The sequence below is a fragment of the Limibacillus halophilus genome (assembly GCF_014191775.1).
Classification (GTDB): domain Bacteria; phylum Pseudomonadota; class Alphaproteobacteria; order Kiloniellales; family CECT-8803; genus Limibacillus; species Limibacillus halophilus.
This window is the reverse complement of sequence record NZ_JACHXA010000001.1, coordinates 569,484-684,826: the sequence shown is the minus strand read 5'-3', so window position 1 is coordinate 684,826 and position 115,343 is coordinate 569,484. Positions and strand designations below refer to the sequence as shown.

The following is a 115,343-nucleotide window of genomic DNA, read 5'->3' as shown; positions in this document are numbered from 1 at the left end:
TCTGAGATCCATAAACGACGGATCGAAAGCACGCGGTCAAGCCTCTGGCGATGGCACAAAGGGCAGCGACGCTGTGCTGGATGAGGCACGTTCGCATTAGTCTGACACCTCCCATCAGAGCTATAGAGGCAGGTGCTGCCTGGGTGATTGACGTACCTCATTCGCTTATTTAACCTCCCTGGCGAGGAGCATTACGATGAACAAGCCTACCGTCCATGACATAGCCAAAGAGTCGGGGGTGAGTTTGGCAACGGTCGATCGTGTGCTGAATGAGCGCCCCGGTGTCCGCGAGGTGACGATCGCCAAAGTCTTGGCGGCGGTGGAACGTCTTGGGTATGTACGAGACACCTATGCCGCGAACCTCGCGCGCAAGCGACAGTATCATCTCGCGTTTGTTTTACCCGAGGGGCCTAGTCAGTTCGTCGACACCTTGACGGCAGCTTTGCGCGAGGCCTATGGGTCGCAAGTTGCGGACAGAATTCTTCTGGAGATCGTCTACGTAGCCACCCACGATCCCCACCAAATTGTGCGCTCCCTCCAGGCCTTGAATACTTCGGAGCTGGATGGTGTCGCCATTATGGCGCCGGAAACACCGCAAGTGCGTGATGCGATCGCACGACTCAAGGGTGACGGGCTCGCCGTAGTCGCGCTGGTTTCTGACCTGCCCAACTCGACCCGGGACTACTTCGTCGGGGTTAACAGTGTGGCCGCTGGGCGTACGGCTGGATTACTGATGGGCCGATTCATAGCGGAAAGCGGGGAAATCCTGGTGGTTACCAATTCCATACGTTCCCGGGACAGCTTGGAGCGAAGGCTGGGTTTCGGCGATGTCATGGCCAGCGAGTTTCCCCACCTCACCGTGTTGCCCTCTGTAGAATCCTTCGACGACCGCCGTCGCATGGAAGACGTGGTGGGACAGGTCGTGCTCTCACGGCCCAACATCGTTGGCGTCTATTCCATGGGTTCCGGAAACCGACCGCTCCTCAGTGCATTGCGCAAAAGCGGTCGCCTCGGTGGTCTGGTCGTCATCGCCCATGAACTGACGGAAACCACACGTCAGGCTCTACAAGATGATGAGATTGCTGCCGTCATCAACCAGAACGTCGGGCATCTCGCACGCAGTGCAATACGGGTACTCCGCGCCCTATGCGATAGCGTGGCGATCTTCGAAGCCCAAGAGCGCGTCCGGATAGAGGTCGTCCTCCGCGAAAACCTCCCCTGACTGCCCTAACGGTGGATCCCTGCCTAAGAAAGACTGTGTTTGAATGCCTCTCGAGGGCACATTTCTTCTATTTAGCGTCATGAAAATGTCAAAATGATGAGCGTACCTCAAAATTCCCTAGACAAGGTACCCGCTCCCCATCAGGATAGTGATAACAAGCCATAGTGTCGTGGTGATGTTAACCACGAACCAACGCATGGCTTGACATGGGAGGAGATAACCAATGAAGAAGACTCACATTATTGCGGTTACCATGTTTGCCGCAGCGACGGCTTTTGCAGCCCCGCGGAGTGTTCAGGCCGACGAGCTTACTCTTTGCTGGGCAGCCTGGGATCCGGCAAACGCCCTGATTGAGCTCTCCAAGGATTTCGAAGAGAAGTCCGGCCACAGCATGAGTTTCGAGTTTGTGCCTTGGCCCAATTTCGCCGACAGGATGCTCAACGAGCTCAATTCCGGCGGCAAACTCTGCGATCTGATGATTGGCGACAGCCAATGGATCGGCCTAGGGGCCGAGGCGGGACATTACGTCAAACTAAACGATTTCTTCGATGCCGAAGGCATTTCGATGGATGACTTCATCCCGGCGACTGTCACCGGTTATTCGGAATGGCCGAAGGGCACCCCGAACTACTGGGCGCTTCCAGCTTTCGGCGACGTTGTCGGCTGGACCTACCGCAAGGATTGGTTCGAGCGGCCTGCGCTCCAGGCCGAGTTCAAAGCGAAATATGGCCGCGACCTAGCCGCTCCGGCCACGCTCGCCGAACTGAAAGACATCGGCGAGTTCTTTCAAGGGCGCGAGATCGACGGCACTACTGTCTACGGCGCTTCAATCTACACCGAACGCGGTTCCGAAGGCATCACCATGGGTGTGACTAACGCGCTCTACAACTACGGCTTCCTCTACGAAAACCCGGACAAGCCCTACGATCTTGAAGGCTTCGTCAACTCGCCTGAGGCTGCCGCGGGCCTGGAGTATTACAAGGCGCTCTACAATTGTTGCACGCCCCCGGGCTCCTCGGACTGGTACATGTCAGAGAATATCGACGCTTACAAATCGGGCCAGGTGGCGATGCAGATGAACTTCGCCTTCATTTGGCCCGGCGTGAACGCTGACCCGAAGGTCGGCGGCGACAAGTCCGGCTACTTCCCGAACCCGGCGGGCCCCGGTGGTCACTTCGCCCAGCTTGGTGGGCAGGGTATTTCTGTGGTGTCGTATTCCGACAGCCAGGAGGCGGCTCTTGAGTACATCAAGTGGTTCGCGCAGCCGGAAATCCAGGCGAAGTGGTGGAAACTCGGTGGTTACTCGGCGCTGCGCGCAGTCGTCGAAGATCCGGGTTTTGCGACCAGCCAGCCGTACGCGCAGACCTTTCTCGATTCGATGGCGATCGTGAAGGATTTCTGGGCCGAGCCGGCTTACGCTTCCCTCCTTTTGTCCATGCAAGATCGCGTCCACAAGTACGTGGTTGCCGATCAGGGCACGGCGCAGGAAGCCCTCGATGGCCTAGTCAAGGACTGGATCGAAGTATTCGAGGACGAAGGCAAGCTCTAAGCGCTAAGCTGTGCGGATGGTCCCGCCGCCTTCTTAGGCGGGATCATCAGCGCGGCCGCGCTGCGAGCGGTCAGATTCACCTTGAAGGTCGCGCTGGTTGAGCCAAGAACCGGGAAGGGTTTCTTATGTCAGAGACAGCGATGGAGCGTGCCGCCAAAGCCACGCCGCCAAAGGTCGCGCGGCGGATCAAAGGGCTCTCCGACAAAGCTATCGCTTGGATCTTCGTGGCACCGACGATCATCCTGCTGTTAGCGGTGAATATCTTTCCGCTGATTTGGACGATTCGGCTGAGCTTCACTAACTTCCGCGCCAACCGCCCGAATGCCGATGTGCAATGGCTTGGCTTGCGCAATTACGAGCGCATCCTGACCGACAGCGACATCTGGATCACCATGCAAGCGACGGCGCACTTCCTGGTCTGGACCATCGTATTCCAGGTCCTTATCGGCTTTACTCTTGCGTGGCTGATCAATCGCAAGTTCAAAGGCAATGATCTTTGGACCACGATCATCGTCCTGCCCATGATGTTGTCTCCGGCGGTGGTCGGAAACTTCTGGACCTTTCTCTATCAGCCGCAGATAGGCCTATTCAATTACGCGGTCGCCTTCTTGACCGGCGCAGATCCAAGCGGTTTTTCCATGATCGGCGATGTCTCTCTGGCGCCCTGGTCGATCGTGATCGTGGACACTTGGATGTGGACGCCTTTTGTGATGCTGATCTGTCTCGCCGGTCTGCGCTCGATCCCAGATTCCATTTACGAGGCGGCGGAGTGCGACCGGGCGTCAAAGTGGCGGCAGTTCTGGACCATTACCGTTCCCATGGTGCTGCCCTTCCTGATGCTGGCGGTGCTGTTTCGGGGCATTGAGAACTTCAAGATGTTCGATCTCGTAGTTCAACTCACCGGCGGCGGACCAGGCTCAACGACCGAGCTAACCTCCATCAATTTGAAGCGGGAGGCCTTCGAGAAGTGGCGAACTGGCTATGCTTCGGCCTACGCCATCATCCTTTTCGTGACCGTCTTCGGGCTCGCCTCAATCTATGTAAAGGCCCTAAACAAGGTGAAGGAGCGATGAGCAGTTATTCCATCACCGAGCCATCGAAGCGCCAGAAGTGGTTTGCCGGCGTCTTGGTCGTCGGCTACGCCGTGATCACTCTCTTGCCGCTGCTCTGGATTCTTGCAACGGGCTTCAAGTCCTCGCCGGACTCCATCGCCTATCCGCCAAAGGTGCTGTTCGAGCCCTCGCTGGAAGGATATGTGAACCTCTTCACGACGCAGACGCGCCAGACCCAGGAATACATGGCCGCCAACCCGCCAACGACCTGGTACGAGCAGATTGTGCGCGAAAAGGGTATGGTCATCGCAGGCCCGTCGCGGTTCGGCGAGCGCTTCTTGAACTCGGTCATCATCGGGTTTGGCTCGACCTTCCTCTCGGTTTTCCTAGGGACGCTCGCGGCTTATGCCTTCTCGCGCTATCGGATACCGCTCAAGGACGACCTGCTGTTTTTCATCCTTTCGACCAGGATGATGCCGCCAATTGCGGTTGCTATTCCGATTTTCCTGATGTTCCGCTCGCTTGGCCTCTCGGATACCCATGCCGGCATGATATTGCTCTATACGGCTGTCAACCTCTCGCTTTCGGTTTGGCTGCTGAAGGGCTTCATCGACGAGATTCCACGGGAGTACGAGGAAGCAGCCTTGATCGACGGCTATACGCGCTTCCAGGCTTTCTACAAGGTGGTGCTACCCCAGGCTGCGACCGGCATCGCTTCCACAGCGATCTTCTGTCTGATCTTTGCCTGGAACGAGTATGCCTTTGCGGTCCTGTTGACGTCCGGCACGGCTCAGACCGCGCCGCCCTTCATCCCGACGATCATCGGCGTAGGCGGTCAGGACTGGCCTGCCGTAGCCGCAGGCGCCACCATTTTCCTCGTGCCAGTAATGGTCTTCACCATCCTTCTGCGCAAGCACCTGCTGCGCGGCATTACCTTCGGAGCGGTTCGGAAATGAGCGGTTTCATCAACGGTCTGTTGCGGTTGCGCCGCGGATCCTGGGAGGCGTTGGCCTCCCTACTGATTGCGGTTGGGGTGATCATGATGATGCAGCCCTACATCCTCGCAGCCTTCACTTACTCTTTCATGGTGACGCTGGTGGGCACGGTCATGTTCATCATCGTCAGCCATTTTCCGGAGTGAAGCATGGCTGAGATCGTTGTTCAGAACATTTGCAAGGAATTCGGTGACTTTACTGCCGTGCAGTCATCATCGTTCAGAATTGAGGATGGCGAGTTCTTCATGCTCCTCGGCCCCTCGGGCTGCGGCAAGACAACGACGCTCAGGATGATCGCCGGGCTCGAACTGCCGACCTCCGGCGCAATTTATATCGACGGCGAGGAAGTTGGCCAAAAGCCTGCAAGCCAGCGTGACATAGCTTTTGTGTTCCAGATGTTCGCGCTCTACCCGCATATGAACGTGCGCAATAACATCAGCTATCCACTGATCAGCCAGAGGATGCCGCGAGCCCAAGTGCGCGAGAAGGTCGCTGAAGTTGCCCGCATCCTGGGGATCGAGAGTATTCTTGATCGCCCCGTCGGTGGTCTTTCAGGAGGCGATAGGCAGCGCGTTGCGCTCGGCCGTGCAATCGTCCGCAACCCGAAATGCTTTCTCATGGATGAGCCGTTGGGCGCTCTTGATGCCGAGTTCCGTGAGCATATGTCGGAGGAGCTCAAGAAACTCCACGACCGGATGGGCGCGACCACCGTGTATGTGACCCACGATCAACTAGAAGCGATGCAAATGGGCGATAAGATCGTCGTAATGAACCACGGCATCATCGAACAGTTTGGCCGACCACAGGATATCTATGACAAACCGGCGACCCGCTTCGTTGCGGAGTTCATCGGTTCACCGCCAATGAACTTCCTCAAGTTCCATGGAAGCCTAGAAATTGACGCCACCAACGTAACGTTGCACCACCAAACTATGACGGTTCCTGCCCTGCGTGAGCCATTCGACGGTGATATGATCTATGGGGTCCGGCCCGAGCACATTCGCCTTTCGGACACCTCCGGCTACCGTGGAGAAATCATCGCGACGGAGTACCTGGGCACAACCCAAATCGTGACGCTCAAGACCCCTAATGGCGACGTTAAAGCGCGAATCGCCGCAGAGCAGTCTGCCAGGGTCGGCGAGACTGTCGGGTTGGAGTTCAATGGAGCGACCGTCACGCTCTTCGACAGCCAGTCCGGGCGAGCCATCTTGTCCGCCTTGAACGAGGGGGTTTTGTCTCATGGCTGAAGTCACAATGCGCAATGTGACGAAGACCTTCGGCTCGACCATTGCGCTCGACGACGTCACGATGACTGTCCCCGACGGTGCTTTTGTGGTTCTGCTGGGGCCCACCGGCGCCGGCAAGACCACGATGTTGCGCGTGGTTTCGGGTCTGGAACGGCCGGACCAGGGTGACATTTTCATAGGCGGTCGTTCCGTTGTTAGGGAGACGCCGGCCGAACGCGACGTCGCCATGGTGTTCCAGCAGTACTCGCTCTATCCACACATGACCGTGCGGGAAAACCTCTCCTTTCCTTTACGCTCGCCGATCCTGAAGACACCGGAAGACGAAATCAGGCGCAAGGTCCAGGAAGTCGCCGAGGTACTGCGCATACCGCACAAGCTCGACAACAAGGCGACCGCGCTCTCGGGCGGGGAGATGCAGCGCGTCTCGATCGGCAGGGCCCTCGTCCGCGATCCGGCGATCTATCTTATGGACGAACCGCTTAGCTCCCTCGACGCCAAGCTGCGCGCCGATCTGCGCGTGGAACTCAAGCGTATTCAGGCCCGCCTTGGCGCGACAATGCTCTATGTAACGCACGACCAGATCGAGGCAATGACGATGGCCACCCACGTGGGTGTACTGGACGAGGGAAAGCTAGTGCAGTTCGGTAGCCCGCGAGAGATCTACGAGGAGCCGATCAGCCTTTACGTTGCCGGGCGCCTTGGTATCCCGCGGATCAACGCCCTTCCAGCCAATCTATTCCCGCACGCACCTTCCGGTGCGAAGACAATCGGGCTCCGTCCAGAGCACATACAACACGGTGAAGGTAAGCCTTCAAAGGTGGTCAGAATCGAACATCTTGGCGACCAGACCCGGCTCTACCTGACCCTAGAGGGGCACGAGCTTGTCACACTGACGGATGCTCACAGCGACCTTATGCCCGGGGATATCGTCGCCATCCAACCCAGAAACGCACTCTATTTCGACGAAAGCGGCGCGCGGATCGTCTGAGGAGAACATCATGAAAAACTTCATTAATTCCAAGGAAACTCTGGTCACTGAGGCGATTGACGGGCTACTCCGGACGGCAAAAGGACGACTCGCGCGGTTGGACGGCTTTCCCCACATCAAAGTCGTCGTGCGCAGCGATTGGGACCGGTCAAAGGTGGCGCTGGTTTCTGGTGGTGGATCCGGCCATGAACCCAGCCACGCCGGGTTCGTCGGAAAAGGCATGCTGACAGCAGCGGTCTGCGGTGAGGTCTTCGCCTCACCGTCCGTTGATGCAGTGCTCGCCGGGATTCTGGCGGTTACCGGTAAAGCGGGGTGCCTCTTGATCGTGAAGAACTACACCGGGGACCGGCTGAATTTCGGCCTCGCCGCCGAACGCGCCCGCGCGCAGGGCCTGAAGGTGAACATGGTCATCGTCGACGATGACGTGGCGCTTCCTGATCTTCCTCAGGCGCGAGGCGTGGCCGGCACGCTCTTTGTCCACAAGATTGCTGGAGCGCTGGCCGAGGAGGGCGCGGATCTGGATCGGGTGACCGAGACGGCACAGCGCGTTGTCAAAAATGTCGTCTCTATTGGAATGTCTCTGGACACCTGCAAGATCCCCGGCTCGCCAAAAGAGGACCGGATCGGCCCAGGCAAGGCCGAGCTTGGTCTTGGAATTCACGGTGAAGCCGGAGCCGAACAGGTCGACTTCTCCAATGCTCGGGAAGCAATGGAAATGGTAGTGGGCCGACTATCTCCGAACATTGGAGCTGGCTCGCACTTTGCGCTGCTCAACAACCTGGGCGGCGCGACGCCGCTGGAAATGGCAGTGTTGGCCGAGGAACTCACGCAGTCACGCATTGGGGAACAAATTCGCTGGCTTATTGGGCCGGCGCCGATGATGACATCCCTGGACATGCAGGGCTTTTCGGTCTCGTTGTTTCCGGCGACCAGCGAAGACGAGGCAGCCCTAACCGCCCCGGTGGCCCCCTGGGCCTGGCCGGGGTGCCTCCCCGTTGGGGAGATCGAAGTTCTGGCCCTGCCCGACGGGTTGACCCCTATCAGACCTATCCCGTCAAAAAACAATGAAATGGGCACATTTATTTGGCGCTGCTGTAGAATCTTGATCGACGCAGAGGCACACCTGAACGCCTTGGATGCCAAGTCCGGTGACGGAGACACTGGTAGCACGCTTTCGACTGCATCGCGCGCATTGATCGATGCTTTGGACCGCTTGCCACTCGCCGATCAAACCCAGCTTTGCCGCGCGGTCGGCTTCGAGCTGAACCAGACGATGGGCGGGTCGTCCGGCGTCCTCCTGGCAATCTTCTTCGTTGCTGCTGGGGATGCCTTGGCGAGTGGCCAAAATACCATCGACGCGTTGAAGTCCGGCCTCGATCGGATACAGCAGGTCGGCGGAGCCCGCCCAGGCGATCGCACAATGATTGATGCACTCTTTCCCGCCTTGGAAACACTACACCATGGACTCGAGGCGGCCGCCCGCGCCGCTCGAGAGGGTGCAGATTCGACTGCCAGGATGACGCGGGCGCGGGCTGGACGCGCAAGTTATCTCCCTGAAGAAAGCCTCGCCGGGCACAATGATCCCGGTGCTGAGGCGGTGGCTCGGCTTTTCGAGAAACTTGCCGAAGCTGGTAACTTGGCAACGCAACAAACCTGAAGGGGGTACTGTCAAAAAAACGGCTCTGTCAGAGCAAATCGCCTTGAGCAAGGGAGGGGGCATTGTCAGAAGAACTTGGGTTGAGGGAATTTGTGCCGCCCCCTACCCTGCGCACATGACCAAACGAAGCCCATTCCGCTATTTCAAGACGTCGCCCGAGATCATCCGCCTGGCGGTCATGATGTATGTTCGCTTCCCGCTTTCACTGCGGAATGTAGAGGACCTTCTCCACGAGCGCGGGATCGATATCAGCCACGAGACAGTGCGTTTCTGGTGGAGCCGTTTTGGACCGATGTTCGCTGCCGAGATCCGCAAGCGACGGATCCAGAGCATCCGATCAAGCCTCTGGAGATGGCACCTGGATGAGGTGTTCGTGAAGATCAACGGGGAAACGCACTATCTGTGGCGCGCCGTGGATCACGAGGGCGAGGTTCTGGAAAGTTTCGTGACAAAGAGACGAGATAAGAAAGCTGCGTTGAAATTCCTAAGGAAAGCAATGCGTAAGCATGGCCAGCCTAAGATCATTGTGACCGACCGGCTGAGATCGTACGGTGCGGCATTCAGGGATATTGGGACCGCAGCTCGCCAGGTATATGGCCGCTGGCTGAACAATCGAGCAGAGAATTCACACCTGCCCTTCCGACGACGGGAGCGCGCGATGCTTCGCTTCAGGCAAATGCGAAGTTTGCAGCAATTCGCCGCCGTCCATGTCTCCGTCTATAACCTCTTCAATACAGAACGTAGCCTCTCAAGTCGAAAATTTTTCAAGCTGAACCGCGCCGCTGCTCTCGCCGAGTGGCTCGGTCTTCTCGCTGTTTGACGCTCGCCACTGCCGAGGCTTACTGAGACGAGTTCGAATTCGTCTGACGCCTCCCTCCTGCCTGTCGTGCGGGGATACGCCGACAACCGTCGCGCTGTTCATCCGCTCGCTCAGCAGGCCCTCAAATAGTCTCTGCGAAAGCCTACGACCGCTCCAGCAAGGCATCCCCTACAATTGCTGCGATGTGGGTTGCATATGGCAATATACGACCAGTTCAACGCTGGCGGAAGCAAGCTCTCGATACCACGTGGCGTATGTGTCAAGTGTGGGCGTAGTCAGTACTGGTCCCATTCGGGAGACGCACCGAAGCACTTTACTGCGAAATCAACGAATGCGCGCACCTTGCCCGCAAGATGCCGGTTATGCGCGTATACTGCGTAAACTCCCAGGTTGGACCCTTCGTACGCATCGAGAAGAATCTTGAGCCGACCCTGCCGTATGTCTGGCCCGACAGCGAAGGTTGGAATCAGGCCGACGCCCATATCGGCTAGCAGCATTCTTCGGACGGATGCGGCATTGTTGACCGTAAACCGCCCATCAACCTGGATTGATTTCTGCTTGCCATCCTCCTTGAACTGCCAAAGAGACCCGCTGCGAAAATTTCTGTCGACAATACAATCATGCTTCTCCAGGTCGTTCAGGTAGCGTAGCGCACCTCTGCGCTTAAGATAGACAGGTGACGCACATACAACTATCCGAGCCGGGGCAAGACGACGCGCAATGAGCGGCGAATCCTCAAGTTCGGCGATGCGAATGGCAACATCCACACCTTCGTCCACAAGGTTAACGAAGCGGTCTGTCAGATTCAGGTCGATTCTGACGTCTGGATGAGCCGCCAAGAACCGAGCGACTACATCAGTCAGGTACAACTCGCCGAACGTTACCGGCGCAGAGATAATCAGCGTCCCTCGCGGTGAGGCGTGGCGATCCTGGACACTTGATTCCAGCTCATCAAGATCGTCGAGTATCTGTTGGCAGCGTTCGAAATAGGCAGCCCCGATCTCAGTTAGTGTGAGCGAGCGAGTCGTGCGGTTAAGCAGTCGCACGCCGAGATGGTCTTCAAGCTGACCAACGTACTTGCTGACCAAAGCGGTGGACATTCTCCGTCGACCCGCAGCTGCGGTGAAGGAGCCCTCCTTGACCACCGTTACGAACGTTCTCATGCCGTCAATCGTGTCCATGATCACTACCTGTAGGTCTCTTTGTTCTCCGGGCAATCTTGCAAGGAATGATTGCCTCCTACCAGCCCGCTCTCGACGCAAAGGCTTCAGACAACTCAAACTCGACCTTATTCGCACGCACCAGATTTCGCCCACTCCGCGCAGTCAAGCCAGTGAGTTCGCTCGTATGCAGGGCATCACCGGTCGAGCCATCGATGGATAGATGCTTAGACTATTATCAATATTTTGTTGATAATCAATATATAATATCTGCGTTTATAAACGATTCGGAAATCCGTATCTAGAAAATAGAGGCGGTTCTCGAACGGGTCGCCACAAGCAAACACGAACGGAAGAAAGGTGTTAGAGCTATGAATATCTCGATTGTCGGAACAGGAAATGTCGGTACGGGACTGGCGAAAGTCCTGTCGAAGACACGGCATGGCGTGGTCATGGGCGCGCGCACGGAAGCAAAGGGCCGCGCGGCAGCCGATGCCATTGTCAAAGAACATGGCGGCAACGTTCGCGGTAGCGATGTTGCCAGTGCTGTCCGCGATGCGGACGTTGTCATTCTTGCCGTTCCTTACGCAGAGACTGCCGACGTGATCGCTATTGCCGGAAGCCTCTCCGGAAAGATCGTCATCGATGCGACCAATCCATTGACGGAAGACTTTTCCGGACTGACCCTCGGCTTCGAAAGCTCCGCCGCTGAAGAGATTCAAAAGCGCGTGGCGGGCGCGCCCGTGGTGAAGGCGTTCAATACGGTATTCGCGCAAATCTATGCGGAAGGCCCCCGCTTCGGCGAACGCCCGGTCCAGGTGTTTTATGCTGGCGACGACGACGCGGCCAAGAAAGCGGTTTCCGAAATAATCAACGCCGCCGGTTTCGATGCCGTCGACGCAGGCCCGCTTAAAAATGCGCGCTATCTGGAGCCGCTGGCGGCGCTGAACATCCAGCTTGGCTACAGCCTCGGACGTGGTACGCAAATCGCACCCGCATGGATTGAGCGCGAAGCGGCGTAGTGAACCGCCCCTGCTTCAATTCGCACACTATTAACAAAGGATAACGACCATGATTCAAGAAAAAACCGCTCCGCACGCTGCGCTTTTATTGCGCGTTTCCTTGGGAGTATTATTTCTCGCCCACGGATTACTCAAAGTATTTGTGTTCACCCCTTCGGGAACGGTAGGCTTCTTCGAGTCCCTCGGGCTGCCGGGGTTCCTTGCTTACCTTACGATAATCGCAGAAGTAGGAGGCGGCGCAGCGCTGATCCTCGGCGTGTTTACGCGTCTGGTCTCGCTGGCCCTCGTCCCTGTCTTGATTGGTTCGATCATCTTCGCACACGCCGATACAGGCTGGCTGTTTTCGAATGAAGGCGGCGGCTGGGAATTTCCCGCTTTCTGGGCGGTGGCGATGGTTGTCCAGGCCCTTCTGGGTGACGGCCCTTATGCCCTGAATCCGAAGACACTTTTCTCTCGGCACTCGTGAACCGCGTTGGTGAAGCCCCGTGATGAGTCCGACTATGGCGGGCTCGCGGGGGCTCCGACGCGAAGACGCAACTGATCGGAGATAGGGAATGAATCATGAGTAAATTTGAAATTGCCGTAGTCGTTGGCAGCCTGCGCCGCGACTCCTTCAACAAGAAGTTGGCGAAGGCGCTGGCAATGCTTGCGCCGGATGAGATGGAGTTCCGCCCGGTCGAAATCGGCGATCTGCCACTCTACAACCAGGATGACGATGAGGATCAGGCGCCTGCCGTGAAGCGGCTGAAATCCGAAATTGAGACGGCGCATGGCGTGCTGTTCATCACGCCGGAATACAACCGCTCGGTTCCGGGCGTCCTCAAAAACGCCATCGACCATGCCTCGCGGCCTTATGGGCAGAGTGTGTGGGCGGGCAAACCGGCGGGCGTGATCGGGGTCTCCGTCGGCGCGATTGGCACCGCGCTGGCCCAGCAGCATCTTCGCAACACCCTTGCCTGTCTGGACATGCCGACGCTCGGACAGCCCGAGGCGTTCATCCAGATCAGCGAGGAATTGTTCGATGCTGACGGCGGGATTGGCGAGGGAAGCCGCGAATTCCTGCAAGACTGGGTCGACCGCTATGTCGCGTGGGTCAAACAGCACGCGGCTCAATCGTAAAGAGTGGAGCAAGGCAATGCTTGTCGATGGTAAATGGACCGCCGACTGGGACCCGGTTCAAGCAAAAGATGAGAAGGGACGTTTCGTTCGGCAGGTATCCAGCTTTCGCCATTGGGTGACGCCCAATGGCAAGGCGAGCCCCACGGGGGGCGAAGGCTTCAAGGCTGCGCCGGGGCGCTACCACCTATATGTTGCCCTGATCTGCCCGTGGGCATCGCGCACTCTGCTGGCGCGCAAGTTGAAAAAGCTCGACGATGTGATCAGCGTGACAGTCGTCGAGCCAGCCCTGACCGATCAGGGATGGTGGTTCGGCGACTTTCCGGGCTCAGGGCCGGATACGCTGAACGGCGCGACATATCTGCATGAACTCTATACCCGTGCCGATCCGGGCTATACCGGCCGCGCCACGGTCCCGGTCCTCTGGGACAAGAAGAGGAAGACCATCGTCAACAACGAGTCGAGCGACATCCTGCGCATGCTGAATTCAGCGTTCGACGCTTTCGGCGACGCGTCTGTCGATCTCTATCCGCAAGCATGCCGCGCGGAAATCGACGCGCTGAACAAGGAGATGTACGAGAAGCTTAACAACGGTGTCTATAAGGCTGGTTTCGCGTCCAGCCAGGCGGCCTATGAGGAAGCGGTAACGGACGTCTTCGCGATGCTGGAAACCCTTGAAGGCCGCCTGTCTAATGGCCGCTCCTTCCTCTTCGGCGATGGCCTGACGGAGTCCGATATCCGGCTGTTCGTCACGCTGGTCCGTTTCGATGCGGCCTATCACGGGCTGTTCAAGTGCAACATCCGGCAGCTTGCCGACTATCCGGCGATATCGGCCTATATCGAGCGGATTTATGCGCTTCCCGGAGTCTCCGAGACTGTCAATCTCGACCATATCAAGGCCGGATATTACTCGATCAAGGCACTTAACCCGTCAGGCATTATACCTGTCGGTCCGCGACTTCGCTTTGCCGCGTAACGAGTCGATGGAAATTTGATTTAGCCAATAAAGGGGTCTCGATGGTATTGTCAGAAGAGCTTAGGTTGAGAGAGCTTGTGCCGCCCCCTACCTTGCGACCATGCCCTAACGCAGCCCATTCCGACACTTCAAGACGTCGCTCGAGAACATCCGCCTCGCGATCATGATGCAGATATCTTAGAGCTGCAGAATCGTTCCGACGCCTTTGGCGCGCGCATCCTGGTCTATCAGATCCGCAACAGCCGTATCTTCAATCGCCAGCCCCAAATTGACCGACAGAATACGATCAGCTTCTCCTTTGCGAGCGTGCCCAGGCGCTTGAAAGACCGTGCCAAGCTCCATCAGACTTTCCGGAAGCGCGGCAAAGAAACCATACTCTTTCAAATGTTCAACCTGCTCAACATCATCGGTGAAAACCGCATCAAATTGATTGATCGCCAACGGATCGAGATAACAATCATAGTCCAGCGTTACCAGAAGAGCGCCTGGCTTAAGCCACCGGCCTTGAATAATCCGATCCCCGTTTGAGACAATTGGACCGCAAGTGACGACAATGTCCGCGTCGGCGACCGCTTCCCTCACACTAGGAAAACTACAAGCAGCAATTCCATGGGTACTGGCAGCTTCGGCGACATATGCCTTCGCCCTATCCGGGTCGATATCGAAAGCCCGTAATTCACACAATGAAGAATGGATGATTCGCAAGGCCTGGAGGTTGGTGCGCCCCTGAACGCCGCAGCCAATGATCGCCAGCGTGCGGGGTGTCGAGCAGGCGAGATACTTGGCTGCCACCGCAGTAGCGGCGGCTGTACGCTGCGCGGTGATCCAGGTGGAATCCATTACCGCCCTGGCCCGTCCGGTCGCCAAATCGTTCAGCAGCAAAAGCCCGGTTATGTATGGGAGTCCCAGCTTTGCATTCTCAGGTGATCCACTCTGCCACTTGCAGGTCACCGCGCCGCTCTCCAGCAAAGCCCCACTCATTGCGGAGAAAAACCGCTCTCCCGCTGGCGATATCCAATGTTTGGCCGGCATGATCGCCTTGCCACGTGATTTCTCGCGCAATGCAGATTCGGTCATCTCGATCACTGCGTGCATGGGTATTGCCAGACTATCGATGTCGGACCTACTGAGGTAGAGCACTTCGTTGGACATTTGATGCTGCTTTCTCAATCGACTTTCAGAGGACAGGCCGGAAAGTCGGTAACGGATACTTTTTGCCTTCCTCCGCAGGAAGGAGTTCAAGCAGTAGCCCGCTGCGAATCTGAGTGGGATCGTCACAAATGACGCGCGCAAGCATGGTTGGCCCGTCACGCAACGCGATCTCTGCAAGAATAATCGGTGTTTCCTCGAAGAAAGCCGGGTGGTTCGGGCGCATCACCAGCGAATAGGATACCAAGGTCGCCTTGCCGTCATGTTCGGTCCACCCAAGGTCGGACGACCAGCAATGGGGACAAAGCGGGCGCGGATAGAAGGTCTCTTGTCCGCATGCACCACAAACCTGCAATCGGAGTACTCCCTCCGCCCAGGCCTCGACAAAAGCGCTATTGATCTGATCAACACGGGGGGTGGGGTACTGCTGGTCATTGTGGGTCATCAGGAACGCTCCAATACAATGCTGCTGGTAGAAAGGCCGTGTCCATAGCCGACCATGCCGTATCCAGACACCAGACCTCGCTGCGCATTCGAAACCTGCCTCTCGCCCGCTTCGTGACGTAGCTGCCGAACCGCTTCGACTAGGCCTATCATGCCGCCACCAGCTCCGGATTGGCCGACGGAAAGCTGTCCGCCTCCGGTGTTGAGGGGAAGTGTGCCGTCCCATGTGAAGCTGTTTTTCTCCAGGAACCGGCCGACGCCTCCTTTTTCGCAAAACCCAAGGTCTTCGAGTTGGATAGCCACCATGATGGGATAGTCGTCGTAAGCCTGAACAAGATCAAAATCCTCAGGGCCGTATCCCGCGTCGCGATAGAGCGCGTCGCGGAACAGCTCCCAGCCGCCACGAAGCGGACTGATCTCACCGGGTGGGTGGTTGTGATGCTCGTAGCCGGACAGCACACGCACCCCCTTGCCGCGCGGAACGCGATCCAGGCTGCTGACCACGACAGCCTCCGCGCCCGCACAGGGCAAAACGCAGTCATAAAGCCGGATCGGGTCGGCAATCACCCGCGCGTTCATGTAGTCGTCCAGGGTCATTGGCCCGCGCAGCAGCGCTGCCTCGTTCTTCTGGGCATTCTTCCGCTGGTCCACCGAGATTCGCCCGAGCTGCTCACGGGTCGTCCCATAGGTTTCCATGTGCTTGCGCTGAATAATCCCGAACAGGCCATTGGCGCCGCCAAATCCATGCGGCGAGCCGTAGCTGGTCAAGGCGCGCCCAAAATTATCCAGCAGGCGAAACAAGCCCGAAACGTCATAGGCATCACCAGCAATACACAAGACGGATGTGGCTTGACCGGCCTCAATGGCGCGGATCGCATTCAGAACAGAAGCGATAGGCCCCGCTCCGCCAGCGGTGCCCAGGTAAGCCCAAGAAAGGGAAAGCCCAAACTGCTCTGCAACCGTCACCGCATTGTCGGGCGGCAATTCAAAGGAACACAGAGCCAAGCCGTCAATGTCGGACTTCTCCAGCCCCGCCGAAGCAATCGCGTCTCGCCCGGCCTGCGCAAGGAAGGTCAGCAAGGGGCGGTCGGCTTTCTTGACGTAGTCCGTGCAGCCATAGCCGATCACGCCAATATCCCTGCTTTGCGTCATCCTCTGTTCTCCTCCTTGTTCCAGTTCAAATAACGCTCTGCGTCCGAAGCGCAGCCCGCCGGGTCGCGTCGATACCTAAAAGCTCCCCAAAGATTCTGTCGTTGTCGGCCCCAGGCGCGCGGCCAGCCCAGCGAACTTGGCCAGGCGTTGCGGAGAGATGCGGTACGGGCGACGGCAACTTGAGATCACCCAACTCTGGGTCTGATAAGGTCGTGATCGCTTCGCGCGCCGCCACGTGCAGGTCGGCCAGCACGTCATCGATTTGGTTGACCTGTCCCGCGACCACCTGAGCGGCTTCCAGCCGCGCCATCGCCTCTTCGGTCGTTAGACTCGCCATCCAGGAGGCGACAGCTCCATCAATAATCTGACGGTTCTTGACGCGAGCGGTCATCGTCGCAAAACGCGGATCAGATCCAAGCTCGGGCTGTTCCATCGCCTTTAGCAGGTTATCGAAGATGCGCTGCGAACCGCAGCTAATGGCGATATGGCCGTCATCGCCTGTGCGGTAGACGTTGCGTGGCACGTCCTCTTCCATTTGATTGCCGAGCCTGGGCTTCTTCTGACCGGTTTGGTCATAACGGACGACGACTGATTCAATAATTCTCAGCAAGGGTTCGAAAAGGCTGACGTCTACTATCTGCCCCTTCCCAGTTCGGCTGCGCGCATGCAAGGCGACTAGCGCACCATAAGCACCAAACGCTCCCGCGAGGTAATCGCCGAGTGGAAAAGGAGAGACCATCGGTCCGCGGTCTGCATAACCAGCAAATGACGCCAGGCCGCTATAGGCTTCAGCGATGGTGGCGTAGCCACCCCGTTTCCGATAGGGGCCAGTTTGCCCATAGCCGCTGACCCGCACCCAAACGATACCGGGGAAATCCTTGGCCAACTCAGCTGGATCGAAGCCCCACCGTTCCAGCGTGCCGGGCCGGAAGTTCTCCACCACGATGTCGCTGCGCCCAATAAGCTCAAGCGCAATTTCACGCGCCTCTGGTGCTGACAGGTTAAGGGTTACGGTATGCTTGTTGCGCGCCATGGTCTTCCACCACAGTGGCACCTCGCCCTTATGCGGCGGCCATTCACGCAAGGCATCAGGTGCCCCGGGCTTTTCGACCTTAATCACCTCCGCGCCGAAATCAGCCAGTAGGGAGCCGACAAACGGACCGGCCAGCATCGAACCAAGTTCGAGCACCTTGAGGTCGGAGAGACCTCCGAAATCGCTATTGTCTGACATTCTGCTCGCCTTCAGCCGATCGCAAAGCCTGATTTCAGGGGATCGTCCGGATCGATCACAAACTGATGAAATCCGGTGACGTAGGCCTGGCCAGACACCTGGGGCACGAAGGCGTCGAAATCACCAACCTTGGTGCGACTGATCATGCGCCCCCCAAAGAGGGAGCCTGTAATACCCTCGGAGATGATCTCCTCCTCCGGGTCCATCTCTCCCCGACCAATCAACAGCGCCATCATATGCGAGGTGCCTGTCCCGCCGGGAGAGCGGTCGAACGAACCGTCGGAGAACACATGAATGTTTTTGTACTTGGTCCCCGGCGCCAATCCCGGGCCGTAGATCGTAACCAAGTCGACCGCGTTGATATGCGCTACCTCCGGGTGCTGGGGTTTGACGACCTTGTTGAGGGCCTTACGGATAGCCAGCCCGGCCCTGACGAGCGCCGGTGTGTTTTCCTCGCGAACGTCGATGCCGAGCTGCTCTCCGCGCACTGCGCCAAAGAAGCTACCTCCAAAGGAAATGTCGGCTGTAATCCGCCCATGCTCGGGAATCTCGATCTCGATGTCTTTTTGGAACAGGAACGAGGGAACATTGGTAAGGGTCGCTTTGCGGGCACGACCGTTCTCAACCTCGACGTCGATCTGAACGAGACCCGCAGGCATATCGACATTCACATGCGTCACCGGCTCTTGGACCGGCACGAGGCCGCACTCAACCACAGTCATTCCGATGCCAATGGTTCCATGACCACACATGTTGAGGTAGGACCCATCGTGATCGACCCAGACGATGCCGAAGTCCACTTCCGGCCGGGTCGGTGGGCAAACAATGGCGCCGAACATTCCGCGATGCCCCCTTGGCTCCCGCATCAGGGCAGCCCGCAGGTGATCATAGTTTTTGCGGATGAAGTCGCGCTGTTCCAGGAGCGTAGCCCCACGGATCGGAATGCCGCCGGTGATCAAGCGGGTAGGCTCGCCGCCAGTGTGAGAATCGATGGTGCTGATGAGATTATGGCTCCGCATGTCGCTTTACCTCGGCTTATTGGTTTGATGGGAAAGGTGGGTCATCGGCTGGCGGTCACTTTGTCCAGGCCGACCATGAAATCGAGAGCCGCGACGACGACGATCGCCACGTAGATTGTTGTCGCGGACACTGCGGCAATCATTGGATCAACGCTGTACTGAATGTAGTTGAAGAGCTTGACCGGAATCGGCACCAGGTTCGCTGTCGTGTTGAAGATGCTGAGTTCCACATTGATCCAGGAGATAATCAGGGCGAAGACAGCCCCCGCGATCACGCCCGGCTTGATCTGAGGCAAGGTCACCAAGAAGAAGGTCTCAAGCGGCGATGCGCCAAGGTCCTGGGACGCTTCCTCCAATGACCGGTCGAGGCCAGAAAGCGAAGCCAAGCAGGTACGCACGATATAGGGGATGACGATCACCACATGCCCTGCAAGAAGCGCCCCGAATGTACGCGCAAAACCCAACGCCGATGCATACTGGAGAATGGCAACGCCGATCACGATTACCGGCAGAATCAGAGGGGAAAGGAAAAGGGCTGCGATAGCCGTATTGCCGGGAAAGGAGACCCGCGAGAGCACTAGCGCCGCCGGTACGCCCAGCAAAAGGGCGATCGCTGTCGCCATGATGGCCAATTTGGCACTCAACCAGATTGCGCTAACATAAGAAGGGTCAGACAGGAACTGCGTGTACCAGCGCAACGTAAAGCCTTGTGGCGGAAACTTGAGGTAGGCGGTCTCGGTAAAGGAAATCGATACGATGACCACCAGCGGCAAAGCCATATAAGCGATTGCCAGCCACGCAAAGCCACTGAGCAACAGGCCCCCAAAACGATCGGAACTATACCTGGGCTTCAAGCGGATCATGTTGACTTCACCTTCTTCTCGACGGCCAGCAGATAAAGCGAGATCAAGAGGAGCGTTGTCAGCAAAAGGCCGACAGCCAGCGCCGCGCCAAAGGGGAAATTGAAGACCGAGGCGTACTGCTGAAAGATCAGCATGGAGGTTACAATCTCTTTACCGCCACTCAATATGGCCGGCGTCACGTAAGCGCTGACAGAAAGCGTGAAGACGATCAACGAACCGGCAACCACGCCAGGCAGGCTCAGCGGAAAAGTCACCTTCAGGAAAGTCTCGAAGGCACCGGCTCCCAGATCGCGTGATGCCTCCTGCAAGGATCGATCGATATTCTGCAAGACACTGGCAATGGTGAGCACCATGAAGGGCGTCATGATGTAGCTCAGCCCGATGACGATGCTGACCTTGCTGAACAGCAGCTGCATGGGTCGGTCAATTAAACCAAGGCTCAAGAGAATGTCGTTCACCATGCCCTTGCGGCCGAGCAACACCATCCAGCCAAAAGCACGCACGATGTTACTGGTGAAGAGCGGCACAACGACGATCACGTAGAAAAGACGACGGAGCAGTCTGTTGCGCACCACGAAGGTCATGAAATAGGCAAGCGGATAGCCGACCAGGAACGTGGACACCACAACCCAAAGCGAAACCTCGAAAGTCAGTAAGAGTGTTTCGAGATAGTAGGAATCACCGACAAGCCTCGCATAATTCGCGAGCGTCCAAGAGCCATCCTCCGCCTGGAGGCTGGTTATCGCAACCACGGTAAAGGGGACGATGAAGTAGGCGATAAGCAAGGCTACGGGAACACCAAGCAGAAAAATCGCCCACATCCGCGTGATGCGCATGACCCGTTTATCCTCTCGCTACAGGAAGGTCCAACAGCGGGACGTGCTGCTGGCACCCGTAAACGTCCGTTTCTCCCATTGCCCCTTGGACCACGGGCCGGTGGAGCGTCACTTTGAAGGCGTTTCCCGTTGGGATTTCATAGATCGAGGAAATTTGGTCCTCTCTGATCTTGTAAGCGCGGGCCACGGCTTCCCGGGTAATCGCCCTTGCGTCACGGACGACCTCGAAGGCTTTTCTGTCGGCAAAAAGAATATCGAAGGTCAGGCGAAAGGGCCCAGCGTTCTTGCTGCGCACGATCTTTGCCAATTCCCGAAGTTTTTGCGGTTGACCGGACATGTCACAGGTCCTCCAGATGCAAAGGAAAGAGCTCGGTCGGGCTTGTCACCTTCATCAAATGATAGATGGAGAACTCGAAAGCCGGGCCCGCATCGATCTCTGACGGAGAGTAGAGGAACGCGAGGTTGCCCGAGGTGTTGTACAGCCCATCATAGTGAAGATGGAGAAGCCCCCCGCTGACATGATGGCAGGCGCCCCGCGCGAGGGTCTGATCCACGGCGATCGCTTCGATCACCAATCCAATCTCCTGAGAGGAAATGGCGGCTTGAGGTTCCAACGCTCCCATCACGCCGTCGCGACCATAGACAGTGTAGCCAATGTGCAGGCTCGGATCGTCAAAGTACTCCAGGGTCTCCACGCGGACTTGCTCCAACAGCTCATCCAGCCGCGCGATCAAGGTCGGGCAGCGAATACCGGCAACACAGATCGTCCTGTATCCGGTCTGCCGAACGCCCTCCAGTTTCACCCAATAGTCCTCGTCCTCCAGAAACTGCGCACCCGTGACACGGACCCGGCGCTCGCCGGACTGTTCAAAGGTGCACGCGCTCAGGTCGAGCTGATGCCCTGGACCAGCTTGCAAAAATGGGTTCTCGCGCTCATAGAGCGAATGGGCCGCGACAGAGGTGACCGAAGCGCGTCTGTTCGGGCTACCGGGCTCCAACTCGAAGTGCCCCGGCTGCAAAATGCCGAGCATCACATCCATCGCAAAGGGTTCGGCGGAAAAGGCGCCGCACTCCAAGATCTTGCCCATGTGAATTGCGAGTGCCGGATCGGCACCGCTATAAATTGGGTGCGCGGCTATTGCGCAGTCGTCGCAAGCGCGCCCGGCGATGATGACTTCAGCCCCGGCTTTCAGCGCTTCAACAATCGGTTCATGGCCCATCTGCGCGACAATGGCGCCAGCTTGCTCGACCATTTCCGGGGTCAATTGAAAGCCTGCCTCGAAGTCCTTCACCTCATTTCGGCTAAGTGCTTCGGCAAGCCTTTCGCGGGACACATCCGAATAGATCGTAGCCAGCTTAAAATGGAGGTTGGATTCTCTCGCAATCTCCCGGACGATCTCCACGGTCCAATCGACATGCGCCTTGCAACCGGCACCGCCCGCACTACCAACAATTACGGGAATTCCAGCCGCCCGGCCCGCTTTGATCATTTGGGTCAGCTCCCGCTTCGCGCTGATCCGCGATACAAGGGGCTCGCCGGAGCCGAGGTAGTGAGGGCCGGGATCGGTCGAGCCTGCATCGACGGCGATAACGTCAGGACTCATAGCCATACCGCGGGCAAAGGCCTCAGCCCCAAAGCCATAGCCCAATGTGCCGGTTGGGGTAAGAACGGTGTGTGTCTGCTTTGTCATCAGTGCATTTCCAAATGTGTCATTTGTTGAGAACACGCGCGTGCTCCGCGCGCCAGTGGAGAGTGATTTCCGCGCCCTGTTCCAATTGCTCCGACAAAGCATTGGAGGACGATTCGGCCACGATCTCGTGGCCGGAATCGAGGGCCACCACGAATTTCGTGCCGCTACCGACAAAGATGAGATCACGGAGCCTGCCCTTCAGCAGCACAGCCTCGGATTCAGCCTTGGGCTCGCCGAGCTTTACATGCTCTGGCCGCACCATGAGTGTGACGCGCCGTTGGTCGCCTGCCTCGGCAGGCCGGAATAGGCGCTCCCCAGTTGCGTCGCCAAGCCGCAGCCAGCCTTCGTGATCAATTTCGCAATCCAGAAGATTGGCATCGCCAATAAAGTCCGCGACGTAACGTGAGTTCGGCTCCCGGTAAATCTCCTGGCCCGTACCCAGTTGGACTATCCTGCCCTCACCCATAACGGCGATGCGATCGGCCATCACGAGAGCTTCTTCCTGGTCGTGCGTTACATAGATGAAGGTCATACGCAGCTGTTCGTGCAGGCGCTTCAGCTCAATCTGCATCCGCTTGCGCAGCTTCAGATCCAAAGCGCCCAGCGGCTCATCAAGCAAAAGCACCTTAGGTTTGTTAATGATGGCCCTGGACAGCGCGATACGTTGTTGCTGGCCCCCCGAAAGCTCACTGGGATAGCGCTTGGAAAAGGCTTCCATACCAACCATCTCGAGCGCCTCGGCCACCAGTTTATCAATCTCCTCGCGCGCTACACGCTTTCGTCTTGGTCCAAAGGCGAGGTTGTCGCGAACGGTGAGGTGCGGAAAAAGTGCGTAATTCTGAAAAACAGTGTTAACGGGGCGCTGGTCGGGCGGCACGCGATTCATGCTAACGCCCTCAATCACGATCTCGCCTTCGGACGGATCTATGAAGCCGGCGATAAGGCGCAAAAGCGTCGTTTTCCCGCAACCGCTCGGTCCAAGAAGAGCGAGAAACTCTCCCGGCTGAACCTGCGCACTGACCTCTGCCAAGGCAGTCACGCTGCCATAGCGCTTGGTCAGACGGTCAACCTTGATAATTGGTTCGCCCATCAAAAGCCTCGGAATGATTGAAAACTAAAGACGCCAGGAGAGAAAATGATGCGGACGGCAGACACGTCATCGGCACCGCCGCCCGCAGAGCTTTTCTATTTTCCGGCGACTTTCTGGTTGAATATTTCTGTGATCCGGTCCCGATTGGCGTTGATTTCATCCCAATCGAAAAGGGCTAGATTTTTCACAGAACCATCAGCGCCCCAGGGCAAGCGCTCCTGCGCCTCGGGCGTCGGCGTAATACCTGCGGTTGCCGGACCGACATAAAGCCGATTGGTCATGCAGGTTGCCTGCTCTTTGGCGACAACGAAATCGACGAACTTCTCCGCTGCCTCCATGGACTTTGTTCCCTTAACTATATGCACGCGGATGTCGCCTGAAGGCGCGCCTTCCTTGGGAACGGCATAGCGAAGCGGGAGACCCTTGTCCGCCATCGCCCAGGCGGCGTTTGCGTAGTGGGCTCCGGCAATTACTTCGCCGCTTTGGAAGCTGTTGGTCGCATTACCGGAAGCATCAAAATAGGACGAGACTTCCAACTCGTTCATCTTCGCAACACCTGGATCAAAGTTGTCCATCGTGCCGCCAGCAAGCTGGTTGATCAGAACGAACAACGGCACGCCCATGGCGTTTGCCGGGCTGGGTAGCGTCACAAGGCCTGCATAATCCGGCCCCCATAGGTCCCACCAGCTTTCCGGCGGATTCTTAACATCATCGGTGTTGTAGACCAGACCCAAGGAATAATATCCGGTGCTGAGCGCGTAGACCTGTCCATCGGCGGTACGATATACGCCTTCGTCGATCACCCCTGAAACGCCCGGGACTTTGGCTGGATCTAATGCTGCAACCAGATCGTCGGCAGCGGCTAGCTCGGATACACCGCCGTCCAGCCAGGCGACGTCAATCACCGGGTCGCCTTTCTGCTGTTTAAGTTTGGCAAGTGTTACGCTCGACACGCCCGGCTCCGGCGTCACTTGGATGCCCGTGCTCGCTACAAAAGGGTCAACCATGCAAGATTGGATGGCTTCACCCCAGCTACCACCATAGAAAGCCACCGTTAGGCTCTCGGCAGCTTGCGCCTGCATCGTGAAAGCAGCGAGCGCTATCGCACTCGTCGCCGCCCCTATCGATAGTTCTTTCTTCATCGACTTCATACCTTCCTCCCTCCTAGCAATTGATCGAGGCACCAGCGGACTGGCCCTGGGAAGTTTTGATCCTTGCAGCCACATTCCATAAAGTCTAATTAGTTTTTAGCCAAACATCATAAGGTGCTCTAATGAAGGTAAACGCACGCCAACTGGAAGCTTTCGTTAGTGTCATGCGGTGCGGCAGCGTGACTGGTGCCGCTGAAATGCTTAACGTTTCCCAACCGGCGATCAGCCAACAGCTTAAGAGCCTTGAGGGTATTTGCGGCTTTAAGCTTTTTGAGCGAAAGCACGGCCGCGTCTATCCGACCTCTGAAGCGGAGACGCTCTTTGCCGAGGCCGATCGAATGTTTACCGGGTTGGAGAAGATTGCGCGGGTAGCAGAGGGTATAAGGGACCGAAACTGGGGCAAACTGACAATAGCGGCCTTTCCGGCAATGGCGTCGCGGTTCCTGCCAAGGGTGGTGTCGGAATATTGCCAGGTTCGGCCCGACGTTCGTGTCACTGTGGAAAGCAGACGATCTCGCTCACTTATTGATTGGGTGGCAGCAAACAACGTCGACATTGGAATCGGCTTGCTTTCCGGGGAACACCCCGGAGTAACCAGCGAAGAACTCTTCAGGATGTCCGGCGTCTGCGCGGTGCCCCGCAATCATCATTTATCGAGGTTAAAGTCCGTTCATGCCAGGGACCTGGTGCGCGAACCCTTCATCTCCTTGGGTCGCGATGACCGTTCACGTTTCGGCGTGGACAAGGTATTCGACAATCTCGGCGTAACTAGAAGAATACAGATTGAAACCGAGCAATCAGAGGCCGCTTGCGCGTTCGTGGCATACGGTGCTGGCGTGTCCGTCGTCGATCCCTTCAGCACCTATGAGTTTGATGATCGAGAGATTGCCGTGCTGCCGTTTAAGCCCAGAGTAGAATTCCGGCTTTGGGCGCTTTTTCCTTCCAGCCGCACTCCCAGCCATCTGGCGCGCGACTTCTTGTCTATTTTCAAATCGGCTCTGGAGCGCCTTGACCAGAACACAATCACGCCCCGTACCTCACCCAAAGGTGCGGCGGACTAAATCAAATCGCCCAGATAACCAAATGATAGGATAGCCGGGGCCGCGAACCGCCAAGAGCGCGGCCACTGGCTGAACAACCGAGTGGAGGAATGACAACAGCCCTTCATCCCTCCGACTTTTGCGGTCCTATCGCTTCAGAAACGAGGCATAAATCTCGGCCGAGACGGCCGCGCCGTCTTCGGTTTCCAGATCCCCCACGACCTTTCGTACCGATCCCGATACGCAAGCATGAACTTCATCCAGATGAACCATAAGCGGATCGCGTTCGTTCGAACTGACAAGCGTACGCACCGACACGCGCGCCAGGGCGTCGCGTTTGTCGAAGTTCGCCGCTGCAGAGTAAGACATATGGTAGGTCCCGAGCGCTTTGAGCACCTCAACGACGAGTTCGTGCAACACTTGAGGCTCCGGCAAGTCGACATTCCGGCGGTTGGCAACCGTCGGCTCGTACCAGGGCGAAAAAAGATACTGGTCACGGCAATAATGCCAGGCCCAGTTTAATTGACTGCCCATCATGTCGGGCGACACTTTTGGCGAGTTGCGCTCGAAATGCGTCTTCTTCTTCTTGTCCGACCATAGCCCCATATTGTCGATGATCAGTTCTGACACCCGTTCAGGCCGCTGGTTGGCAGCCTCGGTAGCGATGCTAGCGCCGGTGTGGGTTCCCAGCAGGCGAATACGATCAAACCCAAGGGCATCAATTGCCTCCCAAGTTGCTGTTGCGAAATCCGCTATAGTCGGCGTCCCGGGCAAGGGGTCCGAATCACCGTTACCGCGCGTATCGAGCGCATAGACCGGAACGGCTTTCGCCATCGCCCGAACAAACTTCGCCATCATCCGACCCGAACCTGGGGACGGATGCAGCACGATAAGTGGAATGTCATCCAGGCCGGCGCCTTCGGGTAGGGCATAGCGGTAATGCGCCTGACCGCCAGGCACATCGACAAAGCCGCGCCGGATAGGAGTTGCCAAGGTGCTCATTCCGGTTTCCTCGCGCGAATGATGACCCATGGCAGACGCCAACCGTCACTGCCTGCCGTGCCATTTTCGTCAAAGGGTGTGACCGTGAAATCTGTAAACCCGGCTGCTTCAAAATCACCGCGCAGGTCCATCGCGGCCAGATCGCGCATGTGGGGCTCTGCATTGCGGCGAGAATGCCCAAAGTAAAGCGCACGAAGAAAGTTGTCCTCAGGCGGGAGGAAATCCAGGTGAGCGACCTCTCCGCCCGGAGCCAGTAGCCGAAAGGCCTCCGCCGTCATAGCCCGGGTCGCGTCGGCCGGCAATTCGTGCAGCAGCATCGTCGAGGTTACCAGATCAAAACTTTCATCAGGCTGCGGCACGTCTGCACCATCCGCCTGAATATAGGATGAGCGACCGCCCTCGGGCAGATCCATGGCGAGAAGCGCCGCGAGACGCAGGCAAGGGCCAGAGAGATCGATCCCCACAACCTCTGTCTCGGCACCCGTCCTTATAAAGGCCAGCGTGCTGCGACCGAAACCGCAGCCAATGTCCAGGACGCGCGCAAAAGTCCGATCTGCTGTGACTTCGCTGGCAAAGAGCCGGTGCAACCCCGCACGTCCGACGACGCCGCCTGATGCACCCGCACTTGCGCGGTAGACGATTCCAGCCAATGGATTCTCTCTTAGTCCGCCAGGGTGGTGGTGGAAATCCGTCTCTTTATAGTAGTCCGGCAGCCGGATGTCGGTGGCGAGCCGCAGCATCCCGTCGGAAACGGGCTGCATCAACGCTTTCTCCAGCGCCGCGCGCTGCCCTTCCACCATCGGAATAATTCCGTAGGCTCCGAGGTACTTCATCTGCTGGAGATTGTATTCAAGCCACCCGAAAAGCTGGTGCAACGGTAAGCGCGCAAGGTGTGCTTCAAAACTGGCGTAGTTGTCCGAAGACTGATCGGGCAACGCTTCGGCCTGGTTGCGCAGTTCACGGTAGATCGGCCCAGACCAGAGTTTGCGGAACGCACCGATAAAGTTCTGATACGACGCGGTCGCCGTATCCAGTTTCGGTTCCAGGGGGCGGGCAATGGCCATGATTCGTCTCCTCCTTACTTAGCGGCCATCGTTGCAGCGCCGCCAAAGACCGAGGTGACAAAGCTATCGGCGCTTTCAAAACCGTCCGGCAACTCGGTACCGTCCGCCTGCGCTTCGAGCCGCGCGACACGGTCACGCAGCACATTTACCTCAGCGGCGAGAGCGACAAGGCTTTCTAATAGCTTTTCCGATATCGGGTCCGTCAGAAACCGGGGCGATCTCTCCATACCTTCTTACTCCTTTTCAGGCCATTTAAGGCGACCGGGTACACGGTGATGCGCGAACACGTCGGCCAATGTTTCCCGGACGCGAACAAGTTCAATCTCGCCCTTGGCCCCAACTAGTACGGCTGCCGGGCGTGGCATGCTGTTGAATTGAGTCGCAAAGACTTCTGCGTACATGCCGGCATCTAGAATGGCGACAAGGTCGCCGCGCACCAGTTTCGGCAGCAACCGGCCGGCACCAACGACCGAACGGAAGCAGGTTCTTCCGACGATTTCCTGAGCGGTTGTGAAAAGGTCGTGCATCCTGCTTGCGGGCAATGTCTGATATTCAAAAGCCCCCGTCTCGATCCGCATCAGGTTGTTGGTGCTGATATCCACATTGACCCAGCGGAATCCACAGTCCTCCTTAACCGATCCCACGGTAGCGAGCAGAACCTGAGCGTTTCCGCAGATGTAGCGTCCAGGTTCGACCCAGAGCTCGGGTACCGGCCCTTCGACGGGGTCTGCCAAGGGACCGAGGGCACTGGCCAGCGCATCACAGGCTGCCTTAACTTGCGTTTCGACCGTCACCCGTTCGATGGGCACGCCGCGCTGTTCGGGCTCGCGCTCTCTTGCCCATCCTCCGCCGAGGTCAAGAATACTCGGGCGCAGGTCTAGTTTTTCGCAGATCTTGCGGACCGTGGCCCCGAATGCAGTTGCGATCGAGGCGAATGCCTCCGGTCGGTTGGAAAGGTGGCCGATATGAACAGAAAAACCAGTCAGCTCCAGACCTTGGGTCTGCTGTAGCCGGGCGGCTATCTGCTGCGCAGCGTCTGGGCCAAGCCCCCACTTTGCGCGCCGCACGGAGGCAATACCCTGGCCGTGCCTTTGTGTCGATCCGCCCATGTAGGGCCCTAGTTCGTCGGGGAGAACTTTTAGGCGGATGTTCACTCGCGCGGAAGATCCCGTTCGCGCAATCGCTGCGACGATCAGATCGACTTCATCTGCGGCATCGATGTTGATTGTGACCCCATGCACAAGCGCCAGATCAATAAGCTCCGCCGTCTTGTCACTGCCGTTGAGCGCGACCCTCGACGGATCTGCCCCGCTATCGAGCGTGGACCGTAGCTCACCCTCGCCAAAGCAGTCACCCCCCGCGCCCGCTCGGGACAGCAGGTGACGAAAGGCGAGCGTGTCATTGCTCTTGGTCGAGTAGAGTATTGCGCTCGGACCGGGCCAAGCGGTGCCAAAGGCGTCACGAATACGCTCAAAGTTTGCCAGAAGCGTTTCCTCGACACCGACCACCAGCGGCGAACCGAAGCGCTGCAGAAGGTCGCCGACAGAGGCGCCGCCAATACATAACATGCCCTTGGCATCAACTGTCAGGCGATCGCTGAAGATGCGCTCTCTCGCAAGCGTCTCTGCGCCGTTCATGGCAAGCTCTTGCGTGCGACGGCGCTCTGTTCGGCGAAACGTTGGGGAATCTTGTGATTACGATAGATGTCTTCGTAGGTTTCACGCCGCCGGACAAGATCGATATTGCCATCCGGGGCAATCATGATGCCAGCCGGTCTGGGCATGCCGTTGAACTGCGATGCCAGTACCTCGGCATACATTCCGGCATCCGGGATCGCTACGATATCGCCGCGTTGAAGGTCGGGCATGGGCCGATCCACCCCCAGAACAGAGGGAATGCAGGTCGGCCCGACGACGGTCGCCACATTCCTGGGGGGTGCAGTCATTCGCGAAGCCGGGAGCAAATTGTACCAGCTTCGGCTTGTCTCGATCCGCATCAGAAGATTCGTACTGGCGTCCACATGGATCCACTTCCGGCCAACATCGGATCGGGTTGTGGTTACAGTGGATAAAAGGACGACGGCATTTCCGACCAGGTAGCGGCCGGGTTCGAGAAAGAGTCGCGGCAAGGGCCCATGGAGCCCTGCCCGCAACGCAGACGTCATGGCCTCGGCATAGTCCTCGATGTCATGCGGATTGACCTCCGATGCGCGCGACTCAGGTTCTCTGAGGCGAGGCCATCCGCCGCCAAGGTCGATCACCCGTGGCCAGAACCCAACACGCGCTTTCATAGCTGTCGTAAAACGCGCCAACTCCTGCCCCACTACATGGAAGGCGGCAGGATCGTTGGTAAATCGACCAACATGGGCAGAATACCCGAGGAGGTCGAACTTTGGATCATCCCGGAGAGCGAGGATGACGTCGCTTGCCGCATCCTCGGAAAATCCCCATTTGGCCGACAGCAAGCTTTCACTTGCCGAACTACCGGTCTTAAAAAAGCTTGCACCGAAAGTATCAAGCTCCTTTGGAGCCAGCCGTAACCTGATGTTCACCCTTACCGGGCGTTTGGCGGTCGCAAGCCGGGACAGCACGGCTATCTCGTCCAGGCTGTCGATGTTGATGATCGAGTTGCCTTGTACCGCTGCGGCAAGAGCGCTTTCGGTCTTGTCGCTGCCGTTAAGAATGATGTTTTCGCGGCAGACACCAGCTTCGCAGGTTGCGCGATATTCGATATCGCCAAAACATTCTCCACCCACGCCTTCCTGCGACAACAAGGAGCGGATCGCGAGGCAGTTGTTCGTCTTAATCGCATAGAAGATTTCGGCGCCGGTTGGCCAACGACTACTAAAAGCGTCGCGCAACCGTTGAACGTTCTCGCGGATGACCTGTTCTGTGGTGACGAAAAGCGGAGAGCCATAAAGCGACGTTAGCCTGTCAACCGGCACCCCCGTCAGGGTAAGCATACCGGAAGCATCCACACTCATGCCGTCCGGCCTGCCGCCGATTTGCTTCAGCCAGTCGAGCGAGCCCTCAATCATGATCGCCTCCCAAAGTCGACCGTCGCGAGCAAGATGATGTCGCCAATACCCGGTTGGGCGAGGAGATCACAATCATCTTGACCTCAAGGTTCTACGATCTTGCGCCCAATGGAGACGCGCCCTTCGATAACAGGCGGACTGCCTAGAAATGTCAACACTTTTTCAAGCTGAAGGACTATTCTTTCTGTAATGTGGGAATTTTCCGCAATTCTCTGACAGAATTATCGTAATAGCGTTAAAATCATGACCCTTGCTACTGTAGTCATACCAAAGTGTTGACAGATCGATAAACTAGCCTCTAGCTTTGTGAAGCAGCGTGGAATCCCAGGCACATCGGGGAATCCCAACTGAATGAGTGAAAAGAATATGTTCGATGATCAAGGACAGGTGCCGGAGGGGTGTTGGCAGCACTCGGCAACCGAATTGCGGTCGGCACCCGACATGCTGAGGATCGAACAACTGAGTCTCCGCTACGGCGATGTAGTGGCGCTCGACAACATCAAGCTCGAGGTCGGCGCGAACGAGTTCATTGCACTCTTGGGACCATCAGGGTGTGGAAAGACCTCCCTGCTCCGTGTGATTGCCGGGCTCAACGTTCCCCAGGACGGCCGGATCGTTTTGAATGGCAAGGATGTGGCCAATCTGCCGCCTCGGCATCGGAACATCGGTATAGTTTTTCAGAACTATGCGCTGTTTCCCCATATGACGGTGCGTCAGAACGTGGCCTTTGGGCTTGAGTGTCGACGACTAACGAAACCCGAAATCAGTACGCGGGCGATGGCCGCTCTCGAAAAGGTTCGGCTGGCCGAGCTTGCGGATCGTCGCCCAAAGGCCCTATCGGGCGGACAGCAGCAGCGAGTCGCACTAGCTCGCGCAATAGCATTCGAGCCTTCTCTGTTACTGCTCGACGAACCTCTTGGTGCCCTCGACAAACAGTTGCGTACGCGGATGCAGTTCGAGTTGAAGGAGCTGCAACGCAGTCTTGGCATTACCGCGATGTTCGTCACGCACGATCAGGATGAGGCCGTTGCGATGGCAGATCGAATTGTCGTCATGCGCGATGGGAAAATTCAGCAAATCGCCACACCCTCGGAGCTCTTTTCCATGCCTGCGACGGCGTGGGTGGCGGAGTTCATCGATGCAGGAAATCTCCTGTCCGGCAGCACGCGCGTGGAGGGAGGAAAATGGATCGTTCAACTTCCCGGAGGCGTTGAAATCGAGGGCGCCGCACCAGACGGTGTTGATCGCGAAACAGCGAAGCTCCTGCTTCCCGCGCATAGCCTCGAGGTTTTCCCGTCCAAAGAAGATTCTGCCTACCGCCTAGTGTCGATGCGGCCGAATGGAATGGCGCTCGATCTAGTCATCGCATGCGGCGAACTGCAATTCCGAGCCCAGTTGCCGGTCGGCCGTGCAGCCGAGTTCGTTACCGGAGCCCCTGTCCGGCTGACAGCCGCACCTGATGCCGGCACATGGCTACCCGGCGATTGACTCGTTCACACACGCGCTCCACTCGATTTAGGAAGGAAGCATGACCACAAGCGCAATACCGGACACAAAGAGCTACCGGCCCAGCGCGGAAGGTCTGCGCAAACCGACACGTAGCCAGATGTCGGCATTGCTGGCGCCAATCGCCACGTTCTATGGACTCTGCTTGCTGGCGCCTTATGTGTACATCTTCTGGCTTAGCCTTACGCGATACAGTTCCTCACAATTGTATGTGCCTGACCTTGGCCTCCAGAATTATGTTTCCATTCTGACGGACAATTACTATCTCGGCCTGCTCGCGCAGACCGTCGGGCTTGGAATTTTCGTCACTGTTTTCTCGCTGCTGCTTGGGTATCCGCTGGCGATGCGCATTGTGCAGGGGGGGAAAACCACCAAGTCTATTCTACTGATCCTGACGATGACGCCTTTGCTCGTAAATATCGTTGTGCGGACCTACGCGTGGCTGGTCCTTTTGGGCGACAATGGCGTTATCAACAAAGCGCTCGATGCCGTTGGGCTGATCTCCGAACCGTTGCCGATAAACAATAACTTTTTCTCAGTCGCTATTGGGCTTATTCACCTGAGTTTGCCGCTCATGGTCATCAGCCTCGTCAGTGTGATGGAAAAACTTGACGCCTCCTTGATTGAGGCCGGGGAAAGTCTGGGCGCGGGTTCTCTGCGGACACTCGTAAAGATCCACATTCCACTTTGCCTTCAGGGGGTCGGCGCTGGCAGCCTACTTGTCTTCTGTACTGTGATCAGCGCCTTCGTGACTCCACAATTGCTGGGCGGAAACCGCTTTTCGACTATCAGTACGATCATCTACCAAAAATTTACCTTCTCCATGAATTGGCCGGTGGGCTCGGCTCTGGTCTTCGTCCTGCTGACCTTGAACTTCGCCGTCATACTCCTGCACGGCTTCATGTTCCGGGAGAAGTGAGATGTTTCAACGCTTCATTTCCGCAATTGCCTGGGTTGCCATCATCTTCCTGATTGCACCACTGATCATCATCGTGGGCAGTTCCTTCACTCAAACCGACTTCGTGACCTTCCCGCCCCGTGGATTTACGCTTCGCTGGTACGTCGAAGCAATGTCGGTAGGCGGTTTTGTCCAAGCATTTTTCGATAGTCTGCTTATTGCGGCGGCAACTATGGCGGGCGCAGCCCTCATCGGCATACCGACGGCGCTTGGCCTGCGCATGGGGTCGCCGCGGACGCAAACCCTACTTCGCAGCGTGGTCGTGGCACCGCTGATCCTGCCGGCCATCGTGTCTGGAATTGCTTTGCTTCAGATATACTACGCCGCCGGCCTCGACGCGCCGCTGTTTGGCATCATCGTGGGCCATATCCTGATTACCGTTCCCTTCTTTATTCGTACAGTCACAGCCGGACTGGAAAGTGTGCCGGTTTCTGTGCTTGAGGCGGCAGAAACCCTCGGTGCCAGCAAAGCCCGCATCCTATTTCGCGTGCTGCTGCCTTTGATCGTGCCCTCGATCTGCGCGGGCCTCGCCTTTGTATTCATCGTGAGTTTCGACGAAGTAACGATGTCCCTTTTCTTTAGTAATCCCGAAATAATGCCTCTCCCAATAAGAATCTATAACTATATTGAATTCTCGGTTGAACCTGTAATTGCAGCAATATCCACAATTCTAATCTTATCCGCCTTTGTGCTGGTTACGCTTCTTCAGCGGATATTCGGGCTCGATCGTGTCCTTGCGAAGTGACCTCTCTACCCACCATCCCAACAAAAGGAGTATTCTAGAATGACATCCAAATTTGATCTCAATCGCCGCCAGTTCATAGGAGGCACGCTTGGCGTCAGCGCACTGCCGTTGATATCCAAGCCCGTATTTGCGCAGGCTAAAACGAAGCTGCAGTTTCAGTGTTTTGGTGGCGCCTACGAGGAAATTCTGCGCCAGGATATTATCCCTGAATTCGAGGCCGCAAATAACATTGAAGTCGTCTTCACTGTCGAGGATGACGTGCAAATGCTGCCCAAGCTCATCGCGGCACGCGATCGCCCAGTCTACGATGTTGTCACGCTCGACAACCCTATTGCATTCCAGGGTAAGGACCTCTGGCTGGACAATATGACGTCAAAGATGCCAAACGCCAAAGACGTCTATTCCAGCTCGCTTCCGCCTGAAACTGCCAACTACGGTGCGATTGTTTACCAGTACGCACTCGTTCACGACAAATCCAAGCTACCTAACGTCGAATCTTGGATGGACCTCTGGACGAACGACATCGTCGTCGGCGTGCCGCACATCTCTCAGGCCTATGGCATGACGTTCCTTTATATTGCCGCAATGCTGCACGGTGGCAGCGCGACCGACCTCAAGCCCGGGATCGAGGCCATCAAGAGCTTGAAGAAATTCAAGGTCTACAAGAACGTGTCGGAAGGTCGAAGCCTGTTCCAGCAGCAGGAGGTCGACGCCGCATTGTTCTACAGTCACCGTGGCCAACAGCTGATCGACTCAGGCCTCAATCTTGGCCGGGCAACGCCGAAGGAAGGTCTATGGGGCCAGCGGACCGGCTTCCAGATTCCAAAGACCTGCCAAAACGTCGACGGCGCTATCGCCTGGGTAAACAACGCGCTTAGTGCGTCCTACCAGTCGAAGTTCCTCAAGGGCCTCTACAGCCCGACGAACAGCAAGGTCGAAGCGCCCGCAGACCTCGAAGAGAAGCTGCTTATGGGAGCGGACACGGTTAACAGCATCCGCGAATTGGATTGGGGAACCGTCCTGCCGCAGAAGGACGAACTGGTCGATCTCTGGGTGCGTGAGATCGGCTAACATTTAGCCTACTCGAACGAAGCCTCTCCAGCGCCGACCCCGGCTCTGGAGAGGTTTTTTCGAGGGCATTCCATCAGAAGAAACCGTCTTGAGGCAGGCTGGGCAGTTGTAGCCTTTGGCGGGCCACGACCAAACGCAGTCCTGTTCAAATTGGCAATAGTGAAATCCACTATCTGAGGGGCGCGGTCGATCACGAGGACGAAGTTCTAGTATCCGATATCACCAAAACGATAAGCTCGAAATGCGGCAATGAGATTCCCAGGATAAGCAAGGCGCTCAGGGAAGTTGGCGCTGCTGTCCCACTGGTGATAAGGAGCCAAAATGAGCGATAAATTGAAGATTACCGCCGGGGAGTTCGTGTTTGGCGGAGTATTTGAAACGGAAAAAGCACCCAATACAGTAGCCGCTTTCCGTGCGCGCCTTCCCTACGAGAGTCAAATCGTGCATGTCCGCTGGAGCGGTGAAGGCGTTTGGATGCCCTTGGGCAACGAGGATTTTGGCGTGGGCTACGAAAACCACACCAGCCATCCGGCGCCAGGCCATATTGTGTTGTATCCGGGCGGCATCAGCGAAACCGAAATCTTGCTGGCCTATGGCGGGGTCGATTTTTCGTCGAAGATGGGTCAGTTGGCCGGAAACCACTTCATTACCTTGACTTCTGGCTTGGAAAATTTGCCCCGGCTGGGCAACGCCGTCCTGTGGAAAGGAGCCCATCCAATTCGGTTCGAAGAGGCCTGATGGTCCTGTCTTGGCCGGGTGCTAGATGACCCCTTTCTATTTTCCCTGGCAACGCACCCATATAGCCCCGATCAGTTGAATACCCGCCCGTGATGGCCATATATGAGGCATGTTGAAACTTGGCCAAAATAAGAGGTTTCTGATCTACGCAGGATCCCTCCTGAACTGCCCGTAATCCCGGGCCGCGCCGATCTATCTGGTCGCCGCCGTTCCGGGAAATCTCCCCATCATTCATAAGCCACGCATCCTCCACATTAACGCTGGGTCAGTAGCGTGGCGCCACAGTTCTTGGCATAGGAGATCGGCATGTTCTATCTCAAAAAATCACAATTCCAAAGTGTGAATTCGACTTCGGGCGGAACGCCAGCAAGAACGGGGATTCTAAGAAAAATAATCGCAGCCTTGGTCAAGAGTTGGCAGCGACGCAGAACGATAATGGTGCTTGATAGTCTCAATGATCAATTGCTTGCCGACATTGGAATTAGGCGTGCCGAGATTCCACAAGTCGTTGACGCGATGTTGCAGAACAGAGCGAAGATAGCGCCATCCCAACCATTAGTTGCTCCGTTGGAAACACCCCGCGATCACCTACGGCAGGCAGCGTAACAGGAGATAGCCCTATCGCGCTCTCCATACTAGCCGATGGTTTGCGCGCGCAGGGGGCCAGAGATTGCAACGCGAGATATCGGACTGATCTTGTGAAAAAGGAAGTACGTCATGAAACGTTTCTCAACAAACTTCGATCAATTGGAATCCTTTGTGCAGAAATTGGAATCCGGCAACAAGCAGAGGCTGATACCTGCGCCGAGCGAAATCTGTATCGCCCTTTGGGAAGATGATGGAGGGCGGATCCCGACGCGGTCGGGGCGCAGCTCGCTCCCATTGGGCTGAGGGTCGCCAAGGGTAGGGCATGCGATCAAGCCACTGGCGGCGGCATCTGGGCGAGGCGCTCGTGAAAATTAACGTTGAGCGGCACTATTTGCGGTGGGACGACGACCGCGACAGATCGGCCGCATTCATTCGGTGCTGAATCAATCGAGCCCCAGTTCCCTTGCAGCACGCCTGAAGATAGCCTCGGCGTCAGCGGAAAATTTGAACGCATGTAGGAATTCATCGACTTTGTATCCCGGTCGCGTACGCCGGATAGCCGCACCGACAACCCGCCCCTCCTCGATACGGCCGGCAAGTACAAGGCAGAACGCAGCAATCTGCTGAATCAGGATGTGCGCGTTGGGACGCGCGACCGCTTTCAGCGCCCAGTCCGCAGCCTCCTCGTATCTACCGAGCCGCACAAAGGCCATCGCCTTGGCACCCAGAATGGCGAAAAGCAGCGGGTCGAACGGGCTGAGCTGGCGCGAGAGATCGGCATACCCGATTGCCGCCACAGGATCGCCGGATTGCGATTGCACGAAAGCAAGCGCGTAGTGCCCCATGGCGAAATTCGGACTGATGTCCACCGCTTGCTGCAGTTCGTCTATCGCCTGACTTTCGTCGCGGCGCAGCCAGAGCGCGCGGCCCATCGCCCAATGAGCCGAGGGATCGTGGTCATCGGCCATCAGGGCACGACTCGCCGCATCGTATGCGAGGTCGGCTTCAATGCGGCTGTCTTCCCAGCTTTGGAACGCGTTCTGCCAATGCGTGAAGGAAAGCCCCGAATAGGCGCGGGAGAAAGTCGGATCGGCCTTGATCGATTTGTGGAAGAAGTGCTGCGCCTGTCGGTTATCTTCCCGGGTGAAACGGTGCATGTGCCACAATCCGCGATGATGGGCTTCCCAGGCGTTTAACGTATCAGGCGGCTTGAGGACGGCCCTGTTCTTCTCGGCCGTCTCGACTTCGCTGACGATGGCAGCGACGATCATATCGCCAATCTTGTCCAAGATGTCGAAGGCTTCAGCTTCGACTGTCTCATAGACGTCGGACCAGACAATGCGAGCGGTCCGTGCTTCCACGAGTTCCACGTCCACGACAATGCGTCCGCGACGCCGTTGCACGGCGCCGCTGGCAACGTAGCCGACGTCAAGGCGCTGCCCCGCCTCCTCAGGACCAATGCCGCGCTCGGCCAGAGCGAAAACCGAGCCCTGTGCGATTACGAAGAGCGATCTCAACTTTGCAAGCCGGGTTATGATATCGCGGGTCAGGCTGCCCCCAAGCCCCGAATGGTTGGGGGCGATACCCGGCTCGTGGAATGGCATAACGGCAAGCGATATCCGGAACGGTCGCTGATCGGGCACGGCTGAGAGTGGGGGCGACGCGCGGGATTCCGGCGCGGCCGCCACCGCCGGTGCGGAACGTAGCGCGCGCGCCGCCTGCCGCAATGGTGCAAGATCCAGGCCCTCCGCTTCGAACAACCGCTCGGCCGACGCAAGATGACACTCGGCTTCGAAAGGCCCAGACGCGGCCATCAGCACGTGGTGGGCGCGCGGGTCAAACGGCGCCAGGGCAACCCACGCCTCCGCCAACCGCCGCGCCTCGGGATCGTTCATGGGCAGGCGCCCGATCAACTGGTCGAGAATCGCGGCATGGCAAGAACGAAAACGGGCACGCTGCGTTGTCAGCCAATGGTCGAGCTGCGGGCTCCGGTTGAGGTCCAACCCCTCGGCGAAATCGCCGACAAACCGGGCGGCGCTCCGACGCAAGACGTCAAGGTCTGCCGCGTCCAGACCGGCCCGCACCACGCTCTCTATCTGGACTGCATCAACCTCGGTATCGCTCAGGTCGAGGCTGACCATGTCGTCTTCACCCACGACCCGCCGACGTCCTGGGCGGTCCAGAACAGTTCTCAGTTTGCTCAGATACCAACGCAGCTCGCCGCGCGGATCGTTTGCGACGTCGCCGAGAAGTTCACAAAGGCGGCTGCGTCCCACGGGGTGGGCGGCAACCGCCAAGTAGACAAGCAGCGCCCGCAATTTGCGTGATTGAGGCAACTCCACAGAGCAGCCGTGATGGAAAACCTGCAGGCGGCCGAGCGTCCGGATTGCAAGCCGGGTGCTGGTTTCGGCAACTGGGCCTGACGATTCCATGCGGATTTCCACGTCGGTTTCCACGGCCGTGCCTGCAAATGGTTTCTAGTATTCCGATGAACCGGAACAAACCGGTTTCCGCGCCACTTGCGAAAAACAAAATACGCCAAGTGGTACGGCCGTTCACAATGAAGGAAGATACAGATGAAACAAACTCTCTACAATCTGGTCGTGCCCCTGTCGGCGGCTGTCGGCGTAGTCGTCGCCCTCGCGGTGGCTGGAACGATCAGCGCGCATGATGGGGATATCCATCACAAGGTAGTCTCGTCGGCGGAGGTCGTGTTCCAACCCGGTCCTCCGACCCTGCCTGCAGGTGCCCAGTTTGCAGTACTGCACGGCAGTCCGGCTGAAAAAGCACCGTTCGTCATTCGTCTGAAGCTGCCCGCCGGATATATCATCCCACCGCACTTCCATCCCGAAGAAGAGCATGTCACGGTGATTTCGGGCGGCTTCGGTGTGGGGTCCGGCAAGGTTCACGACAAGTCCGCCGCCCCGATCCTGCCCGTCGGGAGCTTCGTGCAGCTTCCAACCGGCATGGCGCACTTCGCTTGGACCGAGGAAGAAACGGTGGTGCAGATCAACGCCATCGGACCGTTTGGCATCACCTACATCGACCCCGCCGACGATCCTCGGCCCAAGATCAACTAACCCTGTACGGCTGGCTCCCCTAGGAGCCAGCCAATCACATAATAGGAAACCGATCATGCAACCTACTGACAGTATCCGCACCACAAACGGCCGGGGGCGCCTGTTCGACAGCGTCCTCGACACGATCGGCGATACGCCCACCATCCGGATAAACAATCTCGGTGCCGGTCAATCCACGATTTACGTCAAGGCCGAATTCTTCAACCCCGCCGGCTCGGTCAAGGACCGGCTGGCACTGAACATCATCGAAGACGCCGAACGCCGCGGCCAGCTAAAGCCCGGTCAGACCGTGGTCGAGGCAACAAGCGGTAATACCGGCATCGGGCTGGCAATCGTCTGCGCGCAGAAGGGCTACCCATTGGTGGTGACGATGGCGGACAGTTTTTCGGTCGAGCGCCGCAAGCTGATGCGGATGCTGGGCGCGCAGGTCGTGCTGACTCCGCGGGCCGAGAAAGGTTACGGAATGTACCGAAAGGCGGCCGAATTGGCCGAAGCCAACGGCTGGTTTCTCGCGCGTCAGTTCGAGACGGAGGCTAACGCCGACATCCATGCCGCCACCACGGCGCGGGAGATCCTCGGCGACTTCGCCGGGCAGCGGCTTGATTACTTCGTGACCGGCTATGGCACGGGCGGCACCGTTACCGGCGTCGGCCGCGTGTTGCGGATGGAACGCCCGGAGACGCGGATTGTGCTGGCAGAACCCGCGAACGCGGCGCTGCTGTCGAGCGGCATTGCGCAAACCCGCGGCGACGATGGCGCGCCGACGGCCGGGCACTCCGCCTTCGAGCCACACCCCATCCAGGGCTGGACGCCGGACTTCATTCCTCTGGTGTTGCAGGAGGCCACGGACCGGGGTCTCTATGACGAGGTAGTCAAAGTCGCTGGGCCCGATGGCATCAAGTGGGCTCGGGAGTTGGCGCGCCGGGAAGGGATCTTCTGCGGTATCTCCGCTGGAGCGACCTTTGCCGTCGCCCGGAGCATCGCCGAGAATGCACCGGCAGGGTCCACGATCCTGTGCATGCTGCCAGATACCGGCGAGCGCTATCTCTCAACACCTCTCTTCGAGGGAATTACCGAGGAGATGGACGATGCTGAATGGGCATTGTCACGCTCGACTCCCGGCGCACGTTTCGCAGCCTGAACCATGGACCATCGTCTTCCCCCTTCGGAAGAAACGCTCGACCCCGTCGACTGGACGGGGGTCGAGCGTGTCGCGATGCACGTCGTCGCAGACTCCGTGCGTTACCTTGCAGAACGGCGCGAACGGCCGGTCTGGCAGGCGATGCCGGACAACGTGCGGCGACGCTTCGAGATTCCCGCGCCGACGGATCCGACGCCCCTGGAAGAAGTCATCCGCGAGGTGCAGGAGACAATCATGCCCTACCCGATGGGCAACGTTCATCCGCACTTCTGGTCCTGGTTCATGGGCTCGGGCAGCTTCACCGGTGCACTGGCCGAGTTTCTTGCGGCGATCCAGGGATCGAACGTCGGCGGCGGTGATCATGCAGCCGTCTATGTGGATCGACAGGTGGTCGACTGGCTTCGCGGCATGGTTGGCATGCCTGCCTCCGCGGAGGGTACGCTGGTCAGCGGTGGGTCGGCCGCGAACCTCGTTGGCCTGACGGTGGCACGCAACGTCAAGGCCGGAATCGACGTGCGCGAGGCAGGCGTCGCGGCAATGCCGCGACCGCTGCGCTTCTACGGATCCGACCAGATACACAGTTGCCACCGGAAGGCGGTAGAGGCGCTGGGATTGGGCAACCGGGCGCTGCGCCGGATACCGAGTGATGCCGCGTTCCGCATCGACCTGTCCGCCCTGCGCGCCGCCATTGCTGAGGATCGCGCTAGTGGACTGCGCCCGGCCTGCCTCATTGCCAATGCCGGCAGTGTTAACACCGGTGCGATCGACGACCTGATGGCGCTCGCCGATCTCGCCGCCGCCGAGGACATGTGGTTGCACGTCGACGGCTGTATCGGCGCACTGCTCGCCATCGCGCCGGAGAATGCGCCTCTGGTCGTCGGCCTAGCCCGTGCCGATTCCCTCGCCCTCGACCCGCACAAGTGGCTGCACGCCCCCTTTGGCATAGGCTGCGCGCTGATCCGCAAGCCTGGCCTGCTTGGGCAGAGTTTCGCCACCATGCCGGAGTATCTAGAGACCGCGCCACGCGGCCTGGCGTCGGGTCCCTGGTTGCACGAGCTCGGGCCCGAGACTTCGCGCGGCTTTCGCGCGTTGAAGGTCTGGATGATGCTGAAGGAACACGGACTGGCCCGTTTCGGCCACCTGATTGATCGCAACATTACCCAGGCCCGCCACCTCGCCGACATTGTCGAGACACATCCGCGCCTCGCGCTTGCTGCGCCACAGGCCATCAACATCGTCTGCTTCCGCTATGATCCCGGCGGTCTGGACGCGGCGGAACTGAAGACGCTGAACGTGGAGATCATGCTGCGCCTGCAAGAAAGCGGAACCGCCGCGATCTCGGACACGACGCTAAAGGGGGCGCACAGCCTGCGCGTGGCGATCTGCAACCACCGCACGCGCTTCGAGGACCTGGACCACTTGGCGGCCGAAGTCGTGCGGATCGGAGATTTGGTTTCAGCGACCGGCTAGGACCCTCCCGAAAGAGCGGGTCCCGATTGCAGACCAATACGGGCCATATTGAATGACTGTTGGCAACCCCACTCGTCGGCATGCCGGCCCTTTGTTAGAGCACAAAAAGTTAGTGCGGACTCGCCTGACAGCACCCCACCACCATGGCTGACCTCCTGGACTTGACATTTCATCGGCCGAGGCGCATTTGAGTTACATGCAAAGCTTACTCGCACTTCTGACACGCCTTTATCCGCTAGCCGGATAGTCTCCCCCGAAATCCCGGACCGGCGCCCTGGATTCCGGGGGCGCGTTTGACGATTCTCGTCAGCGGATTTTGCCTAGCGCCTCACCTCACCTGAAATGAACCCAATGGGACTCCGCGACCGCCCGTAGACCGGCCGCCGCCTGTCCCAGTACACGAGAGCATTAGCTATGTCCGCAACGCTGTCAGACCTTAAACCCAAGATCGTTGTCCGCGAACGTGACTACGAGCAAATACTATCCCTTGCCATCGCAGTTGAAGACCGTGTGCCTGCTGTATCGAGGGATTTGCAAGAGGAGATGGACCGCGCCCAAATCGTGCCGGATAGCACTCTCCTGTCTGGAGTTGTGCGCATGGGATCGCGAGTCACCTTCAGGATGGATGGGAAAGGGCAGCGTCAGGTGAGCCTGGTGTTCCCCGGCGAAGAGGATCTCTCTACTGGCCGTGTTTCGATTTTGACACCCGTTGGCGCCGCCTTGATTGGCCTGTCCGAAGGGCAGGTGATTGCCTATTCCGCCCCAGATGGCCGCTTGCACCAACTGGAGATTTTGACGGTCGAAGCGCCGGAGAAACACGGCGAACCGGGATCTGCTTGAATACTGACGCTGGACTGTGAAATGTGAGTAATCGTATGGCAAACAGCATCTTCTGGCCTGCGCTGCTTGGTGGTTGCGCCTCCCTTAGGTTCAGGCGCGATCCATCCTGCTTTTTACCCCCGGCGGGGCGCTAAGGAAACGCGCGCCTGCGTCCGGGGGTTTTCGGAGCCCAAGCGTCTTCCATAGATTTTAGAATGGGAGCCACGCCAACCGGCGTGGCTGGAAATCAATCATGTCTCAAATCTCTCGCTCCTTACTTACGCCAAGGGATCTTAATCTCCTCGAATCCATACTGGGCAGCAGCGACGTGCGCCACAGCGAGACCTACGAACGCCTGCTGGCAAACAAGGTTTCAACGGCGATCGTTATTCCTCTCGCGGACTTAGACCCCCGTGTCGTTACTCTCAACAGCCGTGTTTCCTTTGCTGTAGGTACGTCCCGACCGGACTGGCGGATATTGGTTAGTGATGACAGCCTTTCGGTCCCGGGCCTGACTCTTTCGATTATGACCTTACGCGGCCTTGCGATGCTGGGACGTTTCGCGGGAGAGCAGATTTCCGTCGAACAGCCAGACGGCAGGCTGGAGGTAATATCGATTAACGATGTTCTATTCCAGCCGGATATCAGTTGGACCTATCCTGTCGACAACCCAATTGCATGACGGTGAACCGGGAACAATCATTAACTTCTTGAAATTAATAAAATAAATTACATATTCCAGATATGAGAATTGAGCTTGTCCCTATGCTAATGAGGCCCGCCCGGAAAGCACATGGCTTTGCCCGGAACGGGCAGAGCCTCGCCTAAACAAGGCAGGGCTCGAATCCCGTTCCGGGTTCCCTTTTCCAGAAGCCAGATAACAAGCAAAGACAGGCCTTCGCCTGTCCCTCACGACGGGATGAGATCAATGAACAGCCGCATCACGATGCCGATCTGCGATCATTGTGGTCGCGCCGTACCAAGGGCCGCTGTGCACTGCCTTTGGTGTAATGACTCAAACTCTCAGGTAAAGCCTGGAAGCGTCGATAGCCGCGCTGGAAAGGAATGCCAATCCAACAACTCCCGACAAGCCCACAATGACCGGGAGCTTGCCTATGGGTCCGCCGGATCATGAAGGCAAGAGAACTGCTTGACCGACTTCTTGCGCCGGCCGCCGCCAGCGTTGGCTGCGTTGTGGTCTACCTGACTCACCCTCGCGCATTGGAGGCTATAGGCTTCGAATCGCACAGTCAGGTTATCCTCACACTGTCCGGGGCCGCCAGCCTCTTCTCCTCAGCTTGGCTTTGTGGGAGATTGGTTGGGTTGGCCCTTGAACGATCAGGTCCGAACCGCCGGCGAGTGCCCAAGCTCCTACAGGAATTGGTTAGCGTTGCCCTGTTCATCGCCGCATCCATTGCAACGGTCATACTTGTCCTCGGGCAGTCTTTCAGTGGAGCCCTGGCGAGCTCCGGGCTGGTAATCGCCGTCTTTGGTTTTGCGATTCGAAACGTTCTTGCCGACGTCTTTTCTGGGATAGCCCTTGGCCTTGAGGCGCCTTACCGAATTGGTGATTGGGTCGAAATCGGAAGCAACGTTAAGGGCCGCGTAGTCGAGATCGGGTGGAGAACTACAAGGTTGCTGACCAGAGACAGCACCTACACCATCTTGCCCAACAGTCAGATTGCGCAACAGAAGCTGACCAACTACAGCGCACCACAGCGACACTACCGCAGACAGGTTGAAATACTAGTGAATCACGAGATCTCGGCCTCTCAGGCTAAGGCAATTCTCTCAAACGCAGCGGCGCAGGTGCCTCTCGTTCTTCGGGCGCCGGCGCCGGACGCCCGAATCCTGGCGCACGAGCCCAAGGGTATTCGCTATGCCGTTCGATTCTGGGTTCCCAACTACGCTGAGGACATCGATTGTGTCGACGCAATCTTACAAGCCATCGACCAGGCCCTACGCGACAACGATCTACCGCCACCCTACGACAGGGTCCGTCTTATCCGAGGCACTGTAGCTACCTCTGCAAGGGAGTCTGACCGAATAGAATGCGTTGGTTGAAGCAGGCAGGACAGTCATCTGACATTTGCCCGAGATCGTCCGCCCAACCACTATGATATTGCTTTGGCTCCCGGAATCGCTTTTGGGTGTCGCGGGATCCATCCGCGATCGGCAGCCCAGGTCTGGGCTGATTCCTGTTAGCTACTGAGTTTCGGGAAAAGCGCGCGAACAGGCGTAATCTCGGCTAAGACCCGCTCGAACTGCTCTGAAAGTGCCTTCCTAGCGACACCAAGCGTCAATTATTTGGCTATACAAAGTCACTGCCTCTGGAATCTTTTCCACAAAGCAGAACTCATCCGTTTGATGAGCCAGCGCTGTTTCGCCAGGCCCCATGATCACAACCGGCGCGTCCAACGCTTCGGCCAGGATAGATGCGTCGGTGAAGAAAGGCAGCGTCCTAGGTTCGGGTCGCGCGCCCGTGTGTCTGGCAGTAATGTCATAGACACATTGAATGAAAGCGTCCCTTTCTTCCGACTTTACAGGATCGAGGTCAACGAAGGGCTCTAACCTCACCCCCTGTTCTTGCAGATAAGAGCTGATCTGGTTGAGGATCGCCGGATGCGATTTTGTCTTGATGGAACGGATGTCGATCGAGAATTCGGCAAAATCCGGGACTGAGTTCACATTCATTCCACCCCGTACCGTCCCCACATTGATGCTCGGCGCTCCCAGAAGGGGATCCCGTTTTACATTGAAGTCGAAATCCGCCAGTTTGGTAATCGCTCTAGAGGCTTTGTAGATGGCATTTACGCCGCGCTCGGGCATTGAGCCATGGGCAGTCACACCTTCGGTGGATCCCCGCAACCACAAGGCCCCGCGATGCCCAATGGTTGGATAGTTCGATGTGGGTTCCGCCACCAAGAGAGCGCTGGCTTTCTCCACCCCCCCTTCGAGCATTGCGACATGCCGTGACCCCTCACAACCGGTTTCCTCGCCCGCCGTTAGGATCAATTGTAATCCGCGCTTAAGGCTACCTGGCCGTCCAGCAGCACTGATAGCGCTTGCCACGATTACCGCCACGCCGCTCTTCATGTCACTGGCGCCACGGCCGAAAAGCTTGCCATCTTCAATCTCACCGGCGAGCGGTTGCTTACTCCAAGGCTGATGGCCGAACGGAACGGTATCGAGATGACCCGTTAGCGCTAGTGGCCGCAGGGATGAATCCGTGCCCTGATACCGGGATATCAATGTTGTCCGTCCGGGGGAGAAATCATGGTAGCTGTTTACGAAACCCGCTTCGCCCAGCAGGGAACCGAGAAGCTCCGCACATTCGTGCTCAAACCCCGGTGGGTTGACGGTATCCAAACGGATAAGTTTTTGGGTTAGATAAACGGCATCAATATCCTTCATGACTTTCCTTCTTTGGGGAAATCGACACATCACCGGTCATGCGGTTTGCTTTTTGGAGCCGTACAACAGTTGCGACACCGGACGCTGTCCCGCACTGGCCTGTACAAACTCAAAACCACATCAGCAACTACTCCGAAAGAATTCGACGTTTCGCGGCGGCATTGGCTGCCGCCCCGCTATGAGATCCGACACCTTCTCGGCGATCATGAGGGTCGCCGCATTCAGGTTCGCTGAAGGTATGGACGGCATGATCGATGCATCGACGACACGTAACCCCTCGACGCCTCGGACCTTGGCTTCTGGATCGACGACCGATCGATTATCAGTGCCCATACGGCAGGTGGAGGACGGGTGGTGCGAGGTTTGTGCTGTCGCGCGTACATAGGCATCCCAATCGGAGTCAGTCTGCACCTCGACCCCAGGCGCCAACTCCTCACCCCGGAAGCGATCAAGTGCGGGTTGGCTTAAAATACCACGGGTGATTCGGAGCCCCTGACGGAGGTTCTCTACGTCGGCAGCTTCGCTTAAATGGTTGAAGCGGATGCGCGGCCTGACCGTCGGATCATCGCTCTGCAATCGCACCCAACCGCGGCTGAGCGGCCGCAGTTGGCTCAGGTGTGCTTGGAAACCATCGGCATTTGCTGCCAAAGCGCCATCCGCGCCCGTTAGAAGCGGTGCGAAATGATGCTGCATATCAGGATATTCCACACCGGGTCCCGTGCGGAAAAAACAGCCAGTTTCCCAAATGTTGGAAGCGCCGGGGCCGGTTCTTAAAAGCAGCCATTCAAGGGCGATGGCGACCTTGCCCCATGGCGTCAATCTGCGCCCCAGAGAAACTGGCTCGTTGCATGCATGCTGGATGATGACATCGAGGTGGTCCTGCAGATTGGCGCCGACCTCGTCGATATCTGCCACCACAGGAATTCTGTGCGCCTTGAGATGATCTGCCGGTCCGATGCCGGATAACATGAGCAGGTGGGGGGAATTGAAGGCGCCACCACATAGGATTACCTCCCGTGTCGCTCTTATGCGGCTTTTGATGCCACCACGGCGGAAATCGACTGCAACCGCACGCCCACTCTCGGTGACCACACGCTCTACCAGGGTATTACTTTTGATCGCCAAGTTACGCCGTTTGGCCGCTGGCCACAGATAGGCGCGCGACGCACTACACCTTTTCCCGGCGCGCGTGGTGCGCTCCATGCAGAATGGCCCTTCCTGACGAAAGCCATTGACGTCGCCGGTGAAAGGATACCCTGCCTGTTCAGCCGCCTCCAGATAAGCGAGATGCAGCGGATTGTCCGGCTTGGAAAGCGTGACCCCCATCGGGCCCTGACCGCCACGAAAGGGGGTTTCGCCCTGCGGCGCGCTTTCCATTCGCCGAAAGTATGGCAAGCAATGCGCAAAGGACCAGCTGTCCAGGCCCAACTTGGCCCAACCGTCATAGTCCTGCGGATTTCCCCGTAGATAAACCATCCCGTTGATCGAAGAAGAACCACCAACGACGCGCCCGCGTGGATAGGGCAACCGCCGATTGTCGAGCCAGGGCTCCGGCTCTGTGAGGTATGCCCAGTTGTATCTGGTTCCCGATGCGGCCAGCCCCATACCGGCCGGCATCCGCAGCGCAAACAAACTACGGCGGTCACTTGGCCCCGCCTCCAGCAGGCAAACCCGCACATCAGCGTCCTCGCTGAGGCGGGACGCGAGCACACTGCCTGCCGAGCCTGCCCCGACGATTACATAATCATACTCACGAGTAGTACTGTCGCCCTTAAGTCGGCCAACCATCTACCTGACGCTCCCGGCATTGCGGTGATATCGTTGCGAAGAGAGGCTCTAGGAAAAACAAGAGGTGGCTCTTTGGGGAGCCACCTCCATGTTCTTTCATCCGTTGGTCTGGAGTTCCAGATAGTCGTAACCGGATAGGTCAGGAACCTACTTCAATCTCGAATATCGGATCGAATCCATCGGGGGCCAGCAAAACGTCGCGGTCGTAGGTATTGACGTTATTCTGATCGACGACGAAAAACTGCCGATTGGCGAGCGGAACTTCAAGCTTGCCTTCCAGAACGCGGATCGCCTGGTCAACGCTGATGCGAGAGCCGATCACATTGAAGTCACCCACCGTCGCCATCACTTTGCCGTCTCGAACCGCTTGCTCGATCGCCGGCGTGGTGTAGAAGGCAATAAGGCTTTTGTCCTGGTCGCCACGCATACGCAGAATTTCCATGGCACCTTCGATCGCAGGTGCGTTGCCGCCGATGATGTTGACACCTTCATAGGCCTGCAGCGCATCTTCGATAAGCCGCATCTGGACTTCCTTGCCGGTATCACCATAGATGACCTGCAGCAGCTCTACGTCGGAATCCGCAATTGCCTCTTTCATGCCAACAACAGAGTCCTCGACCCACTGCGAACCTGCGGGACCGGCAAGCCAAACCATTTTGACTTTCCCCGAGCCTTTTGGGTGCTTGGCTGCAAGATAACCGCCGGCGGCAGAGCCCGCTTGGTAGTACAAAGCCTTGGCGGCCGCTGCTACGTGAGGCGATTCCAGTCCGTTGCCCATGTCGAGCACTGGAATGCCCTTCCCATGAAGCTCCTCAATCAAACCATTGAGGCCCGCCTTGGAAACTGCGTTAACCAGCACGGCATTACCGCCGCGTGCAACGCAGTCCTCAATCTGCTGGATCTGCTGCGTCAGGTTGTTGTAGCCGCCCGCGGACATAACTGAAGCAGAGACGCCTTGTCGTTTGGCTTCCAGATAAATCCCATAGTCCTTCGCGACATAGTAGGCGTCCTTCATATGGGGAAAACCTACACAAAGATGCCAAGGCTTGCTCGCAGAACCCGCTGGCAAGGGTTTGTAAACGGCATGGCTGTTCGTGCTATCTACGAGCAGCGGCGCTTCCCAGTCACCGCTCCCGGCAGATGCCAGATTTGGAACGAAAAGTAAGGATGCCAATAGGCTTGTCGCAATGAACTTCATGGTACGCCTCCTCTATGGTCAGATCGTAGGTTCCGATCTGGCTGAAAAATTGGATTATCCCCGGATTTCTTATGCCTGGCCGTGAACGATCATTGAGGTGATCTCCTGGCGGGAGGTGTCGGCCGTGTTCACAACGCCCACCATGTTGCCGTTCTTCAAAACGGCAATTCGGTCTGAAATGCTCATCACGTGTTCCATGTTGTGGCTAATAATCAGGAACGAAATTCCACGCCCGGCTAGCCGTTGAATTAGGTCCAGGACCTTTTGTCCCTCGTTCACACCAAGCGCGGCCATGGGTTCATCCATGATGATGAGCTTCACGTTACCTAACAGAAGCCGGCTGATGGCAACGGCCTGACGCTGCCCACCCGACATAGTGCTTACAGGCCGCGACAGGTCGGGCAGCCGTATATCGAGTTCGGATAGTAAATCCGTTGTCCGTCGCGCCATCTCGCCATGCAGCAGTAAGGGGAAAATGCCCAGCACCCGTCTGGAAAGTTCGCGACCAAGAAAAACATTCTGTGGCACGTTGAAACAATCAACCAACCCAAGGTGTTGGTATAGCGTCGCGATGCCCTGCTCGTGGGCATCGTGAGGTGAATGAATTGCTGCTTGTTTACCCGCTACGTGTATGACGCCTTCATCGGCTGTTTCGGCACCGGATAGAATCTTTACCAACGTTGATTTTCCGGCACCGTTGTCGCCGACCAGCGCCATGACTTCGTTTTGCCTGACTTCGATTGAAACGCCATTCAAGGCACGGTTGCCGCCAAATGACTTGACGATTCCAGTGGCACTTAGGTAGGCCGTGTCGGTGTTGCCTTGCATCTGCGCCTCGAATTTCCCCGGTTGCTTATGAGTCTGAATGCTTGCGGTTTCCATGATCATTCGACCCTTTCCTGGCGCATGAGCTTTATACGGAGCTGATCGACGATCACAGCAAGGATCAACAGGCAACCCAAGACGATCTGCTGTACGTAACTATCGACACGAAGCAAGTTCATGCCGTTGGTCATGAAGGATACGAACAAGGCCCCCAGCAGAACATTGCCGATCCGACCGATCCCACCGAAGAAGGAGACGCCGCCGATGACGACCGCCGTAATCGATTCGATCAGCAGGGTCGCACCCAGCGTGGCCTCTCCTGTATTCACCCTCGCCGTCAGAAGCACTGCGCCAAAGGCCACGATGGTCGAACACAGTACGTAGGTCAGGATGGTGTAGGCTGTTGTATTGATCCCAGCCAGGCGGCTCGCCAAGCTGTTTCCGCCCAGCGCATAAATGCGCCTGCCGAGCGGCGTACCATACAGCAGGTACATCATTGCAAAGAACAAAGCGCCCATGAATAAGACCGGTGCCGGAACACCGTAAGGAGCGCCATAAGCAAATATGCGGCCAAATTCAGCGGGCATCCCGTAAACGGGCATGCCACCACTGATTTTCAATGCTGCACCGGTCAAAACCGACAGCATGCCAACGGTCATGATAAAGGGATTCACTTTAAAGACGGCGATACCGACGCCGTTGACCACACCAACTGCGGCGCCGACGAGCAACCCGACAGCAATTCCAGAAGTGATTGCTAAGCCAATGGCTTCGGGCTGGTTCGCCAGAATCCCTGCCATGGTCATGGCTGACGTCACGCTGACGATAGCGACCGTCGAACCCACGGACATGTCGATGCCTCGCACCAGCAGCGTCAACATCTGGCCCATGCTGATGATGATCAGATATGTGGAATGGCGTGCTACGTTGAAAAGATTGTCGTAGCTCAGGAAGCGAGGTTCTGCTGCGCCGAAACCCACTATGGCAAGAATGAGGACCACAGGCAGAATGCCGCTGGCGATAAAAACCGTTTGGGTAAGTGAAACAAAGCGTTGTCTGATACTGCTTTTGTTACCACCCTGCGTAGCAATGGAACCATCGTCCATAAGATACATACCTAACCTCTGTTTGCTTACTGTACAGACTAAGTGTCCAGCAACATGATACCCATCGGTAGTCGCATAGCGCTTTAGAGCCCAGAAACCTGTCCGCTCTAGAATCCCTAATGATGGTATTGAGTATCATCCCCCTGTTCGAAAGCAATTAGGCGGCGTACCCCAATATGAATCAAATCGATAATTTTTATGGCAATATTTGTTTTTACAATTTATTGGGCTGACGGATCATCCGCAGTTGGGCCGTTCGCAGTCGAGAAACTGCCCGTCAGCGTGACCCCTAGCATCACACTTGTCGTAGCCATTGTTTTGATTTTGTTAAATATTTTTGGCGGGGTGCTTCAGATGATCTGCACACCGAGAGGCGATGCTCACAGGGTTCCGGCAATGAGTCGCCTGGGGGTTCCTCCTTGCCAATTGAGATGTCGAACAATTTCTTCGCACCTCTTTAGCAACTCTATCAGGCGGACAGTCACCTAACCGTATAGTATATTAATTCACACAACCTACTCTTATAGGTTGTTAACAAAACTTATGGACATTGCGCCTGGGTTTTTGCGGGAGCCTATTGCCTTCAACTGGGTCTTGTATCGGCTATCGATACAAGCGCTAATCGAACAGCTGAAGGTCCAGACAAAAAAGCTGTCTACTCGGGGATGCTCACCGAGACAGAGCCGTCTTCCAACTTCACCTCGTAGGTTTCCAGATTCTTGTCGGTGGGACCTTCAAGTACCTTGCCGGTTCGAATGTCGAACAATGCTTGGTGCAGCGGGCACTCAACACATCCACCATCGATATATCCGTCCGACAAGAGAGCGAACTGATGAGTGCAAATATTGTCTATCGCAAAGTACGCGCCCTCCACGCAGTAAACCGCGACCCGGCGCTCTCCGACCTCAATCTCAATCACCTCTGAGTTCGCAAATTCTTCCAGAGTTGCAACGTGATGCCAGCTCATCTTTGGTTCTCACTCCTAGCATATAATTATCAATTATATTGATAATTATATTATTGATATTGATTTGCGTTATATTGGCATAAACTGCCCTATTTGTTGTCCCTCGGCAAGAGTGCTTTGACGCGAACCGCCGCCGTAAGGGATGCAAAGAAGTGAGAAACGACCTGCGACATAAGGAACGAAAATGCAGCCACTAGCGATCCAATACCCGATTTCACCGCTTGGAAAGCAATTGAGAGTCATGCAGTGGGGCATGGAGGGTCCGGCGGTACTCCTCCTGCACGGTCTAGGATCACGCGCGGACATATGGCGGCTCTTCGCGCCTTTGGTTGCCGCGCAGGGCTATCGCTGTTTCGCGATCGATATGCCAGGCCATGGATTATCCTGGAAGGGCTCGGATTTCGATTATTCCATAACCGGGCATGTGCCGCTTATTGAGGCAATCTGCCAGGAGATAGGTGAAACCAGCGTGGACTTGATCGGCTCTTCGCTCGGCGGCATACACGCCGCCGCATTTGCCGCTCAGAGGCCCAGCATGGTCCGCAGCCTGACGCTGGTTGGTGCAATCGGGCTGAAGGTCATGACGCCGGAGCGATGTGAATGGACGGCGAGTTACCTGAGCGATATGAGCAGAGACTCCATCGCCGCCCGTTTGGCCCGCGCGGTATTCGACCCTTCTATTTTTGATCAGGCTTATATCGAGGAAAGCTATAGGATCAACAACTCGCCAGGCGCTGCCAGCGCCTGGTCGGCGATCGCAACCTATTACCGTCAGGGGATTAACGACGACACGCAGACTCAAGCTTTAGCCGCGCTCAAGGGCGCAGTGCCGATTCTGCTATTGTGGGGCAAGGATGACCCAACGGTTGCTTATGAGGGCGCTTTGGAGGCAGTCGAGGTCATTGCCGGCTCGACCCTTGTCGGAATTGCAGAAACCAAGCATATGCCCCAGCTTGAGCGTCCCCAGATCTCTGCGGAATACGTCCTGAGGCTTATCCGGAAAGATCCCGCATACCAACTCCCCGGCAAGGCCGATGCGTCACCCAGCCTGGAGATAATCAGGCACCAAGACCGCACACCGTAAGCCTGTGTCCTGAAATGTCTCCTGCTTACTCAGCCGTGGGGTAGACTCGCTGTTCATAGGGCGTCGCATTCACGATTTCCTTGAGGGTTTCGATAAACGCCTGCTCGGACCGGCTGGGCCGCACACGAGGGTTGGTGATCAGATAGATATCGAGCGGCATAACAAGCTCGTAGGGCGGAAGTCGCCACATAAGGCCGTCGCGAACGTCACGTGCCGCCACATGAATTGGAATTGGTCCAATCCCAAGACCCGTGATAATCATGCGCCGCACCTCTTCCATGTGATTGGAAACACCAACGAATGGGTCGGCAAATTTCGCCTGATGGCGCATGTCCGTGATCGATTGCAGAACATCGGAGAATACCGCTGCGCGGTAGGTTATGGCCCTTTCATTCTCCAGGTCGGACAGCTGCAAATTCTCCACTCCGAAGAACCTGTGCCCCGGGCCGCAATAGAAACCGCAGTGCTCTTTGAAAATGTGGAAGTACTCAAACTCGGATCGCATGGTCGAAACTGGCCCGATGCCGAAGTAGATGGTGCTATCCGCCATCGAAGCCATAATTTCGGGGCTGGTCATGATCGTGGTTGCAAAGGTCGCCCTGGGGTGCCGACGGTGAAACTCCGAAAAGGCTCTATCGATCAGCGGGCTGGTCATATGACTGGCGATCGTCAAATTCACAGTGCCCGTCAGTTCTCCGGTCAAATCGGCCACCAGCGTGGAAACCCGATCGATGCTGCCGCAAATCTCCCGGGCTTCCCTGTAAATGATCTTGCCTGCGTCGGTGAGCGAGAAAGCGGTCGGCCCGCGAATAGCCAGCTTATGCCCAACCTGTTCCTCAAGCTTCTTGAGGGCAGAACTCACCGCTGGTTGCCCTCGCCCCAAAACTTCTGCGGCTCGGGATACGCTCTGTTCCTCTGCAACCACGACGAAGGTATGCAAGAGGTTCCAGTTTATTCGCCTTGAGAGGGCCAAATTCCAATATCCATTCTATTGATATTGATATGAACATTATTGATTTGACCAACGTTATGCCAGCTCCCAAAACTTGTCAATAAACCCGGTAACAACATCAAAGGCCGTGAGGCTACGGCGGCGTGGCGCCTGGGTTCTGCCGCCAGAATGAAAGATAGGGAACGGATATGCGGGAAAAGCACGACGAATCACTCATGCAGGGTTTTGCGAAAGCCTTCAAACCGGTCGTCGAGGCGAACCATCCCCCGGGAATCATGTACCATGACCCACAGGTACTTGAGATGGAGCGCGAAAAGATTTTCCGCAGCGATTGGCTCTGCTTAGGACGCAGCGAAGAGATCGCCGAGCCAGGCGATTACATGACGATGCGTGTCGTGGACGAACCTATCCTGATTTGTCGCAAATCAAACGGAGAAATAGCCGCCTATTCAAACACATGCCTTCATCGCGGTGTTGAGATAGCCAGCGGCAGCGGAAACGCGAAGGAGTTCACCTGCCCCTACCATGGCTGGCTTTACGATCTGGAGGGGCAGCTGCAGGGGGCTTCCTACATGCGTGACAGCGTGGGTTTCGAGCGCAAGAACTGCCGCTTGCCGACGCTGCCTTGCGCCACTTGGCATGGCTGGATTTTTGTCTCGCTCAACAAGGATGCTGAGAATTTCGACAGCTACATCGCCGATTTTGAGGAAAAGTTTGGCTACATCGGCATGGCGGACATGCGGCTCGGTTTTTCCCGGGAAATTCCGCTCAATTGTAACTGGAAGCTGCTGGTGGAGAACTTCATAGACTTCTATCACGTCGGCGTTCTCCATCGCGATACCATCGGGCGTTTCATGAAAACCACCGATGTGGAATACGAACTGCGTCGGGACGGTCGCGTATTCATCAATGAGTATGATGCTGGGTCGCACACGGACTCCGGTCAGGTTTTCTATGATCCGATCGAGAGCTTGAAGAACAAGCCACCCAGGTTCTCACAGACCGGAATTCTGAATCCAAACCTGAATTTCTTTGTTCGGCCAGACTACGTCATGCTCTACACCTCATGGCCCGTTGACGTGAAGACAATGATCATGAAGCAGTACATTGTTTTCCCCGCAAAGGCCGTCGTGCAGGACGACTTTCCCGATACCGTCGCGCGGTTCAAGAAGATGAGTGACAAGATATTGGGGGAAGATTTCGAGATGGTGGAATCCCTCCAGAATGCGTCGAAGGCAACGCACTTTGTCCCAGGACGGATGTCCCGCCTGGAGAAAGGTGTACAGCACTACATAAAGCACAATATCAAACGGATCTTTGGCCCACAGGGCGCGGATGATGAAACTGATTTGCCGGCCGCTTCGGTGGCTGAGTAATGCATAGTCCAAGTTTTCTAGAAACGCGCACTAGGCCTGGATTGAATCCATGCTTCCGTTAACTGGTTATGCGGATCGCTGGTCGGTTGCGCCAGGTGAAACTTTGGCTTTCAAGGTAAGCAGCCTACTGGAAGAACCTTATGACGCGCGATTGGTGCGCGTCATATGCGGCGATCCTAATCCGGCAGGCCCGGGTATTAGGGAGGAAGATCTCAGTCAGATTTTCCGACAGCGCGTTTCGTCGCGTCCCCAAGAGGTAACGCTGGGATCTTATGGCTCTGCGAAGTGTCCTGACTTAACGTCTGAGGCTGCAGGGTTTTCCCTCATTTGCACAATATGGCCGAGCACGCCGAATGCAGGCCGCGATCAAGCGCTTTTCGGTACCTTTGACCCGACACTGCAAACCGGAGTCTCATTGGCGGTCAATGGTTCCGGCTGCCTTACAGCGATGCTCGGCTCCAACAACGGGTCGACGCTGACCCTCGCAATGAAGCGGCCCCTTAGGCGTCATAATTGGTATCGCGTTTGGCTATCCTTTGACCGCGCAGCCGGTCAGATCGTTTTGGGACAAATCCCGCTCGCGCCAAACTACAATTGCGAGTCTGCAGTTTCGATTTCAAAGGGCGTGTCGTTCACACCCAATATTGGCAAAGGACAGCTTGTTCGTTTCGCCGCCTTTGCCGGTAAAAAGGCCAGCGGCCATTACAATGGTAAACTGGAGCGGCCTCAGATATTTGGCGAGCCTCTTGGCGAGGCTGAAATCGCCGACATTGGTCTCACGACATCCAAGTTTTCCGTCGCTGCTGATTGGGATTTCTCCCGCGACATCGGCGATCCCTGGCGGTTTAGCGACCAAGGCCCCCAAGGCCTTGATGGAGATCTGAAGAACTTGCCGGCCCGCGCTATGACCGGGTCGAATTGGACAGGAGAATTTCATAGCTGGCGAGAAGCGCCGACACAGTATGGCGCCATCCATTTTCACGACGACGATATCTACGATTGCGAGTGGGAGACCGATTTTTCCGTGACGCTTCCCACCGATCTGCGAAGTGGTGTCTACGCCATGCGGTTGAGTTGCGCCGGCGTGGAAGAAATGATCCCCTTTTTCGTTCGCCCGCCGCATGGTGAACGCACCGCGCGTTTGTGTCTGCTTATCCCAACCTTCACGTACATGGTTTATGCAAACCACGCCCGCGGTAACACCGATGACCGGTACCGCCAAATCGTGCGGGAAAGAAGCGCTCGGCCCTGGACACCGGACGAGCACCCGGAATACGGCCTATCCACCTACAACGACCACGGTGATGGCAGCGGCATCTGCTTTGCCTCTCGCCGCCGACCGACCTTCACCATGAGATCCGGCTTTGTCACTTTCTCCGAAGATTTTTCCGTTTCCGGCCTCAGGCATTTCCCGGCGGACACGCATATCTTGAACTGGCTGGAACAGATCGGTCAGGACTTCGACGTGGTGACAGACGAAGACTTGCATGCCGAGGGCTTGGGTCTCATTGCCGGTTACGACGTCGTCATGACCGCAACACACCCGGAATACCATAGCCACAACACCTGGGACGCCATCCATGGCTACGTCTCTCAAGGTGGCAACCTCATGTATCTGGGCGGCAATGGCTTCTACTGGAAGGTCGCAACGCACCCCGAAGTCGAGGGCTGTGTCGAGATACGCCGTGCAGAAGGCGGAATCCGCGCCTGGGCAGCAGAACCCGGCGAGTATCATCATAGCTTCGATGGTGACTACGGCGGTTTATGGCGGCGCAATGGGCGGCCGCCACAGAAAATTGTTGGCGTCGGATTTTCGGCTCAAGGGAAGTTTGAAGGGTCTTATTATCGTCGCGCACCCGGTGCGGATGATCCCCGCACGCGTTGGATTTTCCAAGGCGTGGAGGATGACCTGATTGGAAACTTCGGCCTGTTCGGCGGTGGAGCCGCAGGCTTTGAGCTTGACCGCGTGGACTATGAACTTGGATCGCCAGAAGACATTGTTGTTTTAGCCAGTTCAGAAAAGTATGCCGAGCACTTCATTCTGGTTCCCGAAGAACAGTTGACCCACATCACCACCTGGCCGCATGAGCCGGTCGGGCGCTTGTTGCGGGCAGACATGAGCTATTTTGAAGTACCCAAAGGCGGGAAGGTCTTCTCCGTCGGCTCCATCACCTACTGTGGCAGCCTGTGCCACAATGGATACGACAACAACATCGCACGCATTACAGAAAATGTACTCCGAGGATTCCTGGGTGACGGCGATTGAGCCGATCAATCACACCCACATTTCCGTCGTGTCCGACAAGGAAGGGGACGAACGATGCCGCTTTTTGAAAGCCCACGCCTGACACGCGCAGCCGACGCTCTCGTTCAAGCTCAGTTCGCGGTGCAGCCTGGTGAAAGTGTGCTGGTTACCGTTGATAGCCACACCGATTCCGCATTGATGGAAGCGGTCGCGAGCGCCGTTGTTCGCGCTGGAGGGAAGCTGCACGTCGCTTTGATTCCTCCCCTACCGTTTCAAGGCGGCCTTTCCGACCCATACGTGGCGGACTCTGTGAAAGCAGCAGCTATCGCTTCGGATGTATGGCTTGATTTCTGCTTTCCCTACCATGCCGGGTCCGGTGCCCATAGCGCCGCCATGGACGCCAAGCGCTGCCGCTATGGACTGCTCGCAATTCCCAATGCCGACAGCCTTGAGCGCCTGTATGGCTGCGTGGATTTTGAATCGATGATGGAATTCAACGTCGCCCTGGCCGAACTGTTCGCTGAAGCAGCTGGCGAGACTGCCCGTTTCACCTGCCCCGCAGGCACCGACGTCAGTTTCACCTTGGATAAACTAAAGACCGTCCGCCAGAAAGTGAGCAACAAAGCAGGCATGCATACGGTGCCGGGCACTCAAAGCGCCTACCCCATCAAGGAAAGCGTGAAGGGCCGGATCGTCATCCAAGCGCTCTTCGATGAGTATTACCGGTGCCTGCGGAAGCCGATAACGATCGAAGCAGACGGCAAGATCCAAAGCATTTCCGGCGGTGCGACTGAAGACATGCCGAGCTTCGACCGCGCACTTCGGCGGGCGAGCGCCGACGGCGACTACGGCTACTTCATTCATTTCACGCTCGGATTTCATCCAGGCACGATGTTGACCGGCCAATGTTTCATTGAAGATATCAGGCTGCCCGGTTCCAACGCTATTGGCATGGGACTGCCCTGGTGGGAGGAAGGCGGCGGTGAGAATCATCCTGACGGTATTGTCTTGGATCAGTCTTTCTGGCTCGGCGACGTGCAGTTGGCCAAGGACGGCGCCATTGTCGGCCCGGCGAAACTCAAAAAGCTACACGACCGAATGTCCCGCCGCCTGGACTGATAGAGCGGGAAGGATAGAGCTATGGCGCGAGAGTCGATCATCATAGTCGGCGGCGGACAAGCTGCAGGCTGCGCCGCGTCGGAATTACGCCAAGTCGGTTTCGACGGTCGGATTACGATCATAGGAGAGGAGGCAGCCGCGCCCTATGAACGTCCGCCCTTGTCCAAAGAGTATTTGGCAGGTGGATTTGACCTTGAGCGGGCCGCAGTGAATCCGCCGAACTTTTACACCGACAATAGTATTGATCTCCTGCTGAATGAGCGCGTAACTCAAATCAACCCGCAAGAACGCAAGGTTGAAACGGCGCAAGGCAAAAGCCTCCCTTTTGACAAGTTACTTATTGCAACCGGATGCCGCGCGCGACGCCTCAATAGTCTGGCGCCAAGCCGTGGCGCAGTGGTTTGCCTCAGAACCGCCGAGGATGCAGGCCAGATTGCAAGGCGGCTACATCCCGGCAAAAGACTACTGCTCATAGGCGGCGGCTTCATCGGATTGGAAGTTGCCGGTGCCGCCCGCGCCAAGGGTTGCGATGTCACAGTACTGGAGGCTGCGGGCGCGCTGCTTTCGCGGGTCATGCCTGCGCCAGCGGCAGCCTTTGTCGAGGCGTTGCATCGCGCTCAGGGCGTTATCATCGAAACCAGCGTCCTTGTCGAAGGCCTTGAGGACCTTGGCGACCGCGCGATCGTCCAGGTCATAGATGGCCGCCGCTTCGAAGCCGATCTCGTCGTGATTGGAATTGGTGCCGTGCCAAACCAGTCACTGGCAGTGGAGGCCGGCGGCGCTTGCCAGGACGGTATCATCGTTGACATGGGCGGGCGGACCTCGATACCAGGCGTTTTCGCGGCAGGCGATGTAACCCGCCGCCACAGTAGCTTCTACAACCAAGCCATAAGGCTGGAGACCTGGGACAACGCCCGACGCCAGGCCCAGGTAACGGCCCGCAACATGATTGGTCAGGAAGCCCTTTACGATGAAGTTCCCTGGATGTGGACCGATCACTACGGACGCAACATCCAAATGCTGGGACTGCCAGCCCTAGCCGATGAGGTTGTAACCCGTGGCGATCCTGAATCCGGCCCCTTCATCGTAATCTCGCGCCGAAACGGCCAAATAGTTGCAGCCACCTTCGTGGATCAGGGGCGAGAGCGGCGCCCCCTTACACGATTGATGCGCGATCGGACGATTGTTCCTGTCGAGGTACTCAGGGATTCGTCGGTGCCCCTAAAAACCCTGGCGGAAAAGTTTTGCGCCTAAGCCGATGAACGACGCGACAGCTTAAGGAATCACGGCATGTTCTATGAGACCGCGACCAATGATCACGGGCTGCCTTACAACCCTCTAAAGGCATGTGTCCTGCCCAGGCCGATCGGTTGGATTTCCACCCTCAACGGCAAAGGTCAGGCTAACTTGGCGCCCTTCAGCTTTTTCAATCTCGTGAGCGAAAGGCCGCCGCTGGTCATTTTCTGCCCCAATGGCCCTCATGCGGAAGGTGGCGAGAAGGACTCTTTGCTGAACCTGCGCGAAAATCCGGAGTTCGTCGTCAATCTGGCAACTTACTCCCTGCGTCACGAGATAAACGCTTCGGCGGCCCCTTGGCAGCGCGATAAGAACGAATTTGAAGCAGCCGGCGTCACTGAAGCGGCATCGGTTCTGGTTTCTCCACCGCGCGTGAAAGAATCGCCGCTCCATCTTGAATGTACGTTGGAACAAATAATCCAACTGCCAGGTGAGGTCGGGGGCGTACCCAACCATATGGTGCTCGGGCGCATACTAGGTGTCCACGTCGACGATGAGATGATTGTGGACGGCCAGGTCCGGCCGGAACGACTGCAAGCCATCAGCCGGCTCGGATACATGGACTACGCCGTCGTCGATAAAATCTTTACCATGCCCCGACCGACCACAGTTTGAACCTCCGCGCAGGCACCGTCAGGACGGTAGGGAGCGTTAGAAGAACGGGGACTCAGAAGCCTAACCCTCGGCTGGTTTGGGGCATACACAATAGCCCGCTTGGATGCGTAAGCCGCCACTCGCGTACCCGAGAACGCAGCCTTATCGCTGTGCGGCGCGAAATCACCGATAACCCTGTTAGAAAAAACTTGGTGTTTTCCGGGAACTGGGAGACTTTATTCATCGTATAATGGAAATACACCACCACCGCGCAATGCTTTTCATATCGGTGGTTTAGGGTACTAAGAGAATTTTATGACCATATTCCGTCAAGTTTTGTTCGGTGTCTTGTTGCTGATGGTGGCGTTCGGCGTCTGGCAAGGTCAACGCTGGAATTCGCCGCCCGCCGACAGCAAACTTCCCAACGCCAACCTCGAAGCCGTCCCGGTGACTTTAGCCACCGTTGCCCCGACAGCAATCGTTGAAGCAATCGAAGCGGTCGGCAGCACACAGGCCCATCAAGCCATCAATATTGTTCCCCTGGCCGATGGGCAGATCATGGAGATCTCCTTTACCCCCGGGTCGCAGGTCGAGGCCGGGCAAGTACTGGTCCGGCTAGACGATGAGGCGGAACGCGCCGAGGTGGAAGAGCTGGAGGCGTATCTGACGAAGAACACCCAAGCCCTGGATCGCGCAAAGCGCCTGCTTGCACGGCAGAACGTTTCTCAAGCCACTGTCGACGATCTGCTCAGTGAACGGGATGCCGCGCTGGCCCGTTTACAGGGTGCCCGAAAGGCGTTGGCCGACCGTGTGGTCCGCGCGCCCTATTCCGGAATCGTGGGATTCAAGGAGTTGGATATCGGCGCCCGGGTTGAGGAGGGACAGATTATCACGACCCTCGACGATCTTTCTGTAATCGACGTCGAGTTTTCGGTCCCGGGAATACAATATACCAAAGTCCGGTTGGGCATGACGGCCCGGATCACGATCGACGCCTTTCCCGGTCGTACTTTCAACGCCATCATCGACCGTATTGATACGAGAATCGGTCAGGCATCACGGGCCTTCCGGGTGCGTGCCACCTTGCCAAACCCCGACATCTTGCTTCCCGCAGGCCTTTTCGTGACCGTTACAGTGGTGGTGGACGAGCGTACAAGTCTGGCAGTTCCAGAAGAGGCCATAGTCGCCGAAGCGAATGGCAGCATCGTCTTCGTCGTGACGGAGAACAAGGTAGAAAGACGCCCCATCTCCGTGGGTGTGCGAACTGGAAACCTGGTGGAGGTGATCAGCGGCGTGAGTGACGGGGAGAGAATTGTACACGAGGGCGTGCAGCGCCTCCGTGACGGCTCATTGGTTCGTGTTTTGGCTTCAGGCGAACAGGGTTAGCGACGGACATGGACTTCAGCGGCTTCTTTATTCGGCGACCGGTTTTTGCACTGGTTATGAGCTTGCTGATGGTCGTCATCGGGCTCGCCGCCATGAGCCGCCTGCCGATCCGCGAGTTGCCTGACGTCGATGCCGCAGTGGTAACGGTCACGACGACCTATACAGGTGCCGCGCCGACTATCGTCGATACCGATATTACCGAAATTGTCGAAGGCGCGGTGGCCGGTGTGCCGGGCGTCCGCACCATCTCCTCCCAAAGCCGCCGAGGTCGGTCACGCACGACGATCGAGTTCGAGAGCGGCGTCTCGGTAGACGATGCCGTCAACGATGTCCGCGATGCCGTGGCAAGAGTTAGAGCAGACCTCCCCGAGGACGTTGATGAGCCGACGATCGCCAAGAGCGATACCAATGCCGACCCGGTCATGCGGTTGAGTCTTGTAAGCGATCGCTTGTCACCCATTGAGCTTACCGACTATGCGCAGCGCTACATCGTTGATCGGCTTGCAACAGTCGACGGTGTCGCCCAGGTGGATATCTATGGCGAAAGGCGGCAGGCCATCCGCATCTGGCTCGACCGCCGTTCACTGGCAGCGAGAAACCTGACGGTCCAAGACGTCGAGACAGCACTACGGCTGGGGAACTTGGAGCTACCGGCAGGTGAACTGGAAAGCGATCTGCGCTTGTTCACCGTTCGCGCCGATACGTTGCTACAAACGCCCAAAGATTTTGCCGACACCGTAATTCGGGTCGTCGATGGTCACCCGATCAAGGTCGGCGACGTGGCGCTTGTCGATATTGGCCCGGAAGATGATGCGTCTGTGGTCCGGGTCGAGGGGCAGCAGGCGATCGGTCTGGCGATCTTGCGCCAGTCCCAGGCCAATACAATCGCCATCTCAAACCGTATCCGAGATGAGCTGGACGCCGTGAGACCAGCATTGCCCGAAGGCATGATCCTCAAGGTTTCTTCCGACGATGCCATTTTCATCAAGAGCTCAATCACCGAAGTCATCATCACCCTGGGTATCGCGGTCATGGTTGTCGTGCTGGTGAATTTCGCGTTTTTGGGTTCGATACGGGCCACTCTCGTCCCGAGCGTTACCATTCCCGTTGCGCTGGTGGGCACATTCATCGGTATTTTGTCACTCGGCTTCTCTATCAACATACTGACGCTGTTGGCGCTCATTCTGGCCATCGGAATCGTTGTCGACGACGCAATCGTTGTACTTGAAAATATCCAACGCCGTGTTGAACTGGGGGAATCTCCTCTTGCCGCCGCGGCCCGAGGCACGCGCCAGGTGACCTTTGCCGTTATCGCAACGTCGTTGACCCTGATTGCCGTTTTTGTCCCCATCTCGTTCATGCAGGGCACCGTTGGCCGTCTTTTTACCGAATTCGGCTTCGTGCTGGCCTGCGCCGTGGCCATCTCGACGGTTGTCGCCTTAACACTCTGTCCGCCTCTGGCAGCCGCGGTGCTGCGTGATGGTCGATCCGAGAGTCGACTGGGTGCCGCTTTGAATAGGCTGTCCAAGGCGTTGGCCGATGCCTACCGCAAGGCGTTATCCATCGCTCTGACCGCGCCCTTGCTGGTGCTATTGGTGGCAGCGGTCTTCGCAGGGACATCCGGGTGGCTTTACGGCCAGCTACCTCGCGAGCTGACCCCTCGTGAAGACAGAGGCATCTTTTTCGTCAGCATAGCGACGCCGCAGGGCTCCAACTTGGCAAACACCGACGCGCAAGTGCGCAAGGTCGAAGAGGCCGTCCAGCCTTTGTTGAAAAGCGGTGAAGCCGTTGGCTTGTTCGCCTTGTCGGGTAGCTGGAACCGTCCCCATCGCGGTTTCATCGTCGTGCGGCTTGCCATATGGGACCAACGTGAGCGTGACGCATCCACCTTGGCGACGGAGATTCGCAAACGACTGGTCGACCTGACCGGTGCCAGAGCAACGCCTGTCGTACCGGTAGGGCTGGGATTGCGCGGCAATCGCACGCCCTTGCGCGTCGTCGTTGGCGGCCCCGAGTACGAGCAGGTCCTGATCTGGGTTGAGGCTATGCTTCGAGAGGCGGAAGCCAATCCCGGGCTGGTGGGACTTGAGATTGACTATGAGAAAAACCAACCGGAACTGACGGTTCGGATGGATCGGTCGAGAGCCGGCGACCTCGGTGTCGATGTTGAAACCGTCGGTCGAACGCTGCAGACCATGCTGGCTTCGCGCGAAGTCACCCGGTTTGTCGATCGTGGCAGGGAGTATCCGGTCATCTTGCAGTCGAAGCCGACTGACCGGCGGACTCCGTCCGACATCGCCAATCTTTTTGTTCGCGCCCAGCCAAGCGGCCTTTTGACACCTCTCGATTCACTGGTGACCTTGAGCGAAACCGCCAGCGCTCCGGAGCTGAACCGTTATGCGAGACTGCCGTCTATCACCATCGAGAGCGCCTTGGCACCGGGTTATGACATGGGCTCCGCGATAGATTACATGCGTTCGTTGGCGCAGAAGACCCTGCCACCTGAGGCTCGGTTGTCCTTCGCCGGGCAATCAAAGGAGTTCCTCGACACATCCAGCGGTGTCGCTTTTACCTTTGTGTTGGCCCTGGTCATTGTCTATCTGGTTCTCGCCGCGCAGTTTGAAAGCTTCATTCATCCACTGATCATCATGTTGTCGGTTCCCCTGGCCGTTTCCGGTGCACTTCTTTCTTTGTGGATTACAGGCAACTCTCTCAACGTCTACAGCCAGATCGGCATCATTCTGTTGATCGGGCTGATGGCTAAGAACGGTATTTTGATCGTGGAGTTCGCCAATCAGCTTCGCGATGAAGGTCAATCCGTCCGCGAAGCCATTCTGAATGGTGCGAGTTTGCGTTTGCGCCCCGTTTTAATGACGGTTGTCTCGACGATTTTGGGCGCCGTTCCTTTGGCATTGGCCAGTGGCGCAGGTGCCGAGAGCCGAGAGGTCATTGGTATCGTGGTGATCGGCGGCTTAGGATTGGCATCCGTTTTGACATTATTCCTGACGCCTGTCCTTTACGATCTGTTGGCGCCGTTCGCCCGCCCCTCCGGTGCTGCCGGACGGGCCCTGGATGCCGCTTTGAACCAAAGTGAAGTGCCATCCTTAACGAAGCCGGCAGAATAAGCGGCTGTTAAAACACAACAAGATTACGCTGGCGATGCGGGCTTCATGGCAAGCGTTCATCTGCCATTGGGCGGGTTTTGGCAGACCGACGACGCGGTCAAGAGAGTCCTCGTGCCCAACCCCCTTAGAAAAGGGTAAGACCTGAACCAAGGAGTCATCATCGATTCCAGCGAAACCCGCGCCTGCGATCAAGTAGCAGGTTGCTGCTACCCCGCCCGACTTTGGGTAGTGTCTAACCTTTAAGAAGCACGGATTGTGAGATCACGATGAGCGAAACAGCGGAGCCCCAATCAAGGCCGTCAACGGACCCTTTGTTCCAACCGCTGCGGATCAAGCACGTCCTCTTCCGTAACCGGTTCATGAGCACAAGCCATGCCTGCGGGCTCGAGGACGGAGGGTTTCCAACCGAGCGCTATCAGACCTACCACGAAGCAAAGGCTCAAGGCGGCCTTGCGCTGACGATGTTCGGCGGCTCTTCCAATGTTGCACCTGATTCGCCGAACATCTTCAGGCAGCTCAACGTGGGTACCGATGAGATAATTCCGCACCTCCAGCAGTTTTCCGAGCGCATCCATCGTACCGGTGCAACGCTGATGTGCCAGATCACTCATCTGGGCAGACGCGGCGACCCCTATACACAGGATTGGCTGTCGACCATTGCGCCCTCGCCGATTCGCGAGACACTGCACCGCAGCTTCCCGAAGGAGATGGACGAGTACGATATTGACCGGGTGGTAAAGGCTTATGCTGCCGCCGCGCTCCGATGCAAGGAGGGCGGTCTGGACGGCATTGAAACCCTGACCGGCGCGCACTTGCTCGGTCAATTTCTGTCACCGAAAACCAACAAGCGCACGGACCGTTTCGGGGGCTCGTTCGAGAACCGTTGCCGCTTCCCGTTGATGGTCCATCAAGCCATTCGAAAAGCGACAGGCGATGATTTCCTGGTCGGCATGCGCTTCACCGTGGACGAGGGTATCGATGGAGAACTGACGGCCGACGAATGCATCAAGATGGGCCAGTTCTTCGAACAGAACGGCTGCGTCGATTTCTTCAATGCGATCTATGGCAGCATGGATACCGAGCGTGGCCTTGCCTATGAGAATATGCCGGGCATGGATTCCAAGATTGCGCCCTGGGTCGAACCCGTCGGGCATTTCAAACGCGCCGTGGGCGTTCCTGTGTTCCATGCCGCACGCATCGCCGACATCCATTCCGCGCGCTATGCCATTGCGGAAGGACATCTGGACATGGCCGGAATGACCCGCGCCCAGATTGCCGACCCGCAGATGGTGACCAAACTGCGAGAAGGGAGAGAGAGTGAAATACGGCCCTGCGTTGGCGCAACGCACTGCATGTCCGGCTACCGCCCATCATGTCTGCATAATCCGGCGACCGGCCGTGAAATCATCTTGCCCCACATCATCACACGGTCCAAGCAAGCAGAACGGCGCATTGTGGTGGTCGGCGGCGGCCCCGCCGGGCTAGAAGCAGCGCGTGTCTGCGCCGAACGCGGACACCAAGTCAGCCTTCATGAAGCGGCGGCCAACCTGGGCGGCCAGGTTCTCCTGGGAACGCGCGGCGTCTGGCGGCGCGATTTGATTGGCCTGATCGACTGGCGGGCTATGGAACTGGAGCGCCTGGGCGTCCAAGTTCACACCAACAGCTACATGGAGGCAGAAGATGTCATCGCACTTCAGCCCGATGTAGTGATCGTCGCAACCGGCGGCATGCCTGACATTGACTGGATCGACGGCGCCGTGCATTGCACCACCGCCTGGGACATCATTTCGGGTCAAATACCCGCACGTAACGAGGTCTTGGTCTTCGACGGCACCGGGCGACACCCTGCCCCTCAAGTCGCCACCCAGATTGCCCGTGACGGTAAGACTGTTACCTTTGCCTCAATCGACGGACACTTGGCTGCCGAACTAACCTACGCCGAGCGGATCGCCTGGAAACGGCGCCTTTACGAGCACAGGGTGACGACCTTATTTGATCACCGGCTGGTTCGCGTGGAGCCTGTCGGCAACCGTCTGGCAGTGACGCTCGCAAACGATGCCACGCTCGACGAGCAGGTTGTCCAAACGGACCAAGTCGTTGTGGAGCACGGAACCGTGCCGATGGACGACGTCTATAAGGCGTTGCGCGGGCAGGCACGCAATGCAGGCGTCACCGATATCGACGCCCTGCTCGCCGTTGTACCGCAACCCTGTACTCTAAATCCCGAAGGAACCTTCGAGCTTCATCGCATCGGCGATGCGGTTTCCAGCCGGAACATTCACGCCGCGATTTATGATGCCTTGCGTTTGTGCGTGGCGATGTAACAGGCAGCTATAGGGTGCCTTAGAAAAGAAGCAACAAAGACCGTCTATCGGGCCGGTGCCAGAGCGAAGCGCTCGACCGCTTTCGGGTCAAATGTAAATCCCGTCCCGGGGCGGTGCGGAATGATTAATGCACCATCCTGTAGTTCCAGTGTCTCGCGGAACAAAGGCGCATGCCAAGGCATGTGCTCGACCGAGATACAGTTCGGCGCGGCGCCGGCGATAGACAGGCTATGCTCCGTGAAGATGTGCGTGGAGATCGGCAGGTTGAAAGAGTCCGCCAGCGCGGCCGCGCGCAGCATCTCCGTGAGGCCACCGATACGCTGCAGATCCGGCATCAGCACATCGGCGGATCGGGTTTCGATCGTGCTTCGTATTCCCTGCTTGGTGTACTCCGTTTCACCGGAGGCTACCGGTATATCCAGTCTTTCGCGCACCAGCGCCTGCCCTTCGCGGTCATAAGCCGCGACGGGTTCTTCGAACCAGACAATATCGAACGGCTCCAGCAAACGCCCCAGTTGGATCGCCTGTTTGGGACGATAGGCCTGGTTCGCATCGACCAGCAGTTTGACCTCCGGTCCAATCACCTCACGAACCCGCCGAACCCTTTCCACGTCCTTGCGAAGGTCGCCGTTGCCAACGCGCATCTTCATCGCCCGGAACCCCTGATCGAGCAAGGCCGCCGCCTCGACCACCAGATCATCAATCGAGTAAGAAAGCCACAGGCCGCCGCTGGCATAGGTTTCGATACGGTCCCTACAGGCACCAAAAAGATGATGCAGCGGTCGGTCGGCGGCTTTTCCGATCAGGTCCCAACACGCAGTATCCAACGTTGATAAAGCCGCGATTGTGACCCCCTGGTGGCCGGTCGGGTTTATCTCCCTCCAGATGTCCTGCCAGATAGCCTCGACGTAATGCGGATCTCGGCCTTCAACCGTACTTGCGAAGCCGTACAGCATTTCGTCGAAGGCCTTGAGCCGGACACCGTTGATGGTAAAGAGATAGCTTTCGCCCACCAAGCCTTGGTCCGTTTCCAGGCTTACCAGCAGACATCCTACAGACTCGATGCGATGAATCGCCGTTGCTATGGGGCGGTCGAGTGGAACGCTAACCGGCCTTGTTCTTAGTCGCGTGATCTTCATCGTGGGAGTGTCCCTTAGAGATGCGAACGGAGCGCTGTGAGACAGTGGGTGTTAGATCAATCAGCTGGCGCGCTCAACTGCGAGCGTATTCACCATGCGATCGGCTGCGCCTGATTGAATTCGGTGAGAAGCCGAACTCGTTGACGAAGCTGTGTCCGAAATGCGACGGCGATACGAAGCCCGCAGCATAGGCCACCTCGGTAACCGACATGTTGCCGCTCATCAACAGACTATAAGCCGTTTGCAGCCTAATCTCGCGGTAAACTTTCTGTGGCGGCTTTCCGAGATAAGAGCGAAAAAGCCGCTCCATCTGGCGCCGCGACGTCCCGACCCGGCGCGCCAGATCGTCCAGTTGAACCGGGCTTTCGACAGTCTCGTGCATGATCTGGATTGCATCATTCACCTGCCTGCCTCGCGGATGGCCGACAATATAGCTGGCCAGCGGAATTTGATCCGAGGTGTGTAGTGAGTCGACGGAAAAGCGACCTGCGAGCTCTCGTTCCATAACCTGCCCCGGCTCTTCACGACAAGCCAGCAGGACTTTATTGATTGCCGCCAACGCGCAGGTACCCGCCAAAGACGACACGATGCGCTTGTCCGTGCACAGGAACCGCGCCTTTGCCCGCACTTTTGGAAAAAACTCTCGAAACGCCGGCAGGATGCGCCAATGAACGGCGCAGCTGCGATTGTCCAATAGACCCGCGCGTGCTGCGAGGAAGGAGGAAGCACCGATCAGACAAAGCTGGGCGCCTTGCCGATTGGCAACTCTCAAATAACTGATCAGTCGTTTGTCCTGATAGGCGGGCCGGTCCTCAGTATCGCCCGGAATGATCACGATATCCGGTTGGTTGCCGGACTCAAAGCCGATGGACTCCACACTTACCGTGCTCACTGAGACCCCACAGCTACTCGCTACGCTACCCGCGCTTTCGGAAATGACCCGCTTGAGAATACGCGGACAACGTTCCGTTGATCCGGCGACAGCAAGGGCTTCCATGACAATTCCGAACTCGGCCAGCGAGAAACCCGATGGAAGCAGAATATCGACCCGCAACGCCTCGGAGGTCACTCCGCCTCGTTGCGCAATATCGGCACGTTGGGCATCCAATGGACGTTCGCGAGAGTAAGAACAGGGGGCATCCCGGAGATCCATCTCCGCCAAAGCCAGTGCAGCCTGCCCCCTCATGATTTGCCTCCAATGAAAGCCGCTCGTTCAGAATTCTTTGTGCCGATCTGCAAGGTTCACTCTCCAGCTCAGGCTTATTGGGCAAGTTGTCTCAAACGACTCTCAGATAATATATTCTTATCATTTCCGTTATAAACGTTGAAAATTGCAGCGGTTATGATAATTCAAACTTACCCATAACCTCAAAGAATGGTTGCTCGCCCGCTTGCATCACTGCTTGAAATGAATCCAAGGCCCCTACCGGCGCCAAGTTATGAGTGCAACGAGCGAAGGACTGTACTAGCTGACCGAAAAAACCAGCCGGGACGGTAATGCCCCGGCTGGTTCTCGTCAGAATGCTTAGTTGGTAACTGCTGCCGCCTCAGCAATCCAGGCATCAAACTGGGCCTGGTTCTGCGCGATCCAATCCTTCGCATGACCGAAAATCTGCTCAGGAGCGTCCTCACCTTGGTGTTGGAGGTTGTTCTCAGCACTCACGTCAGCGATGGGAATCTCAAGCAACTCGAACAAACGACGAGCGGCCGGGTTCTCCGCAAGGAACTCGTTGTTCGCCAACACGCGAATGCTGTTGACGCCAAAGCCCGGATTGCGTCCATCCGGCAAGGCCGTATCCGCATTCTCCTGACCCGGCAGTGACGAGAATGGCACGTTCAGCTGCACGACATCATCGCCCGGCTTCAAAATAGAGCCGACCCAAGTCGGGGACCAGGTATAGAAAAAGATCGACTCGCCGCCTTGATAGCGGGTGATCGTATCCGCAATGAGCGCAAAGTAGCTGCCCTGATCGTGGTTGATCGACCCACGCAGATCAAAGGCATCCAGTTGATGCTCAATGACCCGCTCACAACCCCAACCCGGGTTGCAGCCGGTTAGATTGGCTTTCCCATCGCCATTGGTGTCAAACAACGCGGCGATTTTGGGGTCGCTGAACCGACCGATGTTGTCGATCCCATGCTCGTTCGCCGTCTTCTTGTCGATAAAGTAGCCCTGACCTGCCCCCGAAATAAGGTGACCTACCCTTGTCATTTTCTCATCGCCGCCGGCCTGATCGAAAAATTTCTGGTGAAGAGGGTCCCAATGCCCGGCTGTGTAGTCGGCGTCACCCTGGGCGACGGAAAGATGGATAGCCGGATACTCGGCCTCGAGATGCGGCTTCACTTCGTACCCGAGTTTCTCTAGGGCAATTTGTACCACCGCATGATAGAAAACGTGACCCGACTGACCTGTGGTCATCGGTTGCACGACCTTGCCTTCGCCGGGCATACCGGCGTGCGCGGCGGTGCTGCCGAGCACTAACACGGAAGCAGCGATCGCGGCTGCTCCGAAGAGCATTTCAACTCTCTTCCTCAAGACGAACATTGTCTCTCCCTTTCCTATGATGGCCGACCCATTTGCCTTTCTGACGCAATCGCGGCTTTGGGTCCTGTTAAACCGAAGCTCTTGCCCCGTCCTTAATCGGAATGGAAAGGATTATCTGCTGCTGAAAAGCGGTAAACGGCACAAATCCTATCTATTTGGTTAAGTACTACTTACGCAACACGCGGGATACGCAACCTAGGATGACGCGGCCACCGAGGAATCTTTTCGGAGTGCCTTCGATTTCACGAAACGGCGCAGCAAACCAACCGGGCCAGTTTCATACCAATTGCGCCGGCCCCGGTCTCGTCTGGTTTGTCCAAACCCTTGGGAAATGCGATCAACGACGATCGCGATGAGCACAATTCCAAGTCCGCCGGTGGTCGCCAGAGATATGTCAAGACGGCCAATTCCGCGCAAAACCATTTGCCCCAAGCCCGTCACCGAGATCATCGAAGCGATGACGCTCATGGCAAGGGACATCATGACTGTCTGGTTTACACCGGTCATGATTGTCGGCAGAGCAAGCGGAAGCTGCACTTTCATCAGTGTTTGGCGGGGGCTGCCTCCGAAAGCCACCGACGCCTCGACCAAGTCATAACGAACCTGTCTGATACCAAGATTTGTCAGGCGAACTACCGGTGCCAGGGCGTAGATGATAGTCACAATAACACCCGGAACATTGCCAATGCCGAAAAGCATGACGATTGGCACGAGATAAACGAAAGACGGTATCGTCTGCATGAAATCGAGGGCCGGTCTCAGCACCCTGTTGAAGGCGTCGCTGCGGGCCGCGAAGATTCCCAGCGGTATGCCAATTGCGGTGCAAAAAATAACCGACGTCAGCACGATCGCGAGTGTTGTCATGGCGTTGCCCCAAGCACCGATTGATCCAATCAGCGCGAGGCAGAAAACGACCAAAAATCCTATGCGCAGTCCGGCGACCTGCCAGGCGAGCAGGAACAAAGCCGCGATCGTGACTGTTGAGGGTGTTCCTCGCAAACCTTGCTCGAGAGTCGTCAGCACCGCATTGATCGGTTGCTTCATGGCTTGAAAGAAGTCGCGAAACTCGCCAACCACCCACTGCAGCCCGTTTTCGGTCCAGTCCCCCACGGGAAGAAATCCGGTCCCGAACGGGTTTAAAAGATCGAAGTGTTCCATATCAGCCTCCCCACTGTGGCTGGTCAATTCGCCTCAACCGAGACGATCCTTCATCGCTGATAGCAAGGCGACCGGTTCAATTCTGCCGATCACCCCCTCGCCATCGCGCACACCGATCGGACCTTTGGCGATCTGCACCGCATCAATGATTTGATCGAGGTTCGCGGTCGGCAAGACATAGGTCGAAAGTTCCATGTCGTTCGGCGCTGGCGCTACATCGGCCAATCTTGTCATCACGCTTTCGGCGGTTATGAAGCGAACCTGCGACATGGTGCGAACGAATTCGGCAACGTAGTCATTGCTTGGGTTGAGGATGATTTCCTGCGGTGTTCCAAGCTGAACGATCACACCGTCCTTCATGATCGCAACACGATCACCAAGCCTGATGGCCTCTTCCAAGTCATGGGTGATAAAGAGTGTCGTCTTCTTCATGGTTGAAGACAATTCGAGGAACTGGCCCTGCAGCTCATTCCTAATCAAGGGATCGAGCGCGCTGAAGGGTTCGTCCATGAGCAGGATATCGGGATCGGACGCCAAGGCTCTCGCCAAGCCAACGCGCTGCTGCATTCCTCCTGACAACTCGTCTGGATAGTGACTCTCCCAGCCCTGCAGTTTCACTTGCTCAAGCGCTTGAGCAGCAACGGCGCGCCGCTTACGTTTGCCTACGCCCTGCACTTCAAGGCCATAGGCCACATTGTCCTGAATGGTGCGATGCGGCCAGAGGGCCATGTGTTGGAAAACCATGCCGATGGTCTTCGACCGCAGCCGCGCAATGCCCGCACGGTCCAACAACGAGATATCGACGCCACCGACCATGATTTTCCCGGCAGTCGGATCAATCAGCCGGTTTACATGCCGAAGTAGTGTTGATTTACCGCTCCCCGAAAGACCCATGATGCAAAATAGTTCGCCACGGCGAATCTGCAGCGAGGCGTTCGACACGCCAATGACGCTGTTAAAGCGCTGCTGCGCCTCTTCCTTGCCCAATCCTTCACTACGAATTGCTTGTAGCGCAGCTTCCGGATTTGGACCGAATATCTTCCAAACCCCCTCGCATTCAATTTGCCAGTCCATCAAACCTCCTCGCTAAGTCTGTCCCTCCCAACGTAGAATACACGGGGCACCTGCGGCACTCATTCGTACCCGTCGGGTATTTCCGTTCTGCGCTTTCCGATAAACTCTTGAAGGGCTTCGTCCACGGCCTCGTCGATTGGTGGCGGACTGTAGTCATTTAGTGTGTTTCGAGCAATGTCCGTGGCCCGTTGCAGCGCGTCGCGCTGACCCTCCTCTTCCCATTGCTCGTATGTGCTCAGATCTGCCGTCTGCGGCGAGTAGAAGGCTGTTTCATAATGGGCCAGTGTATGGCCGCAGCCCAGAAAATGCCCCCCGGCCCCCACTTCGGAAATGGCATCCAAGGCAAAATCGTCTTCTGTCAGCGAAACCCCACTGGCCAATCGCTGGAGAACGGTCAACTGATCCGCGTCCAGCATGAACTTAGCGTAAGATGCTGAAAGCCCGCTCTCTAGCCATCCCGCCGAGTGCAAGAAGAAGTTGCCGCCTGCGAGAATTGCCGGAAGCATGGTTTGTGCTGACTCGTAGGCGGCCTGGGTGTCGACCGCTTTGGAACCGTTGCGCATGCCGCCTGTGCGCATCGGCACACCATACTTTCTTGCGAGCTGTCCGGTCAGGAAGGTCAGCACCTGCGTTTCCGAGGTACCGTACATCGGCGCGCCCGTACGCATCGAAACCGTCGAGAGTGTCGCGCCGTAGATTACGGGAGCGCCCGGCCGAATGATTTGAGCATAGGCGATGCCGGCCAGCGCTTCCGCGTTCAACTGTGCAAAGGCGCCTGCCGTCGTGACGGGCGTGTTGGCGCCTTGCATGATGAACGGACTGATAAGACAGGCCTGATTTGCGGCGGCATAGACCCGTATAACAGACAGCATTGTCTCATCCCACACCAACGGTGAATTACAGTTGGTTAGTGACGTCATTACGGTGTTTTGCTCCAGGAACTCCTTGCCGAAGAGAATCTCGCACATAGCCACGCAGTCGGCTGCGCGGGCCGGCGACGTCACGCCGCCCATGAAGGGCTTATCCGATAGCGTCATATGGGCGTAGAGCATATCGAGGTGACGGCTGGCAACCGGAACGTCCGTTGGTTCGCATACCGTCCCACCCGAGACATTCAGCGACGGAACCATATAGGCCAGCTTTACGAAATTCCGAAAATCCTCAAGGCAGGCATAACGCCGCTCACCGGAAAGGTCACGGACGTAGGGAGAACCGTAGATCGGCGCAAAGGCCATACCGCGCCCACCGATCTTCACCGATCTGCGTGGGTTCCTGGCATGGTGTATGTATTCGCTGGGCGCCTTGCTCACAAGGTCGAGGAGAAGCGTGCGGTCAATGCGAACATTAGCGCCCTTCACATCGGCGCCAACACGCCGCCAATCCGCCAAAGCGATTTCGTCGCGAAACTCTATCCCCTGATTTTCCAGGATCTGCATCGAGTTCTCGTGGATCAACTCGACACTTTCCTCGGGCACCAAGTCATAGGTGGGGATGCGTCTGTCCGAGATGGAGGTCAGAATACCTGGCGCACGGCTGGCCGAGCCCCGTTGCCGCCTGCTTTCTCGAAGACTGACCCGCTTGCCGCTCATATTCAATTCCTGACGTTCGTTGCCCAACCATAACGCCCGACGTTAGAAAGCAAGGGCCTTAGCCGCAACTTGTGAAATCCTGAACGGCAGCGTAAGTTGAGCTTTATGCAAAGACTCCGATTTAAGCTCCCTCCGCCGAATTACCTGATCACGTTCGAAGCAGCAGCGCGACACTTGAGCTTTACGCGGGCCGCTGAGGAACTGAACGTTACGCGCGTGGCTGTGAGCCAACAGATAAAAGCGCTGGAAAGCTATCTGGGCGTGCTTTTGTTTTTGCGCCTTCACCGAACGCTTCGCTTGACGCGGGCCGGGGAACGCTATTTTGAGACCGTATCTTTTGCGCTTGAGCGCATCCTTAAAGGCACCAACGAGATCCGCCGCGAGGATTCCAAGAACACCATTACTATTACATCAAGTGCCGGCTTCTCATCGCTTTGGTTGCTGCCGAAGATTGGGCAGTTCAGGCAGGAGCATCCCGAAATCGAAATGCGGTTCCTGGTCTCCGATACGGATCTCAATCTGACAAATGAAGGCGTCGATGTCGCGATCCGCTACGGCGCCGTCGAGGCTGTGGGCCTCGACCTCACCTTTTTGGTGCAAGAGTATATTTTCCCCACAGCGGCCAAGGTCTTCGCAGAGAAGCTGCCGCCGATCAATCATCCGGCCGAACTCCTGGCGCTCCCACTTATCCATTTAGAAGGCAAGTACGACATTCAGACTACCTGGCTGCATTGGTTCAAAGAGCAGGGCGTGAAAGTGGATAAACTGCCCAGGGGGATCACAGTCAATACTTACAACAACGTCGTCCAAACCGCCCTTGATGGACAGGGGGTGGCCTTGATAGGCCCGCCCCTGATGCAACGCTATTTGAACGATGGCAGCTTGGTCCGCATCATTGATGCGCCCCCGATCAAGCGCAGAGCGTTCTTTCTCGCGGTGCCGAAGGAGCACGAGCCATCTCATGCAACCAAGCTGTTCAATGCCTGGATTATCGAGCAGTTCTCGAAGCAAGAGTGCCAGTAACAGGCGACGCTCTATGGGCGTGAACCTGGCGGGGCGCCTGATGTTCTAGGAAACGGGGTCGAAGCCGAACTCCCGCATCAGTTCTTCTGTGTGTTCTCCCAATGTGGGGGGAGCCATCATCGGCTGGTCATCCCGTTGACCATCAAACCGGACAGGTCGCCTCAAGATCGTCAGTTCGCCCTGCAGTTTATGTGTAACTTTGGCGAAGCTATCGAGGTGCTGCACCTGCGGGTCTTCGAAGACCTCCGGAATGCTGTTGACCGGCGTGAAGGGTACGTCGTAGCGCTCCAGGCGCTCCATCCAGTAAATCCTAGCCTGACCGGCAACCGATTGTCCGACCTTCTCGAGAATCATATCGTAGTGTTCGACACGACCGGCCAGGGTCAGGCACGACGGATGCTCGATCAACTCCGGCAACTCAACTGCTTTGGCGAAGCGCTCCCAGAACTTCTGCTGGGAAGCCATATGAACAGCGATAATCTTCCCGTCACTGCAGCGGAATGCATATGCTTGCGAGTTGCGGACGCGAAGATAGGCATCGGCTATCTCGCCGTTTTGTGTCAAGTAAGCGAAAGGCTCCGGCATGAAGGCCATTGTCGCATCAAGCATATTGACGTCGACCCGCCTGGCCTTGCCCGTCCGCTCTCGCTCAAGCAGCGCCGACAGAATGCCATAGCAGGCGTACTGTCCCGTCACGTTGTCAGAGATCGTCGTTCCCGCAAGACGCGGCTTTTCCTGATCAAGGAATTGGCTCGACATGCCGCTTAGCCCTTGGGCTATAGCGTCGTAACAGGGGCGCGCTGCATAAGGCCCGTCTTTTCCGAACCCTGTTATCGAACAGCGAATCAAGGCAGGATTCAGCTCCTTCAATCGCGCGTCGCTGAAGCCCAATCGTTCCAGGACACCAGGCCGGAAGTTCTCGATCAAAACGTCGCTTTTGACCACGAGGCGTTCGAGAAATCGCCGGCCGGATTCCGATTTTAGCGAAACGGCGGCACTGCGCTTGTTGCGGTTGTAAGTGCAGAACTGCGCGCTGTAGGTTCCACCGCCGTAACCGCGAAAGGGATCCCCGCCTTCGGGATTCTCGATTTTAATCACCTCAGCCCCCAGATCAGCCAAAAGCATCCCTGTAAGCGGGCCGGTGATCATGGTCGAAAGCTCAACGACACGGAATCCTTCCAACGGACCGGGCATGTCTATCTCCTTTGATCGCTATTCTTCGCCGCGCTCAGCGCGCATCTTGAACGAGCCATAGACGGGCCGGTAACTCTTGTCGTCGAGAAACTGTTTGAGACCCGTCTTGTAGGAGTCCTCCGTGTCGCCCACGCGGATGGCATTTTTCTTTTCCTGCATGTACTCCGCCGCCTGCGTGAAGTCCATTTGGCGCACGTGTCGGATCGCCTGCTTGGTGCCGCGCAAGGCCGCTGGGCTTTTCGACATCAGTTTTTCAGCAAGCTTTAAGGTCTCTTCCTGCACCTTCCCATTGGGAACCGCGCGGGTGATCAAGCCAATCCTTTCGGCTTCCTTGCCATCGAAGGGCTCGCCCAAGCAGGCGTGATAGAGCGCGTGCCGCGGCAATACTGTGTCCACCAGCGCCTTGCTAACCATGCCGCCTGGCAGAATGCCCCAGTTCACTTCGGAAAGCGAAAAGACCGTATCGAAACCGGCTATCGCAAAATCGGTCGCAAGCATGTGTGTGAAAGCACCGCCAACGCAGTAGCCCTCCACCATCGCAATGGTAGGTTTGTCGTACATATAGAGCTTTTCCCACTGCCAACGGTTGGAAATAAGCCTAATGCGCTTTGCCTCGGAGGGATTATCCTCAAGCCCGCGGAAATATTCCTTGAGGTCCTGTCCAGCCGAAAAGACGCCATCGGCTCCAGCGATCACCACAACCTTGACCTTCGGATCGGCCTCAAGCTCATCCAGCGTGTCGTGCATTTCGAGATGCAAACCCGGGTTCATGGCGTTTTTCTTCTTTGGCCTATTGAGGTAGGTCCAGGCAATTCCATCCTTGATATCGACCTTAACGAATTTCCGCTCTGGCGCGCTCATCTTTCAACATCTCCTTCGTGCAAATTATTTGCGGGACAATCCTCCGCAACCATCGCCATCGGCCATTTCCATTGGGCGCTATCGCCACCAAACCAGATGGCGATCTGTCAGGACCAAAAGGCCGTAAATCAACATGCTCGCGGCGGAGGCGACGACCACAGCCGCCCACACCTTCAAAAACTCAATCTGCTGCGTGGATTCATAGATGATTCGCCCAAGCCCCTCGTAAGCGCCCAGCATCTCCGCGACGATGGCAATGATCATGCTGCGAACCACGGCCACACGAAGGCCGGTGATGATGGCAGGCAGCGCTGCGGGCAAGCGCAGCATCCAAACAATCCGCAGCGGCCCAGCGCCAAAGCTGCGGAAGAGATCGATCGCGGAGCGGTCGATTGCCTTCAAACCCTGGAGTGCATTCACAAAAACAGAGAACCCCGCGGCGAGCATGACCATTGCTATTTTGGATCCCGACCCCATGCCAAACCAGACCAGGCTGAGAGGAACATACGCGACGACCGGAACGGAATTGATGGCAACGATGACCGGCTTGAAGATGCGTTCAAGAAGCGGCACGAGTGTCATTGCCACCGCCAAGGCAACAGCCACCAGCGATCCAGCCACATATCCAATGCCAGCGACTTTCAGTGTTGCCGCAAGGCCGCGCATCAGCGACGGGAAGAAATCCCAAACCGCGCCCAGAATGCTGGCAATTGGCGGTAGGATAAACGGGGGAATTTCAAACAGCCTGATTGCTGCTTCCCAGACACAAGCGATGGTCAGTATGCCAAACACCAGGTAGCCTGCGCGCTCCAGCATTACAGTTCACCCCCCCACCACACGTAACGCCGACCGACCCAGGCGATCACGCCATAGAGGCCCGTTCCGAGCAGCCCGCAGGACACGATGATCGACCAAAGCCTCACCATGTTCTCGGCATACATGGCCTGTACCAGCATAACACCGAGGCCGACCGTATCGCCGAACCACTCGCCCACGATGGCACCAATCAGACTAAGGCTTACGCCCAACAAAAGAGCCGCCATGATGGTCGGAAGCGCGAATGGCAAGCGCAGGGTCCAGAAGATGCGCCAGGTGGTCGCACCGAAGCTTCTGAAGAGATCAACGCGTTGCTGGTCCACCGATAGCAATCCGCGGTGCGTATTCACTGTCACCGGAAAGAAGGTCAGGTAAAACGCGATCATGACCTTCGACATTATCCCATTGCCGAACCAGATCACGACCAAAGCACCAAATGCGATTACCGGTATTGTTTGCGAGACAACAAACAAAGGAAAAAACATTTTCTCGAAAATGCGCACCTCGGCGAAAATCGCCCCCATCGCGAAGCCGAACAAGGCACCGAGAACAAACCCGAGTAAGGTTTCCAGTAAGGTTCGCAAGAACCCTCGCACTAGCACATCGCCACTACCAACCATGTCCGAAAGGATGGCGGATACGGGCGGAATCACCTGAAATGGGGTGGCGTAGTATCGCGCCAGAATCTCCCACAGGATGAGAGCGGCGCACAAAGCGGCCAAGGGTTGGCATTTCACCTGCCATCCCGTCATGTCTCAGAGTCCTCGGAAAGGAATGACTTGATGCTTTCCTCCTCGATCGCCTCGAGCAATTCGGCCTTTATGTCTAAAAACTCCGGCGACGTGGTCATCTTCGGATCACGTGGGCGCGGCAGTTTGATTTCCTTGCTAAGCTTTATTCGTCCGGGCCGCGAGGTCATCACCACCACCCGGTCCCCCAGAAATATGGCCTCATCGACATCGTGGGTGATGAACAGAATGGACCGACGGTGTTTTTGCCAGATATCCAAAAGCCACCGCTGCATGATCATGCGCGTAAGCGCATCCAGCGCGCCAAACGGCTCGTCCAACAGCAAGAGCTCGCGCTCAAACAAGAACGTGCGCATCAAAGCGACTCGCTGACGCATTCCGCCCGAAAGTTGGTGCGGATAGTGGTTCTCAAATCCGCTCAGGCCGAAATCCTGGAACATGGCCTGCGCCCGCTTCCGGGCATCGCTCCGGCGTACATTTTCGACTTCCAAAGCGATTGTTGCGTTGTCGATGATGCGACGCCAGGGAAGCAGGAGATCCCGTTGCGGCATGAATGACACCGCTCCCAGCAGATCTCGGCCCTGTCGGGGCTCGCCCTTAAACCGTATACCACTTCCTGCATCGGCATCCAGCAGGCCCGCGACTATGTTGAACAGGGTGCTTTTGCCGCAACCGCTTGGCCCCACCAGGGTGACGAACTCTCCTGACTTGACGGCAAGATCGACCCCCTCGACGGCGACGACCTTTCTGCCGCCGCCGTCGAAGGTCTTGGATACACCTTCCAACTGGATGATAGGCCGATCTTGAGATTCGGAGGTAGCACTAGCCAACGGATTAACCTCTGCGCAAAAGATGAGTGTAACCCAACCCGGAAGTTTCCAAGGGTGGTGTGTGCTACCGGCCGATCAGGGCTTCTTGTAGGCTGCGGGAACCGCATCCCAAAAAGAAGTGTTTATCGACTCGGCAAGCGTGACGCTCTCCGGCAGCTCTCCATTTTCAATCAGGAACTCCCGTACACCTTCGAGCTTCTCGACGTCGAGAACGGCAATACCGTCTGTCGTGCCTCTATCGGCCACGACAAGCTTGTTCAGCTCTTCCAGCATGGCTGTCTGGTGTGGACGCTCCAGGCTCGGCGCCGCCGCCATGAGAATGTCAATCGCTTCGGCCGGGTTTTCGTAAGCGTACTTCCATCCACGGATCGAAGCGTTGAGGAACCCCTGGACGGTCTCGGGGCGCTCCTTGATCATCGTCTCATTCGTGATGATTGTGTCGCTTGGGAAGCTCACGCCGTAATCTTCAGCCTGAAAAACCTCAACCTCCACACCACGATTTCTTAGAACGTTCAACTCGTTAAACAGCATGACTGTTGCCACATCCACCTGCTTGTCGATGAAGGGCGCCAGTGAAACCGCCTGCGGAATGACGTTGACTTCGTCTTTACTTACGCCTTCCTTCGACAAAACGGCGAACAGTGTGTTCTGCGCACCGGTGAAGAACGTAGAAACGGTCTTTCCCTTGAAGTCTTTGGGCGAGCCTATCCCCGCGCCCTTGTGCGCGACGTAGGCGGACGGGGTCCGCTGAAGCATCATGCCGATACCGATGACAGGCAAGCCCTTGGCGCGGCTTTTCAACATGTTTTCCGCCCCGCCGGCGACTGCGAAATTCTCCGCACCAGCAGCCACCATAGATTCGCCGTTCAGATTCGGGCCCCCGGGGTTGATCGTCATGTCGAGCCCCTCTTCTTCATAGAAGCCCTTCGCTTTGGCGACATAGAATCCGATGAACTGCGCTTGTGTTAGCCACTTGAGGCGCATGGACACCTGCTCTAGAGCCATGGCTTGACCGGTGCTAATGACGATGACAGCGGCCGCCAGGGCCCCACCGATGGCACCACCGAGGTAACCCTTGAATTTTTCTAGCGTCAAAACTCGCATCTCCCACTCTCCCTTTTTAAGCGCTTTCTAATGATCTCCGGCGCTAAGCCTCCCTGTCTTCGGGCCCAGGTGGAGAACCCTCAAAAGAGCCAGCGTCCGGTCGCTTACCCGGGCCCCAGCGAGTATCCGGCGCCCCCTGCAATGCGCCCATTCCACAAAGGGAATCCCTCTCGGGCACATTGCGAAAACATTCTACGCAGCTCGGATGTCCAGAACAACGATTAAATTACACAAATAGATCAAAACTGCATACAACAAGAAAATCGCATGCGATTTCCCCCGGCACCCGCGTTCGCCTACCACCTTCAGGAGATCAGCCGTAGCGCGCGCCTCCGGCAAACCAATCATCGAAATTCGGAGCCGTTCTGACAATCACGCTACGCTTACGCATCCGACTCTTCAGGGCGTCCCAGCCATTCTCCTTCCCAAGCCCACTGTCTTGAAAACCACCCCAAATGGATCGCGGATCATTCTTGTGATGATCGTTGATCCAGATCACACCGGCACGCACAGCCGACGCCAAGCGATGAGCCCTGCCGACATCGCGCGTCCAGATACCTGCTCCAAGGCCGAACGGGCTGTTATTGGCAAACTGAACGGCTTCCTCCTCGGACTTGACCGGCGTTACCGAAACCACCGGACCGAATACCTCTTCTTGGAACAAGCGCATTTCAGGCCGGACATCGGCAAAAACAGTCGGCTCAACAAAATTCCCCGAATCGAAAGGCGCCGCCAAAACCGGCTTACCGCCTCCTGTAACCAGCCGTGCTCCCTCCGCCAATGCAGTGGCGATGTGTTCGTGGCAACGCGCCGCCGAGGCTTGAGAGATAACCGGCCCCATATCGGTTTCCGTCTGACTGGGGTCGCCTACCCGTATCGCCTCCGCCCGCTTTTTCAAGGAAGCGACGAACGCTTCGTATATTTTGTCCGAGACCAGAAACCGCGTGCCGGAAACGCAGGTTTGGCCCGATGCAACAAAAGCCGCAAACAGCGCACCCGCAGTGGCCTCTTCCAACGGCACGTCGTCCCAAATGACGATTGGGGCCTTGCCCCCCAGCTCCAGCATTGCCGGTATCAGGCGCTCGGCGGCAATAGCCGCCACCTTCCGGCCGGTCGCCGTGCCGCCCGTCAGGTCGACCATCCCAACGTCGGGAGCCCTGCAGATCGCCGCGCCGGTTGCACCTTCCCCGGTTACGACATTGACGACGCCTGGTGGAAAGCCAGCCTCACGGCACCAGTCGGCAAGGATAAGTGCGGACACCGGAGCCAACTCAGAGGGCTTTATGAGGCAGGTGTTTCCTGCAGCCAGTGCGGCCGACATCTTTTTCACGAGGATCAGGATCGGGTGATTCCACGACGTCAGTAGCGCTGCGACCCCGATCGGCTCGTAGTGAGTGAGTGTCACGAACCCTCCCTTGACCCTGTTGGACTCGCCCTCGAGGCCCTGTGCGATGGCGGCAAAATACTCAAGCCATTCGGGAATTCGACCCATCTGCGCACGCATCTCTCGTATCGCGCGGCCAGTGACCAGGGACTCCAGGGCTGCCAAGTCGTCCATTCTTGCCCTCATAATCCCGGCTAGGACGACCATGAGGCGCGCGCGCTCTGCGGCGTCCAACGATGCCCAGACGGCAAACCCCTCCCGCGCCGCAGTCGCAGCCGCAGCCACATCCTCTTCCTCGGCAGCCGGCACCTCGGCAAGCACCTCCTGCGTGGCGGGGTTTCGAACAAGGATCTTGCTACGGCCACGTGCCTTGCGCCATTGACCGCCGTAATGCAGAGAGTTAGCAGGCACGGTCTTTAGAAGTGATTCCGACATCTTTTTAGGGTCCTGTTATCCAATGGTTGTGAGTGCACCGACTATGGAGGTTAAAACTCATCGGCCGCCAACTGCATGAGATCGGAGGCACCAGCCATCGCGCGCCCGTTCAGCAAACGCGTCTCTGGAAGCATGCGACGGAAAAAGAACCGGCCAAGCGTCAGCTTTGCTCGCCAAAAGTCGAGGTTGCCACGCCCTTGCGTCAATTCCCTTTGGGCTATCACCATCATCCTCATCCACATCCACCCCATTGCAACCAAGGCGAAAAGGCGGAGGAAGTCCGTTGAACCTCCGGCTGCCTCGACAACGTCCCCTCTTGTATGATCGCGCATCCAGCCGGCAGCCTGGTGAAGGTCTTCCAGTGCTCTGGCCAGCGTGTTGGATTCATACGAAAAGACGGCGTCCTGACGAGCCGCGCTGATTGATTCTTCGATGATGCCAAAGAATGATGACAGAGGCCGCCCCTCCTGGAGATCAAGCTTTCGACGCACTAAATCGAGCGCTTGAATCCCGTTGGTACCTTCGTAGATTCGGGTAATGCGGACATCACGCAAGAACTGCTCCACACCACTATCCTGCACATACCCATAACCGCCGAAACACTGGATAGCCATGTCTGCCGCTTCGCACCCGGCATCCGTGAAATAGGCTTTGATGACAGGTGTCAGTAAGGCAACGAGGCCATCCGCTTTTGCCCGCTCATCCTCGTTTTCTAGCCTCTTTGAAAGATCAATTTGCAGGGCGACCCAAAGACCAAGCGCTCTAGCCCCTTCGGTAAAGGCCCGCATCGATAACAACATCCGCCGAACATCGGGGTGCTCGATTATCGCGACTGGCTCATCGCTTTGGCTGTTGCCCGGCAATAAAGACCTGCCCTGCCGTCGCTCACGGGCATAAGCGGCGGCGTTCTGATAGGCAACCTCGGCAATACTCAGACCCTGGAGCGCCACCCCCATGCGCGCGTCGTTGACCATCGTGAACATGGCCGAGATTCCCTGGTTGCGTTCACCAAGAAGGAACCCGGAGGCTGCCTCGTAATTGATCACTCCCGTCGGCGCCGCCCGCAGCCCCATCTTGTGTTCGAGCGAACTGCAAAAAACGCCATTGCGCGTTCCGGGTTCGCCGTTCTCATCAGCCAAATACTTGGGAACGATGAAAAGGCTCAAGCCACGTGTGCCAGCAGGTGCATCGGGTAGGCGGGCAAGAACGAGGTTGACGATATTCTCCGACAGATCGTGCTCGGCATTGGTGATGAAGGTCTTACTGCCGTAAAGACGGTACGTGCCGTCATCCTGTGGAATTGCCTTGGTCTTGATCAGACGCAGGTCGGACCCTGCCTGTGATTCGGTCAGGTGCATCGCGCCCGTCCAATGACCCGCGGCGAGCTTTGGAAGGTAGATTTGCTTTTGCGCCGCATCGCCATGCGCATAGATGGCGGCGAAAACAGCCTCGCTCAGTTCTACATATCCGCTAAAGGCCATGTTGGCGCCGGAGAGCATTTCATAGAATGCTTCGGCGAGCACCCCCGGAAGCCCCTGCCCACCGTAGGTCGGGTCCGATGCCAAGCCTATCCAGCCGCCTTCAGCAAGAACCTTGTACGCGCGCCTGAAACCTTCCGGAGTTGTCACCGTCCCATCGTCAAAACGGCAGCCTTCCAGGTCTCCTGACTGATTGAGCGGCTGAATGACCTCTTCGCAAATCTTCGCGCCACCGTTTAGAAGCGCACTCAAATCGTCGCTGCCAAATTCACCGAATCCTTCCAAGTTCGCGTAATCGGCGATGTTCAGAACATGCTCAAGGACAAACCGGATATCGGTGGTCGGCGCTTTGTAAATCGGCATAACTTTGCTACTGAACCTTCTTATCTTGCATTCCGGGGAGCCCCGAACAGCATTGAATCGAGAACCCTCGCCACCGGGCCCTAAACTGTTTTCGCGCGATGATAATTGGCGTCGAGCCGGCCGGTGAAATAATCGATGAAGCGGATCGGTTCATACTTCGACACGCCAGTTTCTCTAAAGGCGGGAAAACAATCGATAACAGCTTCCAAATTTGGATCGAAAAAATAGGCTATCGAATAGCGGCCCCGGTCCGCGGACTTGTTGATCACGCGATGGGGCGTTGATCTGAAAACATCGTTGGTCCAACGTGCGAAGATATCGCCGATGTTGACCACAAATGCGTTCGGGCGATAAGGCACGGGGAACCATTTCCCCCGGTCACCCTCAACCTCAAGCCCACCAACATTATCTTGTAGAAGCAGCGTCAAGAACCCGTAGTCGGTATGCGGGTGACTGCCAAAGGCCTCTTGTCCACCTTTTGCAGGGTTCGGCGGGTAATGATTCAAACGAAGGGCCGTCGATGGCGGATTGAAATACTGCTGCAGAAATGTCGGGTCCTGCCCTATGGCTACCGAAAATGCGGGCAAAAGCCGCAACCCAAGATCTCTCAACATAAAGTCGTATCGGCTAATGGCCGTTTTGAACCCCGGGTCTGCTGGCCATTGGTTAGGCCCCTGAAGCGGCCGCCCCTCAAGACGGTCGGGATGGTCCGCAGCAACCTCGTGCCGCAGGAAAAAAGATTCCATCAGGTTTGGTGCGCTCGCCGGTTTATAGCGCGATGAGGCCTTTAGTTGGGCGCCGCCAAACCCAAGATACCCGCGATGCCATCGGTTGTAGGCGATCTGCTGCTTTATCGGCAATGGCTGTGCATGAAACTTTCGATTGGCTTCGAAGGCGGCGGTGATCGATACCGCGTCAATTCCATGCCCCTCCAGATAGAAGAACCCGGCGTCCTGGCAGGCCGAGCGGATTGCAGCGGCTGTGTCCTGTAAACCTCGATCTCCTGAACATGCCCCGAGCCGCTCCATGTCTATGACCGGCAAGTTAGTCATTACCTCAACTCTCCCATCGTCCCACCCTTTAGAAAGACCGGTTGCCTTTCCGCCGCAAGCGTCAATGGCTGCATTCTCCCATTTCTCGTGTTATGAACGACAAGGGTCGCGAACGAACCGCCCCAATAGATCAACAGCACTGACTTTATTTTACATACAATTTCAGTAATTGTGTATACTATTTTGACAGTACGGTAATCTTGTGGCGCGGAAAAGGCAGAGCATGAAAACGAAATCGGCAACAAGAGCGGACGATCTCCGCCATATTCTTGAACAACAGATTCTATCTGGCGAGTTGGCGCCGGGCGTGCGACTCGATGAACAGACGCTTGCGGTTCGACATAATGTCTCCCGCACCCCCGTGCGCGAAGCTCTTCGGCAACTCGCGTCGTCGGGTTTGGTGGATATGCGATCACGTCACACCCCCACGGTCGCATCTTTGACCTTGCCAAAACTGATTCAGATGTTCGAAGTCATGGCTGAACTCGAGGGGCTTTGCGCCCGCCTCGCTACTCGCCGTATGACGAGTCCGCAACGCAAGCGTTTGCAGGAAATTCATGACCGTTTGATCGTGGCCCTCGATAACGACGAGCCCGAAGCATTTTACGAGATCAATCGCGAGTTTCATGAGTTGATCTATGAAGCTTCGGAGAGCGAATTCCTGGCGGAGCAAACCAATCAACTGCGCAACCGTGTCGGCCCCTACAGGCGGCATGTGACGTACCGTCCAGGGCGCATGGTGGCTACAATCCATGAGCACCAATTGGTCATCAACGCGATTCTCTCTGGAGATGCCGACGGTGCGGCCCGTGCTATGCGAGATCATGTCAATCTGCTTGGTGAGAATTTGACTGATTTCATCGCCACTTTGCCCCCGGAAGTCGCAACGCCATCAAAGGCAAGTCAGGCCGGATGACCGAGGGCGAGGCCATACAAGACGTCCGCCAAAACCTTGGCGCCATCGGCAAGCGCCGCAGGTGAAGCCCATTCATCCTCCCGGTGGCTGACGCCATCTCGGCAAGGCACAAAAATCATGCCGGTTTCGGCGATCTGGTGAAGGTAGCGGGCGTCATGTCCCGCGCTTGATGCCAACCGCATCGACGGGATACCCAAAGCATCGGCGGCCGCGCTTATGCGATCTTGCATGGCTTGCGGGAAGCTGAGCGAAGCCGCCCGGCTCAGTTCCTCCAGCACGATGCGGCAAGGCCCCGGTCGCTCCTGACAGAGCTCTTCTATCTTCGCACCGCAGGCCACCAGCACTTCTTGTTCTGGATGTCTTAGGTCGATTGAGAACACCACCGAACTCGGCACCACTGAAGGTGCATTCGGTCGGACAGTGAAAGCGCCTATGGTGAACCGCACGCGGTCCTCTGGATCGTGCAACGCATGCCGGAGCTCCTGCACCAGATCGATGGCGGCGAACAAAGCATCCTTGCGTTCAGCTTCAAGAGCCGTGCCCGCATGAGCTTCCTCCCCCTCCACGGTCACCCGGTAGGTGTGTTTGCCTTGGATCCCTGTCACGATGCCAACCGTCAGTCCCTCCCGTTCCAAGATCGGGCCCTGCTCTATATGTGCTTCGAGGTAGGCGAAAATTGATCGCCTTAAAGGATATTCGGGAAACCCGGGCATCGACCCCAGCGCAGTCTTCACGGAGATGCCCTTGTCATCTTGAACGGCCAGAATATCGTTGAGGCCGCGCGCGCCGGCAAAGGCTGCGGAGCCCATCATTCCAGGCGCGAAACGTGAACCTTCCTCGTTCATCCAGGCAACGACTTCGATGGTATGCCTGGGCTGTTGTCCTGCCTCCAGAACGGCCTGCACCGCTTCGAGGCCGGCCACAACGCCGTAAGCACCGTCAAACCTTCCACCTGTTGGTTGGCTATCAATGTGGGAGCCGGTCAGGATTGGAAGTGCGTCGGGATCGCTCCCCTCCAGAACAAGGAAAATATTTCCTGCCGGATCGGATCTTGTGCTGAGCCCCAGATCTTTTGCCCAGGCCGCCAGTTGTAGGCGCGCGCGCGCATCCTGCTCGGACAATGCCTGCCGATTGACGCCGCCACCGGGCGTGGCACCGAATTCTGCAAGCTGTTCGAGACGGTGCCAAATGCGGGCCTCGTCCACAAAAGCGGCTGGACCTACAATCATCATGAGGTTTTCATAATCTCTGAGGGGAGCGCCCGAGCGTCGCGAACACCCCACCGGCCCGCCTCCACTTGCGCCAAGAACTCCGACAGCATTCGATTGAAAAGCTCCGGCTCCTCAAGATTGAGGGTATGGCCGGTTTTTGGCGCTATAAACAGGCCGCTGCTCGGTACGGTCTTCTTCAGAAAAATGCCCGGCTGAAGGCAGTGGTCGTCCTCGTCGCCGACCATAACAAGCGTGGGAACCGTCATCACCTTTAGCCTATCTTCCAGGTCGTAGATCGAAGGTCTGCGCGCCTGTACGCCGCGCATGGTGTTCGCCGAGCCCAGTGCCGAATGCTGCCCCAGTTCCTCGGCAAACTGCCGCCAGCCGCGCGGGTCCTTGTTTTGAAACTGAACGCGGGAAGCGCCAAGCGAATAGGTCTTTGCAAACTCCTTACTTCCTTGCACCTCGAACTGCCGCGCTACATCCAGCGACACGTCGCGAAAATAGGCTTCAAACTCCTTCTCGGCGCCATATCCAGCACCCGCGACAACAATCGAGTGCGCGCGATCCGGGTGGTCCAACCCAAAATGAAGAGCCGAAAAGCCACCCATCGAGAGACCAACGACATGTGCCTTCTCGATTGCTGCGGCATCCATCACGGCGATGATGTCATCGACCGCCCGTTTCTGCGAATAATCGGTGAAATCGGCAGGCACGTCAGAGGGTGGATAGCCACGGGCGGCGAAGGTGACGCAGCGGTGCCGCCGCGCGAAAAATCGCATCTGCGGCTCCCAACTCCGATGGTCGCCACCGAATTCATGGACAAAAACAATGGCGCTGCCTTCGCCGGATTCTTCGTAATAAAGCTTGACCTGATCGTCTGTTACGGCGGCACTCATGACGGCTCCTCACAGGTGTGACACGGATATCAGAAAAGCTGATCGGTAGCGTTGACACCGCGCGCGGTCTCTATCATCTCCGGCAAGAGCGCGCAGAATTCCTCGATCCAAGATTCCGGCACCGTGGTGCTAACCTTGATGAATCGGTCGCCAAAACGCGGTGTGTGATAGCGCCCCTGCCGGATCATGATTCCACGCTGTTGGTAGGCATGAACCAGCGCTTCGGGAGCGATGCCCAGATCGGCGCATTCGATAACCAGAAAATTTCCGTTCGAGGGATAAACCGGTAGGGATAAACCGTCTATACCCGCTACCGTATCCGCGATTGCTTGCTGATTACGGCGCTGAATGGACTGCACTGTCGCCATCCATTCATTCTTCACTGCAAGGCCGGCAAGTGCGCCACGCTGCGCCACCATGCTGCCCCCCAGCGTGGTCGGAGACAGTTCAGCGAGGAATTCAATAATATCCAAGGAGGAAACCAAAGCGCCGACCCGCATTCCGGCCAACCCCAGCCATTTTGAGAAGCTATAGCTCGTAACGCTACGCTCAGGATAGAACCGGGCCGCGAGAGTGTGGGAATAAGCGAAGTCGCGGTATGTGCAGTCGTGCAGAAAAATTGCGCCAACCTTGCGCGCGATTGCGCAGAAAGCCTCGATCTCCCCTTCGGTATAGCAGATGCCCAGTGGGTTGTTGGGGTCGACGATGTAGATGATCGACGTCTTTTCATCGACAGCGTCTTCGAGCATCGCCGGGGTTAGCCGATAGGCATTCTCAGCGCTATAGATTGGGATCTCGCGCACCTCAGCGCCCGCTTGCCTGGCAAATTGCATCGGCCACTTCCAGCCGGGATCGGTGGTCACGAAGTTCGTTCCTGGTTTGCAAAACGCGCGACAGACGAGAAACAAACCGCCAACGGCACCGTCAGTGATCAACGCCGACGCGTCACCACCCAGGCCAAGGTCGGCCACCACGGCTTTGCGGAGCGCTTCCAAGCCGGCCGGAGGCGCATAGGCGTGAAAGCTCTCGGTTTCCACCGCTTCGATCATCGCCTTGCGCACGGCTGGATGCATAGGAACATGGTTGGTATTCTGACCAAGCCACTTCAGTTGAGGATCGGCAAGCAACCCATCGAAGTACGCGTTCTTCTTTTCAAAATCTCTCATGATGAACGCCCAGCCCTTATATGATTGAGCCGCGCGCGGAGATTCCGCCATCGATCGTCACGTTGGTGCCGGTGATGTACCCTGCCTTGGGCGAGGCCAGAAAGACCATGAGATCGGCCACTTCCTCAGGGGTGGCAGGCCGACCGCCCGGATACTTCTCAAAGAGTTCCTCCCAACGGCTTTCGTCGCCATACCAGTCCAGCGCACGGCGTTTCATCAACTTGAGCATACGATCCGTCGCGACTGGCCCCGGATTGACGCCAACAACACGCACACCATCATTCAAACTCGCACCGCCTAGCGCCTTGGTGAAGGACATAAGCGCTGCGTTCCCGGTACTCCCGGCAATGTAATTCGCGTCCCAGTTTTCGCCCGAATTGCCGATATCATTGATGATCACGCCTGACTTTCTAGCCCTCATGTGCTGGTAAAGCTCGCGCGTCAAAGTCACATAGCCAAAGACCTTCAGGTTGAACCCAACGCGCCAATCGTCGTCCGACAAAGAATCCAAAGGGCCGGAGGAGACATCGCCCGCATTATTGATCAGAATATCAGCGTCTTGGCAGGCCTCTGCCAGTTCGATCATGGATTTGGGCGTTGAAAGGTCTTTGGGGAACGTCGTGACCGTGACAGCGTGTGTCCCGATCACTTCGTCACGGACTTGATCCAAGCGTTCCGCCGAGCGCGCCGACAGATAAAGATTGCACCCCTCTCTGGCGAAAGCTAACGCCGCAGCCTGCCCAATTCCCTTCGACGCGCCCGTGATGAGCACGGTTTTGCCACTCAAATCCAAATCCATTCTAAGACTCCTCCTGATGGCGCCGCTTCGGCTGAACGACATTTCTGGCGCGCTAATTCATTAGTATTACCCTCGACTCAGCATGATCTGAGCGGCGTCTCGGTAAGATTATAATGTGATTTTCTTCTTTGTGTATGTTTTTTTGATGTTTTTGTATACATTTTCTCGAGACACATACAGATTAGAAGGTGGCACGCGTGTCATCGCCGGTGGGCATTGTGAGGGCCGGTCGCTCGTCGGCAACCGCTATGCAACACAACCCGCTCCCATTCGCCGCCTGCGTCCGAGGGCGGGTGAGCCCCGCCGCCACAACCACGGCCACCTATTCTGAAGGCTGGAAACAGTACAAGTCCGAAGACGTTTCGGTTTGTCGCCATGGCATTCCAAGCGAACAAAGCCCGAGACCGGCTCTCGCTATAGAAGTCAGGAATCTAATGATGCTTGGTCCGAATGCTGAACCGAGTTCCAGCATGAGGCCGTCTGCCTTCAGCCCCCTCGCAGCGAACACTCAGCGACGGCTTAGGTGAACTGATCGCCTGTTTCGGCTATTTCCTAGGCGGGTTCCGACTGGTCGTCGTCGACAAAGGATCTGAACGCGACGTCCACCGCGGCGTTCGACTGCAGAAAGCGCCTAATCTTGCCATAGAACAGATTGGTGTGCTCCTTGGAAAGTTCGGCCAACTTCGCGCTGTCACGACGTGACAGTAGTTCAATCATCTCGCTGTGCTCGTCATAGATACGGTTGTAGTACGGTGTTGGCACGTTCGAGTCCCGTGCCGCCGTCTCAAATATGAGTCGGGTAACCCGCAAATTAAAATTCAAAACCGATTCGTAAGCACTGCTCAGGATCCGATTGCCAGCGGCCTCAGCCGTGATCAGATGAAACGCGTGGTTGGCTTCGGTCATGGCGGTATGATCGCCCTTCTCCGATGCCTCCCGATACTCCTCGTTGACGGCTTTCATGCGGTCAAGGTGTTCCTCGCTGCGCCTGGTGGCCGCAATCTGCAGGATTGCCGATTGAAGGACATCAAGGGCCTCAAAAATCTTCGGAATCTCGGCAAAATCAAGACTGGAGACATAGTGCCCGCGGTTGGGGGCAAATCGGGCCAAACCGTCAGCCTGCAAACGAATCAAGGCTTCGCGTATCGGGGTCCGTGACACCTTGAATCGCGCTTCAAGCAGAACCTCGTCGATATGATCGCCGGGCTTCAAGACCAATCGCAGAATTTCCTCGCGGAGCTTGGTGTAGACCAACTGCGTGCCGCTGCCACGAGGCCGCCCCCGTTTTCCCCGCACAGTCGGGGGAGACTGAGTCTCAGATTCACTGATTGAAGCCACGATCGATTCCTTCGTCTTCTAAGCCGTCTTGCTGGCAGTGGGCCGCATCACGAGGCCATCTTATTGCGTATGTCGGTAATGAGAATAGCCTTCCTGATCTTACGCGTCGGTGTCATCGGCATCTCATCGACGATCTCAAGTCGTTCCGGCCAACGCATCTTCGCGGTTCCTCTGTCTTGCAAATAAGCAAGGACCTCCTCCAGCGTGATTGTCGAGCCGGGTTTGAGCACAACATACAAGCAGATTCGCTCTCCCAACACTTCGTCTGGCATTGGCACAATCGCCGACTGAATGATGTTCTCGTGACCATCCAGAAGACTTTCAATGTCGGCCGGATTGATCTTGATACCACCGCGATTGATTATGTCCTTCAACCGTCCCGTGATGACTATGTTACCTTTTTCGTCCAAATAGGCCAGATCGCCGGTTCTGAACCAACCGTCCGCAGTGAAGGATGAGGCGTTGGCTTCTGGATTGTCGCAGTACTCGGAAAGGATCGAGTAACCGCTCAACTGAAGCTCGCCGCAATCTGGCGCCTCGATCGAGTTGCCGGCATCATCGACAATTCGTAGAGCAAGGCCGTCGGCCAACTTGCCAACCGTTCCATGCCGCTCCTCAGGGGTTCCGTGGATATCGGTCTGCGTCGTCAGCAGAGCCTCGGTCATGCCGAACAAACATCCGACGCGACCGTTAGGTAACTTATCCTCGAATTGGCGAGCCACCTCTGGGGGGCAGATGGAACCACCCACTATAACGTCGCGCACCGAAGGCGGGGGCTCTCGGTCCAGCACACCACTTTTTAGGGTCGCCGCCAAATGCGCCGGGGCCGAGTAAATCACGGTCGGCGCCAACGTCGTCAGAAAATCGACGTAGGTTTGGGGCGTGAAAAGAGGCACGGGAAGGATCGTGGCTCCGCAGTAAACGGCATTGCCGGAGCACAGCAAGCCAAAGACATGGGTCAAAGGTGGCGCGATCATCACGCGATCGTCCCCGGTCATCTCAATCATCTCGACGAAGCGGGCTGCGTTTTCGGCCATCAGGCCCTGCTTACGCTCGACACCTTTGGGTGCCGCGGCCGTACCGGATGTAAAGCATAGCGTACAGGTTGCATTCGGACCCGGCATCGGCGGCAAGGTCGTTGGATCGCCGGATTCGACCATCGCATCAAACGAAAGGCAGCCCTCGCGAACCGAGTTACCAACCACAATGACATGGTCCAGGCTATCGATTTCGCCCGCCAAGGCCAGCATGGTTTCAGGTGCGTCATAAGCACCGACGACCGTACAGATCGCAGCACGTGCCTTGGCGAACTTGAGCATCGGGCGCAACTCTTCCTGACGATAAGGCACGTGCATGGTCGTCAGCACCGCACCTATCCGGCAAGCGGCGTAGTAGGCTACCAAGAACTCAGGCACGCTGGGCAACTGAATAGCAATATGGTCGCCGGGGCCGATGCCGAGACGCCAAAGCGCCGCGGCGAAACTGTCCGACTTCTCCGCAAGCTCGCGGTAGGTCAATTGGCCATCCGCAAGGGTCTCCACGGCAAGTTTATCAGGCGTTGCTGACGCCCAATGCCAGAGCCGATCGAGGAGCGTTCCTGCGTTTGGCTGTGCGGGTTGGGTCGGCATAGTCAGGCCTCCTTCCTGTTAAGGCTGGCAAAGTTCCGCGCAAGTTCGGCGCAGTGCGCTGGCTTCTCGAGCTGCATGAAATGGGTTGTGCCGGGCAGTACCTGGCTGTCGAAACCAAAGGTTTTCGCCAAGAGTTCGCCGATCTCGACGAGGATGGGAGAGCTATGATCTTCGCGCTCACCCAAGACGATACGCACCGGCACGTCAATGCGGGCCAAACCAGGCCAGCGGGCTATATTGCTGGCGATCTCATAGGTCGCCGCTTCGAATTCCGCAGGACAGGCAAGACGCCAAGTCGCCCCGTCAGCCCGCAATGTCGCACGCGCCAGCCTAAGAATTGAATCATCGGATATCCGCGCAAAAGCCGGAGAACGGCGCATGGAGGCCGCCAACTGCTCCGGGTTATCGAAAATCTGGCGACGCGCTCTTGTTCGATTGGCCAGTTCGACGTGATAGGACAGCATCACCTCTTGCAAGCCGGAGTCCGCCGGTGGTGTCGCCGGAGGTTCGAACAACGTCAATGATCTCCAGGGATATCTGATCTCGGCCTGGGAATAGAGACAGGTCAGCGAGCTTAGGGAGTGAAAGGCCCCGTGTGTTGGCTTAACCCCAAACTCGGAGTCGATCGCCGCGAGAATCTGGGGAAAATCCTTGATGAACCTTGCCCAGTTGTCTTCGTTGCCGATCCGCGTGGCGTTTGAGCCGTGGTTACGCATATCAAAGGCAACAACCTCAAAATCCCGGGAAAGGTCGAGACCAAAATCCTTGAAGGCATCGACCGCAAGGCCATTTCCGTGTGATATGATGAAACGCTCTGCCCGCACTTTACCCCACCGGCGCACTGTAATGCCCGCGCCGTCGTCCATCGTGGCGGTAAAGGTTTCGGTCTCGTTCAAGATCACTTGCGACATTTTCGGGCACCACCAGTAGACAAAATTAAATCGGGTCGGAGCACTAGACTCGTTGACAGCGATTCCTTTATAATACAACCTGTATTTAAATAGCAATCCTGGAGCGCACCCCATGCACAAAGCGGCGGCAACAGATTCGGAAACCTACGTCGGCCAGCGCATTCTGCGGTACGAAGACGAAACCCTCCTGCGTGGGCGCGGTAAGTTTGTCGACGATCTGCCGGTCGCCAAGGGTACTTTGCACGCAGCATTTTTGCGGTCGCCGCACGCGCATGCTCGGATTCGCTCGATAGATGTATCTGAGGCCCTGAAACAAAAGGGCGTCAAGGCCGTGGTAACGGGCGCCGACATCCGCCCTTACACTAAACCGCTCATCGTCGGCTTCAAAAACCCGATGGATTACCGAGGGATCGCCTACGACAAGGTGCGGTACGTGGGAGAGCCGATTGCCGTCGTTTGCGCCACCGACCGCTATCGTGCGGAAGATGCGCTGAAGCACATCAAGGTTGAATATGAGCCCCTGCCGGCCATCGTCGACCCGGTGAAGGCTTGTGATGAAGGCGCGCCGGTGTTGCACGACGAAGCTGGCTCCAACAGGGTTTCTCGTCGGGTATTCACCCATGGCGAGCCGGATCATGCCTTCGAGAAAGCAGCCAATCGCGAAGAGATCACGATCCGTTATCCGCGCAATTCCATCACGCCGATGGAAACCTATGGGATCGTTGCCGAGTATCAACCCGATACCGGCGGTTACGATGTTCTGTCAAACTTTCAGGGGCCCTTCTCCGTCCACGCAGTCATGGCCATCGCGTTGAAGGTTCCCGGTAGCAAGCTGCGCCACCGCAGCCCTCCAAATTCTGGCGGTAGCTTCGGTTCAAAACTGACCATCTTCCCCTACATTGTCGTCCTCGCTGTATGTTCCCGTATCGCCGGGCGACCGGTCAAATGGATCGAAGACCGACTAGAGCACCTGTCTGCGGCCAGCGTGGCGCCCAATCGGGTAACCCGCATCGAAGCCGCCTATGACGACGATGGAACGGTTCAGGCCTTTCGCATGGAGCACTGGGATGACCACGGCGCCTATCTGCGCGCACCCATGCCTGCACCCATCTACCGGATGCACGGTCTATCGACGAACTGTTATCGGATACCCAATGTGCGGGTCATCAACAACATCGTGATGACCAACAAATGTCCCACCGGCGCGGTACGTGGTTTTGGGGGCCCCCAGCTGTACTTCGCAATTGAACGTTTGATGGCGAAGATCGCCCGGAAGCTTGATCGCGATCCCTTGGATCTGATGTGCCACAACCTAATTCGCGCCGATCAGTTCCCCTACAAGGCGCCGGCCGGTGCGCATATCGATTCCGGCGACTATCAAAAGGTCGTCGCGGACTCCATTGCCCAAGGCGGCCTCGAGGAGCTTCGCAAGCGTCGCGATGCTGCACGCGCGCAAGGTCGGCTCTACGGCATCGGCTTTGCCGCTGCAGTCGAACCGAGCCAATCGAACATGGGTTATATTTCAACCCTCAAAACTGCCGAAGAACGTGAGAAAGCGGGACCAAAGGATGGTGCCGTCGCCTCTTGCACCGTCAGTGTCGATCCCCTGGGCAGCGTCAGCGTCGTCGGTGACTCCACACCCCAGGGTCAGGGGCACCAGACAACCTTGGCCCAGATCGTCGCCGACGAACTGGGCATCGATATCGGACAAATTACGGTGAATTTGGAAACCGACACACAAAAGGACAACTGGTCGATCGCGGCAGGCAACTATTCCTGCCGGTTCGCGCCGGCGTCAACCAGCGCTGCCAAGACGGCTGCCGAGCGTGTGAAAGCCAAGATGGCCGCCATCGCCAGCACCTACATGAATGTCCCCGCGGAGGAGTTGCTGTTCAAGGATGGCTACATCCAAACGCGTGCAAATCCTGAGAACCGGATGGAGTTCCGTCGGGTCGGCGGACTTGCGCACTGGTCTCCCAGTAGTCTCCCGGACAACATGGACCCCGGCATACGAGAAGTCGCCTATTGGAACGCCCCGGAGCTGACGCCAACCTCCGCCCAAGACGAAATCAATACGTCGTTGGCTTATGGATTTGCCTTCGATTTCTGTGGTGTCGAGGTTGATCGCGACACCGGGACAGTGAAAATCGACCACTACGTGACAGCCCACGATTGCGGCACGATCCTCAACCCCGGGCTGGCGGAAGGACAGATTCGAGGCTCCTTTGCTTCGGCGGTCGGCGCCAGTCTTTATGAGGAGTTTGTCTACAAGGAAGACGGCACGTTCCTGTCCGGCACTTTTGCAGACTATCTGATTGCTACCGCACCGGAAGCCGTCGATCCAATTCTGGTGGAGACAGTCGAAACCCCCTCGCCTTTCACGAGGCTGGGCGCCAAGGGCATTGGCGAAGGCAACCAGTACACGACACCCGTTTGCCTAGCTAACGCCGTCGCGGATGCCATCGGCTATGAGGACATCACCATGCCGTTGTCGCCATCCAAAGTGTTCGAATGGGTGAACGGCGACGAGCCATTGCCTCCTACGGATACTGAATCTGAGGGTGCGGAAGGCGTCGATAGGGTCGACTATTCCGGCGACGCCTTGAAGGGTTCGGGTGAGACCGTTGTACCTGCGAGTGCCGAATCTGTCTGGAACACGTTGCTCGATCCAGACGAAATGGCGGCAATCATTCCAGGCTGCAAATCTCTGGAGCGCGTTTCCGATACGCATTTCAAAGGCGTGGTCAGCATGGGCGTGGGGCCGGTACGCGGTACGTTCGACGCGGTCATCCGCCTGAACAATCTAAAGCTTCATGAAAGCGCCGAAATAAGTGGAACCCTGGAAGGCTCGCTCGGATCCTCCAGCGGCACCGGATTCCTGGAGCTCGTCCCCAGCGGCGACGGTGAAGTTTGTGTGCGTTATCGCTATGCAATTCACCTTAGCGGCACGGTCGCTTCTGTGGGCGGTCGCTTACTTTCCGGCGCGGCCCGCGCACTGGTCAACCAGTTCTTCCGCGCGCTGATAAAGCGGGCTGCACCCGACGCGCCGGATAGTGGCGGCGGTTGGATGCGTAAGCTGCGTACGAAAATTGGGGGCAAATCATGAAACCGGCACCTTTCTCACTCTTGATTCCTGACACTATAGACGAGGCCGTTTCGGCACTCGCAGAATATGGTGACGCTGCCCGTGTCATCGCCGGTGGTCAGTCTTTGATGGCGATGATGAACATGCGCCTTGCGGAGCCGGACTACCTCATCGATATCGCGCGCATCAATGAGCTGAAACGGATCGAGGTCACTCCGAAAGGCGTCTCCGTTGGTGCGGCAGTCACGCAAAGCGCATTGGCGAGCCATGCGGAGGCGATGGCAAAAGTACCGCTTATCGCGGAGGCCCTTACACATGTTGGGCATGTCCAGACCCGCAATCGTGGCACCGTCTGCGGGTCGCTATGCCATGCAGATCCAAGTGCGGAGCTGCCTCTGCTGCTTTGCCTTCTGGAGGGCACCGTAACTTTGAGATCCACCCAGGGCGAACGCACCCTGAGCGCGGAATCCTTTCAGACGGGCATGCTCAGCACGGCAAAGCGCGCCGACGAGATCGTTGTATCCGCCTTCTTCCCGGCCGCTCCCAAGAACGCCCGCACAGGATTCCACGAGATAGCGCGCCGACACGGTGATTTTGCAATCGTTGCCCTTGCCTGCATCGTCGAGGAACGAAGTGTCCGCTTCGCCGTCGGCGGCGTCGGTGACACGCCCCTAGCCGTGAACTGGCCCAATCTTGATCCAGCAAGCTTGGACGAAAAGCTGAATGCCCTGGCATGGCGCCTCGGCGGTTATGACGATATCCACGCCAGCGCACGCTATCGACGCGAGTTGATCCGCCGCGCCGGCGCTACCCTGATCCGGGAGACCATGCTGTGAGAACTTTGAAGGACGGCCAGAAGCACCCCATCAGCTTCACCTTGAACGGCGAAGAAGTCGATGCCTACGCCGAGCCACGCACCTTGCTCTGCGATTTCCTACGCCACGAAATCGGCGCCTCGGGGACTCATGTTGCCTGTGAGCATGGCGTTTGCGGCGCTTGTACAGTGCTCGTCGAGGGCAAGGCCGTCAGATCTTGCTTGATGCTCGCCGCTCAAGCCGAAGGAGCAACCGTCGAGACCATCGAAAGCCTGTCGAACACCGACGATGAGTTCGATGACCTGCAAGCAGCCTTTCATGAGCACTTTGCCTTGCAGTGCGGATTCTGCACGCCGGGGTTCTTGATGACGCTCACCATGTTGAAGCGCACCGGGCGACGCTACAGTGAGGCGGAGATTCGCGACGCGCTTAGCGGGAACATCTGCCGCTGTACGGGGTACAAAGAGATCGTTGATGCGGCCTTGACCGTCCTCGGTCCGGATAGCCTCGCGGCTGAATGAATCCCGCCGGGTGGCCGCTCAAATCGGCTCTCAGCCTAAGTCCAGTATCGTAAAACGACGCACGGCATTGCTCGGCTACAAGGCGAGCAGTTGCCGCGCCTCAGACGAGGGATCCTCCAACTCAGCGGATAGACCGGTCCAGGCCGTCTTGCCCTTGACGAGTATCGAATGCTGATCGCCAATACGGCAGAGCGGTTTCAAGCTCTTGTCAATAACGAGGATCGTCATCCCTTCGGACTTCAAGCGCTTCAGGGCGGCCCAGATCTCTCGCCTGATGTTTGGCGCAAGCCCTTCTGTCGCCTCATCAAGAATCAAAAGCTTTGGGTCGGTCATCAGAGCGCGTCCGATAGCGAGCATCTGCTGCTCCCCACCGGACAAGAGGCCGCTGAAGGACGTCCGGCGTTCCGCCAATCGCGGAAACAGGTTGAGAATCTCATCGACCGCGGCCCGGCGGCGGGCGGCGCCTCTGTACCGGGAGGTAGCGACCAGGTTCTCGATCACATCCAAGGTTGGAAAGACCTGACGCCCTTCGGGAACTAAGGCAATGCCGCGCTGGGCTATTTTATGAGTCTTTTGATGAATCAGCGATTCACCTTCGAAGGTAATGGAGCCGCCAATCGCGTCGGTCAAACCAAATATGGTGCGAACCGTCGTGCTTTTCCCCATGCCGTTCTTACCCAGCAAGGTGGTCACCGACCCCTTCTCCAGTGTCAGGGACACACCAAACAACACCTGTACGGCGCCATAACTCGCAGTGACGTTCTCCAGTTTCAACATCAGAAATCGTCATCCTCCGACAGGTATGCAGCCTGCACTTCGCTGGAAGCACGCACTTCATCCGGCGTTCCGGATTTAAGAACCTCGCCATTGACCAGGACCGTGATGTCGTCGGCCAGATTGAATACGGCCTCCATATCGTGCTCGATCAAGAGAATTGGCACGTCGCCTCGTAAACGGGTTTCGATCAAATGCACCAGTGTTTCGGCATCGGCGCTACTAAGCCCGGCCAGCGGTTCATCGAGCAGAAGAACCTTGGGCTCGGTGATAATAGCCATCGCGAGCTCCAGCCGACGGCGATCCCCGTGGGACAGTACTGCGGGGTTCGCGTCCGCCTTTTCCTGTAGCCCAAAATCCTCCAGCGCCTGATCGATCTGATGGGCAAACCGCTTGGCCGAATGCCGGCGGGCCATTTGTCCGAACGTGAGCCCCGGTGTCTCGCGAGCCGCCAAACTCAACGCCAAGTTCTCTCGCACCGTGATGTTCGAGAACAACGAGGTCAACTGATAGGTTCGCGATAGGCCGAGCCGCGATCGTTCGTGAACGGACAGGCCGTTCAGTAGGCGTTCACCCAACCTCACCGTTCCTGTGTCCGGTGTCAAAGCGCCCGATATCGTACTGACAAGTGTCGTCTTGCCTGCGCCATTGGGTCCGATCAACGCGTGAATACCGCCAGTCTTGAGCGTGAAAGACACCTTACTCAGCGCGTGAATACCGCCGAAGCTCTTGGAAATGCCATCCAGGATCAGAGCCGAGCTCATCTAGCCCGCTCCCCGCGCAGATTGCCCAAGTAAGTGCCGATGCTCGCCAGGCCACCGCGGAAGAACAACACGGAGAGGATCAATAAGGGCCCGAAAATCGCCGCCCAATGCGTGGTCCAGCCGGACAGGGCATGCTCAAGCCAAATGAACACGAAAGCCCCCAGCACCGGCCCACTTCGTGCGCCAACCCCACCCAGAATAACGATTGCTAGAAGCTCGCCCGAGCGCTGCCAGTTAGCATAGCCCGGCGTAGCGAATTCGCTCTGGTTGGCCAGCAGGAACCCGGCAAGACCACAGAACACGCCCGCAATTACAAACGCCGTCAAGCGAATGCCAAATGTGTTCAACCCCAACGCCTCTGCCCGTGCAGGGTTTTCACGGCAAGCCACGAGGCGTTGTCCGAACTCTGAGCCAACAAGATGATTGATCGAAAGGATCAATACGACGGCGACCGCAGCGACGAAACCATAAAACTGATAGTTATCAAAGGGGTCGTAGAAACCACCTAGAGTCGTACGCTCATAGATCACCATACCGTCGTCCCCACCGAAACTGGAGGAGCTGACCGCGATGTAATAGAAGATCTGCGCCAGCGCCAGGGTGATCATGATGAAGTAGATGCCAGTCGTACGAAGCGCTATTGCGCCGATGAACAGAGCAATGAACGCGGATGCGACGATGACGACTGGAAGCTGAACGAGCAGACTGGTCAATCCGGCATTGGCCATCAATCCGGTGGCATAAGCGCCCACACCCAGAAATACGGCGTGGCCAAAGCTGACCATCCCACCGAACCCCAGTATCATGTTCAAACTGGCGGCCGCGACCGCGATAATGAGAATCCGCTCAAAGGTTGAAAGCAAATATGGGTCATTCATCGTGATGGCAACAATCGGGCCGATAGCGACCGCGAGCGCCAGCGTCAGGATATTCCCGTAGGTGCGAATAAAGGACACTGGCTCAGGCTCGCTTTTGCATGGGGATGAGACCCTCTGGGCGGAAAAACAGCACCAACGCCATCAGTATGTAAACCAGCATCGAAGCCAGCGCTGGCCCGGTGTCGCTGGCGACTGACGGCGAAAAAATCGATGAAAGAAGATCGCGCAGAAATGCGCGCCCCATTGTGTCAAGCAGGCCAACGATGATTGCCGCCAGGAACGCCCCCTTGATAGAGCCCAATCCGCCGATCACGACCACGACAAAGGATAGAATCAACACGGTTTCCCCCATCCCAGGCTGGACCGAGAGCAAAGGGCCAGCCAAAGCACCCGCCAGACCGGCCAGAAGTGCGCCAAGCGCGAAAACTGCGGCAAACAGGAACCCAATATTGACCCCCATCACCGACACCATCGTACGGTGGGTCGCTCCGGCACGCACCAACATGCCGATCCGGGTTCGTTGAATGAGCAAAAACAGCGCGATGGCGATAGTAAAACCGGCGCCTATCACGACAAGCCGATAGGCCGGATATGGGATGCCTAATGGAAGGGTGATATGGCCGGACAAGATTTCCGGCAAGCCGGAATACAATGGCACAGAACCCCAGATAGTGGAGACCGACTCGTTCGCCAACAAAATCAGGCCATAGGTCACGAGCACCTGATCCAGATGGCTTCTTGCATACAAGCGACGAGCAAGCAGCACCTCTATCAGCATGCCCAGCGCGAAGACGCCAGCACCGGCAAGAAGCACGGCAACAAGGAAATTACCGGTTAGTTTTTGCGCCAGGATCGAAAAATAGGCCCCCATCATAAACATTGACCCGTGCGACAGGTTGATGAAGTCCATAACGCCGAAGATCAATGTCAGGCCGGCCGCAATGAGAAACAAAAGGATGCCGTATTGGAGGCCGTTTAGCAGTTGTTCCGCGATCAATTCGAACATCGTTCTGTCCCCGGGCCCGTTGGAGGCGGACTGGCGCGGCCCGAAAGGCCACGCCAGCACCTTGCCTGATTACTTACCCATTGGACAGGCGTCGACATACGCGTCGGGCATATCCTTTACGATGAGACTGTCAGCCGATGCCACCAACTCGCCCGCATCGTTCTTCTTCACAACGAGCAGGTACATGTTGTGGATCGGGTGGTTGTTGCGGTTAAAACTGAAACTACCGCGAACCGATTCAAAGTTTGCCGACTTGATTGCCGCAGCCATCGCGTCGGTATCCTCCACCTTGCCGCCAACGGCCTTTGCTGCACTATCGATCAGGCGAATAGTGTCATAAGCCTGAGCGGCAAATTCCGACGGGATACCGTTGTACTTGGCCCGATAGGCCGCAACGAAAGCCTTGTTGGCCTCGTTCGGCAGGTCGTAAGCCCACTGCGACCCGCTGGTGACGCCGAGACCGTCTTCGCCAATAGCCTCCAACGTCGCGCCGCCAACCGTGAAAGCGGAATGCAGGGGAATGGAGTCCTTGAGACCCGCTTGCGAGTATTGCTTGACGAATTGGATTCCAAGGCCGCCCGGGTAGAAGATGAACACTGCCTCCGGGTTGGCCGAGCGAATTTCCGTCAGCTCAGCCGAGAAATCGGTCTGCTCAAGCGGCGTGTAGATTTCACCGACGAGCTCGCCTTTGAAATGGCGCTTGAAGCCGGCCAGCAGATCCCGTCCCGCTTGGTAATTCGGCGCCAAGATGAACGCGGTTTTGACACCGATGTTATTCAGATGAATGCCGATTGCCTCCGCCGGCTGGTCGTTCTGGAAGGGAACGGCGAAATAGTAAGGTGAGCAGTCTTCGCCAGCCAAGGGGGCCGGAGCAGGGTTTGGAGACAGCAGAAGCGTTTTGGCACGCGTAACCGGACGATGGATGGCCATCATCACGTTCGAGAACGATGCCCCTACAACGACATCGACCTTTTCTGACTGCACCAAGCGTTCAGCAGCTTGCTTTCCGACATCAGGCTTACGTTGATCGTCTTCAAAAATAAACTCGGCCGCACGACCACCGATGGTGCCGCCCAGCTCTTCAATTGCCAACTCTGCACCGCGCTGCATGTCCAGGCCGATGACGGCGCCCGGGCCTGAAAGCGACAGAACGAACCCTACCTTCACCGGATCTTGATCCTGCGCCAACACATGACTACCACCCAAGGTTAGGACGGTTGCCGCGGCGGCGAAGGCCATACGCACTGTTTTCTTCATATTCGGTACTCCCCTGTTTGACTGATTGTTATAATACAATATGTATATTAATCTGTAAAGCTGCTCGTGCCGCCCTGCACCGAGCCTAGGAACCGACCTTCGCGAACACAGCGTTCGCCGCCGCGAGGCATGCGGCCCCTTCAAAAACATCGGCTGTGCAAAAGGCCATGCGGCGGCCTAAACGCTTCGCCCGGGCAACGGCCTGCAAGACCGACCCCGGCTTCGTCGCGCGCAGAAACTGCATGTCCTGGGAGATCGTCACGCAAGTACCAAAATGTGCCTTCGCAACTTCGAACATCGCCACGTCCGTCACGGCCGAAAAAGCGCCGCCATGAACGAAACCGGCGGCGTTGGCCGTGCTGGCATTCGTCACCAAACGCAAGACGACTCCCAGGTCGAACCGCGCCATGGTCAGCGTCCCGAGCATGTTGAGCAGGGCGTCGTCGCCACGGAACGGCGTGAACTCCAGAGCCGTGAGATCTGGCACACCTTGCTCCTGTACCCAGCCCAATGATGGACTCGGTGAATGCGTCATGTTGCAGAAGTATCCAATGTGACGACGGTCTTGCCGATAGCAGTCCGGTCCAGAAGAGCCTGGAGGCCGTCCATCAGTTCGTCGAAGGGGACCGTCTTCTCAACATTAGCCTTACAGCGACCGCTTGCCATCAATGACAACCACCAGTCCGTGCCCTCTCGAATCTCCGATAGTGATTCGGCGAAGTGAATATCGAGCGGAGCGCCCATGACTGACAGGTTGTTGTAGAGCAGGTAGTTGGTCTTCGCTGCGGGGATATCACCCGAAGCAAAACCGACAACGATCATACGTCCGGCGAAGCCCAACCCGCGCAACCCGGCGGTGAACATATGCCCGCCAACGGTGTCGACGACCACGTTTACCCCACGCCCGTCCGGCCAAAGGCCCCGAACCTCGGTCTTGAACAAATTCTTCAAGCCGTCTTCGGTCGCATCGCTCACAATAACCACGTGGTCGACCCCAAGCGCGCGGACGCGCTCAGCCTTGGCATCAGTCGAGACAATGCCGACAACTTCTGCGCCGCGCGCTTTTGCCAGCTGCACGGCTGCCGCCCCTACACCACCCGCCGCACCAGTTACAACGACCCGCTCCCCCGCACGCACGTTGGCTCGGATCACCACGGCGACATATGCGGTGTTGAAAACCGTAATGGCACCTGCTCCCTCGACCGAGGAAACACCATCAGGCCGCTTGAAGACACGCTCCAACGGCGCAGCAACGAACTCGGCGAAGGCGCCAGAGAATACTTGCGCAACTACAGCATCGCCTGGTGCAACTGAATCCACGCCATCGCCGACGGCGACGACCGTTCCGGCACAGTCGCGGCCCGGAACGAAGGGCGGGTTGGGCCGTTTCTGATACTTTCCTTGCACCATGAGCGCGTCGGGATAGTTCAGGCCGATCGCCTCAACACGAATAAGGACCTCTCCTGCAACGACCTCAGGGCGCGCCACCTCGCCCAGGCCGTGGGACGATGGAGGCCCATATTCCGTCAGCTCGTAAGCTTTCATTGCAAAATTCTCCTCATAAATATACAATCTGTATATTATTAAGCCTGCATGAATGCAAGAACAATCGAATGGGCAAAATCATGCCTAAGAGGTTTGGAATTTCATTGCCATTAATATAATACTTCGTGTATATAATTCGTCAATGCGGCAGGCGGTACACAACGTGACAGGAGATTAATAATGAGCACCAGCGGTCAATGGCAGTTTTGGGTCGACCGTGGCGGCACCTTCACCGACATAGTCGCCAAGCACCCGGACGGATCGTTGACCAGCCAAAAGTTCCTGTCCACAAACCCGGAGCGCTACGAAGACGCTGCCGTATTTGGTGTTCGCAGTATTCTTGGAATTGCACCGGGCGAACCCATTCCCGCCGGCACGATTCGTGCCGTCAAGATGGGTACGACCGTGGCGACCAATGCCCTTTTGGAACGCAAAGGTGAACGCACGCTGTTAGCCATTACGCAGGGCTTCAAAGATCTGCAGCGGATCGGTTATCAGAACCGCCCGAAGATCTTCGACCTCAACATCCAGCTGCCCGAACTGCTCTATGAACGCGCGATCGAGGTGCCGGAGCGCCTCGCTGCCGACGGGTCTGTATTACGCCCACTCGAAGCGGAGGCTGTTGCCGCGGATCTGCAGTCTGCCTATGACGATGGTATTCGCGCCGTCGCAATCGCTTTGCTGCACAGCTATCGCAATCCTGTCCACGAAACCCAGGTGGCGGAAATCGCTGCACGGATCGGCTTCACGCAGATAACCGTCAGTGCCGATGCAAGTCCGCTGATGAAACTGGTTGGACGCGCGGATACTGCTGTCGCAGATGCTTATCTCAGCCCAATACTGCGGCGCTATGTTGCGCTTGTCAGTGACGCTCTCGACGCAAAAAGCGGCGGCTGCGAGCAGCTGTTGTTCATGCAGTCCAATGGTGGGCTTAGCGACGCCGCTTTCTTCCAAGGCAAGGATGCGATCCTGTCGGGTCCGGCAGGCGGCGTGGTCGGTATGGTCGAAACCGCCCGCAAAGCAGGCTTTGAGAAGATAATCGGTTTTGATATGGGCGGGACCTCGACCGACGTTTGCCATTTCGGCGGCACGTTCGAGCGCAGCTTTGAAACAGAAATCGCAGGCGTACGGCTGCGAGCGCCAATGATGGACATCCATACCGTCGCTTCGGGTGGCGGCTCGATCCTACAGTTCCGAGATGGACGCTTTCAGGTTGGCCCGGGGAGTGCCGGTGCGGACCCAGGCCCGGCTTGCTATCGACGCGGCGGCCCCCTAACGGTGACCGATTGCAACGTCATGTTGGGGAAACTGCAGCCCGCGCATTTTCCTCCCGTGTTCGGACCGAACGGCGACCAACCCCTGGACGCCGATGTCGTGCGCCGTAAATTTGAGGTGCTGGCAAAGGAGATTGCCGCCGAGACGGGCGAGGCCCTCAGAAGCCCCTATGAACTCGCCGAGGGATTTCTGCGCATCGCGGTCGAGAACATGGCCAATGCCATTAAGAAGATCTCGGTCCAGCGTGGCCACGACGTCACGCGTTACACCCTGAACAGCTTTGGCGGCGCTGGCGGACAGCACGCCTGTTTGGTTGCCGAATCACTCGGCATGCGCAGTGTGTTTCTCAGCCCTTTTGCAGGGGTGCTTTCAGCATTGGGCATGGGCCTCGCGGAAATCCGCACCATCCGACAGCACCAGTTCCAGCGGCCCCTGGAGGATCTGGACCAAGCAAGCACAATCATCGAAGGCTTGATCGAAGACGCCCGCGCTGAAGTGCGTGCACAGGGTGTTGATGACGCGGCGATGAAGGTCCTGCGACACGCACATCTGCGCTACTCTGGCTCACACCGCACCTTGAGCGTGAACCTTGATACGCGGGAGGCCATGCGCGCAGCATTTGAGATATCTCACCGTGCACAGTTCGGCTTCTCAAGCGAAAACCAGGACCTAATCATCGACAAGCTGGATGTTGAAGTCGTCGGCTCTACGGATCGCGTTCAGATTCCGCTCCTAGATAGTGCCACCACTGACCCGACGCCCGCAGATCAGGTAACAATGACTGTTGCCGGCAAGCCGACCACTGTTCCGGTATTCCATCGAGAGGATCTTCTGGCAGGGCAAAAAGTCTCCGGCCCGGCGGTGATTTCTGAAAGCATCGCCACGACGATTGTCGAGGCGGGCTGGGATGGCGCATGCGATGCAACCGGCAATCTCATACTAACCCGTCGAACACTGTCTGAAGCCACTGAATCCATTAGTACCGCGGCAGACCCTGTCATGTTGGAGGTTTTCTCCAATCTCTTTATGTCGATCGCCGATCAGATGGGCGCGACCCTGGCGAACACCGCTTACTCGGTGAACATCAAGGAGCGGTTTGATTTCTCTTGTGCGCTCTTCGACGCCGACGGCGGGCTCGTCGCCAACGCCCCACACGTGCCGGTTCATCTGGGATCTATGGGTGAATCCGTCCGTACGGTCTTGCGCGAGAATGCGGGGCAGATGAGACCCGGCGATGTGTTTATGCTGAACGACCCTTTCAATGGCGGTACACATTTGCCGGACGTGACTGTCATCACGCCGGTGTTTGATGAAGCGGGCGAAAGAATCCTTTTCTATGTTGGTTCGCGGGGCCATCACGCCGACATCGGCGGTAGCACACCAGGCTCTGCGCCTCCAGACAGCACCCACATCGATGAAGAGGGCGTGCTGATCCAGAATTTCAAACTCGTCGACCAGGGACGCTTGCGCAGCGAGGAAACCAGAGCGCTGCTTAGTTCGGGGCGCTATCCCTGTCGCAACGTGAGTGACAACATGGCCGATCTAGCCGCTCAAATAGCGGCCAATGAAACCGGCGTGCGCGAAATCAGGAAAATGATCGCCCAGTTCGGGTTGGACGTCGTGCTGGCCTACATGAGCCACGTCCAGGAGAATGCGGAGATTTCCGTAAAGCGCGTTATCAGCGCTTTGAAGGACGGCAATTTCACGTATCCCATGGACAGCGGCGCGGAGATAAAAGTCGATATAAAGGTTGATCGCCAGAACCGGACCGCCGTCATCGACTTCACCGGCACCTCGGAACAGGACAGCGGAAACTACAATGCCCCGCTTTCGGTCTGCCACGCCGTAGTCTTGTACGTGTTCCGTACGCTTGTGGGCACGGACATTCCTCTGAATGAGGGGTGCTTCCGCCCCCTGACCGTCATTGTCCCTGAAGGCTCGATGATAAACCCAAAATACCCAGCCGCCGTGATCGCAGGCAATACGGAAGTCAGCCAAGCCGTCGCCAATGCGCTTTACAGTGCCCTGGGGGTTCTGGCTGCGTCACAAGGTACGATGAACAACTTCGTTTGGGGTAACGCGAAGCTACAAAATTATGAAACGATCTGTGGCGGTACCGGCGCGGGTCCGGGGTTTAACGGCACGGATGCTGTTCACTCCCATATGACCAACACCCGCATGACCGACCCGGAAGTCCTGGAATGGCGTTTCCCGGTTCGCCTGGAAGAGTTTTCCATTCGGCGCGGATCCGGTGGCGCAGGGCAATACCACGGCGGCGACGGAGTCAGACGTCGTTTGACCTTCCTGGAGCCGATGACGGCAACGACCCTCACATCCCATCGGATCGTTCCTCCACATGGCCTAAAAGGCGGCAAGGCAGGCGCCTGCGGACGCAACAGTGTAATCCGGGCAGACGGCACAGTCGAAGCGTTCGGCGGCAATGAGAATATCGATGTAAAGGCAGGTGACAGTGTGCTGATTGAAACGCCCGGCGGCGGTGGGTTCGGCCCGCCAAACGACGGCTGATCGGAGTCTTGTGCTGTCCAGGTCCGGAGCCTGCTCCGGACTTCCCCGAGGTTCCGACTGCCGTCCAGAATCAAGGAAGCGGTTAGCGAATATCCAACTGATACTTCCTAAAAGGCTCACCGTTGTACGCAGTTTCGCCGACAAATCGCGCGCCGAGGCGGTCCAGCGCTCTCAGGTGCTTGCGTGACGGCGGCAGGAGGAAAGTCATAGAGGGTATCCGCGCGTCGGTTCGCGCAAATGCGATCGCCATCTTCATGATGCGCAGCCCTAACCCGAAGAACTCGGGCTTCAGCACCAGCCCGAAATCCCACTCCTCACCCTCTTTCTGAAAGCCTCCCCAACCGACATAGCGGCCGTTGGCGCATATGGCCCAATGACCCAGACCGTCACGATGCCAATAGGCTTCCTTGGCGGCGACAAAGCTAGAGACGGTGTCGCTGTCCCATTTGGCCGAGCCGAGAAGCGGTAGGTGCTCCGCAATACGCGGATCTGACATGTGAGCTAGAATTTCATGGGGTGAAACGTCCGGTAAACGCCCGAATGTAATCCTTGGGTCGGTTGCGTTTTCCATGTCATCGGCTACCGAGTTAGTCATTCAAACTGCTATCGCCAACCTAAGAGTTCCAGAATCGCGCGAAAGCACTCGGCGCCGGGCCCACTTCATGGAGCTTGTTGCTCATCTTGCACTCCCGTTCTCAGAAACAGCCGGTCACTGGCCATAGCGTTCCGCCGTCAGGCCCTCGAAAGATATCTCCGGCGTCTTACCGAGCACGGCATCGGCAACGGCGCGGCCGGACCCACAAGACATGGTGAAGCCCAGCGTTCCGTGCCCGCTGTTGAGAAATAGATTCTCGTAGCGCGTCGGCCCGATCACCGGCGTTCCGTCCGGTGTCATGGGCCTGAGGCCGGTCCAACCTTCCGCCTGCCGAAGATCGCCACCGTCGGGAAACAAGTCGTTGACGACATGGCGCACGGTGTCCGTCGCACGGCGTCCAAGCTTCTTGTTGTAACCGATGATCTCGGCCTGCCCGGCAACCCGAATGCGATCGCCCAAGCGCGTGATACCAACCTTGTGGGTCTCGTCCATGATCGTCGATTGCGGCGCGGCGTCGGGATTGGTTATCGGCAAGGTAATCGAATAGCCTTTGATCGGGTAAATCGGCAAACGAATCCCCACGGTATTCAGCAAAGTTGGCGTGTAGGGCCCCAAGGCACAGACATAGCGGTCAGCCCGCTCGGCCCCGCGATCAGTTATCACGGCATCAATCCGACCCTGTTCCACGGCGAACCGATGGATCGTCACGCCGTAGCGAAACTCCACGCCCATCTCGGCCGCCTTTTCGGCGAGCGCAAGGGTGAAGAGACGGCAATCTCCGGTGCGGTCAGCCGTCAGGCGCAGCCCGCCGACAAACTTCTCTGCAACCCGCGCCAACCCCGGCTCGACAGCGATGCACCCCTCGCGGTCGAGCACCTCGAATGGCGAACCAAACTCGGAAAGCACCTCATGATCGGCCTTCGAAGCCTCTACCTGCTTCTTTAGGCGAAAAAGCTGGAGGGTTCCCTTTTCCCGCTGATCGAAGTTCAGCTGAACTTCCGACATTAAGTCCGTCAGAACATCGCGGCTGTAGTTGGAAATCCGCACCATGCGGCTCTTGTTGGTCTTGTATGACGCGGCGTTGCAGTTGAGTAGCATGCGCGCGCCCCAAGCCCACATGGTAGGGCTGAGCAATGGCCAGATGAAAAGAGGTCTGTGCCGCATGAAAAGCCATTTCAGCGCTTTCAGGGGAACACCCGGCGCTGCCCAAGGGGATGTCATCCCATAAGACAACTCGCCTGCGTTTGCATAGCTGGTTTCCATTCCCGGCGCCGCCTGGCGATCGAGAACCAGCACCTCGGCCCCCTGCTTTGCCAGATAGTAGGCCGTGGTAACGCCCACGACACCGGCACCCAATACGATGACCTTCACGACGACTCTCCACTGCAAGCATGATACGGTTGAAACAACCGCCTTAAGGTTACGATGAATAAGAGTACACAATTGGCTCTCGGGGCAACCATGCCCCAGGCTAATGCGGTGAGCCAGTCATAAGGTGAGGAAAAATCGAATAGCCAAAGGTGCTTGCCGATACCTGGGGAGCACACCTATATGCTTCATATGACAACAACCGACAGCTATTCCGCGACCCTAAAGTTTCTGGCGCCCAGCAGCCGAACGCCGGTTTACCGTGCCTCCCAAGGAGGGGCGGAGGCCCGGCTCGATCTGGAGGGCGAATACGCAGAACATCCTGTGGCCATTGCCAACGGGCGCTTGGGCGATCGTCCAACATTGGAGCGAGAAGGTTTCAGTCTTGTCAGGCACGCAAGCGCCGTTACCGACTTCTACGATGACCTAGCGGTTGAACGCATATATGCGAAAGAGGTCGAAGCGCTGGTGAAGAAGGTAACCGGCGCACAGCGGACCGTTTGCTTCGATCACACCCGCCGCGCCGCCACAGCGCAGACCCGGGGCGCACGCGGTGCGCGCGAACCTTCGGCCGTCGTGCACAACGATTATACCGACAAGTCGGGACCTCAACGGGTCCGCGATATCATGAAGGGCGAAGCGGATGAGTTGCTCTCCCGCCGTTTTGCGATCGTCAATGTGTGGCGGCCCATCAGCCACCCGGCCGTCACGTCCATGCTGGCTCTCTGCGCCGCTGATTCCGCCAAGCCCGGGGATCTGATCCCGACGCCACGTATCGCTAAGGACAGGATCGGTGAACTAATGCTCGCTCACTACGACTCGCAGCAACGCTGGGTCACCTTCCCGGCCATGGATCTGGATGAAGCGCTGCTTTTGAAAACCTACGACAGTGCAACGGACGGTCGGGCACGGTTCGCCATTCACACGGCGTTCGATAACCCTCATGCGCCGGCGGAGGCCAAACCGCGCGAGAGCATCGAGAGCAGAATCTTCGCCTTCTTTAGCGACTAGCCCCATCAGCTCGCTTTGGCAGCGCCTTCCTGGTGGCTAAAGATTGACCCGTAGCCTTGGCTGAAATCCGGGGGAAGTTCGATCACTCCCGCCTCCACCCGGGCATGTGTTGCAGCTTCGCCCCGCACCATGTCATTGCGGTGGATGCTGTCGATCACAGGGGCAGTATAGGCAAAGGCATCCGCGGCAGCATACTGGACGATCAACGTGGTCCGAATCTCATCTGATAGGTTCGCCTCGGACCCATGAACTACCAACCCATGATGAGCCAGGACGTCACCGGGGTCAGCCTCATCGAACTCGGCCAGAGCCACTGTTTCCTCCGTCATACAGGCATTGCAATTCAATGCATATTTACCTTCTGACCAATGGCTTAGAGCACCTTGCTTGTGGCTGCCGGGGATCGTCTTGAGACAACCATTACCGGCCCGCGATGGATTCAACGGTACGCTCAGGGCAACCAGGTTCGTGTTCGTATGGGGGAAAACCGGCCAATCCTGATGCCAGCCGATTTCAGCGCCTCCTCGAGGTAACTTGAAATTGATCTTCGAGTGATAGAATTTGACGGCGCCACCAACCAGATCGGCGGCGATGTCACCCAACGGTGACACGAAGGCCGTTTCCCAAAAGACGTCGTCAAGTTCCGTTGGGCTTGAAATCCTGCGAAGCCGCGGCGCGCTCTGGCTGTGGCCAGGCGCAATATCGTAATAGCGGGTCTTCTCCGCCACCGACGCACTTTCATCCCAAAGGCGCTGGGTCGCTTCCCGGAGACGGGCCACCAGGTCCTGATCCAAGATGTTTCGGATCGTGATGAACCCACGGTCACGGTAGGCGGCCAGCTGGCTTTCTGAAAGAACTGGAGAATGCTCCCTGGCGGTGACCTTCTGCTGATCCATTCCAGTCTCCTTCACCTTAGTCAACCAGGGCAGGCGTTTTGCCCAGGATATCGTCCTCACCCAGTTGGAGTGCGTTCCAGTTGGTGGAGCGAACATAGTCGGGCCGGGGGGAATCCACATTGATCGGGCGATTAGCGACTTTGTTGTACACGTAATAGATCTGCCACCGATCATGCCGCGACATATTGTGGCCGGAACCATGGAGTATGGTCGGATGGAAGAATACGACAGTGCCGGGTTTGCCGACAATCGCGACAGGATCGGCATTCTTTTCCATGATCTCGATCAATCGCTCTTTCGGTAAGACCCAAAGCTTGTAGGAGGTCGTCTTATCATCCAGTTCGGCGTCCAACAGTCCCAGACGATGTGAGCCGGGGATGAAGTAGAGACAGCCATTTGCCTCCGTCGCCTCGTCCAGCATGACCATCCCGGTGGTCAGTTCGGGCGCAGGCGTTCCATCGTGCGCCCAGGTTCCATAATCCTGATGCCACTGCCAAATGGAGCCGTCTATCGCCGCCTTCCGATTACACTTGGTGTGGTAGATGTATAGCTCCGGGTCTGCCAGCAACTGCTGAGCCGTTCCCAACATCCGCGGGCTGCGGGCAGCGGCAAAAAACGGAGGTGATGCGGTCGGTCCGTCCGCCTCATGCACGCGGTAGAGAGTCTTTGCCGATCCGCTGCTGCGTTCACGGACAACATGATCGGTGTCGATTTTTTCCAACCGCTGCAGCTCATTCTTCATCGCCGCGACTTCGTCGGCGGCGAACAGCTCCGGATAGACGAGAAATCCGTTGCGGCGATAATTGCTGAGGTCTTCGGCGGACAAATGCATGGCTTCCTCCAATTATTATATTGGCATACTACTGGCATGCCAGCTGAAGAGTCAATGTATCAACTGCCGATTCCTTTGGGATTCAACTGAACTCACAGACCTGGAGATGTCGGATGAATCAGCCCAGGATTCTCAACCCGAGATCAGAGTTTCTTTCGCGATCCTTACCATCTGGTCGATCAAATGCTCTGCCCCTTTCGCGGCGGCTTCCTGATCACCGCCCACGATGGACCTCAGTACTTCAATGTGAAGGGCCGCAGTCTCACGCGTATCGAAAAACCCCGGATGATAGAAAAACCAGAACCGCCGGGCGATGGGTTGAAGCGAAGCTACAGTCTCCCTGGCGATCGCATTCCGGGCAGCTAACGCCGTCAAGTCGTTGAATTCCCGATCCAGTCGGAGGAAAGCTTCAACATCATCCGCCGCCGCGACCTGCGCCATCCGGTCGGCCAAACTGGAAAAGGCCGCACGTTCCTTGGATGTCGCGCGCCGCGCCGCATTGCGCATCGTCAAACGATCCAACTCGCGGCGCACTTCCAGGACCTCGAGTTGCTGCTGCAGGTCGATCCTGCTGACGATAACGCCGCGCCGGGGTAGAATCTGAACGAGGTGTTCGCGCGCCAGACGCTGCAGAGCTTCGCGAATAGGCGTCGTACCTATTCCGATCAGACGGCTCAGGCTTGCTTCCGACACGACACTGCCCGGTTCGATTTCCAGCGTGACGATCTTTTCCTCCAGCAAGCGGTAGGCATGTTCCATCAAGGTCGGTGTTTCTTGACTCATCGGCGGTACTTTCGGGGCTTTAGCTGGTTTTCATGCCGGACGGGCTTGCGACGATACTAGGCAATCCGCCAACCGATATGCCAGTCCTATGCTAACCACCAGGTTCAATGAATTACATGACGGTCGACAAAGCGAGGCCGGGCAAGCGTATTTTCTTCGGCCATGCCTATCGGCTGGCCGCCGAAGATTCGCGCCCGCGGCTCATTGCTCCCCAGCCACTACTCCTGCAACGCCGGATCAGGCTTCAAGCGCGTTCTGCGTT

General features: G+C 57.3%; 103 protein-coding genes (2 of these 103 cut by a window edge). 43 read left to right on the top strand and 60 right to left on the bottom strand.

Annotated elements, in window-relative coordinates; genetic code table 11:
• The 10 genes from FHR98_RS03145 to FHR98_RS03100 all read left to right on the top strand — a co-directional run.
• Positions 1-84, top strand: the end of a protein-coding gene (locus FHR98_RS03145) for a hypothetical protein (RefSeq protein WP_221205687.1). Its footprint begins 186 nt before the window's first position; 84 of the gene's 270 nt are visible here — the last part of the coding sequence; its start codon lies beyond the left edge, outside the window; it ends in the stop codon at positions 82-84.
• A 112-nt stretch (positions 85-196) separates the two neighbouring features.
• Positions 197-1,222 (top strand): LacI family DNA-binding transcriptional regulator, encoded by a 1,026-nt coding sequence (locus FHR98_RS03140; RefSeq protein ID WP_183415154.1) that lies wholly within the window; start codon positions 197-199, stop codon positions 1,220-1,222.
• 223 nt (positions 1,223-1,445) lie between these two features.
• Complete coding sequence (locus tag FHR98_RS03135; protein WP_183415153.1) at positions 1,446-2,771, top strand: ABC transporter substrate-binding protein; 1,326 nt, start codon at positions 1,446-1,448, stop codon at positions 2,769-2,771.
• A 125-nt stretch (positions 2,772-2,896) separates the two neighbouring features.
• A complete protein-coding gene (locus FHR98_RS03130; protein ID WP_183415152.1) occupies positions 2,897-3,844 on the top strand; it encodes a carbohydrate ABC transporter permease in 948 nt (315 codons plus the stop codon).
• Complete coding sequence (locus FHR98_RS03125) at positions 3,841-4,779, top strand: carbohydrate ABC transporter permease (RefSeq protein ID WP_183415151.1); 939 nt, start codon at positions 3,841-3,843, stop codon at positions 4,777-4,779. Before FHR98_RS03130 ends, FHR98_RS03125 begins: the two co-directional genes overlap by 4 nt.
• Positions 4,776-4,964 carry a hypothetical protein gene (locus FHR98_RS03120; protein ID WP_183415150.1) on the top strand — a complete coding sequence of 63 codons (189 nt, stop codon included), beginning with the start codon at positions 4,776-4,778 and terminating at the stop codon, positions 4,962-4,964. The genes FHR98_RS03125 and FHR98_RS03120 overlap by 4 nt, the downstream gene beginning before the upstream one ends.
• A gap of 3 nt (positions 4,965-4,967) precedes the next feature.
• Entirely contained in the window at positions 4,968-6,065 is a 1,098-nt protein-coding gene (locus FHR98_RS03115; RefSeq protein WP_183415149.1) for an ABC transporter ATP-binding protein, read from the top strand.
• Positions 6,058-7,053, top strand: a complete 996-nt coding sequence (locus FHR98_RS03110) for an ABC transporter ATP-binding protein (protein WP_183415148.1) — start codon at positions 6,058-6,060, stop codon at positions 7,051-7,053. Before FHR98_RS03115 ends, FHR98_RS03110 begins: the two co-directional genes overlap by 8 nt.
• 10 nt (positions 7,054-7,063) lie before the next feature.
• On the top strand, positions 7,064-8,710 hold the full coding sequence (locus FHR98_RS03105; protein ID WP_183415147.1) for a dihydroxyacetone kinase subunit DhaK: 1,647 nt from the start codon (positions 7,064-7,066) through the stop codon (positions 8,708-8,710).
• A gap of 115 nt (positions 8,711-8,825) precedes the next feature.
• Entirely contained in the window at positions 8,826-9,530 is a 705-nt protein-coding gene (locus FHR98_RS03100) for an IS6 family transposase (protein ID WP_183415146.1), read from the top strand.
• A 275-nt stretch (positions 9,531-9,805) separates the two neighbouring features.
• On the opposite strand, the gene FHR98_RS03095 is transcribed toward FHR98_RS03100, so the two are convergent.
• Entirely contained in the window at positions 9,806-10,711 is a 906-nt protein-coding gene (locus tag FHR98_RS03095) for a LysR family transcriptional regulator (RefSeq protein WP_183415145.1), read from the bottom strand.
• A gap of 350 nt (positions 10,712-11,061) precedes the next feature.
• Between FHR98_RS03095 and FHR98_RS03090 the strand changes: the two genes are divergently transcribed.
• The 4 genes from FHR98_RS03090 to FHR98_RS03075 all read left to right on the top strand — a co-directional run bounded on the left by FHR98_RS03090 (position 11,062) and on the right by FHR98_RS03075 (position 13,804).
• Entirely contained in the window at positions 11,062-11,712 is a 651-nt protein-coding gene (locus FHR98_RS03090; protein WP_183415144.1) for an NADPH-dependent F420 reductase, read from the top strand.
• Positions 11,713-11,761: 49 nt separating this feature from the next.
• On the top strand, positions 11,762-12,178 hold the full coding sequence (locus FHR98_RS03085) for a DoxX family protein (protein ID WP_183415143.1): 417 nt from the start codon (positions 11,762-11,764) through the stop codon (positions 12,176-12,178).
• A 95-nt stretch (positions 12,179-12,273) separates the two neighbouring features.
• The gene (locus FHR98_RS03080) at positions 12,274-12,831 is read left to right on the top strand and encodes an NADPH-dependent FMN reductase (RefSeq protein WP_183415142.1); all 558 of its coding nucleotides are present in this window, start codon (positions 12,274-12,276) and stop codon (positions 12,829-12,831) included.
• A 16-nt stretch (positions 12,832-12,847) separates the two neighbouring features.
• Positions 12,848-13,804, top strand: a complete 957-nt coding sequence (locus FHR98_RS03075; RefSeq protein ID WP_183415141.1) for a glutathione S-transferase family protein — start codon at positions 12,848-12,850, stop codon at positions 13,802-13,804.
• A 177-nt stretch (positions 13,805-13,981) separates the two neighbouring features.
• On the opposite strand, the gene FHR98_RS03070 is transcribed toward FHR98_RS03075, so the two are convergent.
• The 11 genes from FHR98_RS03070 to FHR98_RS03020 form a co-directional block, all read right to left on the bottom strand.
• On the bottom strand, positions 13,982-14,956 hold the full coding sequence (locus FHR98_RS03070; RefSeq protein ID WP_183415140.1) for an ornithine cyclodeaminase family protein: 975 nt from the start codon (positions 14,954-14,956) through the stop codon (positions 13,982-13,984).
• Positions 14,957-14,981: 25 nt separating this feature from the next.
• Positions 14,982-15,398 (bottom strand): Zn-ribbon domain-containing OB-fold protein, encoded by a 417-nt coding sequence (locus FHR98_RS03065; RefSeq protein ID WP_183415139.1) that lies wholly within the window; start codon positions 15,396-15,398, stop codon positions 14,982-14,984.
• Entirely contained in the window at positions 15,398-16,549 is a 1,152-nt protein-coding gene (locus FHR98_RS03060; RefSeq protein WP_183415138.1) for a thiolase family protein, read from the bottom strand. The genes FHR98_RS03065 and FHR98_RS03060 overlap by 1 nt, the downstream gene beginning before the upstream one ends.
• 25 nt (positions 16,550-16,574) lie before the next feature.
• Positions 16,575-17,780, bottom strand: coding sequence for a CaiB/BaiF CoA transferase family protein (locus FHR98_RS03055; RefSeq protein WP_183415137.1), 1,206 nt, complete (start codon positions 17,778-17,780; stop codon positions 16,575-16,577).
• An 11-nt stretch (positions 17,781-17,791) separates the two neighbouring features.
• Positions 17,792-18,799, bottom strand: a complete 1,008-nt coding sequence (locus FHR98_RS03050; protein ID WP_183415136.1) for a proline racemase family protein — start codon at positions 18,797-18,799, stop codon at positions 17,792-17,794.
• A gap of 41 nt (positions 18,800-18,840) precedes the next feature.
• On the bottom strand, positions 18,841-19,662 hold the full coding sequence (locus FHR98_RS03045) for an ABC transporter permease (RefSeq protein WP_183415135.1): 822 nt from the start codon (positions 19,660-19,662) through the stop codon (positions 18,841-18,843).
• Positions 19,659-20,498 (bottom strand): ABC transporter permease, encoded by an 840-nt coding sequence (locus FHR98_RS03040; RefSeq protein ID WP_183415134.1) that lies wholly within the window; start codon positions 20,496-20,498, stop codon positions 19,659-19,661. Before FHR98_RS03040 ends, FHR98_RS03045 begins: the two co-directional genes overlap by 4 nt.
• A gap of 7 nt (positions 20,499-20,505) precedes the next feature.
• Complete coding sequence (locus FHR98_RS03035) at positions 20,506-20,835, bottom strand: DUF4387 domain-containing protein (RefSeq protein WP_183415133.1); 330 nt, start codon at positions 20,833-20,835, stop codon at positions 20,506-20,508.
• A 1-nt stretch (position 20,836) separates the two neighbouring features.
• Entirely contained in the window at positions 20,837-22,189 is a 1,353-nt protein-coding gene (locus FHR98_RS03030) for an acyclic terpene utilization AtuA family protein (protein WP_183415132.1), read from the bottom strand.
• 19 nt (positions 22,190-22,208) lie between these two features.
• Positions 22,209-23,279: an ABC transporter ATP-binding protein gene (locus FHR98_RS03025; protein WP_183415131.1), complete on the bottom strand. Its 1,071-nt coding sequence runs from the start codon at positions 23,277-23,279 to the stop codon at positions 22,209-22,211.
• A 95-nt stretch (positions 23,280-23,374) separates the two neighbouring features.
• Positions 23,375-24,430, bottom strand: a complete 1,056-nt coding sequence (locus FHR98_RS03020; RefSeq protein ID WP_221205686.1) for an extracellular solute-binding protein — start codon at positions 24,428-24,430, stop codon at positions 23,375-23,377.
• A gap of 122 nt (positions 24,431-24,552) precedes the next feature.
• Between FHR98_RS03020 and FHR98_RS03015 the strand changes: the two genes are divergently transcribed.
• Positions 24,553-25,491 carry a LysR family transcriptional regulator gene (locus FHR98_RS03015; RefSeq protein WP_183415130.1) on the top strand — a complete coding sequence of 313 codons (939 nt, stop codon included), beginning with the start codon at positions 24,553-24,555 and terminating at the stop codon, positions 25,489-25,491.
• Positions 25,492-25,617: 126 nt separating this feature from the next.
• Here FHR98_RS03015 and FHR98_RS03010 read toward each other — a convergent pair whose 3' ends face one another.
• From FHR98_RS03010 to FHR98_RS02990, 5 genes are read right to left on the bottom strand one after another with little or no spacing between them, the layout of a single operon-like run.
• Positions 25,618-26,472 carry an alpha/beta hydrolase gene (locus tag FHR98_RS03010; protein WP_183415129.1) on the bottom strand — a complete coding sequence of 285 codons (855 nt, stop codon included), beginning with the start codon at positions 26,470-26,472 and terminating at the stop codon, positions 25,618-25,620.
• Positions 26,469-27,536, bottom strand: a complete 1,068-nt coding sequence (locus FHR98_RS03005; RefSeq protein WP_183415128.1) for a class I SAM-dependent methyltransferase — start codon at positions 27,534-27,536, stop codon at positions 26,469-26,471. The genes FHR98_RS03010 and FHR98_RS03005 overlap by 4 nt, the downstream gene beginning before the upstream one ends.
• Before the next feature lie 14 nt (positions 27,537-27,550).
• A complete protein-coding gene (locus FHR98_RS03000; protein WP_183415127.1) occupies positions 27,551-27,763 on the bottom strand; it encodes a hypothetical protein in 213 nt (70 codons plus the stop codon).
• Positions 27,764-27,769: 6 nt separating this feature from the next.
• Positions 27,770-29,173: a diaminopimelate decarboxylase family protein gene (locus FHR98_RS02995; RefSeq protein ID WP_183415126.1), complete on the bottom strand. Its 1,404-nt coding sequence runs from the start codon at positions 29,171-29,173 to the stop codon at positions 27,770-27,772.
• A complete protein-coding gene (locus FHR98_RS02990) occupies positions 29,170-30,573 on the bottom strand; it encodes a diaminopimelate decarboxylase family protein (RefSeq protein ID WP_183415125.1) in 1,404 nt (467 codons plus the stop codon). Before FHR98_RS02990 ends, FHR98_RS02995 begins: the two co-directional genes overlap by 4 nt.
• A gap of 351 nt (positions 30,574-30,924) precedes the next feature.
• On the opposite strand from FHR98_RS02990, the gene FHR98_RS02985 reads away from it, so the two are divergent.
• The 6 genes from FHR98_RS02985 to FHR98_RS02960 all read left to right on the top strand — a co-directional run bounded on the left by FHR98_RS02985 (position 30,925) and on the right by FHR98_RS02960 (position 36,197).
• The gene (locus tag FHR98_RS02985; RefSeq protein ID WP_183415124.1) at positions 30,925-32,061 is read left to right on the top strand and encodes an ABC transporter ATP-binding protein; all 1,137 of its coding nucleotides are present in this window, start codon (positions 30,925-30,927) and stop codon (positions 32,059-32,061) included.
• 40 nt (positions 32,062-32,101) lie between these two features.
• Positions 32,102-32,998 (top strand): ABC transporter permease, encoded by an 897-nt coding sequence (locus FHR98_RS02980; protein WP_183415123.1) that lies wholly within the window; start codon positions 32,102-32,104, stop codon positions 32,996-32,998.
• A gap of 1 nt (position 32,999) precedes the next feature.
• The gene (locus FHR98_RS02975) at positions 33,000-33,782 is read left to right on the top strand and encodes an ABC transporter permease (RefSeq protein WP_183415122.1); all 783 of its coding nucleotides are present in this window, start codon (positions 33,000-33,002) and stop codon (positions 33,780-33,782) included.
• Positions 33,783-33,821: 39 nt separating this feature from the next.
• Positions 33,822-34,853, top strand: a complete 1,032-nt coding sequence (locus FHR98_RS02970; RefSeq protein ID WP_183415121.1) for an extracellular solute-binding protein — start codon at positions 33,822-33,824, stop codon at positions 34,851-34,853.
• 321 nt (positions 34,854-35,174) lie between these two features.
• The gene (locus FHR98_RS02965) at positions 35,175-35,591 is read left to right on the top strand and encodes a DUF3830 family protein (RefSeq protein WP_183415120.1); all 417 of its coding nucleotides are present in this window, start codon (positions 35,175-35,177) and stop codon (positions 35,589-35,591) included.
• A gap of 306 nt (positions 35,592-35,897) precedes the next feature.
• Positions 35,898-36,197, top strand: coding sequence for a DUF1127 domain-containing protein (locus tag FHR98_RS02960; protein WP_183415119.1), 300 nt, complete (start codon positions 35,898-35,900; stop codon positions 36,195-36,197).
• Positions 36,198-36,622: 425 nt separating this feature from the next.
• Here FHR98_RS02960 and FHR98_RS02955 read toward each other — a convergent pair whose 3' ends face one another.
• Positions 36,623-38,611: a transcriptional regulator gene (locus tag FHR98_RS02955; protein ID WP_183415118.1), complete on the bottom strand. Its 1,989-nt coding sequence runs from the start codon at positions 38,609-38,611 to the stop codon at positions 36,623-36,625.
• A 144-nt stretch (positions 38,612-38,755) separates the two neighbouring features.
• Between FHR98_RS02955 and FHR98_RS02950 the strand changes: the two genes are divergently transcribed.
• From FHR98_RS02950 to FHR98_RS02925, 6 genes are all read left to right on the top strand, one after another.
• On the top strand, positions 38,756-39,259 hold the full coding sequence (locus FHR98_RS02950; protein WP_221205685.1) for a cupin domain-containing protein: 504 nt from the start codon (positions 38,756-38,758) through the stop codon (positions 39,257-39,259).
• Positions 39,260-39,314: 55 nt separating this feature from the next.
• A complete protein-coding gene (gene cysK, locus FHR98_RS02945) occupies positions 39,315-40,400 on the top strand; it encodes a cysteine synthase A (RefSeq protein ID WP_183415117.1) in 1,086 nt (361 codons plus the stop codon).
• A 3-nt stretch (positions 40,401-40,403) separates the two neighbouring features.
• Positions 40,404-41,870 (top strand): pyridoxal phosphate-dependent decarboxylase family protein, encoded by a 1,467-nt coding sequence (locus tag FHR98_RS02940; RefSeq protein WP_183415116.1) that lies wholly within the window; start codon positions 40,404-40,406, stop codon positions 41,868-41,870.
• 414 nt (positions 41,871-42,284) lie between these two features.
• Positions 42,285-42,710: a nucleoside diphosphate kinase regulator gene (rnk, locus tag FHR98_RS02935; RefSeq protein ID WP_183415115.1), complete on the top strand. Its 426-nt coding sequence runs from the start codon at positions 42,285-42,287 to the stop codon at positions 42,708-42,710.
• A gap of 232 nt (positions 42,711-42,942) precedes the next feature.
• Entirely contained in the window at positions 42,943-43,371 is a 429-nt protein-coding gene (locus FHR98_RS02930) for a GreA/GreB family elongation factor (protein WP_183415114.1), read from the top strand.
• A gap of 449 nt (positions 43,372-43,820) precedes the next feature.
• Positions 43,821-44,753 (top strand): mechanosensitive ion channel family protein, encoded by a 933-nt coding sequence (locus FHR98_RS02925; protein ID WP_183415113.1) that lies wholly within the window; start codon positions 43,821-43,823, stop codon positions 44,751-44,753.
• Between the two features lie 219 nt (positions 44,754-44,972).
• Here the strand turns inward: FHR98_RS02925 and FHR98_RS02920 are convergent, their stop codons facing one another.
• The 6 genes from FHR98_RS02920 to FHR98_RS02895 form a co-directional block, all read right to left on the bottom strand.
• On the bottom strand, positions 44,973-46,103 hold the full coding sequence (locus FHR98_RS02920; protein ID WP_183415112.1) for a M20 family metallopeptidase: 1,131 nt from the start codon (positions 46,101-46,103) through the stop codon (positions 44,973-44,975).
• A 120-nt stretch (positions 46,104-46,223) separates the two neighbouring features.
• Positions 46,224-47,891 (bottom strand): choline dehydrogenase, encoded by a 1,668-nt coding sequence (locus tag FHR98_RS02915; RefSeq protein ID WP_183415111.1) that lies wholly within the window; start codon positions 47,889-47,891, stop codon positions 46,224-46,226.
• A gap of 139 nt (positions 47,892-48,030) precedes the next feature.
• The gene (gene torT / locus FHR98_RS02910; protein WP_183415110.1) at positions 48,031-49,089 is read right to left on the bottom strand and encodes a TMAO reductase system periplasmic protein TorT; all 1,059 of its coding nucleotides are present in this window, start codon (positions 49,087-49,089) and stop codon (positions 48,031-48,033) included.
• Between the two features lie 69 nt (positions 49,090-49,158).
• On the bottom strand, positions 49,159-49,977 hold the full coding sequence (locus FHR98_RS02905) for an ATP-binding cassette domain-containing protein (RefSeq protein WP_183415109.1): 819 nt from the start codon (positions 49,975-49,977) through the stop codon (positions 49,159-49,161).
• Entirely contained in the window at positions 49,974-51,029 is a 1,056-nt protein-coding gene (locus tag FHR98_RS02900; protein WP_183415108.1) for an ABC transporter permease, read from the bottom strand. Before FHR98_RS02900 ends, FHR98_RS02905 begins: the two co-directional genes overlap by 4 nt.
• Before the next feature lie 646 nt (positions 51,030-51,675).
• Positions 51,676-51,987, bottom strand: a complete 312-nt coding sequence (locus tag FHR98_RS02895) for a Rieske (2Fe-2S) protein (RefSeq protein ID WP_183415107.1) — start codon at positions 51,985-51,987, stop codon at positions 51,676-51,678.
• A 184-nt stretch (positions 51,988-52,171) separates the two neighbouring features.
• Between FHR98_RS02895 and FHR98_RS02890 the strand changes: the two genes are divergently transcribed.
• Positions 52,172-53,071, top strand: a complete 900-nt coding sequence (locus FHR98_RS02890) for an alpha/beta fold hydrolase (protein WP_183415106.1) — start codon at positions 52,172-52,174, stop codon at positions 53,069-53,071.
• A 25-nt stretch (positions 53,072-53,096) separates the two neighbouring features.
• Here the strand turns inward: FHR98_RS02890 and FHR98_RS02885 are convergent, their stop codons facing one another.
• A complete protein-coding gene (locus FHR98_RS02885; RefSeq protein WP_246377408.1) occupies positions 53,097-54,011 on the bottom strand; it encodes a LysR family transcriptional regulator in 915 nt (304 codons plus the stop codon).
• A gap of 200 nt (positions 54,012-54,211) precedes the next feature.
• Here FHR98_RS02885 and FHR98_RS02880 point away from each other — a divergent pair, with 200 nt between their 5' ends.
• From FHR98_RS02880 to FHR98_RS02845, 8 genes are all read left to right on the top strand, one after another.
• Positions 54,212-55,399, top strand: coding sequence for an aromatic ring-hydroxylating oxygenase subunit alpha (locus FHR98_RS02880; RefSeq protein ID WP_183415104.1), 1,188 nt, complete (start codon positions 54,212-54,214; stop codon positions 55,397-55,399).
• Positions 55,400-55,448: 49 nt separating this feature from the next.
• A complete protein-coding gene (locus tag FHR98_RS02875) occupies positions 55,449-57,665 on the top strand; it encodes a N,N-dimethylformamidase beta subunit family domain-containing protein (RefSeq protein ID WP_183415103.1) in 2,217 nt (738 codons plus the stop codon).
• 54 nt (positions 57,666-57,719) lie between these two features.
• Positions 57,720-58,763 carry a 2,5-dihydroxypyridine 5,6-dioxygenase NicX family protein gene (locus FHR98_RS02870; RefSeq protein ID WP_183415102.1) on the top strand — a complete coding sequence of 348 codons (1,044 nt, stop codon included), beginning with the start codon at positions 57,720-57,722 and terminating at the stop codon, positions 58,761-58,763.
• Between the two features lie 21 nt (positions 58,764-58,784).
• Complete coding sequence (locus FHR98_RS02865) at positions 58,785-60,017, top strand: NAD(P)/FAD-dependent oxidoreductase (protein ID WP_183415101.1); 1,233 nt, start codon at positions 58,785-58,787, stop codon at positions 60,015-60,017.
• Positions 60,018-60,053: 36 nt separating this feature from the next.
• Positions 60,054-60,674 carry a flavin reductase family protein gene (locus FHR98_RS02860; RefSeq protein WP_183415100.1) on the top strand — a complete coding sequence of 207 codons (621 nt, stop codon included), beginning with the start codon at positions 60,054-60,056 and terminating at the stop codon, positions 60,672-60,674.
• A 294-nt stretch (positions 60,675-60,968) separates the two neighbouring features.
• Positions 60,969-62,039, top strand: a complete 1,071-nt coding sequence (locus FHR98_RS02855; protein ID WP_183415099.1) for an efflux RND transporter periplasmic adaptor subunit — start codon at positions 60,969-60,971, stop codon at positions 62,037-62,039.
• An 8-nt stretch (positions 62,040-62,047) separates the two neighbouring features.
• Positions 62,048-65,164: an efflux RND transporter permease subunit gene (locus FHR98_RS02850; protein ID WP_183415098.1), complete on the top strand. Its 3,117-nt coding sequence runs from the start codon at positions 62,048-62,050 to the stop codon at positions 65,162-65,164.
• Positions 65,165-65,430: 266 nt separating this feature from the next.
• Positions 65,431-67,488 (top strand): NADH:flavin oxidoreductase, encoded by a 2,058-nt coding sequence (locus tag FHR98_RS02845; RefSeq protein ID WP_183415097.1) that lies wholly within the window; start codon positions 65,431-65,433, stop codon positions 67,486-67,488.
• A gap of 44 nt (positions 67,489-67,532) precedes the next feature.
• Here FHR98_RS02845 and FHR98_RS02840 read toward each other — a convergent pair whose 3' ends face one another.
• The 6 genes from FHR98_RS02840 to FHR98_RS02815 all read right to left on the bottom strand — a co-directional run bounded on the left by FHR98_RS02840 (position 67,533) and on the right by FHR98_RS02815 (position 74,993).
• Entirely contained in the window at positions 67,533-68,627 is a 1,095-nt protein-coding gene (locus FHR98_RS02840) for a mandelate racemase/muconate lactonizing enzyme family protein (protein WP_183415096.1), read from the bottom strand.
• A gap of 73 nt (positions 68,628-68,700) precedes the next feature.
• Positions 68,701-69,813, bottom strand: coding sequence for a GlxA family transcriptional regulator (locus FHR98_RS02835; protein WP_183415095.1), 1,113 nt, complete (start codon positions 69,811-69,813; stop codon positions 68,701-68,703).
• A gap of 339 nt (positions 69,814-70,152) precedes the next feature.
• Positions 70,153-71,145 carry a glycine betaine/L-proline ABC transporter substrate-binding protein ProX gene (gene proX / locus FHR98_RS02830; RefSeq protein ID WP_221205684.1) on the bottom strand — a complete coding sequence of 331 codons (993 nt, stop codon included), beginning with the start codon at positions 71,143-71,145 and terminating at the stop codon, positions 70,153-70,155.
• A gap of 222 nt (positions 71,146-71,367) precedes the next feature.
• Positions 71,368-72,330 carry an ABC transporter permease subunit gene (locus tag FHR98_RS02825; protein ID WP_183415093.1) on the bottom strand — a complete coding sequence of 321 codons (963 nt, stop codon included), beginning with the start codon at positions 72,328-72,330 and terminating at the stop codon, positions 71,368-71,370.
• 33 nt (positions 72,331-72,363) lie between these two features.
• Positions 72,364-73,404 carry a quaternary amine ABC transporter ATP-binding protein gene (locus FHR98_RS02820; protein WP_183415092.1) on the bottom strand — a complete coding sequence of 347 codons (1,041 nt, stop codon included), beginning with the start codon at positions 73,402-73,404 and terminating at the stop codon, positions 72,364-72,366.
• 59 nt (positions 73,405-73,463) lie between these two features.
• On the bottom strand, positions 73,464-74,993 hold the full coding sequence (locus FHR98_RS02815; protein ID WP_183415091.1) for a trimethylamine methyltransferase family protein: 1,530 nt from the start codon (positions 74,991-74,993) through the stop codon (positions 73,464-73,466).
• A 105-nt stretch (positions 74,994-75,098) separates the two neighbouring features.
• On the opposite strand from FHR98_RS02815, the gene FHR98_RS02810 reads away from it, so the two are divergent.
• On the top strand, positions 75,099-76,016 hold the full coding sequence (locus FHR98_RS02810; protein ID WP_281369907.1) for a LysR substrate-binding domain-containing protein: 918 nt from the start codon (positions 75,099-75,101) through the stop codon (positions 76,014-76,016).
• Positions 76,017-76,061: 45 nt separating this feature from the next.
• On the opposite strand, the gene FHR98_RS02805 is transcribed toward FHR98_RS02810, so the two are convergent.
• The 9 genes from FHR98_RS02805 to FHR98_RS02765 all read right to left on the bottom strand — a co-directional run bounded on the left by FHR98_RS02805 (position 76,062) and on the right by FHR98_RS02765 (position 86,282).
• Positions 76,062-77,210 carry a CaiB/BaiF CoA transferase family protein gene (locus FHR98_RS02805; RefSeq protein ID WP_183415089.1) on the bottom strand — a complete coding sequence of 383 codons (1,149 nt, stop codon included), beginning with the start codon at positions 77,208-77,210 and terminating at the stop codon, positions 76,062-76,064.
• An 18-nt stretch (positions 77,211-77,228) separates the two neighbouring features.
• Positions 77,229-78,071, bottom strand: a complete 843-nt coding sequence (locus FHR98_RS02800; RefSeq protein ID WP_183415088.1) for a p-hydroxycinnamoyl CoA hydratase/lyase — start codon at positions 78,069-78,071, stop codon at positions 77,229-77,231.
• A 78-nt stretch (positions 78,072-78,149) separates the two neighbouring features.
• Entirely contained in the window at positions 78,150-78,887 is a 738-nt protein-coding gene (locus tag FHR98_RS02795; RefSeq protein ID WP_183415087.1) for an ABC transporter permease, read from the bottom strand.
• Positions 78,887-79,639: an ABC transporter permease gene (locus tag FHR98_RS02790; protein ID WP_183415086.1), complete on the bottom strand. Its 753-nt coding sequence runs from the start codon at positions 79,637-79,639 to the stop codon at positions 78,887-78,889. The genes FHR98_RS02795 and FHR98_RS02790 overlap by 1 nt, the downstream gene beginning before the upstream one ends.
• A complete protein-coding gene (locus tag FHR98_RS02785; protein ID WP_221205683.1) occupies positions 79,636-80,466 on the bottom strand; it encodes an ABC transporter ATP-binding protein in 831 nt (276 codons plus the stop codon). Before FHR98_RS02785 ends, FHR98_RS02790 begins: the two co-directional genes overlap by 4 nt.
• Before the next feature lie 75 nt (positions 80,467-80,541).
• Entirely contained in the window at positions 80,542-81,561 is a 1,020-nt protein-coding gene (locus FHR98_RS02780; protein ID WP_183415085.1) for an ABC transporter substrate-binding protein, read from the bottom strand.
• 322 nt (positions 81,562-81,883) lie between these two features.
• Positions 81,884-83,389, bottom strand: coding sequence for an aldehyde dehydrogenase family protein (locus FHR98_RS02775; RefSeq protein WP_183415084.1), 1,506 nt, complete (start codon positions 83,387-83,389; stop codon positions 81,884-81,886).
• A 50-nt stretch (positions 83,390-83,439) separates the two neighbouring features.
• On the bottom strand, positions 83,440-85,230 hold the full coding sequence (locus FHR98_RS02770) for an acyl-CoA dehydrogenase (protein ID WP_183415083.1): 1,791 nt from the start codon (positions 85,228-85,230) through the stop codon (positions 83,440-83,442).
• An 80-nt stretch (positions 85,231-85,310) separates the two neighbouring features.
• The gene (locus FHR98_RS02765) at positions 85,311-86,282 is read right to left on the bottom strand and encodes an isopenicillin N synthase family dioxygenase (RefSeq protein WP_183415082.1); all 972 of its coding nucleotides are present in this window, start codon (positions 86,280-86,282) and stop codon (positions 85,311-85,313) included.
• A 223-nt stretch (positions 86,283-86,505) separates the two neighbouring features.
• Here FHR98_RS02765 and FHR98_RS02760 point away from each other — a divergent pair, with 223 nt between their 5' ends.
• Positions 86,506-87,198, top strand: a complete 693-nt coding sequence (locus FHR98_RS02760) for a GntR family transcriptional regulator (protein WP_183415081.1) — start codon at positions 86,506-86,508, stop codon at positions 87,196-87,198.
• On the opposite strand, the gene FHR98_RS02755 is transcribed toward FHR98_RS02760, so the two are convergent.
• The 7 genes from FHR98_RS02755 to FHR98_RS02725 form a co-directional block, all read right to left on the bottom strand.
• Entirely contained in the window at positions 87,186-88,430 is a 1,245-nt protein-coding gene (locus FHR98_RS02755) for a M20 family metallo-hydrolase (protein WP_246377329.1), read from the bottom strand. The two genes, FHR98_RS02760 and FHR98_RS02755, sit on opposite strands and share 13 nt — an antisense overlap.
• Entirely contained in the window at positions 88,427-89,308 is an 882-nt protein-coding gene (locus FHR98_RS02750) for an alpha/beta fold hydrolase (RefSeq protein WP_183415080.1), read from the bottom strand. The genes FHR98_RS02755 and FHR98_RS02750 overlap by 4 nt, the downstream gene beginning before the upstream one ends.
• Positions 89,309-89,337: 29 nt before the next feature.
• Complete coding sequence (locus FHR98_RS02745) at positions 89,338-90,474, bottom strand: pyridoxal phosphate-dependent aminotransferase (RefSeq protein WP_183415079.1); 1,137 nt, start codon at positions 90,472-90,474, stop codon at positions 89,338-89,340.
• A gap of 16 nt (positions 90,475-90,490) precedes the next feature.
• Positions 90,491-91,273 carry an SDR family oxidoreductase gene (locus tag FHR98_RS02740; protein WP_183415078.1) on the bottom strand — a complete coding sequence of 261 codons (783 nt, stop codon included), beginning with the start codon at positions 91,271-91,273 and terminating at the stop codon, positions 90,491-90,493.
• Between the two features lie 552 nt (positions 91,274-91,825).
• Positions 91,826-92,611, bottom strand: a complete 786-nt coding sequence (locus tag FHR98_RS02735; RefSeq protein ID WP_183415077.1) for a GntR family transcriptional regulator — start codon at positions 92,609-92,611, stop codon at positions 91,826-91,828.
• 47 nt (positions 92,612-92,658) lie between these two features.
• Positions 92,659-94,239, bottom strand: a complete 1,581-nt coding sequence (locus FHR98_RS02730) for a class I adenylate-forming enzyme family protein (protein WP_183415076.1) — start codon at positions 94,237-94,239, stop codon at positions 92,659-92,661.
• Positions 94,240-94,241: 2 nt separating this feature from the next.
• Entirely contained in the window at positions 94,242-95,150 is a 909-nt protein-coding gene (locus tag FHR98_RS02725; protein ID WP_183415075.1) for an alpha/beta fold hydrolase, read from the bottom strand.
• A 112-nt stretch (positions 95,151-95,262) separates the two neighbouring features.
• On the opposite strand from FHR98_RS02725, the gene FHR98_RS02720 reads away from it, so the two are divergent.
• From FHR98_RS02720 to FHR98_RS02710, 3 genes are read left to right on the top strand one after another with little or no spacing between them, the layout of a single operon-like run.
• Positions 95,263-98,256, top strand: coding sequence for a xanthine dehydrogenase family protein molybdopterin-binding subunit (locus FHR98_RS02720; protein ID WP_183415074.1), 2,994 nt, complete (start codon positions 95,263-95,265; stop codon positions 98,254-98,256).
• The gene (locus FHR98_RS02715; RefSeq protein WP_183415073.1) at positions 98,253-99,071 is read left to right on the top strand and encodes an FAD binding domain-containing protein; all 819 of its coding nucleotides are present in this window, start codon (positions 98,253-98,255) and stop codon (positions 99,069-99,071) included. The genes FHR98_RS02720 and FHR98_RS02715 overlap by 4 nt, the downstream gene beginning before the upstream one ends.
• Positions 99,068-99,571, top strand: a complete 504-nt coding sequence (locus FHR98_RS02710) for a (2Fe-2S)-binding protein (protein ID WP_183415072.1) — start codon at positions 99,068-99,070, stop codon at positions 99,569-99,571. Before FHR98_RS02715 ends, FHR98_RS02710 begins: the two co-directional genes overlap by 4 nt.
• A 75-nt stretch (positions 99,572-99,646) precedes the next feature.
• Here FHR98_RS02710 and FHR98_RS02705 read toward each other — a convergent pair whose 3' ends face one another.
• The 7 genes from FHR98_RS02705 to FHR98_RS02675 form a co-directional block, all read right to left on the bottom strand.
• Positions 99,647-100,348, bottom strand: a complete 702-nt coding sequence (locus FHR98_RS02705) for an ABC transporter ATP-binding protein (protein ID WP_183415071.1) — start codon at positions 100,346-100,348, stop codon at positions 99,647-99,649.
• On the bottom strand, positions 100,348-101,109 hold the full coding sequence (locus tag FHR98_RS02700) for an ABC transporter ATP-binding protein (RefSeq protein ID WP_183415070.1): 762 nt from the start codon (positions 101,107-101,109) through the stop codon (positions 100,348-100,350). Before FHR98_RS02700 ends, FHR98_RS02705 begins: the two co-directional genes overlap by 1 nt.
• Entirely contained in the window at positions 101,106-102,065 is a 960-nt protein-coding gene (locus FHR98_RS02695) for a branched-chain amino acid ABC transporter permease (protein WP_183415069.1), read from the bottom strand. Before FHR98_RS02695 ends, FHR98_RS02700 begins: the two co-directional genes overlap by 4 nt.
• 4 nt (positions 102,066-102,069) lie before the next feature.
• Positions 102,070-102,993, bottom strand: coding sequence for a branched-chain amino acid ABC transporter permease (locus FHR98_RS02690; RefSeq protein WP_183415068.1), 924 nt, complete (start codon positions 102,991-102,993; stop codon positions 102,070-102,072).
• A gap of 69 nt (positions 102,994-103,062) precedes the next feature.
• Entirely contained in the window at positions 103,063-104,250 is a 1,188-nt protein-coding gene (locus FHR98_RS02685) for an ABC transporter substrate-binding protein (RefSeq protein ID WP_183415067.1), read from the bottom strand.
• An 85-nt stretch (positions 104,251-104,335) separates the two neighbouring features.
• On the bottom strand, positions 104,336-104,737 hold the full coding sequence (locus FHR98_RS02680) for a PaaI family thioesterase (protein WP_183415066.1): 402 nt from the start codon (positions 104,735-104,737) through the stop codon (positions 104,336-104,338).
• Between the two features lie 44 nt (positions 104,738-104,781).
• On the bottom strand, positions 104,782-105,795 hold the full coding sequence (locus tag FHR98_RS02675) for an NADPH:quinone oxidoreductase family protein (RefSeq protein WP_183415065.1): 1,014 nt from the start codon (positions 105,793-105,795) through the stop codon (positions 104,782-104,784).
• A gap of 180 nt (positions 105,796-105,975) precedes the next feature.
• On the opposite strand from FHR98_RS02675, the gene FHR98_RS02670 reads away from it, so the two are divergent.
• Positions 105,976-109,596 (top strand): hydantoinase B/oxoprolinase family protein, encoded by a 3,621-nt coding sequence (locus FHR98_RS02670; protein WP_183415064.1) that lies wholly within the window; start codon positions 105,976-105,978, stop codon positions 109,594-109,596.
• Positions 109,597-109,678: 82 nt separating this feature from the next.
• On the opposite strand, the gene FHR98_RS02665 is transcribed toward FHR98_RS02670, so the two are convergent.
• Both FHR98_RS02665 and FHR98_RS02660 read right to left on the bottom strand, forming a co-directional pair.
• Complete coding sequence (locus FHR98_RS02665; RefSeq protein ID WP_246377327.1) at positions 109,679-110,191, bottom strand: GNAT family N-acetyltransferase; 513 nt, start codon at positions 110,189-110,191, stop codon at positions 109,679-109,681.
• 114 nt (positions 110,192-110,305) lie between these two features.
• Positions 110,306-111,562 (bottom strand): D-amino acid dehydrogenase, encoded by a 1,257-nt coding sequence (locus FHR98_RS02660; RefSeq protein ID WP_183415063.1) that lies wholly within the window; start codon positions 111,560-111,562, stop codon positions 110,306-110,308.
• Between the two features lie 180 nt (positions 111,563-111,742).
• Between FHR98_RS02660 and FHR98_RS02655 the strand changes: the two genes are divergently transcribed.
• Entirely contained in the window at positions 111,743-112,570 is an 828-nt protein-coding gene (locus FHR98_RS02655) for a CmcJ/NvfI family oxidoreductase (protein ID WP_183415062.1), read from the top strand.
• Between the two features lie 5 nt (positions 112,571-112,575).
• On the opposite strand, the gene FHR98_RS02650 is transcribed toward FHR98_RS02655, so the two are convergent.
• The 4 genes from FHR98_RS02650 to FHR98_RS02635 all read right to left on the bottom strand — a co-directional run.
• Entirely contained in the window at positions 112,576-113,466 is an 891-nt protein-coding gene (locus FHR98_RS02650; RefSeq protein ID WP_183415061.1) for a phytanoyl-CoA dioxygenase family protein, read from the bottom strand.
• A 16-nt stretch (positions 113,467-113,482) separates the two neighbouring features.
• Positions 113,483-114,298, bottom strand: coding sequence for a phytanoyl-CoA dioxygenase family protein (locus FHR98_RS02645; protein ID WP_183415060.1), 816 nt, complete (start codon positions 114,296-114,298; stop codon positions 113,483-113,485).
• Between the two features lie 132 nt (positions 114,299-114,430).
• Positions 114,431-115,081, bottom strand: coding sequence for a GntR family transcriptional regulator (locus tag FHR98_RS02640; RefSeq protein ID WP_183415059.1), 651 nt, complete (start codon positions 115,079-115,081; stop codon positions 114,431-114,433).
• A gap of 218 nt (positions 115,082-115,299) precedes the next feature.
• On the bottom strand, positions 115,300-115,343 hold the 3' end of the coding sequence (locus FHR98_RS02635; protein ID WP_183415058.1) for a DMT family transporter. Its footprint extends 835 nt past the window's final position; 44 of the gene's 879 nt are visible here — the last part of the coding sequence; its start codon lies beyond the right edge, outside the window — the gene reads right to left on this strand; its stop codon occupies positions 115,300-115,302.

Coding starts and splice junctions, on each gene's coding strand:
- FHR98_RS03140 (WP_183415154.1), top strand. CDS start 197: ATGAACAAGCCTACCGTCCATGACATAGCCAAAGAGTCGGGGGTGAGT.
- FHR98_RS03135 (WP_183415153.1), top strand. CDS start 1,446: ATGAAGAAGACTCACATTATTGCGGTTACCATGTTTGCCGCAGCGACG.
- FHR98_RS03130 (WP_183415152.1), top strand. CDS start 2,897: ATGTCAGAGACAGCGATGGAGCGTGCCGCCAAAGCCACGCCGCCAAAG.
- FHR98_RS03125 (WP_183415151.1), top strand. CDS start 3,841: ATGAGCAGTTATTCCATCACCGAGCCATCGAAGCGCCAGAAGTGGTTT.
- FHR98_RS03120 (WP_183415150.1), top strand. CDS start 4,776: ATGAGCGGTTTCATCAACGGTCTGTTGCGGTTGCGCCGCGGATCCTGG.
- FHR98_RS03115 (WP_183415149.1), top strand. CDS start 4,968: ATGGCTGAGATCGTTGTTCAGAACATTTGCAAGGAATTCGGTGACTTT.
- FHR98_RS03110 (WP_183415148.1), top strand. CDS start 6,058: ATGGCTGAAGTCACAATGCGCAATGTGACGAAGACCTTCGGCTCGACC.
- FHR98_RS03105 (WP_183415147.1), top strand. CDS start 7,064: ATGAAAAACTTCATTAATTCCAAGGAAACTCTGGTCACTGAGGCGATT.
- FHR98_RS03100 (WP_183415146.1), top strand. CDS start 8,826: ATGACCAAACGAAGCCCATTCCGCTATTTCAAGACGTCGCCCGAGATC.
- FHR98_RS03095 (WP_183415145.1), bottom strand. CDS start 10,711: ATGGACACGATTGACGGCATGAGAACGTTCGTAACGGTGGTCAAGGAG.
- FHR98_RS03090 (WP_183415144.1), top strand. CDS start 11,062: ATGAATATCTCGATTGTCGGAACAGGAAATGTCGGTACGGGACTGGCG.
- FHR98_RS03085 (WP_183415143.1), top strand. CDS start 11,762: ATGATTCAAGAAAAAACCGCTCCGCACGCTGCGCTTTTATTGCGCGTT.
- FHR98_RS03080 (WP_183415142.1), top strand. CDS start 12,274: ATGAGTAAATTTGAAATTGCCGTAGTCGTTGGCAGCCTGCGCCGCGAC.
- FHR98_RS03075 (WP_183415141.1), top strand. CDS start 12,848: ATGCTTGTCGATGGTAAATGGACCGCCGACTGGGACCCGGTTCAAGCA.
- FHR98_RS03070 (WP_183415140.1), bottom strand. CDS start 14,956: ATGTCCAACGAAGTGCTCTACCTCAGTAGGTCCGACATCGATAGTCTG.
- FHR98_RS03065 (WP_183415139.1), bottom strand. CDS start 15,398: ATGACCCACAATGACCAGCAGTACCCCACCCCCCGTGTTGATCAGATC.
- FHR98_RS03060 (WP_183415138.1), bottom strand. CDS start 16,549: ATGACGCAAAGCAGGGATATTGGCGTGATCGGCTATGGCTGCACGGAC.
- FHR98_RS03055 (WP_183415137.1), bottom strand. CDS start 17,780: ATGTCAGACAATAGCGATTTCGGAGGTCTCTCCGACCTCAAGGTGCTC.
- FHR98_RS03050 (WP_183415136.1), bottom strand. CDS start 18,799: ATGCGGAGCCATAATCTCATCAGCACCATCGATTCTCACACTGGCGGC.
- FHR98_RS03045 (WP_183415135.1), bottom strand. CDS start 19,662: ATGATCCGCTTGAAGCCCAGGTATAGTTCCGATCGTTTTGGGGGCCTG.
- FHR98_RS03040 (WP_183415134.1), bottom strand. CDS start 20,498: ATGCGCATCACGCGGATGTGGGCGATTTTTCTGCTTGGTGTTCCCGTA.
- FHR98_RS03035 (WP_183415133.1), bottom strand. CDS start 20,835: ATGTCCGGTCAACCGCAAAAACTTCGGGAATTGGCAAAGATCGTGCGC.
- FHR98_RS03030 (WP_183415132.1), bottom strand. CDS start 22,189: ATGACAAAGCAGACACACACCGTTCTTACCCCAACCGGCACATTGGGC.
- FHR98_RS03025 (WP_183415131.1), bottom strand. CDS start 23,279: ATGGGCGAACCAATTATCAAGGTTGACCGTCTGACCAAGCGCTATGGC.
- FHR98_RS03020 (WP_221205686.1), bottom strand. CDS start 24,430: ATGAAGTCGATGAAGAAAGAACTATCGATAGGGGCGGCGACGAGTGCG.
- FHR98_RS03015 (WP_183415130.1), top strand. CDS start 24,553: ATGAAGGTAAACGCACGCCAACTGGAAGCTTTCGTTAGTGTCATGCGG.
- FHR98_RS03010 (WP_183415129.1), bottom strand. CDS start 26,472: ATGAGCACCTTGGCAACTCCTATCCGGCGCGGCTTTGTCGATGTGCCT.
- FHR98_RS03005 (WP_183415128.1), bottom strand. CDS start 27,536: ATGGCCATTGCCCGCCCCCTGGAACCGAAACTGGATACGGCGACCGCG.
- FHR98_RS03000 (WP_183415127.1), bottom strand. CDS start 27,763: ATGGAGAGATCGCCCCGGTTTCTGACGGACCCGATATCGGAAAAGCTA.
- FHR98_RS02995 (WP_183415126.1), bottom strand. CDS start 29,173: ATGAACGGCGCAGAGACGCTTGCGAGAGAGCGCATCTTCAGCGATCGC.
- FHR98_RS02990 (WP_183415125.1), bottom strand. CDS start 30,573: ATGATTGAGGGCTCGCTCGACTGGCTGAAGCAAATCGGCGGCAGGCCG.
- FHR98_RS02985 (WP_183415124.1), top strand. CDS start 30,925: ATGAGTGAAAAGAATATGTTCGATGATCAAGGACAGGTGCCGGAGGGG.
- FHR98_RS02980 (WP_183415123.1), top strand. CDS start 32,102: ATGACCACAAGCGCAATACCGGACACAAAGAGCTACCGGCCCAGCGCG.
- FHR98_RS02975 (WP_183415122.1), top strand. CDS start 33,000: ATGTTTCAACGCTTCATTTCCGCAATTGCCTGGGTTGCCATCATCTTC.
- FHR98_RS02970 (WP_183415121.1), top strand. CDS start 33,822: ATGACATCCAAATTTGATCTCAATCGCCGCCAGTTCATAGGAGGCACG.
- FHR98_RS02965 (WP_183415120.1), top strand. CDS start 35,175: ATGAGCGATAAATTGAAGATTACCGCCGGGGAGTTCGTGTTTGGCGGA.
- FHR98_RS02960 (WP_183415119.1), top strand. CDS start 35,898: ATGTTCTATCTCAAAAAATCACAATTCCAAAGTGTGAATTCGACTTCG.
- FHR98_RS02955 (WP_183415118.1), bottom strand. CDS start 38,611: ATGGAATCGTCAGGCCCAGTTGCCGAAACCAGCACCCGGCTTGCAATC.
- FHR98_RS02950 (WP_221205685.1), top strand. CDS start 38,756: ATGAAACAAACTCTCTACAATCTGGTCGTGCCCCTGTCGGCGGCTGTC.
- cysK (WP_183415117.1), top strand. CDS start 39,315: ATGCAACCTACTGACAGTATCCGCACCACAAACGGCCGGGGGCGCCTG.
- FHR98_RS02940 (WP_183415116.1), top strand. CDS start 40,404: ATGGACCATCGTCTTCCCCCTTCGGAAGAAACGCTCGACCCCGTCGAC.
- rnk (WP_183415115.1), top strand. CDS start 42,285: ATGTCCGCAACGCTGTCAGACCTTAAACCCAAGATCGTTGTCCGCGAA.
- FHR98_RS02930 (WP_183415114.1), top strand. CDS start 42,943: ATGTCTCAAATCTCTCGCTCCTTACTTACGCCAAGGGATCTTAATCTC.
- FHR98_RS02925 (WP_183415113.1), top strand. CDS start 43,821: ATGAAGGCAAGAGAACTGCTTGACCGACTTCTTGCGCCGGCCGCCGCC.
- FHR98_RS02920 (WP_183415112.1), bottom strand. CDS start 46,103: ATGAAGGATATTGATGCCGTTTATCTAACCCAAAAACTTATCCGTTTG.
- FHR98_RS02915 (WP_183415111.1), bottom strand. CDS start 47,891: ATGGTTGGCCGACTTAAGGGCGACAGTACTACTCGTGAGTATGATTAT.
- torT (WP_183415110.1), bottom strand. CDS start 49,089: ATGAAGTTCATTGCGACAAGCCTATTGGCATCCTTACTTTTCGTTCCA.
- FHR98_RS02905 (WP_183415109.1), bottom strand. CDS start 49,977: ATGATCATGGAAACCGCAAGCATTCAGACTCATAAGCAACCGGGGAAA.
- FHR98_RS02900 (WP_183415108.1), bottom strand. CDS start 51,029: ATGTATCTTATGGACGATGGTTCCATTGCTACGCAGGGTGGTAACAAA.
- FHR98_RS02895 (WP_183415107.1), bottom strand. CDS start 51,987: ATGAGCTGGCATCACGTTGCAACTCTGGAAGAATTTGCGAACTCAGAG.
- FHR98_RS02890 (WP_183415106.1), top strand. CDS start 52,172: ATGCAGCCACTAGCGATCCAATACCCGATTTCACCGCTTGGAAAGCAA.
- FHR98_RS02880 (WP_183415104.1), top strand. CDS start 54,212: ATGCGGGAAAAGCACGACGAATCACTCATGCAGGGTTTTGCGAAAGCC.
- FHR98_RS02875 (WP_183415103.1), top strand. CDS start 55,449: ATGCTTCCGTTAACTGGTTATGCGGATCGCTGGTCGGTTGCGCCAGGT.
- FHR98_RS02870 (WP_183415102.1), top strand. CDS start 57,720: ATGCCGCTTTTTGAAAGCCCACGCCTGACACGCGCAGCCGACGCTCTC.
- FHR98_RS02865 (WP_183415101.1), top strand. CDS start 58,785: ATGGCGCGAGAGTCGATCATCATAGTCGGCGGCGGACAAGCTGCAGGC.
- FHR98_RS02860 (WP_183415100.1), top strand. CDS start 60,054: ATGTTCTATGAGACCGCGACCAATGATCACGGGCTGCCTTACAACCCT.
- FHR98_RS02855 (WP_183415099.1), top strand. CDS start 60,969: ATGACCATATTCCGTCAAGTTTTGTTCGGTGTCTTGTTGCTGATGGTG.
- FHR98_RS02850 (WP_183415098.1), top strand. CDS start 62,048: ATGGACTTCAGCGGCTTCTTTATTCGGCGACCGGTTTTTGCACTGGTT.
- FHR98_RS02845 (WP_183415097.1), top strand. CDS start 65,431: ATGAGCGAAACAGCGGAGCCCCAATCAAGGCCGTCAACGGACCCTTTG.
- FHR98_RS02840 (WP_183415096.1), bottom strand. CDS start 68,627: ATGAAGATCACGCGACTAAGAACAAGGCCGGTTAGCGTTCCACTCGAC.
- FHR98_RS02835 (WP_183415095.1), bottom strand. CDS start 69,813: ATGAGGGGGCAGGCTGCACTGGCTTTGGCGGAGATGGATCTCCGGGAT.
- proX (WP_221205684.1), bottom strand. CDS start 71,145: ATGCTCTTCGGAGCAGCCGCGATCGCTGCTTCCGTGTTAGTGCTCGGC.
- FHR98_RS02825 (WP_183415093.1), bottom strand. CDS start 72,330: ATGGAACACTTCGATCTTTTAAACCCGTTCGGGACCGGATTTCTTCCC.
- FHR98_RS02820 (WP_183415092.1), bottom strand. CDS start 73,404: ATGGACTGGCAAATTGAATGCGAGGGGGTTTGGAAGATATTCGGTCCA.
- FHR98_RS02815 (WP_183415091.1), bottom strand. CDS start 74,993: ATGAGCGGCAAGCGGGTCAGTCTTCGAGAAAGCAGGCGGCAACGGGGC.
- FHR98_RS02810 (WP_281369907.1), top strand. CDS start 75,099: ATGCAAAGACTCCGATTTAAGCTCCCTCCGCCGAATTACCTGATCACG.
- FHR98_RS02805 (WP_183415089.1), bottom strand. CDS start 77,210: ATGCCCGGTCCGTTGGAAGGATTCCGTGTCGTTGAGCTTTCGACCATG.
- FHR98_RS02800 (WP_183415088.1), bottom strand. CDS start 78,071: ATGAGCGCGCCAGAGCGGAAATTCGTTAAGGTCGATATCAAGGATGGA.
- FHR98_RS02795 (WP_183415087.1), bottom strand. CDS start 78,887: ATGCTGGAGCGCGCAGGCTACCTGGTGTTTGGCATACTGACCATCGCT.
- FHR98_RS02790 (WP_183415086.1), bottom strand. CDS start 79,639: ATGACGGGATGGCAGGTGAAATGCCAACCCTTGGCCGCTTTGTGCGCC.
- FHR98_RS02775 (WP_183415084.1), bottom strand. CDS start 83,389: ATGTCGGAATCACTTCTAAAGACCGTGCCTGCTAACTCTCTGCATTAC.
- FHR98_RS02770 (WP_183415083.1), bottom strand. CDS start 85,230: ATGCCGATTTACAAAGCGCCGACCACCGATATCCGGTTTGTCCTTGAG.
- FHR98_RS02765 (WP_183415082.1), bottom strand. CDS start 86,282: ATGACTAACTTGCCGGTCATAGACATGGAGCGGCTCGGGGCATGTTCA.
- FHR98_RS02760 (WP_183415081.1), top strand. CDS start 86,506: ATGAAAACGAAATCGGCAACAAGAGCGGACGATCTCCGCCATATTCTT.
- FHR98_RS02755 (WP_246377329.1), bottom strand. CDS start 88,430: ATGATGATTGTAGGTCCAGCCGCTTTTGTGGACGAGGCCCGCATTTGG.
- FHR98_RS02750 (WP_183415080.1), bottom strand. CDS start 89,308: ATGAGTGCCGCCGTAACAGACGATCAGGTCAAGCTTTATTACGAAGAA.
- FHR98_RS02745 (WP_183415079.1), bottom strand. CDS start 90,474: ATGAGAGATTTTGAAAAGAAGAACGCGTACTTCGATGGGTTGCTTGCC.
- FHR98_RS02740 (WP_183415078.1), bottom strand. CDS start 91,273: ATGGATTTGGATTTGAGTGGCAAAACCGTGCTCATCACGGGCGCGTCG.
- FHR98_RS02730 (WP_183415076.1), bottom strand. CDS start 94,239: ATGCCGACCCAACCCGCACAGCCAAACGCAGGAACGCTCCTCGATCGG.
- FHR98_RS02725 (WP_183415075.1), bottom strand. CDS start 95,150: ATGTCGCAAGTGATCTTGAACGAGACCGAAACCTTTACCGCCACGATG.
- FHR98_RS02720 (WP_183415074.1), top strand. CDS start 95,263: ATGCACAAAGCGGCGGCAACAGATTCGGAAACCTACGTCGGCCAGCGC.
- FHR98_RS02715 (WP_183415073.1), top strand. CDS start 98,253: ATGAAACCGGCACCTTTCTCACTCTTGATTCCTGACACTATAGACGAG.
- FHR98_RS02705 (WP_183415071.1), bottom strand. CDS start 100,348: ATGTTGAAACTGGAGAACGTCACTGCGAGTTATGGCGCCGTACAGGTG.
- FHR98_RS02700 (WP_183415070.1), bottom strand. CDS start 101,109: ATGAGCTCGGCTCTGATCCTGGATGGCATTTCCAAGAGCTTCGGCGGT.
- FHR98_RS02690 (WP_183415068.1), bottom strand. CDS start 102,993: ATGTTCGAATTGATCGCGGAACAACTGCTAAACGGCCTCCAATACGGC.
- FHR98_RS02685 (WP_183415067.1), bottom strand. CDS start 104,250: ATGAAGAAAACAGTGCGTATGGCCTTCGCCGCCGCGGCAACCGTCCTA.
- FHR98_RS02675 (WP_183415065.1), bottom strand. CDS start 105,795: ATGAAAGCTTACGAGCTGACGGAATATGGGCCTCCATCGTCCCACGGC.
- FHR98_RS02670 (WP_183415064.1), top strand. CDS start 105,976: ATGAGCACCAGCGGTCAATGGCAGTTTTGGGTCGACCGTGGCGGCACC.
- FHR98_RS02665 (WP_246377327.1), bottom strand. CDS start 110,191: ATGACTAACTCGGTAGCCGATGACATGGAAAACGCAACCGACCCAAGG.
- FHR98_RS02655 (WP_183415062.1), top strand. CDS start 111,743: ATGCTTCATATGACAACAACCGACAGCTATTCCGCGACCCTAAAGTTT.
- FHR98_RS02650 (WP_183415061.1), bottom strand. CDS start 113,466: ATGGATCAGCAGAAGGTCACCGCCAGGGAGCATTCTCCAGTTCTTTCA.
- FHR98_RS02645 (WP_183415060.1), bottom strand. CDS start 114,298: ATGCATTTGTCCGCCGAAGACCTCAGCAATTATCGCCGCAACGGATTT.
- FHR98_RS02640 (WP_183415059.1), bottom strand. CDS start 115,081: ATGAGTCAAGAAACACCGACCTTGATGGAACATGCCTACCGCTTGCTG.